This window comes from Massilia brevitalea (genome assembly GCF_030711405.1).
Classification (GTDB): Bacteria; Pseudomonadota; Gammaproteobacteria; order Burkholderiales; family Burkholderiaceae_D; genus Telluria; species Telluria brevitalea.
The window spans coordinates 115344-221724 of the sequence record NZ_JAULSI010000003.1; the positions used below are offsets into that span (position 1 = coordinate 115344).

Annotated in this window: 117 protein-coding genes, 4 tRNA genes and 1 pseudogene (1 of these 122 running past the window's edge); 74 read left to right on the forward strand and 48 right to left on the reverse strand. The window is 64.4% G+C overall.

What is annotated here, in order from left to right:
* Positions 1 to 1817, forward strand: the 3' portion of a protein-coding gene (locus QWL29_RS02510; RefSeq protein WP_305821308.1) for a sensor histidine kinase, YfiR-like protein-associated. Its footprint begins 76 nt before the window's first position; only the last 1817 of its 1893 coding nucleotides appear in the window; the start codon falls outside the window, past its left edge; the stop codon is at positions 1815 to 1817.
* A gap of 75 nt (positions 1818 to 1892) precedes the next feature.
* Here QWL29_RS02510 and QWL29_RS02515 read toward each other — a convergent pair whose 3' ends face one another.
* The 3 genes from QWL29_RS02515 to QWL29_RS02525 all read right to left on the reverse strand — a co-directional run bounded on the left by QWL29_RS02515 (position 1893) and on the right by QWL29_RS02525 (position 3164).
* On the reverse strand, positions 1893 to 2405 hold the full coding sequence (locus tag QWL29_RS02515) for an FxDxF family PEP-CTERM protein (protein WP_305821309.1): 513 nt from the start codon (positions 2403 to 2405) through the stop codon (positions 1893 to 1895).
* Between the two features lie 464 nt (positions 2406 to 2869).
* A tRNA-Arg gene (locus QWL29_RS02520) sits at positions 2870 to 2946 on the reverse strand.
* Between the two features lie 141 nt (positions 2947 to 3087).
* A tRNA-Arg gene (locus QWL29_RS02525) sits at positions 3088 to 3164 on the reverse strand.
* 253 nt (positions 3165 to 3417) lie between these two features.
* On the opposite strand from QWL29_RS02525, the gene QWL29_RS02530 reads away from it, so the two are divergent.
* Entirely contained in the window at positions 3418 to 3858 is a 441-nt protein-coding gene (locus tag QWL29_RS02530) for a DUF4240 domain-containing protein (RefSeq protein WP_305821310.1), read from the forward strand.
* A gap of 76 nt (positions 3859 to 3934) precedes the next feature.
* Here QWL29_RS02530 and QWL29_RS02535 read toward each other — a convergent pair.
* Positions 3935 to 4011: transfer RNA gene (locus tag QWL29_RS02535), tRNA-Arg, on the reverse strand.
* Between the two features lie 215 nt (positions 4012 to 4226).
* Between QWL29_RS02535 and QWL29_RS02540 the strand changes: the two genes are divergently transcribed.
* The gene (locus QWL29_RS02540; RefSeq protein ID WP_305821311.1) at positions 4227 to 4760 is read left to right on the forward strand and encodes a hypothetical protein; all 534 of its coding nucleotides are present in this window, start codon (positions 4227 to 4229) and stop codon (positions 4758 to 4760) included.
* Between the two features lie 88 nt (positions 4761 to 4848).
* Here the strand turns inward: QWL29_RS02540 and QWL29_RS02545 are convergent.
* Positions 4849 to 4925 (reverse strand) — tRNA-Arg (locus QWL29_RS02545).
* Between the two features lie 236 nt (positions 4926 to 5161).
* Here QWL29_RS02545 and QWL29_RS02550 point away from each other — a divergent pair.
* Positions 5162 to 9133 (forward strand): sensor histidine kinase, encoded by a 3972-nt coding sequence (locus tag QWL29_RS02550; RefSeq protein WP_305821312.1) that lies wholly within the window; start codon positions 5162 to 5164, stop codon positions 9131 to 9133.
* The gene (locus tag QWL29_RS02555) at positions 9130 to 10275 is read left to right on the forward strand and encodes an alpha-hydroxy acid oxidase (RefSeq protein ID WP_305821313.1); all 1146 of its coding nucleotides are present in this window, start codon (positions 9130 to 9132) and stop codon (positions 10273 to 10275) included. The genes QWL29_RS02550 and QWL29_RS02555 overlap by 4 nt, the downstream gene beginning before the upstream one ends.
* 104 nt (positions 10276 to 10379) lie before the next feature.
* Here the strand turns inward: QWL29_RS02555 and QWL29_RS02560 are convergent, their stop codons facing one another.
* Positions 10380 to 11324: a D-2-hydroxyacid dehydrogenase gene (locus tag QWL29_RS02560; protein ID WP_305821426.1), complete on the reverse strand. Its 945-nt coding sequence runs from the start codon at positions 11322 to 11324 to the stop codon at positions 10380 to 10382.
* A 139-nt stretch (positions 11325 to 11463) separates the two neighbouring features.
* Complete coding sequence (locus tag QWL29_RS02565; RefSeq protein ID WP_305821314.1) at positions 11464 to 11787, reverse strand: hypothetical protein; 324 nt, start codon at positions 11785 to 11787, stop codon at positions 11464 to 11466.
* A gap of 213 nt (positions 11788 to 12000) precedes the next feature.
* Here QWL29_RS02565 and ligD point away from each other — a divergent pair, with 213 nt between their 5' ends.
* Both ligD and QWL29_RS02575 read left to right on the forward strand, forming a co-directional pair.
* The gene (gene ligD / locus QWL29_RS02570; protein WP_305821315.1) at positions 12001 to 14679 is read left to right on the forward strand and encodes a DNA ligase D; all 2679 of its coding nucleotides are present in this window, start codon (positions 12001 to 12003) and stop codon (positions 14677 to 14679) included.
* 108 nt (positions 14680 to 14787) lie between these two features.
* Positions 14788 to 16335, forward strand: coding sequence for a catalase (locus tag QWL29_RS02575; protein WP_305821316.1), 1548 nt, complete (start codon positions 14788 to 14790; stop codon positions 16333 to 16335).
* 64 nt (positions 16336 to 16399) lie between these two features.
* On the opposite strand, the pseudogene QWL29_RS02580 reads toward QWL29_RS02575, so the two are convergent.
* Together QWL29_RS02580 and QWL29_RS02585 are read right to left on the reverse strand one after the other, a co-directional pair.
* Positions 16400 to 16708 (reverse strand): annotated as a pseudogene (locus QWL29_RS02580) (IS1595 family transposase); the annotation flags it as partial.
* A gap of 7 nt (positions 16709 to 16715) precedes the next feature.
* The gene (locus QWL29_RS02585; RefSeq protein ID WP_305821317.1) at positions 16716 to 17321 is read right to left on the reverse strand and encodes a DUF1294 domain-containing protein; all 606 of its coding nucleotides are present in this window, start codon (positions 17319 to 17321) and stop codon (positions 16716 to 16718) included.
* Positions 17322 to 17581: 260 nt separating this feature from the next.
* Between QWL29_RS02585 and QWL29_RS02590 the strand changes: the two genes are divergently transcribed.
* Positions 17582 to 18001, forward strand: coding sequence for a hypothetical protein (locus tag QWL29_RS02590; protein ID WP_305821318.1), 420 nt, complete (start codon positions 17582 to 17584; stop codon positions 17999 to 18001).
* A 54-nt stretch (positions 18002 to 18055) separates the two neighbouring features.
* On the opposite strand, the gene QWL29_RS02595 is transcribed toward QWL29_RS02590, so the two are convergent.
* The 6 genes from QWL29_RS02595 to QWL29_RS02620 form a co-directional block, all read right to left on the reverse strand.
* Positions 18056 to 19519 carry a catalase gene (locus QWL29_RS02595; protein WP_305821319.1) on the reverse strand — a complete coding sequence of 488 codons (1464 nt, stop codon included), beginning with the start codon at positions 19517 to 19519 and terminating at the stop codon, positions 18056 to 18058.
* A 133-nt stretch (positions 19520 to 19652) separates the two neighbouring features.
* Entirely contained in the window at positions 19653 to 20396 is a 744-nt protein-coding gene (locus tag QWL29_RS02600) for a tetratricopeptide repeat protein (protein WP_305821320.1), read from the reverse strand.
* Positions 20397 to 20402: 6 nt separating this feature from the next.
* Positions 20403 to 20864 carry a hypothetical protein gene (locus QWL29_RS02605; RefSeq protein ID WP_305821321.1) on the reverse strand — a complete coding sequence of 154 codons (462 nt, stop codon included), beginning with the start codon at positions 20862 to 20864 and terminating at the stop codon, positions 20403 to 20405.
* Positions 20865 to 21128: 264 nt separating this feature from the next.
* Complete coding sequence (locus QWL29_RS02610; RefSeq protein ID WP_305821322.1) at positions 21129 to 21410, reverse strand: hypothetical protein; 282 nt, start codon at positions 21408 to 21410, stop codon at positions 21129 to 21131.
* A gap of 6 nt (positions 21411 to 21416) precedes the next feature.
* On the reverse strand, positions 21417 to 22490 hold the full coding sequence (gene ku, locus QWL29_RS02615) for a non-homologous end joining protein Ku (RefSeq protein WP_305821323.1): 1074 nt from the start codon (positions 22488 to 22490) through the stop codon (positions 21417 to 21419).
* A gap of 10 nt (positions 22491 to 22500) precedes the next feature.
* Positions 22501 to 23466, reverse strand: a complete 966-nt coding sequence (locus tag QWL29_RS02620) for an SDR family oxidoreductase (RefSeq protein WP_305821324.1) — start codon at positions 23464 to 23466, stop codon at positions 22501 to 22503.
* Between the two features lie 175 nt (positions 23467 to 23641).
* Here QWL29_RS02620 and QWL29_RS02625 point away from each other — a divergent pair, with 175 nt between their 5' ends.
* The 4 genes from QWL29_RS02625 (at position 23642) to QWL29_RS02640 (ending at position 29615) form a co-directional block, all read left to right on the forward strand.
* The gene (locus QWL29_RS02625) at positions 23642 to 25126 is read left to right on the forward strand and encodes a GGDEF domain-containing protein (protein WP_305821325.1); all 1485 of its coding nucleotides are present in this window, start codon (positions 23642 to 23644) and stop codon (positions 25124 to 25126) included.
* A 140-nt stretch (positions 25127 to 25266) separates the two neighbouring features.
* Positions 25267 to 26910 carry a SulP family inorganic anion transporter gene (locus QWL29_RS02630; protein WP_305821326.1) on the forward strand — a complete coding sequence of 548 codons (1644 nt, stop codon included), beginning with the start codon at positions 25267 to 25269 and terminating at the stop codon, positions 26908 to 26910.
* Positions 26911 to 27091: 181 nt separating this feature from the next.
* On the forward strand, positions 27092 to 28957 hold the full coding sequence (locus QWL29_RS02635; RefSeq protein ID WP_305821327.1) for a DUF1302 domain-containing protein: 1866 nt from the start codon (positions 27092 to 27094) through the stop codon (positions 28955 to 28957).
* 109 nt (positions 28958 to 29066) lie between these two features.
* Complete coding sequence (locus QWL29_RS02640) at positions 29067 to 29615, forward strand: GNAT family N-acetyltransferase (protein WP_305821328.1); 549 nt, start codon at positions 29067 to 29069, stop codon at positions 29613 to 29615.
* A 4-nt stretch (positions 29616 to 29619) separates the two neighbouring features.
* Here QWL29_RS02640 and QWL29_RS02645 read toward each other — a convergent pair whose 3' ends face one another.
* Positions 29620 to 30249, reverse strand: coding sequence for a 1-acyl-sn-glycerol-3-phosphate acyltransferase (locus QWL29_RS02645; RefSeq protein ID WP_305821329.1), 630 nt, complete (start codon positions 30247 to 30249; stop codon positions 29620 to 29622).
* A 210-nt stretch (positions 30250 to 30459) separates the two neighbouring features.
* Between QWL29_RS02645 and arsC the strand changes: the two genes are divergently transcribed.
* Positions 30460 to 30807: an arsenate reductase (glutaredoxin) gene (arsC, locus tag QWL29_RS02650; protein WP_308634792.1), complete on the forward strand. Its 348-nt coding sequence runs from the start codon at positions 30460 to 30462 to the stop codon at positions 30805 to 30807.
* Positions 30808 to 30868: 61 nt separating this feature from the next.
* On the opposite strand, the gene QWL29_RS02655 is transcribed toward arsC, so the two are convergent.
* From QWL29_RS02655 to QWL29_RS02725, 15 genes are all read right to left on the reverse strand, one after another.
* Positions 30869 to 31501, reverse strand: coding sequence for a head GIN domain-containing protein (locus tag QWL29_RS02655; protein ID WP_305821330.1), 633 nt, complete (start codon positions 31499 to 31501; stop codon positions 30869 to 30871).
* A gap of 117 nt (positions 31502 to 31618) precedes the next feature.
* On the reverse strand, positions 31619 to 32812 hold the full coding sequence (locus tag QWL29_RS02660; protein ID WP_305821331.1) for a right-handed parallel beta-helix repeat-containing protein: 1194 nt from the start codon (positions 32810 to 32812) through the stop codon (positions 31619 to 31621).
* 145 nt (positions 32813 to 32957) lie between these two features.
* Positions 32958 to 33404: an acyl-CoA thioesterase gene (locus QWL29_RS02665; RefSeq protein WP_305821332.1), complete on the reverse strand. Its 447-nt coding sequence runs from the start codon at positions 33402 to 33404 to the stop codon at positions 32958 to 32960.
* A 98-nt stretch (positions 33405 to 33502) separates the two neighbouring features.
* A complete protein-coding gene (locus QWL29_RS02670; protein ID WP_305821333.1) occupies positions 33503 to 34354 on the reverse strand; it encodes an endonuclease/exonuclease/phosphatase family protein in 852 nt (283 codons plus the stop codon).
* A 131-nt stretch (positions 34355 to 34485) separates the two neighbouring features.
* Entirely contained in the window at positions 34486 to 34659 is a 174-nt protein-coding gene (locus QWL29_RS02675; RefSeq protein WP_305821334.1) for a helix-turn-helix domain-containing protein, read from the reverse strand.
* Between the two features lie 10 nt (positions 34660 to 34669).
* Positions 34670 to 34861, reverse strand: a complete 192-nt coding sequence (locus QWL29_RS02680) for a hypothetical protein (RefSeq protein ID WP_305821335.1) — start codon at positions 34859 to 34861, stop codon at positions 34670 to 34672.
* On the reverse strand, positions 34858 to 35613 hold the full coding sequence (locus QWL29_RS02685) for a hypothetical protein (protein WP_305821336.1): 756 nt from the start codon (positions 35611 to 35613) through the stop codon (positions 34858 to 34860). The genes QWL29_RS02680 and QWL29_RS02685 overlap by 4 nt, the downstream gene beginning before the upstream one ends.
* Before the next feature lie 133 nt (positions 35614 to 35746).
* A complete protein-coding gene (locus tag QWL29_RS02690; protein WP_305821337.1) occupies positions 35747 to 36406 on the reverse strand; it encodes a hypothetical protein in 660 nt (219 codons plus the stop codon).
* An 8-nt stretch (positions 36407 to 36414) separates the two neighbouring features.
* Positions 36415 to 36798, reverse strand: a complete 384-nt coding sequence (locus tag QWL29_RS02695; RefSeq protein ID WP_305821338.1) for a hypothetical protein — start codon at positions 36796 to 36798, stop codon at positions 36415 to 36417.
* A complete protein-coding gene (locus tag QWL29_RS02700) occupies positions 36788 to 38749 on the reverse strand; it encodes a hypothetical protein (protein WP_305821339.1) in 1962 nt (653 codons plus the stop codon). The genes QWL29_RS02695 and QWL29_RS02700 overlap by 11 nt, the downstream gene beginning before the upstream one ends.
* A 25-nt stretch (positions 38750 to 38774) precedes the next feature.
* The gene (locus QWL29_RS02705; protein WP_305821340.1) at positions 38775 to 38981 is read right to left on the reverse strand and encodes a hypothetical protein; all 207 of its coding nucleotides are present in this window, start codon (positions 38979 to 38981) and stop codon (positions 38775 to 38777) included.
* Positions 38978 to 39871 carry a recombination-associated protein RdgC gene (locus QWL29_RS02710; RefSeq protein WP_305821341.1) on the reverse strand — a complete coding sequence of 298 codons (894 nt, stop codon included), beginning with the start codon at positions 39869 to 39871 and terminating at the stop codon, positions 38978 to 38980. Before QWL29_RS02710 ends, QWL29_RS02705 begins: the two co-directional genes overlap by 4 nt.
* 137 nt (positions 39872 to 40008) lie before the next feature.
* Positions 40009 to 40143, reverse strand: a complete 135-nt coding sequence (locus QWL29_RS02715) for a hypothetical protein (protein WP_305821342.1) — start codon at positions 40141 to 40143, stop codon at positions 40009 to 40011.
* Between the two features lie 21 nt (positions 40144 to 40164).
* On the reverse strand, positions 40165 to 40596 hold the full coding sequence (locus QWL29_RS02720) for a hypothetical protein (RefSeq protein ID WP_305821343.1): 432 nt from the start codon (positions 40594 to 40596) through the stop codon (positions 40165 to 40167).
* A 2-nt stretch (positions 40597 to 40598) separates the two neighbouring features.
* A complete protein-coding gene (locus tag QWL29_RS02725) occupies positions 40599 to 40727 on the reverse strand; it encodes a hypothetical protein (RefSeq protein ID WP_305821344.1) in 129 nt (42 codons plus the stop codon).
* Positions 40728 to 41360: 633 nt separating this feature from the next.
* Here QWL29_RS02725 and QWL29_RS02730 point away from each other — a divergent pair.
* Complete coding sequence (locus QWL29_RS02730) at positions 41361 to 41747, forward strand: hypothetical protein (protein ID WP_305821345.1); 387 nt, start codon at positions 41361 to 41363, stop codon at positions 41745 to 41747.
* Positions 41748 to 41774: 27 nt separating this feature from the next.
* Here QWL29_RS02730 and QWL29_RS02735 read toward each other — a convergent pair whose 3' ends face one another.
* The 8 genes from QWL29_RS02735 to QWL29_RS02770 form a co-directional block, all read right to left on the reverse strand.
* Positions 41775 to 42458, reverse strand: a complete 684-nt coding sequence (locus QWL29_RS02735) for a DUF1828 domain-containing protein (protein WP_305821346.1) — start codon at positions 42456 to 42458, stop codon at positions 41775 to 41777.
* A gap of 68 nt (positions 42459 to 42526) precedes the next feature.
* Positions 42527 to 42988: a hypothetical protein gene (locus QWL29_RS02740; RefSeq protein ID WP_305821347.1), complete on the reverse strand. Its 462-nt coding sequence runs from the start codon at positions 42986 to 42988 to the stop codon at positions 42527 to 42529.
* Between the two features lie 273 nt (positions 42989 to 43261).
* A complete protein-coding gene (locus tag QWL29_RS02745) occupies positions 43262 to 44047 on the reverse strand; it encodes a hypothetical protein (protein ID WP_305821348.1) in 786 nt (261 codons plus the stop codon).
* Between the two features lie 139 nt (positions 44048 to 44186).
* Positions 44187 to 44570 carry a hypothetical protein gene (locus tag QWL29_RS02750; RefSeq protein ID WP_305821349.1) on the reverse strand — a complete coding sequence of 128 codons (384 nt, stop codon included), beginning with the start codon at positions 44568 to 44570 and terminating at the stop codon, positions 44187 to 44189.
* A gap of 125 nt (positions 44571 to 44695) precedes the next feature.
* A complete protein-coding gene (locus tag QWL29_RS02755) occupies positions 44696 to 45055 on the reverse strand; it encodes a hypothetical protein (protein WP_305821350.1) in 360 nt (119 codons plus the stop codon).
* 296 nt (positions 45056 to 45351) lie between these two features.
* The gene (locus tag QWL29_RS02760; protein ID WP_305821351.1) at positions 45352 to 45702 is read right to left on the reverse strand and encodes a hypothetical protein; all 351 of its coding nucleotides are present in this window, start codon (positions 45700 to 45702) and stop codon (positions 45352 to 45354) included.
* A gap of 43 nt (positions 45703 to 45745) precedes the next feature.
* Complete coding sequence (locus tag QWL29_RS02765; RefSeq protein WP_305821352.1) at positions 45746 to 46036, reverse strand: hypothetical protein; 291 nt, start codon at positions 46034 to 46036, stop codon at positions 45746 to 45748.
* Positions 46036 to 46749, reverse strand: a complete 714-nt coding sequence (locus QWL29_RS02770) for a LexA family transcriptional regulator (RefSeq protein ID WP_305821353.1) — start codon at positions 46747 to 46749, stop codon at positions 46036 to 46038. Before QWL29_RS02770 ends, QWL29_RS02765 begins: the two co-directional genes overlap by 1 nt.
* A 534-nt stretch (positions 46750 to 47283) precedes the next feature.
* On the opposite strand from QWL29_RS02770, the gene QWL29_RS02775 reads away from it, so the two are divergent.
* The 54 genes from QWL29_RS02775 to QWL29_RS03040 all read left to right on the forward strand — a co-directional run bounded on the left by QWL29_RS02775 (position 47284) and on the right by QWL29_RS03040 (position 87213).
* On the forward strand, positions 47284 to 47736 hold the full coding sequence (locus QWL29_RS02775; RefSeq protein WP_305821354.1) for a phage regulatory CII family protein: 453 nt from the start codon (positions 47284 to 47286) through the stop codon (positions 47734 to 47736).
* 50 nt (positions 47737 to 47786) lie between these two features.
* A complete protein-coding gene (locus QWL29_RS02780) occupies positions 47787 to 48011 on the forward strand; it encodes a hypothetical protein (RefSeq protein ID WP_305821355.1) in 225 nt (74 codons plus the stop codon).
* Between the two features lie 229 nt (positions 48012 to 48240).
* Complete coding sequence (locus QWL29_RS02785; protein ID WP_305821356.1) at positions 48241 to 48729, forward strand: hypothetical protein; 489 nt, start codon at positions 48241 to 48243, stop codon at positions 48727 to 48729.
* Positions 48726 to 49457, forward strand: a complete 732-nt coding sequence (locus QWL29_RS02790; protein WP_305821357.1) for a hypothetical protein — start codon at positions 48726 to 48728, stop codon at positions 49455 to 49457. The genes QWL29_RS02785 and QWL29_RS02790 overlap by 4 nt, the downstream gene beginning before the upstream one ends.
* Complete coding sequence (locus QWL29_RS02795; protein WP_305821358.1) at positions 49454 to 49927, forward strand: ArsR family transcriptional regulator; 474 nt, start codon at positions 49454 to 49456, stop codon at positions 49925 to 49927. The genes QWL29_RS02790 and QWL29_RS02795 overlap by 4 nt, the downstream gene beginning before the upstream one ends.
* A 109-nt stretch (positions 49928 to 50036) precedes the next feature.
* The gene (locus QWL29_RS02800) at positions 50037 to 50468 is read left to right on the forward strand and encodes a hypothetical protein (protein ID WP_305821359.1); all 432 of its coding nucleotides are present in this window, start codon (positions 50037 to 50039) and stop codon (positions 50466 to 50468) included.
* Positions 50465 to 50677: a hypothetical protein gene (locus tag QWL29_RS02805; protein WP_305821360.1), complete on the forward strand. Its 213-nt coding sequence runs from the start codon at positions 50465 to 50467 to the stop codon at positions 50675 to 50677. The genes QWL29_RS02800 and QWL29_RS02805 overlap by 4 nt, the downstream gene beginning before the upstream one ends.
* The gene (locus QWL29_RS02810) at positions 50674 to 51444 is read left to right on the forward strand and encodes a hypothetical protein (protein WP_305821361.1); all 771 of its coding nucleotides are present in this window, start codon (positions 50674 to 50676) and stop codon (positions 51442 to 51444) included. The genes QWL29_RS02805 and QWL29_RS02810 overlap by 4 nt, the downstream gene beginning before the upstream one ends.
* 289 nt (positions 51445 to 51733) lie before the next feature.
* Positions 51734 to 52261, forward strand: a complete 528-nt coding sequence (locus QWL29_RS02815; RefSeq protein WP_305821362.1) for a Ref family recombination enhancement nuclease — start codon at positions 51734 to 51736, stop codon at positions 52259 to 52261.
* Complete coding sequence (locus tag QWL29_RS02820) at positions 52258 to 52581, forward strand: hypothetical protein (protein ID WP_305821363.1); 324 nt, start codon at positions 52258 to 52260, stop codon at positions 52579 to 52581. The genes QWL29_RS02815 and QWL29_RS02820 overlap by 4 nt, the downstream gene beginning before the upstream one ends.
* Positions 52578 to 53075: a hypothetical protein gene (locus QWL29_RS02825; protein ID WP_305821365.1), complete on the forward strand. Its 498-nt coding sequence runs from the start codon at positions 52578 to 52580 to the stop codon at positions 53073 to 53075. The genes QWL29_RS02820 and QWL29_RS02825 overlap by 4 nt, the downstream gene beginning before the upstream one ends.
* 37 nt (positions 53076 to 53112) lie before the next feature.
* Entirely contained in the window at positions 53113 to 53898 is a 786-nt protein-coding gene (locus QWL29_RS02830) for a phage antirepressor KilAC domain-containing protein (protein ID WP_305821366.1), read from the forward strand.
* Entirely contained in the window at positions 53891 to 54571 is a 681-nt protein-coding gene (locus tag QWL29_RS02835; RefSeq protein WP_305821367.1) for a phage replication protein O, read from the forward strand. Before QWL29_RS02830 ends, QWL29_RS02835 begins: the two co-directional genes overlap by 8 nt.
* Positions 54568 to 54870, forward strand: a complete 303-nt coding sequence (locus QWL29_RS02840; RefSeq protein WP_305821368.1) for a hypothetical protein — start codon at positions 54568 to 54570, stop codon at positions 54868 to 54870. The genes QWL29_RS02835 and QWL29_RS02840 overlap by 4 nt, the downstream gene beginning before the upstream one ends.
* A gap of 1 nt (position 54871) precedes the next feature.
* Positions 54872 to 55204: a hypothetical protein gene (locus QWL29_RS02845; protein WP_305821369.1), complete on the forward strand. Its 333-nt coding sequence runs from the start codon at positions 54872 to 54874 to the stop codon at positions 55202 to 55204.
* Positions 55201 to 55542 (forward strand): DUF1064 domain-containing protein, encoded by a 342-nt coding sequence (locus tag QWL29_RS02850; protein WP_305821370.1) that lies wholly within the window; start codon positions 55201 to 55203, stop codon positions 55540 to 55542. The genes QWL29_RS02845 and QWL29_RS02850 overlap by 4 nt, the downstream gene beginning before the upstream one ends.
* Before the next feature lie 8 nt (positions 55543 to 55550).
* A complete protein-coding gene (locus QWL29_RS02855) occupies positions 55551 to 56162 on the forward strand; it encodes a hypothetical protein (protein WP_305821371.1) in 612 nt (203 codons plus the stop codon).
* A 107-nt stretch (positions 56163 to 56269) separates the two neighbouring features.
* A complete protein-coding gene (locus tag QWL29_RS02860; RefSeq protein ID WP_305821372.1) occupies positions 56270 to 56959 on the forward strand; it encodes a DnaJ-like cysteine-rich domain-containing protein in 690 nt (229 codons plus the stop codon).
* Positions 56960 to 57259: 300 nt separating this feature from the next.
* On the forward strand, positions 57260 to 57397 hold the full coding sequence (locus tag QWL29_RS02865; RefSeq protein WP_305821373.1) for a hypothetical protein: 138 nt from the start codon (positions 57260 to 57262) through the stop codon (positions 57395 to 57397).
* Between the two features lie 339 nt (positions 57398 to 57736).
* On the forward strand, positions 57737 to 57913 hold the full coding sequence (locus QWL29_RS02870) for a hypothetical protein (protein WP_305821374.1): 177 nt from the start codon (positions 57737 to 57739) through the stop codon (positions 57911 to 57913).
* 3 nt (positions 57914 to 57916) lie between these two features.
* Positions 57917 to 58300, forward strand: a complete 384-nt coding sequence (locus tag QWL29_RS02875; protein WP_305821375.1) for a hypothetical protein — start codon at positions 57917 to 57919, stop codon at positions 58298 to 58300.
* Positions 58297 to 58551, forward strand: a complete 255-nt coding sequence (locus tag QWL29_RS02880; protein ID WP_305821376.1) for a hypothetical protein — start codon at positions 58297 to 58299, stop codon at positions 58549 to 58551. The genes QWL29_RS02875 and QWL29_RS02880 overlap by 4 nt, the downstream gene beginning before the upstream one ends.
* Before the next feature lie 154 nt (positions 58552 to 58705).
* Positions 58706 to 58864: a hypothetical protein gene (locus tag QWL29_RS02885; RefSeq protein WP_305821377.1), complete on the forward strand. Its 159-nt coding sequence runs from the start codon at positions 58706 to 58708 to the stop codon at positions 58862 to 58864.
* Positions 58864 to 59193 carry an HNH endonuclease gene (locus QWL29_RS02890; RefSeq protein ID WP_305821378.1) on the forward strand — a complete coding sequence of 110 codons (330 nt, stop codon included), beginning with the start codon at positions 58864 to 58866 and terminating at the stop codon, positions 59191 to 59193. The genes QWL29_RS02885 and QWL29_RS02890 overlap by 1 nt, the downstream gene beginning before the upstream one ends.
* A 14-nt stretch (positions 59194 to 59207) precedes the next feature.
* Complete coding sequence (locus QWL29_RS02895; RefSeq protein WP_305821379.1) at positions 59208 to 59477, forward strand: hypothetical protein; 270 nt, start codon at positions 59208 to 59210, stop codon at positions 59475 to 59477.
* A gap of 104 nt (positions 59478 to 59581) precedes the next feature.
* Positions 59582 to 60034, forward strand: coding sequence for a terminase small subunit (locus QWL29_RS02900; protein ID WP_305821380.1), 453 nt, complete (start codon positions 59582 to 59584; stop codon positions 60032 to 60034).
* Between the two features lie 10 nt (positions 60035 to 60044).
* Entirely contained in the window at positions 60045 to 61763 is a 1719-nt protein-coding gene (locus QWL29_RS02905; RefSeq protein WP_305821381.1) for a terminase large subunit, read from the forward strand.
* A complete protein-coding gene (locus tag QWL29_RS02910; RefSeq protein ID WP_305821382.1) occupies positions 61760 to 61921 on the forward strand; it encodes a hypothetical protein in 162 nt (53 codons plus the stop codon). The genes QWL29_RS02905 and QWL29_RS02910 overlap by 4 nt, the downstream gene beginning before the upstream one ends.
* Before the next feature lie 2 nt (positions 61922 to 61923).
* Positions 61924 to 63189: a phage portal protein gene (locus QWL29_RS02915; protein ID WP_305821383.1), complete on the forward strand. Its 1266-nt coding sequence runs from the start codon at positions 61924 to 61926 to the stop codon at positions 63187 to 63189.
* Positions 63186 to 64145, forward strand: coding sequence for a S49 family peptidase (locus QWL29_RS02920; RefSeq protein WP_305821384.1), 960 nt, complete (start codon positions 63186 to 63188; stop codon positions 64143 to 64145). Before QWL29_RS02915 ends, QWL29_RS02920 begins: the two co-directional genes overlap by 4 nt.
* A 65-nt stretch (positions 64146 to 64210) precedes the next feature.
* Entirely contained in the window at positions 64211 to 65536 is a 1326-nt protein-coding gene (locus QWL29_RS02925; RefSeq protein WP_305821385.1) for a phage major capsid protein, read from the forward strand.
* Between the two features lie 59 nt (positions 65537 to 65595).
* A complete protein-coding gene (locus QWL29_RS02930) occupies positions 65596 to 65811 on the forward strand; it encodes a hypothetical protein (protein WP_305821386.1) in 216 nt (71 codons plus the stop codon).
* 3 nt (positions 65812 to 65814) lie between these two features.
* On the forward strand, positions 65815 to 66024 hold the full coding sequence (locus tag QWL29_RS02935) for a hypothetical protein (protein ID WP_305821387.1): 210 nt from the start codon (positions 65815 to 65817) through the stop codon (positions 66022 to 66024).
* Complete coding sequence (locus QWL29_RS02940) at positions 66008 to 66478, forward strand: phage tail fiber protein (RefSeq protein WP_305821388.1); 471 nt, start codon at positions 66008 to 66010, stop codon at positions 66476 to 66478. The genes QWL29_RS02935 and QWL29_RS02940 overlap by 17 nt, the downstream gene beginning before the upstream one ends.
* A gap of 2 nt (positions 66479 to 66480) precedes the next feature.
* On the forward strand, positions 66481 to 66939 hold the full coding sequence (locus tag QWL29_RS02945; RefSeq protein ID WP_305821389.1) for a hypothetical protein: 459 nt from the start codon (positions 66481 to 66483) through the stop codon (positions 66937 to 66939).
* On the forward strand, positions 66936 to 67388 hold the full coding sequence (locus QWL29_RS02950; RefSeq protein WP_305821390.1) for a hypothetical protein: 453 nt from the start codon (positions 66936 to 66938) through the stop codon (positions 67386 to 67388). The genes QWL29_RS02945 and QWL29_RS02950 overlap by 4 nt, the downstream gene beginning before the upstream one ends.
* On the forward strand, positions 67388 to 69022 hold the full coding sequence (locus QWL29_RS02955) for a hypothetical protein (RefSeq protein WP_305821391.1): 1635 nt from the start codon (positions 67388 to 67390) through the stop codon (positions 69020 to 69022). The genes QWL29_RS02950 and QWL29_RS02955 overlap by 1 nt, the downstream gene beginning before the upstream one ends.
* Positions 69019 to 69561, forward strand: a complete 543-nt coding sequence (locus QWL29_RS02960) for a head-tail connector protein (RefSeq protein ID WP_305821392.1) — start codon at positions 69019 to 69021, stop codon at positions 69559 to 69561. The genes QWL29_RS02955 and QWL29_RS02960 overlap by 4 nt, the downstream gene beginning before the upstream one ends.
* Positions 69561 to 69875, forward strand: a complete 315-nt coding sequence (locus tag QWL29_RS02965) for a phage head closure protein (protein WP_305821393.1) — start codon at positions 69561 to 69563, stop codon at positions 69873 to 69875. Before QWL29_RS02960 ends, QWL29_RS02965 begins: the two co-directional genes overlap by 1 nt.
* The gene (locus tag QWL29_RS02970) at positions 69872 to 70387 is read left to right on the forward strand and encodes an HK97-gp10 family putative phage morphogenesis protein (RefSeq protein WP_305821394.1); all 516 of its coding nucleotides are present in this window, start codon (positions 69872 to 69874) and stop codon (positions 70385 to 70387) included. The genes QWL29_RS02965 and QWL29_RS02970 overlap by 4 nt, the downstream gene beginning before the upstream one ends.
* Positions 70384 to 70734, forward strand: coding sequence for a DUF3168 domain-containing protein (locus QWL29_RS02975; protein ID WP_305821395.1), 351 nt, complete (start codon positions 70384 to 70386; stop codon positions 70732 to 70734). Before QWL29_RS02970 ends, QWL29_RS02975 begins: the two co-directional genes overlap by 4 nt.
* 90 nt (positions 70735 to 70824) lie before the next feature.
* Positions 70825 to 71457 (forward strand): phage tail tube protein, encoded by a 633-nt coding sequence (locus QWL29_RS02980; protein WP_305821396.1) that lies wholly within the window; start codon positions 70825 to 70827, stop codon positions 71455 to 71457.
* 106 nt (positions 71458 to 71563) lie between these two features.
* Positions 71564 to 72019 (forward strand): phage tail assembly chaperone, encoded by a 456-nt coding sequence (locus QWL29_RS02985; RefSeq protein ID WP_305821397.1) that lies wholly within the window; start codon positions 71564 to 71566, stop codon positions 72017 to 72019.
* An 11-nt stretch (positions 72020 to 72030) separates the two neighbouring features.
* A complete protein-coding gene (locus QWL29_RS02990; protein ID WP_305821398.1) occupies positions 72031 to 72336 on the forward strand; it encodes a DUF1799 domain-containing protein in 306 nt (101 codons plus the stop codon).
* Between the two features lie 64 nt (positions 72337 to 72400).
* Entirely contained in the window at positions 72401 to 78304 is a 5904-nt protein-coding gene (locus QWL29_RS02995; protein WP_305821399.1) for a phage tail length tape measure family protein, read from the forward strand.
* Positions 78301 to 79797: a hypothetical protein gene (locus tag QWL29_RS03000; protein ID WP_305821400.1), complete on the forward strand. Its 1497-nt coding sequence runs from the start codon at positions 78301 to 78303 to the stop codon at positions 79795 to 79797. Before QWL29_RS02995 ends, QWL29_RS03000 begins: the two co-directional genes overlap by 4 nt.
* Positions 79794 to 82664: a hypothetical protein gene (locus tag QWL29_RS03005; protein ID WP_305821401.1), complete on the forward strand. Its 2871-nt coding sequence runs from the start codon at positions 79794 to 79796 to the stop codon at positions 82662 to 82664. Before QWL29_RS03000 ends, QWL29_RS03005 begins: the two co-directional genes overlap by 4 nt.
* A complete protein-coding gene (locus QWL29_RS03010; RefSeq protein WP_305821402.1) occupies positions 82661 to 83302 on the forward strand; it encodes a hypothetical protein in 642 nt (213 codons plus the stop codon). Before QWL29_RS03005 ends, QWL29_RS03010 begins: the two co-directional genes overlap by 4 nt.
* Position 83303: 1 nt before the next feature.
* Positions 83304 to 85268 (forward strand): phage head spike fiber domain-containing protein, encoded by a 1965-nt coding sequence (locus QWL29_RS03015; protein WP_305821403.1) that lies wholly within the window; start codon positions 83304 to 83306, stop codon positions 85266 to 85268.
* Entirely contained in the window at positions 85268 to 85798 is a 531-nt protein-coding gene (locus QWL29_RS03020; protein ID WP_305821404.1) for a C40 family peptidase, read from the forward strand. The genes QWL29_RS03015 and QWL29_RS03020 overlap by 1 nt, the downstream gene beginning before the upstream one ends.
* 21 nt (positions 85799 to 85819) lie before the next feature.
* Entirely contained in the window at positions 85820 to 86194 is a 375-nt protein-coding gene (locus QWL29_RS03025; protein WP_305821405.1) for a phage holin family protein, read from the forward strand.
* Positions 86181 to 86594 carry a M15 family metallopeptidase gene (locus QWL29_RS03030; protein ID WP_305821406.1) on the forward strand — a complete coding sequence of 138 codons (414 nt, stop codon included), beginning with the start codon at positions 86181 to 86183 and terminating at the stop codon, positions 86592 to 86594. Before QWL29_RS03025 ends, QWL29_RS03030 begins: the two co-directional genes overlap by 14 nt.
* Positions 86591 to 86956: a hypothetical protein gene (locus QWL29_RS03035; RefSeq protein WP_305821407.1), complete on the forward strand. Its 366-nt coding sequence runs from the start codon at positions 86591 to 86593 to the stop codon at positions 86954 to 86956. Before QWL29_RS03030 ends, QWL29_RS03035 begins: the two co-directional genes overlap by 4 nt.
* Before the next feature lie 119 nt (positions 86957 to 87075).
* Entirely contained in the window at positions 87076 to 87213 is a 138-nt protein-coding gene (locus QWL29_RS03040) for a hypothetical protein (protein ID WP_305821408.1), read from the forward strand.
* 36 nt (positions 87214 to 87249) lie between these two features.
* Here QWL29_RS03040 and QWL29_RS03045 read toward each other — a convergent pair whose 3' ends face one another.
* Positions 87250 to 87603, reverse strand: coding sequence for a hypothetical protein (locus QWL29_RS03045; protein WP_305821409.1), 354 nt, complete (start codon positions 87601 to 87603; stop codon positions 87250 to 87252).
* Between the two features lie 428 nt (positions 87604 to 88031).
* Here QWL29_RS03045 and QWL29_RS03050 point away from each other — a divergent pair, with 428 nt between their 5' ends.
* On the forward strand, positions 88032 to 88316 hold the full coding sequence (locus tag QWL29_RS03050; RefSeq protein ID WP_305821410.1) for a hypothetical protein: 285 nt from the start codon (positions 88032 to 88034) through the stop codon (positions 88314 to 88316).
* Positions 88317 to 88688: 372 nt separating this feature from the next.
* On the opposite strand, the gene QWL29_RS03055 is transcribed toward QWL29_RS03050, so the two are convergent.
* Complete coding sequence (locus tag QWL29_RS03055; protein WP_305821411.1) at positions 88689 to 88937, reverse strand: hypothetical protein; 249 nt, start codon at positions 88935 to 88937, stop codon at positions 88689 to 88691.
* Between the two features lie 137 nt (positions 88938 to 89074).
* Here QWL29_RS03055 and QWL29_RS03060 point away from each other — a divergent pair, with 137 nt between their 5' ends.
* Positions 89075 to 89326 carry a hypothetical protein gene (locus QWL29_RS03060; protein WP_305821412.1) on the forward strand — a complete coding sequence of 84 codons (252 nt, stop codon included), beginning with the start codon at positions 89075 to 89077 and terminating at the stop codon, positions 89324 to 89326.
* Positions 89327 to 89341: 15 nt separating this feature from the next.
* On the opposite strand, the gene QWL29_RS03065 is transcribed toward QWL29_RS03060, so the two are convergent.
* Positions 89342 to 90589: a tyrosine-type recombinase/integrase gene (locus QWL29_RS03065; protein WP_305821413.1), complete on the reverse strand. Its 1248-nt coding sequence runs from the start codon at positions 90587 to 90589 to the stop codon at positions 89342 to 89344.
* A 307-nt stretch (positions 90590 to 90896) separates the two neighbouring features.
* Between QWL29_RS03065 and QWL29_RS03070 the strand changes: the two genes are divergently transcribed.
* Entirely contained in the window at positions 90897 to 91226 is a 330-nt protein-coding gene (locus QWL29_RS03070; protein ID WP_305821414.1) for a hypothetical protein, read from the forward strand.
* A gap of 37 nt (positions 91227 to 91263) precedes the next feature.
* On the opposite strand, the gene QWL29_RS03075 is transcribed toward QWL29_RS03070, so the two are convergent.
* The 4 genes from QWL29_RS03075 to QWL29_RS03090 all read right to left on the reverse strand — a co-directional run bounded on the left by QWL29_RS03075 (position 91264) and on the right by QWL29_RS03090 (position 96418).
* Complete coding sequence (locus QWL29_RS03075; protein WP_305821415.1) at positions 91264 to 91980, reverse strand: hypothetical protein; 717 nt, start codon at positions 91978 to 91980, stop codon at positions 91264 to 91266.
* A 6-nt stretch (positions 91981 to 91986) separates the two neighbouring features.
* Positions 91987 to 92544 (reverse strand): hypothetical protein, encoded by a 558-nt coding sequence (locus tag QWL29_RS03080; protein WP_305821416.1) that lies wholly within the window; start codon positions 92542 to 92544, stop codon positions 91987 to 91989.
* Positions 92545 to 92550: 6 nt separating this feature from the next.
* A complete protein-coding gene (gene pepN / locus QWL29_RS03085; RefSeq protein ID WP_305821417.1) occupies positions 92551 to 95199 on the reverse strand; it encodes an aminopeptidase N in 2649 nt (882 codons plus the stop codon).
* Positions 95200 to 95359: 160 nt separating this feature from the next.
* Entirely contained in the window at positions 95360 to 96418 is a 1059-nt protein-coding gene (locus QWL29_RS03090) for an alkene reductase (RefSeq protein ID WP_305821418.1), read from the reverse strand.
* Positions 96419 to 96547: 129 nt separating this feature from the next.
* Here QWL29_RS03090 and sugE point away from each other — a divergent pair, with 129 nt between their 5' ends.
* A complete protein-coding gene (sugE, locus tag QWL29_RS03095) occupies positions 96548 to 96868 on the forward strand; it encodes a quaternary ammonium compound efflux SMR transporter SugE (RefSeq protein ID WP_305821419.1) in 321 nt (106 codons plus the stop codon).
* A 323-nt stretch (positions 96869 to 97191) separates the two neighbouring features.
* On the opposite strand, the gene QWL29_RS03100 is transcribed toward sugE, so the two are convergent.
* Together QWL29_RS03100 and QWL29_RS03105 are read right to left on the reverse strand one after the other, a co-directional pair.
* A complete protein-coding gene (locus tag QWL29_RS03100; RefSeq protein ID WP_229435270.1) occupies positions 97192 to 97440 on the reverse strand; it encodes a DUF3297 family protein in 249 nt (82 codons plus the stop codon).
* Positions 97441 to 97535: 95 nt separating this feature from the next.
* Positions 97536 to 100730 (reverse strand): PAS domain-containing hybrid sensor histidine kinase/response regulator, encoded by a 3195-nt coding sequence (locus tag QWL29_RS03105; RefSeq protein ID WP_305821420.1) that lies wholly within the window; start codon positions 100728 to 100730, stop codon positions 97536 to 97538.
* 173 nt (positions 100731 to 100903) lie between these two features.
* Here QWL29_RS03105 and QWL29_RS03110 point away from each other — a divergent pair, with 173 nt between their 5' ends.
* Both QWL29_RS03110 and QWL29_RS03115 read left to right on the forward strand, forming a co-directional pair.
* A complete protein-coding gene (locus QWL29_RS03110; RefSeq protein WP_305821421.1) occupies positions 100904 to 101698 on the forward strand; it encodes an AraC family transcriptional regulator in 795 nt (264 codons plus the stop codon).
* A gap of 220 nt (positions 101699 to 101918) precedes the next feature.
* A complete protein-coding gene (locus QWL29_RS03115) occupies positions 101919 to 106373 on the forward strand; it encodes an RHS repeat-associated core domain-containing protein (RefSeq protein WP_305821422.1) in 4455 nt (1484 codons plus the stop codon).
* The last annotated feature ends 8 nt before the right edge of the window (positions 106374 to 106381 follow it).

Sequence of the window (106381 nt, forward strand, 5' to 3'; positions counted from 1 at the left end):
TGTCGGCCTCGATCGCCATGCTGGTGCTCGATTTGCGCACCTTCCAGCGCTTGTGGATCGACGACCTGACCACCCAGGCCGACATCATGGCCAGCGTCACCGCGCCGGCCCTGGCGTTTTCCGACGCCAAGACCGCCCAGCAGCAGCTGGCGGTGCTGCGCGCGCGCCCGCAGATCCTGTCCGGCGCCGTCTTCACCGCTTCCGGCACGCGCTTTGCCAGCTACGTGAAAGCCGGCAGCGACCAGGTGCTGCCGACGCGTCCGCGCGCGGCCGGCTACTTCATCGAGCGCGGCGGGCTCGAGGTCTGGCACAACATCGTCGAAAACGGCGAGCTGGTCGGCACGGTCTACCTGCGCTCGCGCTACGGCCTGGTCGACCGCCTGCTGAACTACGGGGCGATTCTCGGCGGCGTGATGCTGGGCGCGCTGGTGATTGCCGGCCTGGTGGCCTCGCGCCTGCAGGCCGCCATCACGCGCCCGCTGGAAGCGGTAACCAACGTGGCGCGCCAGGTGATGCAGCAGCGCGATTTCACCCTGCGCGTGCCGGGCAATAACAGCGGCGAGATCGGGGTGCTGGTCGACGCCTTCAACGACATGCTGGCCGAGATCGGGCGCCGCGCCGACGCCCTGCAGGCGGCCAACCGCACCCTCGAACACGAGATGGACGTGCGCCAGAAAGCCGAAGATGCACTGATCGTGGCCGACCGTCGCAAGGACGAATTCCTCGCCACCCTGGCGCACGAACTGCGCAACCCACTGGCGCCGATCCGCACCGGCCTCGACATCCTGCGCATCCGCAGCGGCGACGCCCAGGCCACCCAGCGCGCCACCGACATCATGGAACGCCAGCTGCGCCAGATGGTGCGCCTGGTCGACGATCTGCTGGACGTCTCGCGCATCAATACCGGCAAGTTCGCCATCAAGATGGGCCGCGTCGAGCTGAAGGCGGTCGTCAACGATGCGCTGGAAGTGGTGCGTTCCTATATCGAGCTGCACGGACATGAACTGGTGCTGGATTTGCCGGACCGCCCGGTGTTCCTGCACGGCGACGCCACGCGCCTGGCGCAGATCCTGTCGAACCTGCTGAACAACGCCGCCAAGTACACCAACCGCGGCGGACGCGTCACGCTGTCCGGCCACGTCGAGGACAAGACCCTGGTGCTGGAAGTGTCGGACACCGGCATCGGCCTGGCGCCCGAGATGCTCGATTCGGTGTTCGAGATGTTCGTGCAGGTCGACTCGACGCTGGAGCGCACCAACGCCGGCCTGGGCGTGGGCCTGTCGCTGGCGCGCAAACTGGTCGAACTGCACGGCGGCACGATTACCGCCCGCAGCGAAGGCCTGGGCCGCGGCTCCTGCTTCTCGGTGCGCCTGCCGATCGTGGTCGAGCCGGAACCGCTCAGCAAACCGACCCCGGCCGCCTTCATCAGCACCGAGACCTACCGCATCCTGCTGGCCGACGACAACGTCGACTTCGTCAACAGTATCGGCGCGCTGCTCACCGCCATGGGGCACAGCGTGGTCATCACCCACAACGGGCCGGATGCGCTGGCGGCGGCCGCACGCTTCTGCCCGGACTATGCCTTCCTCGACATCGGCCTGCCGCAGATGTCGGGCTACGACCTGGCGCGCGGCATCCGCAAGCTGTCGTCGGGTGCGATGACGGTGATGATCGCGGTGACCGGCTGGGGCCAGGAAAAGGACCGCCAGCTGGCCTTCGAGGCCGGCTTCGACCATCACATGGTGAAGCCGGTGCGCTTCGAGCAGATCGAGGAAATCCTGGGCAACCGCAGCATCATCAAGAAACTGCGCACCTGAAGCGGAAGATGAAGGACAAAAACGGAGACGCGAGCGTCTCCGTTTTTTTGCGCCGGCAGGTGGCGCGCCAGGCGATCAACCGCGCTTGGCCTGGCGGCGGCGCGCCAGGAAGCCCAGGATGCCCAGGCCGCCCAGCATCATGCCGTAGGTTTCGGGTTCCGGCACCGGCGCCAGCATGATTGCGCCGCCGAAGGAGGCGCCTTCGCTGGAGACGACGTTGCCGTCGACCCGCAGGTAGTAGTCGCCCACGGCCAGGGCGTCGCCGGTCACCGTCCACACGTCCACCGCGCCCGACTGCAGCGACGTCCCCGTGCTGACCAGGGTGTCGTTGCCGTCGTAGATCCAGAGCCCGGTGATGTCCAGTCCGACGCCGGCCGTGCGGCTGACCGAGCCGACGATGGCGTCGACGTTCACCCCCAGCGCCTCGTCGACCGTGAACGTGAAGCGGTCGGCAAAGGTGGCGCCGCTGTTGCCTTCCTCCAGGCTGTCGCCGAAGAAGGCGGAGTCGTCGACCAGGTCGAGTGCCTGCGGCGAATTCCCGATGACCTGGGCCTGCGCCGCCGAGCCCAGCGACGCGCCTGCCAGCACGACTGCAGCGAGTAACGAACTTCGTAAAGTGGGTTTTCTCATAGCATCCTCACGCATAAGTCGGCCGCGGCTGCGGCCGGATTGTGGCAATCGGGGGATGTTCATGCTAGCAAGCTGCGAAGCGCAGCGGGAAAGCGATGCTGAGGTGTGACGTATGGGTGACACTAATGCTCAGCGGAACATGATTCTATATGGCGAGGAATTTGAGTGGCCTCTAGAGGGAGAATGGATGGTCTCGTTTTGTTGAGCAAAAGATCATAAGCATTGCTGGGATAATGTCAGCGCAGTCCTACAAAAAGAGAAGTGTAGCTCCTGTGCAGAGCTAAGCGCTGTTTAAGCGAATCGCTTGACCGTAGGATGGAAAAAAAGCGGGGGAGGGTAGCGCGATGCCGGTACGCGTGCAAAACCGGAGGCGGAAAGAAAAATGGCTCAGAATTTCTTTTGAGCCATTTCCTTGAAAAAGTTGGTGCGGCTGGCAGGAATCGAACCCACGACCCCTTGGTTCGTAGCCAAGTACTCTATCCAGCTGAGCTACAGCCGCCCGAGGCACGCATTATAGCCAAGCTTGCCAGATTAGGGAAGCGATAATTTTATCGTGCTGGCATTGCACCGGATGAGGCCGACCGCGTTTCGAATGCGCAAACGAAAAAGGCCAGATCTTGCGATCTGGCCTTGCAATTCGTGGTGCGGCTGGCAGGAATCGAACCCACGACCCCTTGGTTCGTAGCCAAGTACTCTATCCAGCTGAGCTACAGCCGCCCGAGGCACGCATTATAGCGGGGCATCCGGGAAAAGGGAAGATGCATGTCCTCTGCCTTTGCACCTTCGATAAAGCGTTCATCTCGCGGCACAGTGATGAGATACTTCCTCACCAGGTATCGACCCGTTTCCGTTTGCATCGGCCTGAGTCGTTAAACAGGCCGGGAACAGTCGTTCATGCCGGAACCGGGCTGCACCCGTCTTGCGCCTAGCAGCCCTTACGAAAAGTGATGACCTTCATGTGGATATTGTTATGACCGACCACGAATTCTGGCAACTGATTGCACTGATCGATGTGACTGCGTTGGATGACGGCGACGAGGATGAGGCCATAGCGCCATTGGGGGCTCGGTTGGGCATGAAGTCGGAGGCGGAACTGTTCGCGTTTGAAGAAGCGCTCTCTGAAAAGCTGTACGCCATCGATGGGGAGCGATTCGCCGACCAGGCCGGCGAGTCTGCCGGGTCGGATGATGGCTTTCTCTATGCGCGCTGCTATGTCGTCGCCAAGGGGCGCGCGTTCTACGAAGCCGTCAAGTCCGATCCATCGCGCATGCCGAAGTCTATCGAGCAATGGTGTGAAACGCTGCTCTATCCGCATCGTAAGGCATGGGCGCAGCAGACCGGAGGTGATCCCTCAGACTGGCCGTTCGTGGCAACCGTCAGCTACGAAAGCGGCAGCAACAGGGCGCTATAGAGTGATTGAATCCGAAGGGGCTTGGCGCCGGCCAAAACGAAAAAGGCCAGATCTCGCGATCTGGCCTTGCAATTCGTGGTGCGGCTGGCAGGAATCGAACCCACGACCCCTTGGTTCGTAGCCAAGTACTCTATCCAGCTGAGCTACAGCCGCCCGAGCACGCATTATAGCGGGGCAGGCCTAAAAAGGGAAGGGAGCCAATGCAGCGCCGGCTTGTGGCTCTTGGCACGCGAATTGGGTTGGATTGAATCGTATCCCTTAGCATATTTATAGTTGGGCGGTAACTAACAGCTCGATTATGTGTGCGGGCGCCAGGAGCCAGTTTATGACCTTACAATAATGGCAATTTCATATATTGGAGCGTAGTGATGGCCAACCGTGTTTACCTGTTGGGCGTGGAGCAGGACTTTTTCGCAAGCGATGAGCCTGGATTGCACCAGCTGCTGGAGGCTGAATATTGTCTGCCCGTGCTATGGCTGTCGCTGTTTCGAAAGGACGACATACGCTTATACCAAGAGGTTCCTTTATTGCTGACGTCGCGCGAACAGGCTTTGGCCAACTTCGACGCCAGGCGTGCTGCGCTGGCAGGGTTCCTGGGAGGGTCGACTGACATATTGCTGGGTCAGTTCCGTCAGTTTATCGAGCAGAATGCATTTGCCAACTACATGGTCAACACCTATGAGCTCGATATGATGGAAGACGATGGTGTCTTTCATGAGCAACTGCAGGGCTACATGGATAACCTTGAGTCCATCGTCGAAGGCAGATTTGCGTCGAGAGAATTGCCCTTGCTTCTGCAGGCGGATGAGGAGCTTGCCGAGTATCCCTACACGGGCAACGCCCAGCCATTGTGCGGGTTTAGCTACGACCTCGCTCTGCCGTGGGAGGCCAGGGCGGCTTGAGCGACAGGCGGCGAGGGCTGCGGACGCCGCAGGGTAAGCGCCCAAAACGAAAAAGGCCAGATCTTGCGATCTGGCCTTCCGTATTTCTTGGTGCGGCTGGCAGGAATCGAACCCACGACCCCTTGGTTCGTAGCCAAGTACTCTATCCAGCTGAGCTACAGCCGCCCGATGCACGCATTATAGCAGCGGCATCCCCATCGGGGAAGTCTTAATTTATTACAACTCTCTGGCGGCATCTGGTAGATTGATCGCATCTGTTTCGGATACTGATACTTATGCTGGGGTTCACCACATNTGCACGCATTATAGCAGCGGCATCCCCATCGGGGAAGTCTTAATTTATTACAACTCTCTGGCGGCATCTGGTAGATTGATCGCATCTGTTTCGGATACTGATACTTATGCTGGGGTTCACCACATGGCGTGGCGCCTTGCGCGCAATCGCCTGCCTGCTGCTGGCGAGCATCTTCGCCAATGCAGCCAACGCCGCCGCACCACGCAACCTGCGTTTCGAACGCCTGTCCATCGAGCACGGCCTGACCCAGGAATCGGTGCTCACCATCCTGCAGGACCGCCAGGGCTTCATGTGGTTCGGCACCCAGGCTGGCCTGAACCGCTACGACGGCTACCGCATCACCGCTTACCGCAACGACCCGCGCGACCAGGCATCGCTGCCCGACGGCTACGTCAACGCCTCGCTCGAAGATGCCGAAGGGCGGCTCTGGTTCGGCACCAAGGGCGGGTTGGCGCGCCTCGATCCGGCCAGCGGCAAGTTCGTGCGCTACACCCTGCTCGAAACCGGCACCGGCGAGCGCGCCAACCGCAGCGTGAATGCGATTGCTGTCGACCGCCACGGCATGCTCTGGCTCGGCACCAGCGATGGCCTGAAACGCTTCGATCCGCGCACGGGCAGCTTCACCACCATTCGCCAGCCCGGCAGCCGCCTCGGCACCACGGGCGACCACATCGTGAATGCGCTGGCTTTCGACGCCCAGGGTGCGCTCTGGGTCGGGACCCTGGAGGGCGTTGCGCGCCTGGCGCCGGGCGCGGACCGGCTGGTCTACTTCGCTCCCCTGAACGGCGACCCGCGCCGCGCCCGCGTGACGGCGCTGGCCATGGGCCCGCGCGACACCCTGTGGGTCGGCACCGACGCCGGCATCGAGGAGTGGCGCCCCGGCGAGGGTGGGGGTGAGCCGCAGCGGCGCGCGGTCGGCGCGGACGAAGGCATGGGCGATTTGCGCGTGCTGGCGCTGTACATCGACGCCGGCGGCACGCTCTGGGCCGGCACCGAGTTCGACGGCCTGAAGTGGCGCGAACCCACCAGCGGGCGCTTCGTGTCCTACCGCAACCGCGCGCTCGACCAGCACAGCCTGTCCGACAACCAGGTGGCGGCGGTACGCATTGACCGCACCGGCACGCTCTGGGTCGGCACCCGCTTCGGCGGCGTCAGCCGCACCGACCTGGCCAGCGGCGGCTTCTCGCACTTCAGCTACGAACCCGAGAGCGGCTACCAGAACGGCTACAAGAAGGTACGCGACATCGCCGCGCGCGCCAACGGCGAGCTGTGGATCGGCACCTCGGGCGGTGGCCTGGTGCTGTTCGACCCGGCCAGCGGCCGCACGCGTGCGCTGCGCCACGAGGCCGGCAATCCGCGCTCGCTGCCGAGCGACGCCGTGCACAGCCTGTCGATTGTCGACGGCCGCCTGTGGGCCGGCACGCCGGCCGGCCTGGCCTGGAGCCTTGAAGCCGGCGGCAACTTCCACCGCGTCGACCTGGGCCCGGACGGGAATGCCGCGCTGGTCCAGGCGGTGATGAAAACGCGCGACGGCGCCACCTGGGTGGTGTCGCGCGCCGGCCTGTATCTGCTCGGCCCCGACCTGAAGGTGCGCCGCTCCTGGCGCCACGACCCGGCGGACCCGGCAAGCCTGGGCGACAACCGCGTGTTCTCCATGGCCGAGGACAAGGACGGCATCCTGTGGGTCGGCACCGACAATGGCCTCGACCGCTTCGACCGCGCCACGAATCGCTTCACCCACTACCGCCATGACGACGCCGACCCCGACAGCCTGCGCCACGACCGCATCCACGACGTGATGGTGAGTAGCAAAGGCGAGCTGTGGCTCGGCACCGCGGGCGGCCTGCACCGCATGGAGCGTGGCCCCGGCGGCAAGCCGGTGTTCCGCCATTTCACGATTACCGATACCGGCCAGGCGATGCCGATCGGCGCGGTGCTGGAAGACGGCGCCGGGCGCCTGTGGGCCAGCACCACCATCGGTTTGTCGCGCGTCGACCCGGTCACTGGCCAGTACAAGCACTACACCGCCAAGGATGGCCTGATCGACGGCAGTTATTTCGTCGGTTCGGCCGCGCGCGGGCCGGACGGGCAGCTGCATTTCGGCGGCGTGACCGGCATGAATTCCTTCCAGCCCGATGCGATCCGCGACAATCCGTATCCGCCCGTGGTGCGCGTCACCGGCTTCACGGTGTTCAACAAGCCGCGCGCGCTGCCTCAGGGGGCGGTGACGCTGCCGTCGCGAGACTCGGTGTTCGCGCTCGAATTCGCGGCGCTGCACTACGCGGCGCCGGGCAGCAACCGCTATGCCTACCGGCTCGAAGGGTTCGACGAAGCCTGGGTCGAGACCGATGCCGGTAAACGCTTTGCCAGCTACACCAACCTGGACGCCGGCGATTACGTCTTCCGCGTGCGCGCCAGTAACAAGGACGGCGTCTGGAGCGAGGCGCCGGCGTCGCTGGCGATCACTATCACGCCGCCCTGGTGGAAGACCTGGTGGTTCCGCCTGCTGGCGCTGGCGCTGCTGGGCGCGGCGGGGCTGGCCGCCTACCGCTACCGCATCCGCGCGCTGGTCCAGCAAAAGGGCTGGCTCGAGCGCCAGGTGAATGCGCGCACCGCCGAGCTGCTGCTGCAAAAGGACGCGGCCGAGCGGCGCAAGCGCGAGGCCGAGCAGCAGAAGGACGCCGCCGACCAGGCGCGCCGCAACATCGCGCTGCTGTCCGACATCGGCCGGCGCCTGACCGCGAACCTCGACATCGAGGCCATCATGGACACCCTGCACGAGCACGTGCAGGTGCTGATGGACGCGCCGGTGTTCGCGGTGGTCGTGGCGCGCGGCGATGGCGAAGGCGAGGGCGCGCTCGACATTCCGTATGCGGTGGTCGATGGCCGCCGCTGCGGCCCCTCGGTGCGCGCGCGGCGCGATCCGGCCTCGCTGGCCGCCTGGAGCATCGAGCACGGGCGCGAAGTCTTCGTCAACGACCTGGAGCGGGAATCCGGGCGCTACCTGCCGGGCGTCACGCCGCAAGCGGTGGCGGAAAGCGCGCTGCCTGGCGCGGACGGCGACCTGGCGCCGCGCGCGCTGCCATGCTCCCTGTTGTTCCTGCCGGTGGCGGTGGGCCAGCGCGTGCTCGGGGCGCTGGCGGTGCAGAGCTATGCGCGCGGCGCCTACCAGCGCGTGCACCTCGACATGCTGCGCACGCTGGCCGCCTACGTCGGCGTGGCGCTGGACAATGCCCAGGCCTACCGCCAGCTGAAGGATGCGCAAACCCAGCTGGCGGCCCAGGAAAAGCTGGCCTCGCTCGGCTCGCTGGTGGCCGGCGTGGCGCACGAACTGAATACGCCGATCGGCAACAGCCTGCTGATGGCCAGCACCCTGCACGACAGGACGGCCGCCGTCCACGCCGCGCTGGACGGGGCGGGGCTGCGCCGTTCGGAGCTGTCGGCCTACATCGGCGCCACGCGCGAAGCCTCGGAGCTGATCATGCGCAGCCTGCACCAGGCGGCCGAACTGGTAAACAGTTTCCGCCAGGTGTCGGTCGACCAGGCCAGCGCCCAGCGCCGCCGTTTTGAGTTGGGGCGCGCCTGCCAGGAAATCCTGGCTACCGTGATGAACACGGTGCGCATGGCCGGCCACAGCCTGGTCATCGAGGTGCCGGACGGGATCGTGATGGACAGCTACCCCGGCCCCTTCGGCCAGGTGATGATCAATTTCGTCAACAACGCGCTGCTGCATGCCTTCGAGCGGCCCGGCGGGCAGATGCGCCTGTCGGCGCGCCAGCTCGACGCCGCCTGGATCGAGCTGCGCTTCGCCGACGACGGCCGCGGCATCGCACCCGAGCACCTGGCGCGCGTGTTCGACCCCTTCTTCACCACGCGCATGGGCCAGGGCGGCACCGGCCTGGGCCTGAACATCGCGCACACCATCGTGACCTCGCTGCTGGGCGGCTCGATCCGGGTCGAGAGCACGCCGGGCGAGGGCACCGTCTTCATCCTCGCGCTGCCGCTGCTGGCGGCCGAGGCGCGCCCGCCGACACAACCTGCTTCCCATTCCACCGACGAGAGGAAACTGCACGCATGAGTATCATCACGACCATCGAAGACTTGCGCGTCCTGGCCAAGCGGCGCGTGCCGCGCATGTTCTACGACTACGCGGACGCCGGCTCCTGGACCGAGTCGACCTACCGCGCCAACGAGACGGACTTCGCCGCCATCAAGTTCCGCCAGCGCGTGGCCGTCAACCTGGTCGACCGCAGCCTCAAGAGCACGATGATAGGGCAGGAAGTGGCGATGCCGGTGGCCCTGGCGCCGACCGGGCTGACCGGCATGCAGCATGCCGACGGCGAGATCCTGGCGGCGCGCGCGGCCGAGAAGATCGGCGTGCCGTTCACGCTGTCGACCATGAGCATCTGCTCGATCGAGGACGTGGCGGCGCGCACCAAAAAACCGTTCTGGTTCCAGCTGTACGTGATGAAGGACCGCGATTTCATCGAGCGCCTGATCGACCGCGCGAAAGCGGCGAATTGCTCGGCGCTGGTGCTGACGCTGGATTTGCAGGTGCTGGGCCAGCGCCACAAGGACATCCGCAACGGCATGACGGCGCCGCCGAAGCTGACGATCCCGAACATGATGAACCTGGCGACCAAGCCGCGCTGGTGCCTGAACATGCTGCGCACGCCGCGCCGCCACTTCGGCAACATCGTCGGCCATGCGAAGAGCGTGTCGGACATGAGTTCGCTGTCGTCCTGGACCTCGCAGCAGTTCGATCCGGCGCTGAGCTGGCGCGACGTGGAGTGGATCAAGAACCGCTGGGGCGGCAAGCTGATCATCAAGGGCATCATGGACAACGAGGATGCGCGCCTGTGCGTGGAGAGCGGGGCGGATGCGCTGATCGTCTCGAACCATGGCGGGCGCCAGCTCGACGGCGCGCAGTCGAGCATCGGGGCGCTGCCGGGAATCGTGGATGCGGTCGGCAAAGAGATCGAGGTGCACATGGACGGCGGCATCCGCTCGGGCCAGGACGTGATTCGCGCGCTGGCGCTGGGGGCCAAGGGCGTCTACATTGGCCGGCCCTTCCTGTACGGGCTGGGGGCGATGGGGGAGGCGGGGGTGGCAAGGTGCCTGGAGATCATCCGCAACGAGCTGGATTTGACGATGGCGTTTTGCGGCTTGCGCGATGTGACGCATGTGGACAGGAATATTCTCCTGCCGGGGACGTATTGACGCGTTTCGATGTGCTGGTGTCGCAATGGTGGGTACAAGTACCCACCCTACGCGGGTAGGGTGGGTTCTCGAACCCACCATCTCACCGGCCGATCATCGGCGAATCACACCACATTCGCCGGCCGTCCCGCCTCCCACGCCTCGACATTCCCCACCAACATATCCGCCAGCGTCTGCATCGCCCCGCCACTCGCCCACGCCACATGCGGCGTGAGAATAAAGTTGGGCAGCCGCAGCCCCAGCAGCGGATTGTCCTGCCCCGGCGGCTCCTTGCTCAGCACGTCGAACCCGGCCCCGCCGATGGTGCGCCGCATCAGCGCCTCGGCCAGCGCCGCCTCGTCCACCAACCCGCCGCGCGCGGTATTGATCAAGAGCCCGGTCGGCTTCATCAGCCCCAGCTCGCGCGCGCCGATCATGTGCCGCGTCTGCTCGTTCAGCGGCAAATGCAGGCTGATCACGTCGCAGCTGGCCAGCAGTTCGTCCAGCGGCATCGGCGTCACGTCCGGCTCGTCGACCGGCGAGCGCGACGTCACGCACACCTCCATCCCGAATGCGCGCCCGATCTGCGCCACGCGCCGCCCCAGCGCGCCATAGCCGACGATGCCGAGCCGGCTGCCTGAGAGGTCGCCGATCGGGTGGTCCAGCAGGCAGAAGCGGCTCGAATGCTCCCAGCGCCCGGCCTCGACGTCGGCCACATAGGCGCGCAGGTTGCGGCGCAGGGCCAGCATCAGGGTAAAGCAGTGCTCGGGCACCGACACCACCGAGTAATCGCGGATATTGCTGACCACAATGCCGCGCGCGCGGCAGGCTGCCAGGTCGACATTGTCGGTGCCGGTCGCGGCCACCGCCACCATCTTCAGCTCCGGCAGCTGGGCAATGGCTTCGGCCCGCAGCGGCACCTTGTTGGTGATGGCGATGCTGGCGCCGCGCAGGCGCTCGACTACCTGGTCCGGCGCGGTGGCCGCATGATCCTGCCAGTCGTGCGGAAAGGCGGGCCGGCGGACCTGGGCGATCAGGCTGTCGCGGTCGAGGAAGACGATCTTGTGCATGGCGCTCTCGGTCGAAAGGGAAGCTTCATTGTAGAGCAAGCCGCGGCGTATGCGGCTTGCATGGCAGACCCGCAGGCGAAAAAAAGACAGGGCGAACCCTGTCTTTTTTGGCGGTATATGGAGGGGGGCTCGAGCGGCCTTATTTGGTGGAAGCGGTGGTGCTGGCCTTGTGGTCGGCAGCGTCAGCTTTGTGCTCCGCAGCGTCGGCCTTGGCCTCGGCTTTTTCCTTGGTGGCCTTTTTCTCGGCCTTGGCTTTCTTCTTGGCGGCGTCGGCCTTGGCTTCGGCGACGTCCGACTTGGCTTCGGCCTGGGCCTTTTCTACCTTGGCATCGGCCTTTGCGACATCCTTGGCTTCCTTGGCCTCGGCCTTGGTGGCCGGGGTGCTTGCCTGGGTGGCGGTGCTCTGGGCGAAAGCCGAGGTAGCGAACAGGCCAGCGATCAGGGTAGCGACGATTTTGCTCATGGTGTGCTTTCCTTTAGTAGTGGAAAAGTGTAGGCGTCCCGTCGGTCATTGTCCGGCGTTACTGAGCCCTTAACGCGGTCCGGTCCGACAACGTTGACAGGGATTACATCCCGTTACAAACAGCCATGGCGCAGGTTCACGGTTAGCTGCCGAACAGTCGCGCCGGCCTGCCGCGCCTAGACTGGCTGCATCGCCGTGTTGCAGGAGAGGGCCATGCCAGACTCGCTGAAAGTCTACAAATCCAAGCGCGATTTTTCCATCACTTCCGAGCCTGCCGAAGGCGGCCTGCCGGGGAAGGACGCGCTCACCTTCGTCATCCAGAAGCACTGGGCCAGCCGGCTCCACTACGATTTCCGGATCGAGCTCGACGGGGTCATGAAAAGCTGGGCCGTGCCGAAAGGCCCCAGCTACGACACCCACGACAAGCGCATGGCCGTGCACGTCGAGGACCACCCGATTTCCTATTCCGATTTTGAAGGCACGATCCCCGAAAAGCAGTACGGCGCCGGCAAGGTCATCGTCTGGGACAAGGGCACCTGGGAACCCGAGGGCGACCCGCACGCGGGCTACCGCAGCGGCAACCTCAAGTTCCAGCTGCACGGCCACAAGATGCACGGCCGATGGGTGCTGGTGCGCATGAAAGGGCGCGGCGAAAAGCAGGAGCCCTGGCTCCTGATCAAGGAAAAGGACGACTACGCCCGGCCCGCCGCCGAGTTTTCGGTAATCGACGAGATGCCCGACAGCGTCAAGGATTTGCCGATGCCAGGCAGCCGCGCCAAGGTTCCGGCCAAGGCGAAAGCCAGTAAGAACGGCCGCGCCGTCAAGGCCAAGGCCGACGCCGCTGCCGAGGAAGCGGTAGAGAAGATCGCAGCGAAGCCGGCAGCCAAGCGCGCCACGAAGGCGGCAGCCAAGCGCAGCACCAGGTCCGACGTCGCCCAGGACCCGAGTGTGCCCGCAGGCGCGGTCGAAGCGGCGCTGCCAAAGGAATTCGCGCCCGAACTCGCCACCCTGGTCGACGGCGCGCCGACCGACCCGGAAAACTGGGTGTTCGAGGTCAAGTTCGACGGCTACCGCATGCTGACCCGCATCGAGAACGGTGACGTCCGCCTGATCACCCGCAACAACAACGACTGGACCGAGAAGCTGGCCCCGCTGCAACAGGAAATCGCACGCATGGGCCTGCCGGGCGGCTGGTACGACGGCGAGATCGTCGTCCACGACGCCAACGGCCGCCCGAACTTCGGCATGCTGCAGCTCGCCTTCGACGGCAGCAACGCCACCCAGATCGTCTACTTCCTGTTCGACGCGCCTTATCTCGGCGGCTACGATTTGCGCGAGGTGGCGCTGGTCGACCGCCGCGCGCTGCTGGAAGGGGCGCTGATCCAGGCCAAGCCGTCGGAGACGGTGCGCTTTTCCGCCGAGTTCGGCAACGACCCGGAAGGCCTGGTGATCGCGGCCTGCAAGATCGGCCTGGAAGGCGTGATCGGCAAGCGGCGCGACTCGCATTACGTGTCGCGCCGCTCGCCGGAATGGATCAAGCTGAAGTGCGGCCAGCGCCAGGAATTCGTGATCGGCGGCTACACCGATCCCAAGGGTTCGCGCACCGGCGTCGGCGCGCTGCTGCTGGGCACCTACGACAAGGACGGCGTGCTGCGCTATGCGGGGAATGTCGGCAGCGGCTTCAATGCCGAGAGCCTGCGCGACGTCAGCGCCAAGTTGAAGGCGCTCGATACCGACAAGAGCCCCTTCCCGCCGCGCTCGGTGGCCGGCCGCAAGCACCATTGGGTGAAGCCCGAGCTGATCGCCGAGGTCAGCTTCTCGGAATGGACGAGCGCCGGCGCGGTGCGCCACCCTGTCTTCCAGGGCCTGCGCAGCGACAAGCCGGCGCAGGGCATCACGCGCGAGGTCGCCAAGCCGATCGACGAAGTGGCATCCGAAGTGAGTTCGGATGTGGCGCCCGCTGCGGTGCCCGACAGCGCACCGGAACCGGTGGCCCCGGCCGGCAAGCTGCCGGCCACGCTGAAGGTGACGCACGGCGAGCGCGTGATGGATGCGAAGAGCGGCATCACCAAACTCGAACTGGTGCGCTACTACGCGCTGGTCGGCGAGCTGATGATGGAACACCTGAAAGGCCGTCCGGTATCGCTGGTGCGCGCGCCGGCCGGCGTGGGCGGCGAGCTGTTCTTCCAGAAGCATGCCGATACCGGGAAGATGCCAGGCGTCGAAAACATGGACCCCGCGCTCGACCCCGACCATCCGCCGATGCTGACGATTGCCAGCGTCGAGGGCATCCTGTCGGCGACGCAGTTCAACGTGGTCGAGATCCACACCCAGAACGCCACCGCCAGGGCCTACGACAAGCCCGACCGCATGGTGTTCGACCTCGACCCGGGCGAGGGCGTGGCATGGCACACGATGCAGGAGGCGGCCCAGCTGATGCACGCCTTCCTCGACGAACTCGGCCTGTCGAACTTCCTGAAGACCAGCGGCGGCAAGGGCCTGCACGTGGTGGTGCCGATCAAGGGCGGCAAGGACTGGGACACGGTAAAGGGCTTCTCGCAAGCCATCGTCAAGCACCTGGCGACGACCTTGCCGGACCGCTTCGCCTTCAAGAGCGGGGCGAAAAACAGGGTCGGCAAGGTCTTCATCGACTACCTTCGCAACGCAAAGGGCGCGACCACGGTCTGCGCCTGGGCTGCGCGCACCCGTCCGGGACTGGGCATCTCGGTGCCGCTGGCCTGGGACGAGCTGGCGGGCCTGAAGTCGGGCGACCAGTGGACCGTGGCCAACGCGCACACGCGTCTGGACCGCGGCAACGAGCCCTGGGCCGGTTATGCCAAGACGGCGAAGACGCTGACGGCGGCCATGAAACAGATGGGCTATAAAGGATGAGCTGGTAGTCGGCTTTAACTATCGTAGGCATAGGGATAATTAATTTCTACTATGCCAGCATTGCGGTTAGGATAACTATCCAAAAAGTAATGTTGATAGGTAGTAGCTATGAAAATGACTTCCCCGTCCCTCGGCCGGATTGCGCTGTGCGCGCTGACGCTGGCATCCGGCGTCATCGCCCTCACGCAGGGCGCGCAGGCCCAGACCCTGACCAAGGACAATGGCGCCCCGGTCGGCGACAACCAGAACAGCCAGACCGCCGGCCCGAATGGCCCGACCCTGCTGCAAGACGTGCACCTGGTGCAAAAGCTGCAGCGCTTCGACCGCGAGCGCATTCCCGAGCGCGTGGTGCACGCGACCGGCACCGGCGCCCACGGCGAGTTCATTGCCACCGACGATCTGTCGGACCTGAGCAAGGCAAAGCTGTTCGCCAAGAACACCAAGACGCCGGTGTTCGTGCGCTTTTCGACCGTGATCCCGGGCCGTTCCGGCGCCGAGACCACGCGCGATCCGCGCGGCTTCGCCACCAAGTTCTATACGCAAGAGGGCAACTGGGACCTGGTCGGCAATAACCTGCCGATCTTCTTCATCCGCGACGCCATCAAGTTCCCGGACATGATCCACGCGCTGAAGCCGTCGCCGGTTTCGAACGTGCAGGAGCCGGAACGCGTGTTCGACTTCTTCTCGCACGTGCCGGAAGCGACCGCCATGCTGACCCGCGTGTATTCGAACTACGGCACGCCGGCGACCTACCGCGAAATGAACGGCAGCAGCGTGCACGCGCTCAAGCTGGTGAATGCGCGCGGCGACTACGTGTACGCCAAGTTCGCCTGGAAGTCGAAGCAGGGCGAGCGCAACCTGCGTCCGCAAGAGATTCCCGTGGTGCAGGGCAAGAGCACCAGCCACGCCACGGTCGATCTGTACGGCGCCATCAACGCCGGCAAGTTCCCGTCGTGGGACCTGACGGTGCAGGTGCTCAAACCCGACGAGCTCGCCAAGTTCGACTTCGACCCGCTGGACGCCACCAAGATCTGGCCGGGCGTGCCCGAGCGCAAGGTCGGCACCATGGTGCTGAACCGCGTACCGGACAATGTCTTCGAGTCGACCGAGCAGGTGGCCATGGCTCCGGGTAACCTGGTGCCGGGCATCGAGGCTTCGGAAGACCGCATGCTGCAGGGTCGCCTGTTCTCGTACATCGACACCCAGCACCACCGCCTGGGCGCCAACTTCCAGTCGCTGCCGATCAACAAGCCGCTGGTGGCCGTGAACAACAATCACATCGACGGCGCCGCCAGCTCCGGCAACCGCAAGGGCATCGTCAACTACGAGCCGAGCCGCCTGGCGCCGCTGAAGGAAGACGCGAACGCCCGCAGCAGCGCGCTGCCCCTGAGCGGCAGCACCCAGCAGGCCCGCATCGCCAGGACGCTGAACTTCCGCCAGGCGGGTGAGTTCTACCGTTCGCTGAGCAGCCAGGACCGCGACGACCTGATCGCCAACCTGTCGGGCGACCTGAAGATGGTGAAAAATGCCGACAGCCTGAACACCATGCTGTCGCACTTCTGGAAGGCCGACGCCGACTACGGCAAGCGCCTGGTCAAGGCCGTCGGCGCCGATGCAGGCAACATCGCCGCGCTGGCTGCGGCCCTGAAGGAATAAGCACGCCCGCCATGCGGGTGATGGAAAGCCGGGCATGCGTGCCCGGCTTTTTTCGTTGGCGCTGTCACCGTTTGATATGGATGGTTTCGATTGCAAGGCGAAGCAATTGATCGGCAGAAGCAATCTTGCCGCCATCGAGCATCCGGCGCCAGCCCAGGTAGTTCGGCAGGTAACGCGACGCGACGCCGTGAAAGGGCATCAACCATAGCAGGTGGCGCTCCAGCCGGGCTTTGTTGACGGCGCCGCACCCGGCGCCGGCATCGATGGTCTGTCTGTTGCGGTCACGCGCCACGAATATGCAGTCGAGCGCGCCCGAGATACCGCGCCTTCCGCCTGCGCCGCCCCGCTTGCGCGGCGGCCGGTCCTGCATGCGGGGCTGCTCAGGCCATCCCTCTCGTGCTCATGAACCAGCCAAGCGCCACGCAGTTGGCCAAGACGGTGAACCACAGGCCGGGCTGGAAGCCTGGCTTCGACGATTTGTGCCGGAGCAGGTGCTGGGCCAGCAGGGCGCCGGGCCAGCCGCCGGCCAGGCCGAGCATGTGCAGGTCGCGCTCGCTGGTGCGCCGTTGAGCCCTGCGCGCCGCGGCCTTGTCGCGTGCATAGGCGAGGAAAGTCAGCACGCTGATGCCGGCATACACGGCCACTGCCCAGGCAGGCAAGCGGCCAACTGCCACGAACAGGGCGAGCGCGCCGAAAAAGCCGCAGGCCAGCAGCGGCCGCGCCAGGCCGCCCGCAGCTGCCTGGCGGCGTCCGGCCCCTGCGCGATGGAACGCGACCTTGCCGGCGCGCGGCTGTCCGCGCTCGTTGGCCGTCAGTTCGTAGGTCACGATCTCGTTGCCGGCCGGGCGCGTGCGTTGTCCTGCGAACGCGCTGATGTGGACGAAGACGGTGGCCCCGCCGCCGTTCGGCGTGATGAAGCCGAAACCCTGATCATCTTTCCAGGTCGTGATTCGTCCGGCATAGCGGATCGGTTTGGCGGCGCGCATCGGGCAGTGTCTTCGTCGGTAAAAAGACGAGTGTAGCCCCGGTTTTGCATTCAGGCAATGCGCTGAGGGTGCCGGCGACGTGGCAGAGGCTGCCTTCCTTATGCCGCATCGATCCGAGCGCAGGCCAATCGAGATTGTTTGGTGATGCTGCGACCGGCTGCGCTTGCCATCGGATATGGCCGCCCTAGACTGAGTTAGCCGCGTGGCGTATCCGCGCAATCCTGCCCGGACAAGCACACCCGGCCCAAGGAGGAGCCATCATGCGAGTTTCACTGTTCATTGCAAGCGCATCCCTGTTGGCGGCGGCAGGCGTCCATGCGCAGACACCTGGCGCTGCGCCAGTCCCCAGCGATGCGATCTCGTCGGTGCAGGTGAGGGCGCCGGTCAACGCAATGCGTATCCGCGACGACCAGGCCCGGCAGATTACCGGCGCCTATGGCTTGTCGAACGGCAGCTACCTGAAGGTGCATACCGCATCGCGCCACATCGACGCCACCATCGACCACGACACGAAGCTGCGGCTGTATGCCGTAGCGCCCTACAGGTTCGTATCCAGCGACAACAAGGTGACAATGGAATTCAACCGCGGTCCCGCCGGCGACGACATGTTGATGAGCTATGTGCCGGAAATGGGCCTGGCCCGGATCACGGTGACGTCTGCGCCGCTGGCAGGACGTTGAACGGAAAAGAAAAGGCGCCGCAGAGGGCGCCTTCGGCCTATCGGCCGCTGTCGGTCAGTCGACGTTGCGGCCGCGCGCCTTGAGGGCGGCGCGCACGCCGCGGCCGTAAGCCGGGTCGGCCCCGTCGAACTGGCGCAGCTGGCGTGCCAGGATGTCGTCGGTGACCTGGCTCAGCGGACCGGCCAGGTTGTCGAACAGGTTCTGCTGCTGCTCGCCCGACATCAGGCGGAACAGGTTGCCCGGCTGGGTGGTGTCGTCTTCCTGGCCGCGGAAGTCGAAGCGGCCGGCGTTGCCGTACAGCGGCAGTTCATGTTCGCCATGGCCCATGCCGAGCGCACCCTTGCCGACCGGGTCGACCGGGTCGTAGATCGGGGCGGCGCCGACGTCGGCGATCGCCATCGCGCCGTCGCGCTGCTGGTTGTGGAAAGGGCAGCGCGGGGCATTCACCGGCAGGTGCTGGTGGTTGGTGCCGACGCGGTACAGTTGGGCGTCGTGGTAGGCGAACAGGCGGCCCTGCAGCATCTTGTCCGGCGAGTAGCCCATCCCCGGCGGCACATTGGCCGGCGAGAAGGCGGCCTGCTCGACCTCCATGTGGTAGTTGCGCGGGTTGCGGTTCAGTTCCAGCACGCCCACCTGCCGCAGCGGGAAGTCGCCATGCGGCCACACCTTGGTGAGATCGAACGGGTTCCAGCCGGTGCGCGCTTCCCAGTCGTCGAGCTGCTCCTGGGTGGCCAGCTGCACTTTGACGTCCCACTGCGGATAGTCGCCGGCGGCAATCGCCTCGAACAGATCGCGCTGTGCGTGGTCGGGGTCGCTGCCGGCGATGCGCACGGCCTCGGCACTGCTCAGGTTCCTGATGCCCTGGCGCGTCTTGAAGTGCCATTTCACGTAGGTGCGCTGGCCGTCTTCGTTGATCAGGCTATAGGTGTGGCTGCCGAAGCCGTCCATGTGGCGGTAGCCGTCCGGCGTGCCGCGATCCGAGAACAGGATCGTCACCTGGTGCAGGCTTTCCGGGGCGCGGCTCCAGAAGTCGAACATCATGTTGGCCGACTTCAGGTTGCTGTCGGGCTGGCGCTTCTGGGTGTGGATGAAGTCGGGGAACTTGATCGGGTCCTTCAGGAAGAACACCGGCGTGTTGTTGCCCACCAGGTCCCAGTTGCCTTCCTCGGTATAGAAGCGCAGGGCGAAGCCGCGCGGATCGCGCTCGGTGTCGGCGCTGCCCTTTTCGCCACCGACGGTCGAGAAGCGCAGGAAGGTCTCGGTCTGCTTGCCGACTGCGGCGAACAGTTTCGCTTTAGTGAAGGCGCTGATGTCGTGCGTGACCGTGAAGGTGCCGTACGCGCCCGAACCCTTGGCGTGGACCACGCGCTCGGGAATGCGCTCGCGGTTGAAGTGCTGCAGCTTCTCGATCAGGTGGAAGTCTTGCAGCAACAGCGGCCCACGCGAGCCGGCGCTCAGGGAATTCTGGTTGTCTGCGATTGGGATACCGGAAGCGGTGGTCAGGCGTGGGCGGTTCATGCGATCTCCTTGTCTAAACTGCGTCATTTGATGAAGGAGATTCTAATTACTGCTGAGTAAAAGATAAATTTGATTGATTTGATTCAAGCGATAGATTTTACATAATAGATGATAAATTCTGATAGTGTTCAGTCTATGGCTGGATGCCATAGCGGTCGATAAAGGCGCGCACGCCGCCTGGGTTGGCGGCGACCCATTGTTCCAGCGCGGGGCGATACGATTGGCGGAACATCAGGATCAGGATTGCCGGCTCCAGCTGGCCGTCCCTGGCCATGGCCTGGAGCTGGCGCAGGGCCGGATCGCGCAAGGATCTGGCCTGTGATTTAGCCGATGCGTTGTCTGGTGACTTGGCCGCTGCTTCGCCGGCTTCGGTAAACATGAGAAAGGCCGCCTGCCATGCGCCCAGCGTCTGCTCGAAAGGCGGCTTCTTGTCGGCGCCGGTGCGCTTGTCCGCCTCGATCTCGGCCAGGCCAAGCGCGAGCTGGAAGGCGAAATCGCCACCGGCGTCCGGTGCGAGCAGCTTCTTGTCGACGGCGGCCTCGTGCTTGCCATCGGTTCCGAGCGTGACCGTGACGCCGCGCTGCAGCCGCAGCGGCCGCAGCGGGATGCCGGCGCTGCGGCGCATCAGCGCCAGCTTGGCCCAACTGGTGCGCTGTCCGGGATCGGCGGCGATGGCCGCCAGGATGGCATCTTCGGCAGCGTTGCCCTTGCCCTGGGCGAGCAGGGCGTCCGACAGGTAGCGCCAGGCCTGGGCATTGCGCGGTTCGATTTCGGCCGCGCGGCGGAACAGTGTCGCGGCCTCGGCCCAATCACCCTGCAGGTAATGGCAATCGCCCGCGCCCAGCCAGGCGTACGACGCGGCCGGATCGAGCAGCATGGCTTCCTAGTATTTCTTCAGTGCGGCGGGCAGGCTGCGTTCGGCGAACAGGCGTTCGGCCTCGTGCAGCACCTTGGCGGCGGCCGGGTTCGGCTCACGCAGCGGCGAGGGGCCATCGTCGTCGAGCAGGCGCAAGGCTTCGAATGCGATCGGGTCCTCGGGATCGCGCTGCAACGCCTGCCGGGCCGCGGCGCTGGCGCGCCCGCGGCTGTTGCCGGGGTCGGGCGATGGCGCCAGTTTCGACACCCGCTGCAGCATCGCGGCCATGAAGGCCAGCGGCTGGGACGCCTCGGGGGCCGCCTTGTGCGCAGCTGCGAAGGCATCGAGGGCCTGCTCGTACTCGGCTTTCACCTCGTGCGCATGGGCTTGCTCGATGAATTGGATGCACTTGACGCCGCACTCGGTAGCGGCGTGCACGGCCGGGAGCGCGATGGTGAGCAGCATGGCGGCGAGCAGGCGAGGCAGCATGGCTTGTCCGATCAACAAAAAGCCCATCCTAGCAGAACGGATGGGCTGGATTTCTATCGGATTGTCACTGCTGAAAACCCGCGCTCGCGGGCTGCGCCGGGGTTGCGCCGCTTGTTCAGTAGCGGCGGACCGGGGCGCTGCCCTGGCGGTTCATACGGGTCTGGATTTTCTTCCAGATAAAGCCGGCAATCGCCATCATGATCATCTTGCGCATAGTAATTCTCCTTGAGTGAGCGGTCATTGCCGCGTGAAAAATGCCTCGGTTCAGCCCGGCGATTTACCGGCGCCGGCCTGCAGGCGGTGATCGGTCGTACCCTTGTCGTTTTTCCAGATGCCGCGGATGTTCATGCCCATCAGCGCCACCTGCAGCGCGATCAGGGCCCAGGCGCCGTCGTGCACGCCCCAGACGATCCACAGGATATTGCTGAAGATGAACATCCAGAAGCCGAACACCCGCTTCCCGGCGCGTTGCGAGCCGATCAGGAAGGCGGCGTACAAACTCACCGCCATTGCGGGCCACTGGAGGAAGTCGATGAATGCATCCATGTGTCGTCAAGCCGCCTTCCTGCGCCGTGCCGGCGCGGCTGCGGTGCTGGTCTTCTTGGCGGCGACGGCTTTTTTCGCCGGCGCAGCCTTCCTGGCGGCCGGCTTGGCGGCGGCGCGCTTCGGCTTGTCGGCGCTGGCGGCCACGTGCTCGCCCGAACCCGCTGCCGTCTTGCGGCGCGGCGGCGGCGCGTCGTCCTCGTCGTCTTCATCAAGAGGCTTGCGCGCGCGCTTCGGCGGAGGCGGTTCGTCGTCGTCATCGTCGTCCCGGGCCACCGCCTTGCCCGGCTTCTTGCCCAGGCTGGCCTGCAGCAGCGACACCAGGTCGATGACGTTGGTCGTCTTCGCCGGTTTCTCGTCCGGGTCGGGCATGGTGATGGTCTTGGTCTGCTTGGCCTTGATCTTTTTCTTGACCAGGGCCAGCACGTCCTCGCGGTAGGTGTCGTGGTACTGGTTCGGCTTCCAGTCCTCGCTCATGCCTTCGACCAGGGCCATCGCCATCTTCAGTTCCTTGGCGCTGATGACGGCCGCCTTGGCCTTCGGCGACGGAATCTTGAGCTCGTCGGTATCGCGGATCTCGTCCGGGTAGCGCAGGGTGTTCAGCACGATGGTGTCGCCGATGCAGACCAGCGCCGCCAGGTGCTGCTTGACGCGGATGACCACATTCGCGATGCCGATCTTGCCGACTTCCTTCAGCGTTTCGCGCAGCAGCGCGTACACCTTGTCGCCGCCCTTGCCGGGGGCGAGATAGTAGGGATGGTCGTAGTACAGCAGCGGCACGTCCTCGGCATCGACAAAGGCCAGGATGTCGATGGTCTGGGTCGCTTCCGGATTCGCGCGGCGCAGGTCCTCGTCGGACAGCACCACGTACTCGCCGGTTTCATACTCGTAGCCCTTGACGATGTCGTCCCAGCCCACTTCCTTGCCGGTTTCCTTGTTGTAGCGCTTGAAGCCGATCGGGGCGAAGTCGCGCCGGTCGAGCATCGACAAGTCGAGCGACTTGCTGCCGACCGCCGGGTACATCTCGACCGGGATGTGGACCAGCCCGAAACTGATCGCCCCCTTCCACAGGCTGCGTGCCATACGACCCTCCTTATTCGCCAACGCTGCCGGTGACCGGCAGCACGATGCCCGTGATGTAGCTCGAACAGGCGTTCGAGGCCAGGAACACGTAGGCCGGCGAGAGCTCCTCGGGCTGGGCCGCGCGGCCATAGGTGGTGCTTTCGCCGAAGTGGACGATCTTGTCCGGCGACTGGTCGGCCGGATTCAGCGGCGTCCACACCGGGCCCGGCGCCACGCAGTTCACGCGGATGCCTTTATCGAGCAGGTTGGCCGCCAGCGACATGGTGAACGCGTGGATCGCGCCCTTGGTCGAGGAATAGTCGAGCAGCTGCTTCGAGCCTTTCAGGCCGGTGACGGAACCGGTGTTCACGATGGCGGCGCCGCGCTGCAGGTAGGGCAGGGCGGCCTTCGCCATGTGGAAGTAGCCGTAGATATTCGTGCGCATGGTTTCGTCGAAGCGCTCCTCGGTGATGTCGAGCAGGCTGCTGGCGTGTTCCTGGAAGGCGGCGTTATTCACCAGCACGTCCAGGCGGCCCCATTCGGCTACCACGGCGTCGACCGCCTGCTGGCAGAATTCCATGTCCTTGACGTCGCCGGCGATGGTGACGCAGCGGCGGCCTTCGGCCTCGATGCAGCGCTGGGTCTCGGCGGCGTCTTCGTGTTCGTTCAGGTAGAGCACGGCGACATCGGCGCCTTCGCGCGCGAACAGCACGGCCACCGAACGGCCGATACCGGAGTCGCCGCCGGTGACGATCGCCACCTGGCCTTCGAGCTTGCCGCTGCCCTTGTAGTTTTCTGCCATGAAGCGCGGCTTGACGGCCATCTGTGCTTCCAGTCCGGGTTTCGCCAGGTGCTGCTCGGGCATCGGCGGCACCGGCTGCTGGGCGCCGATCTGCACCGGCTTGCCACTGTCCTCTTCCTTCTTGCTGGCGTCGAGCTGGTCCTGGCGGTTCTGGATTGCTTTCTGGTGGTTTGCTACATCGTCCTGGTTGGCCATTGCGCTTCCTTTAAAAACGGGTTCTTGACCGGGCCAGTATCGGCCGCACGCGGCCAGCGCGACGGTGCGGTTCCACACACAAGGGCGAACGTCCTGTTCGATGGTATGCGAATATGTCAAAATTCACGGCGTAGAGTTGCATGGCGTAACGAATATGCATGACAAGGAGAAAAACATGCCTCAGCAGGCCGAGCCGCAAGGCCAACGTACCGGGTTGTTCGTCAACCCGGCCGCACCGCGGCGCGCGCAGTTCCAGGCCGAAGCCGGCAGCCGCTTCGCCAGCCTGGCGCTGGCCGACGGCGCCGAGGCCGCGCTCGAGGTGCTGGGGCGCGGGCCGGTCGACCTGCTGGTGATCGACCTCGAACGCTTCGATCCGGATCTCGACCTGGCCGGCCTTACCCAGCTGGTCGCGTTTCGCGCCGGCGCGCCAGTGCTGGTCCTGTGCCCGTTCTCGAACGCGCGCTGGCTGCCGGCGCTGATGGCGCATGGCCCGCTCGCCTACGCCATCACGCCGCTGGCGCAGGACAGCCTGGAGGCGGCCCTGGACGAGGCGCTGGCCGCCGGCCCGGTGCAGGCGCCGGCGCCGACGCCGCGCGAGGCCGAACTCGCGCAACTGGCCGCGCTGCGCACCCGCGTGCAGGCGGCCCTGGGCGAGGGCGAAGACCTGGCCGCGCTGGCCGAACGCCTGTGCGAGGCGCTGTGCACCTGGCCCGGCGTGGTGCACGCGGCCCTGTTCTGCGTGCATCCGGGCGGCGATTTACAGCTGCAGGCCCAGCACGGTGTGCACCGTGAACCGAATCGCGAACTCAATCTGGCGCGCGTGCTGGGACGCGGCGAGCGCCTGCTGCAGTCGCCGCTGCGCCATGCCTTCCCGGGCCTGCTGGCGGCCGCCACCAATTCCCTGGCCCTTCTCGATGCGCCGGATAAGTCGGGCGAGCCGGAACTCACTGCGGCGCTGCGCGCGCATGGCGTCGCGATGGTGCTCGGCTTGCCGATACCCGCCGGCGGGCCGGGCGGCGCGCGCGGGTCGCTGTGCCTGCTGTTCGACGCCCCTCGCCGCTTCAGCCAGGACGCGCTGATGGCGCTGGAAGACCTGGCGGCGCTGGCGGCGGTCGGCCTGCGCCTGGCCGACATGGGACGCGAGGGCGAGGAACTGCTGGCGCGCCTGACCCATATCTCGACGGTCGACGCATTGACCGGGGTGGCGAATCGGCGCCACGGCGAAACCCTGCTGGAAGGGGAAATCAAGCGCGCCCGGCGCTACCGCCTGCCGCTGGCGCTGATCGCCTTCGACATCGACCGCTTCAAGGAAGTCAACGACCGCTACGGCCACCCGGTGGGCGACATCGCCCTGCGCACGGTGGCCGAAGCGGCGCAAAAGCTGGTGCGTTCGAGCGACATCGTGGTGCGCTCGGGCGGCGAGGATTTCCAGGTGATCGCGCCGCATACCAGCGCCATCGACGGCCTCAAGATGGCCGAGAAACTGCGCATGGCGATCGCCTCGACCGTGATCCCCGGCTGCGACCAGGTAACCGTCAGCCTCGGCGTGGCCCAGCTCGGCGACCAGGAAAGCGCCGACTCGCTGACGGTGCGCGTGAACGCCGCGCTGGCCAGGGCCAAGCGGGCGGGGCGCAATTGCGTCGAGCTGGCGATGCAATGACGGCGTGACCGGTGTCGGCCCGCGCGTTCACCCGGGTGGCGACCGTACGATGGGCACAGGGTGCCCACCGTACGGTCGCCGTTTCGACCTGAATGCGCGCGCCCACCCGACCACAACACGATTTTAAAAACGGAAACACAATGCTGCACTGGTTGAAGCACTACCAGCGCGCCATGCTGCCGGGCGACATCAGCGCCGGCATCGTGGTGGCGATGATGATGATCCCGCAGGGCATGGCCTACGCGCTGGTGGCGGGCTTGCCGCCGGTGGTCGGCATCTACGCCAGCATCGTGCCGCCGGCCCTGTACGCGCTGTTCGGCACCAGCAGCACGCAGTCGGTCGGGCCGATGGCGATCATCTCGCTGATGACGGCATCGAGCCTGGCGCCGCTGGCCGCGGCCGGCAGCCCCCTGTACACGATGCTGGCCGCCCAGCTGGCGCTGATCGCCGGCGTGGTGCTGCTGCTATGCGGGCTGTTGCGCATCGGCTTCATCGCCAACTTCTTCTCGCGCCCGGTGATGAGCGGCTTCACCATCGGCTCTTCGGTCGTGATCGCGCTCGGCCAGCTGCCGGTCCTGCTCGGCGCCAGCCTGCCGCACGTCCACCTGCCCAGCGCGCTGCTCGGCATCGGCTCCCTGATCCTGCTGCTGTTCGCGCGCAGCCACCTGGCGCTGCTGCTGCGCCGGTTCGGGGTGCCGCCAGCCGGCGCCGACATCGGCGCCAAACTCGCGCCGATGGCCGTAGTGCTCGGCGCCACCGCGCTGGTGCCGCTGCTCGGGCTGCAGGCGCGGGGCGTGCACACTACCGGCGCGGTGCCGGCCGGGCTGCCGCTGTTCACTTTCGGCGTGTCCCATGCGCACTGGCAGGCGCTGCTGCAGCCGGCCCTGCTGATCGGCTTCATGGTGTTCCTGATCAGCATGTCCGGGGCCCAGGCCCTTGCCCTGAAGCGCGCCGAGAAGCTGCACAGCAACCGCGAGCTGATCGGCCTCGGCGCCGCCAACCTGGGCAGCGCGCTGAGCGGCGGCTTTCCCGTCACCGGCAGCATCTCGCGCTCGGCGGTGAACTTCACGGCCGGCGCCAACACCCAGCTGGCCAGCCTGATCACGGCGGCGCTGCTGGCCCTGGCGCTGGTGGCGCCGACCGGCTGGCTGGCCCTGATGCCGCTGCCGACCCTGGCCGCCACCATCATCGTGGCCGTGCTCGGCATGCTGGACACGACCACGCTGCGCACCGCCTGGCGCTTCGACCGCGCCGACGCCGCGGCGCTGGTCGCCACCGCCGGCGGCGTGCTGGTGCTGGGCGTCGAGGCAGGCGTCGTGATCGGCGTGGCGCTCTCGATGGGGGCGCTGATCTGGCGCGCCAGCCGTCCGCACATCGCGGTGCTGGGGCGCATTCCCGGCACCGAGCACTTCCGCAACATCGCCCGTTACGCGGCCGACACGGCCCCAGGCCTGCTGATGCTGCGGGTGGATGCCGGCCTGTTCTTCGGCAACGTCGAGGCGGTGAACGCGCGCATCGAGGACGAACTGGCGGCGCGTCCGGCCACGCGCGACCTGGTGCTGGTGCTGTCGGCGGTGAACGAGGTCGATACCTCGGCCCTGTTCGCGCTGACCGGACTGAACGCGATGCTCAAGGGCCGGGGCGTGGCGCTGCACCTGGCCGAGGTCAAGGGGCCTGTCATGGACCGCCTGAAACACAGCGAATTCTTGCCTGCCTTAAACGGTCGTGTCTTCCTGAGCACGGCCATGGCCTGGGACGCACTGGCCTATAACAACCTATCATAATTGATATTGATAGCGCTCAAATGCTATGGCAGTATTTCCATACAAATAATAACGATGGAGGCTGCCATGACCTGTCTCTTCACCCTTGGCTGTATCAGCCTGGCGGCGCGTTTTCGCAACGCCGCCTTGACGGAAAGACGGTTCGCGCCGGCCTGGCTTCCCGACTGAGCCGGGTCATGCCATGGCAATCCAGACATTGGCCCGGAACCCGTCCGGGCGCGACAGCCGGCCGACGCGATTCGGTGTAGGCCTGGGTCTTGGCCTGGGGCCCGATTTCCGTTGCGCCAGGGCCTTGCCCGGCGCCGCGCTGCTTGGCCTGGCGCTGGCCAGCCCATCCGCGCAGGCCGTCGACGCCAAGCTCAGCGGCCGTGTGATGTTCGGCGCGGTGGCTCGTAGCGAAGCGCGCGATTCCCAGCTCCTGACCGGCGTGAACGCCGCGGCGATCGGCCTGCAGGGCTTCGGCAGCGGCGGCAACGGCGACGATGGCAACATGAACTTCGGGCGTGGCGACCTGGCCTCGCTGGCCTGGAAAGCCACCCTCGACCTCGACGTGCGCCAGGGCCCCTGGTCGGCGCTGGTGCGCGTCAAGGCCTGGCGCGACGAAGCGCTGGAGCGCCGCAAGCTCCCCTGGGGCAATTCGATCAACGGCTACGCGCCGCACGCGCCGCTGGAGGACGACGGCGCCGCGCGCCTGGCGCGCTTTTCCGGCGTGGCGCTGGGCGACGCCTGGCTGCAGTATGCGGGCCAGGCCGGCGCCATGCGCTACAGCGCGCGTCTGGGGCGCCAGTCCCTGAACTGGGGCGAGCGCTCGATCACGCCGGGCGGACTCGAAGCCCTGAATCCCAGGGACTTGCCGGCCACGCGCAGGGCCGGCGCCATTCCCCAGGAAATGCGGGCGCCGGCGCCGATGCTGCTGGGGCGCGTCGAGCTGACGCCGGCCCTTGGCGTCGAAGCCTATTATCAGACCCGCCACCAGCCGACGGCGCTCGACTTGTGCGGCAGCCTGTGGTCCACCAACGATTACCTGGCGCCGGGCTGCGACCTGGTGATGTCGGGGCCGCCCCCGGTGAACGACCGCGCCCGCATCCCGCTCGGCGCCTACCAGAAGCGCCTGCCCACGCCCGTGGTGAACGGCCCGGAATACGGCGTCGCGCTGGGCTGGAAGTCGGCGGCGCTGGCCACCGACTTCGGCCTGTACCACGCGCGCTACAACGCGCGCACCGCCTTGCCCAGCCTGCGCCGCAGCGCCCGGCCGGGCGGCCCGGCCCTGGTCCCGGGCGACCCGGACGGGCGCAACATGGCCTATTTTTCCGAGTACCCGCAGGACCTGGCGATCACCGCGCTCACCTTCCAGCACAAGCGCGGCAAGGCCAACGTGTACGGCGAAGCCTCATACCGGCCGCGCCAGCCCTTCATGCTGGCCCCGGGCGATGTGCTGCCGCCTTTCCTGAACGCCACGGTGCCGGCCCTGCTGCGCGCCGACGCCGACGCCGTGCCCCCGGGCGGCGTCTACCACGGCTACGACCTGCATCCGATGTCGCAGCTGCAGCTGGGCGTGCAGCGCGAATGGCAGGCCGGGCCGGTGGCGCTGGCGGCCACGGCCGAGGTGGTCGGCAAGCACGCTTCCGGCTTGCCCGACCAGGCCGTGCGCCGCTATGGCCGCGCCGATATCTTCGGGGTGGGGCCGGTGAACGGCGCCTGCAACGTCACCACCGGAAACGCGGCGCGCCAGTGCAGCCTGCGCGGCTATGCCAGCACCAACGCCTGGGGCTACCGCCTGCGCGTCGACGCGCGCCTGCCGAACCTGTTGCCGACCTCGCTGTCCGGCCTGGCCTGCAACGCCAGCCTGGCGCTGGCGCACGACGTCAAGGGCTGGTCGGGCGACTTCCTGCTCAACGAGGGCCGCAAGACCGCCACCGCGGCGCTGCGCTTCGAATACCGCCAGCGCTACCTGCTGGAACTGGCCTGGGCCCCGACCTGGGGCGGCGACTACAACCCGGTGGCCGACCGCGATGTGGTCGCGCTCGCCGCCGGGGTCCGCTTCTAGTGCAGGCGCCAGCCAAATGCACCAGAATGGGGCGCGCACTCCTGACCGGCGCCCTCGACAAGCAGGCACGAATCCTGCACGCTCTTCCATTCGACTAAGGAGGATGTGGATGATGCAGATTCGAATGCTCGACGCCGCCGGCGCGGCAGCGCATGCGGCGCCATTGCGTGCGCTCTTGCTCGATGCGGTCGCGCACGGCGCATCGGTCGGCTTCATGGCGTCGATCGACGAGGCGGCGGCCGCTGCCTACTGGGCCGGCGTGCGCGAGGCGGTGGCTGAGGGAACGCGGGTGCTGCTGGTGGCCTGGCGCGACCATGTGCTGGTCGGGACGGTCCAGCTCGACCTGTGCCAGAAACCGAATGGGCTGAACCGGGCGGAAGTGCAGAAGCTGCTGGTGCACAGCGGCGCGCGCCGCGGTGGGGCGGCAACGGCGCTGATGGAGGCTGCCGAGGTGCAGGCGCTGGCGCTGAAGCGCGGCCTGCTGTTTCTCGATACCGAGGCGGGATCGCATGCCGAGGCGCTGTATGCGCGGCTCGGCTATACGAAGATCGGCGAGTTGCCGGAGTACTGCGCCACGCCGGACGGCGCCTGGCGCGCCACGGCGATCTACTACAAGACCCTGTTCGTGCGCGAACGCAAGGGCGCGCTCGCTACTTGAAAGTTTAGGCGCTCTTCCTGCGGTCGGGGCCGTTGTGCGGCGGCGCCAGCTTGATCGGCGCGGCCAGTTCCGGATGCAGCGCCTGCTTGCCTTCGTAGATGGCGGCAATCGCCGCCATGTCGGCATCCTGGTCGCCGCTCAGGCGCACGGTATCGACCACGCTCAGGACCTTGGTGCGGTAATCCATGTAGACCAGCAGCAGCGGCACATCGGCGGCGGCGGCCAGGTGATAGAAGCCGCTCTTCCAGTGCGGACGGTAGTCGCGCGTGCCCTCCGGCGTGATGGCGACCCAGCACCATTTTTCACGTAGCATGTTCTGCGCCAGCGAACGGGTGGCGCCCATCGGCGCACGGCGGTCGACGGCAATGCCGCCCCAGTAGCGCATGAGCGGACCCATCGGCCCCTTGAACAGCGAGTCCTTGGCCAGCCAGCGGAAATTCAGGTCCATCGCCCACTTGCCGAGCAGGCCGATGGGGAAGTCCCAGTTCGAGGTATGCGGATAAACGACGACGATGCCGTGCGGTCCGGGCAGGGGCTTGTGGCGCAGCTTCCAGCCGAACAGATTGAGCAGGCGCAGGGCGCTGCGTTGGCGCCAGGTAGGCAGGTCTGCGGGGCGCAGCAGGTGGTCGATCATGTTTTCTCCGTCGTGCCGTGCGCGAGCCGGCCGTTTTCTGATTGCTGTTCCCGCAAGAATTACTTCCCTCCCGGAAAACCGAGGGTGGATTCTATATGGCGAGAACAGGGGTGACAAGAAAAAAGAAATGTGCTGTTGCAAGGCGCACGCGGTATCATGCGGCCGCTCATATGACTACTTCAAGCTGCCATTCCGGCAAGCGTTAAGCTTATGGATATCACGATTTACCACAATCCGCGCTGCGGCACTTCGCGCAATACCCTGGCCGCCATCCGCGACGCCGGCCACGAACCGCGCATCGTCGAGTACCTGGCCACGCCGCCTTCGCGCGCCGAACTGCAAGCCATGCTGGCGGCAGCCGGCCTGTCGCCGCGCCAGGCGCTGCGCAGCAAGGAAAGCCTGTTCACCGAACTCGGACTCGATGCGCCGGGCGTGTCCGACGAGACGCTGCTGGACGCCATGCTGACGCATCCGGTCCTGATCGAACGCCCGTTCGTGGTCACGCCCAAGGGCGTACGGCTGTGCCGGCCTTTCGACAAGGTGCAGGAAATCCTGTAAGGGCGCGGCGCGCCGCGCTGTGCGCCGGCGGGGCCGGCTGCCGGGTATTGGTGGCGCTCGCTCAGTTGCCGGCGTCGACGCTGCCCAGCCCTGAAGCCGACTTGTTCACGACCGGCGGCTTGCCGTAATAGGTGAGGCTGCCGATGCCCTGGACTTTCGCATCGAGCCGCTTGCGGGCATGGACGCGCACGTCGCCCACGCCGCGGAAGTTGACGTCGACGTTGTCGGCGAGCAGGGCCCTGGCATCGACCTCGCCCACGCCCTCGGCCTTCATGCTGAAGGTCTTGACCTCGCCGCTCGCGCGCAGGCTGCCGGCGCCACGGTAGTTGATGTCGAAGCGTTCTCCGCGCACGTCGTTCAGGCGGATCTCGCCGGCGCCTTCGGCGGCAAAGGCGCGCAGCGCAGGCATGCCGACGATCACGCGCTCGTCGCCGCGGGTGGTGGTCTTCATGCGGTCGTCGCGCATGCTCAGGCGCAGCTCGCCGCCCACGACTTCGCTGACCAGGTTGTCGATGAACTTGCCGTCGCCGCGCACGGTGAGGGTCTGGGCCGCATTGCGGTCGACGGTAACGTTGATCGCACCTTTCACGTAGATCGAGGTAAAGGCCGGCGCAGAACGCTGCTGGTCCTCGGCATGGGCAAGGGAGGCAAAGGCGAGCGAAGTGAGGGTGGCGGCAATGATGAGTCGGCGCATGGCGGTGTCCCGGTTTGTTTGAATGCAGCCATTCTAGATAGGGCATCTCCCAGGAGCGACGTTTTTGAGACGAGATGCATTATTTGCCGGACGAGCTGCCGGAATCCGCCGTGGCTCTCAATGCTGGTATGCGCCGATATCGAAACCGGTCTCCTTGTTGCGCGGCTTGCCCTGGAAATCCCGTTCCGGCTTGTCGCCGCCCACGCCCTTGCCAATGGCCGGCGAGCGGGCGCTCAGGCGGAAATCCGGTGTGCCGGTACGGCTGTACTCGACAAAGGCCGGTTCGGCGGCCACCGTGCCGACATGGCGCCGCCCCTCGGGCAACTTCCAGTCGGCCGCCGCGTTCTGGAACACCAGGTTGTTCACATAGATATTGTTTTCGCCCGTATCGCCCTGTTCGATGATGCCGTGCCTGTTGTCGAACACGATGTTGTTGGCCACTTGGGTAAAGTCGTTCGGCCCCTTCGAGTGGTAGTAGTCGCCGCCGCCAACCACGATCCCGGTGCCCGAGGTGGAAATGGTGTTGCCGGTCACGTCGACCCGGTTGGCGTCGTGCCACAAATGGATGCCGGCGCCGGCCACCCGGTAGATCAGGTTGTTGCGCACCCGGCCTTCGGTGCTGATGTAGATGCCGTGGTGGAAGCGGCAGTCGAGCGGGCCGATGTCGTGCACATTGTTGCCGATGACTTCGGATTTGGTGCCGCGGTAGTAGCTGTCCACGCCGATGCCGGCGCCGCCCGCGCTTTCGCAGGGGACGTCGAGGCCGACGTGGTGTACGTGGTTGTGGCGGATGCTGTTGTAGGAGCCGCCGTTATAGATGCCGCTCAGCCACTTGCTGCCGCTTTGGTACTGGGTGCCGTCGATCTCGAAGCCGACGATGTCGACATGGCTGCCGCGGTTGTCCCAGGCGCTGGTGGTGCGCGAGTCGAGTGGCGGGACGATTTTCGCGCCCCAGCGCTCGATCGACTGGAAGATGATGCGCGCCTCGGCGCTGCCGTTGACGTTGGTGCGAAAGCCCCCGGTGTACTGGCCCGGCGCGACGTAGACCGTGGTGCCGGGCGTGACCACCTGGGCCGCGCGGCCGATGGTGCGGAAGGGTTCGTTCTCGGTGCCGGGGTTCGCGTCCGAGCCGCCGGGCGCCACGTACAGGTTGGTGCGCACGACCTCGGGTATCACCAGCTGCTCGGACGAGCCCTCGCGCCAGCGGCAGCCACCCTGCACGAGCAGCAGCGCGCAGCAGAGCACCGCAACGAAGGGATTGGCGGGGCGGTTCGCGGGGCGGCGGGCGCTGGAGGAAAAAGGGGAAGACATGGCGTTCCTTGTCGAGGCAGACACCCGCAAAGTGTCGCCCGTCCCCCCCGCTGCCCGGCGCGGATTGCTCAAGTTTGCCTTTGAGCGCGCGCAAGGTCGATGGCGCGCGCTCGTGCATTGCCTTGGAGCCTACTGAGACAGGCTCTTAACTGCCGCCGCTGGCGCCGACCACCTGCGGCATGTAGGCCTCCAGGAAAGCCGGCGGCATGCGCCGCGGGCGGCCGCCGCTGATGTCGATGCACACCAGTTCCCAGCGCCCGCGCAGCACGGTGGCGCCGTCGCTGTTGCGCACCAGCTGGAAGCGGCGTTCCATCGACAGCTTGCCGTCGCCGCCGACCAGCCAGGTGGCCAGCGTGAGTTCCTCGCCCAGCAGCGTCGGCAGGATGTACTCGTATTCGCCGCGCCGGATCGCCATCGCGCGGTCGAGGCGCCGGTAATCGTCGAGCGAGAGGCCGAGCGACTCGGAGTGGGCCCAGCCGACCTGTTCGCACCAGCGCACGTAGACGGCATTGTTGGTGTGGTTCAGCCCGTCGATATCCTCGACGCGCGGCGCCAGGGGCAACGTAAAGGGGTGCGGATAATCCCAGTTCAAGTGATGTCCTTGCAAAACGCACGGCAAACGTCCGGTTCGCCGCCAAAAGGAACATTCTAACCGTGGGCGCGGCCGCATGCGGTTCAGCTCAGTTCGACTCAGCTCAGCTCCAGCAGCAGCGCCTGGTGGTCCGACCCGGTTTCCGCCGCATCCACGCGCATGCGCCCGACCCGCTCGGCGAGCCCGGCGCTGACGAAAGCGAAGTCAAGAGCGAAGGGCGCGCCGGCGTCGGGATGGTCGTCGTGCAGGCCGACCGTGGGCGCATGGCGCCGGCCCGGCTGGGATACATGCCAGGCGTCGCGCAGGGGCGGCGTGCCATCCGGGAAGGGCGCCAGCAGGCGCGCGTATTCGGGCGAATCGGGCAGCATGCTGAAGTCGCCCAGCAGCACCGCGCCCGCCGCGCGCGGCAGGGCCTCGAAGGCGCCGTGTTCCGGCCCACCGGGGCGCAGCACGCGAGCCTGCTGCACGGCTTCGCGGTGCAGCTTGCGCAGGCGCTCGACCTGGGCCATGCGCTGGATCAGCGAAAAATATTCCAGCTGCACCGACAGCACGCGCAGCAGCCCGGCCGGCGTGTACAGCGTGACTTCCAGCGCGCTGCGCGGCATGCTCATCACCTCGGGATCGGCCGGCCAGGGCAGCGAATGGCGCAGTACCTGCACTATCCGGTAGCGGGAAAAGATCATGGTGCCGAGGCGGCGCCGACCGCCGTCGGGCGCGAGGGTGTCGAGCGCGGTGCAGCAGGCCAGGTTGTAGCCCGGCAGGCGCAGGGCCAGGCCGGCGAACTGGTCGCCGAGCGGCCTGCCGTCGCGCGATTCGTAACCGCTGGCTACTTCTTGCAGGCACAGCACGTCGAAGTGGGAAAAACGGGTGAGCGTGGACACGACGCGGTCGAGGTCGGCGCCGCCGTCGGGCGTGCGGGCCGCTTGGATATTCCAGGTGATAATCTTCATGTCTGCCTTAATGTCTAGCATTCATGCGGGTTTGGCAGCTTTATGTGTAGCTAGGTTTTGGCATAACTACAAAGCTAGCTACAAATTAATGATGAGACAGAGTGCGACATCTAGCGACTGCTGACAAGCTGTCACCTCTTCCCGCTGCTCGTGATCAGGCGCTCGATGCTGGCGGCGGTGATGCGGGTGGTGCTGCCGATCTTCACAGCTTCCAGCTGGCCGCGGTTGAGTAGCCGGTAGATCGTCGCGCGGCAAACGTCGAGCTTCTTCATTGCGCTTGTTACTTTATAAAGTGCCTGTTCCATACTAGTCCTCTCAATTCTGTTTGCCTTGCGGCGTTTCACAACTGTCTGCTGCAGCGGCGCGCTGGCGCCGCCCGTATCCGCCCCGGCGCTCACTGCGGCGCTGGTTGAACCACTCCCGCAGCCAGGCCATCCAGGCGCCCAGCCGGCGGTCGACGGTGACGCGGCGATCGAAGGAGCTGCGCTGCTCCTCTCGGCGCTTCATTGATCTTTCCCGCTGTCTGCGCCTACCGGCGAATTATTAGAGGATGGGGCGCGGCTCATCTTGTGCACGGTGTCGAGCACGTCGCGGATGTTGCCGTAGCTGGTGCGCGCCTTGGCCTCATCGCTCAGGTTGTCGATGATCTGCTGGGCCAGGGCATGCGTGCGACCGACGCGCCGCCCCACCATCCAAGTCACATGCTGCACCTGCTCTCGCGCATCCCCGGCCTGCTCGGTGCTCACTGGCGCGCTATCGGCCTGGGTGCCCTGCGCTGTGCTGGCGAAGTCAGAGGCGTACCGTTTGATGCCGCCGATCAGGGTTTCCCAGCGGTGCTGCACCTCAAGCTGGCCCACGCTGTCGGTGCGCGCCATGCCGTATTCACCGATCATGTCTAGCAGGTAGCGCGGCAGCGTTGGCGGCTCCCGGCGCTCGGCCTCTACGTCCAGCTCGCGGGCGGCGATAGGCTGAACAAGACGTTCCGGCGCGTGCTCTTTCAGCCACGCCATGCCGACCAGTGCCATTCCCGCCGCTTCGTCGGCAGTTACCGGGATTTTTACCCGCCCGGTGCTGGCCGGTGCTGGATTTGCTGGGGTGCGCTCGGCGGCTTCGAGGCGGTCAGTGGCCTCTTGCGCGCGCTGCCAGAACTGGCGCCGCGACAGCTCGTTTCCCATCGCCATTTCGTACGGCATGCGGAGCACGCCAAAAAGCATCACATCGCTCATTTCATTCCTTTCATATTCTTCGGTGTGCACCACGGCTTATTGCTCGGCCCCCAGGAGTGGCCGCAGTCGGCGCACTCGGGTGGGCACTGGCGAGGTGGCGGGACGTGCGTGGCGGCGGCAATCAGGGCGGCCACCGCCAGCAGCCACAGGGCGAGGCCGAGGCGGGTCATTGCTCGCCTGCGCTCTTTGCGGCCTCTGTGGAGTCTCTTTGTCGCTCTTTGTCCAAAGAGGCTTGCCCTGCGCCCTCGGCAGGCTGGGCGGCGAGAATGGCCTCGGCGCGAGGCACGATGCACTCTGGCCGGTGATTAACGTCCCAAGCCTCTCTGGCCTCATTCCAGACCGCGAGGCCGCTGCACCCTTGGCAGCAATCCTCGTCCTCATGCTCCGTGATAGACCAGTTGACGAGCGCCTGCACGAACTCGCGCAGGTGGGCGGGCATCGCCACATCGGGTAGGGATGCCGGGGCGGCTTGCCCTGCGCTGGCAGGTGCAGGGGTGGCGATCTTGTCATGCAGGTAGTCAATATATTCCAACGGCGACATGACGACACCATCGACGGTGTAAGTTAGCTCGGCACGGCGGGATGCGGCGATAGCGTCGGCGGCGTACTCGTGCATATCGTTCGCGCTGTAGCCAATATCCCTTCCCATCATAGTGCGGGGTTGCTCTGGCAGCGGCGGCAGTTCCGCCACCTCTGCTATCTGCGGGGATGGGGCGCTGCGCGGGTGAGGGAACGCATGGTCATGCATGCCCTCGGCTTTTCCGCAATACGGGCACAGTACGGCTGCGCCTGCGGTGATCTGGTCGTTCGTGAGGGTGGCGTTCATGGTCAGTCCTATGGTCTGTTGTCGGTGCCGCAGTTGGAGCAGTCGCCCAGGTATCGTTCGGTGCCGCCGATGAAGCGGCCGCAGCCTGCGCAGTTGACGGTATCGGGGCGTTTCGGGCGCGGCTTGGTCAGCTCGATCCCGGTCCCGGCCAGCGCCTCGGCGCGCTTCACGTACTGCATGTCCACTGCCGGGCGCGTGCGGGCGTCGATGTAAGCCTTGGGCCAAGGGATGTCCGTCTCGCGGCTGCGGTGCTTTGCGACGGCCTGCTCCTTGGTGTAGACGTGCGCCAGGCGCATGTCCGTCGTGTAGCCCTTGCCGTCCTTGGCCCAGAACAGCATGTCGTTACCGACGTAGCTGCGGCTGTCCTGCAGATAGAATTCATCAGCTGGCATCGCCTGCCTCCGAGCTATGGGTAGGGGTGGGGCGCTTGAGCTTACGGATTTCGCGCGCGGCCACGGCGCCGACCATGTACACGCTGGCCGCTTCCTCCAAGGCATCGTTCCGCACCTGTTCGGCAGTCTGTGCCGCTCCAGTAGTGGAGGCGGCAGAATTTCCGCTGTTGGTGTCGTTCGTATTGCCGCCCTGCGCGCGGCACCGGCTGGCTAACTCCTCGCCGACATCACGAACGAAATCAATAATGGCCGTGCTGCTAAACGTGATCGGGCCGAACAACTCCTTGCTGCGCAATTCATGCTTGGCCGCGAGATCGAAAATCCACTGATCGTCAGCTGCGCTATTCGCGTCTTGCTGACTTTCGGCGCCGCGCGTGGGCGGCAATACATGCGACTGACCGAACTGTTGGGTTGCTGGAATGGGGATAGCAGGAGCCGCTTTAATGGCCAGGCGAAGACCTTGACTAACACTCATCGCATCGCATGCAGCGCGTACCATCTCATGCGTTGGTACGACCGGCACCAGCTTCCAGCCTTCCGGCACTGCCGGCACTGCTGCTGGCTTGGTGGCGAGAAGGGATTGAACCAGCTCGGCGGCGTCGAGCTTGGCTTCGTGATAGCCGCCCTTGTGCTTTGCGAAGTCGGTGGAGTTGGCAAACTGAGACCAAGTTGCCTTGCATTCCATCGCCATGATCGCGTGATGGATGTCGTGCAGGGCAGGTGCCTCAGGAGTCGTAGCGCGCTCAAAGAGTTCGATCAGGCTTTGCTCTGCCTTTTCCGCCGCCGCCAAGTAGGCCGCGTATTTCGCGTCATCGCTCAGGTGCAGGCCGCAGAAGTAGGTGTTGTTCGACAGGTCAATCAGCAACTGGCGTAGCGGCTCGGGTGCTTCCTTCTTCCTCCCTTCGGCCATGCCCTTTACTGCTACCGGGCAGGTCAGCAGGTGCAGAGGCCGGCGCGTACCGCAGTGCTCGCAGTCGGCGGTCGGCTTGGTGGCGGCAGATACTGCGGCGCGGGCGGCGATGTCTGCGCGGCGCTGGCGTTCGAGTTCCAGGTTCGTGCGCGTGCCGTACACGCTCATGGTCAGCGGCGGCAGCTCATCGCCCGATGCGGTAGCAGGAGCGGCGGCGCTCTCGATGCGGGCATTGAGTTCGGCGTTTTTCGCCACGACCTGCTCATAGTTGGCGCGCGCCAGTTCGAAGGCCGTGTTCAGACGCTCGATGCGGGCGATCAGGCCGAGAACAACGGCAGGGTTGGCAGCGGCGATGTAGGCCGCGTCCGGGATGCACTCGCCAGAGTCCCGACCAAAGCCCGTGGTTTCGGCAATCACAGTTACGTACTCTGCGCGCATTACCGTGGTCTCAGCGTGGCAGTTCCAGTGCTCTGCTTTCCACGGTCCCGGCGTTGCCGCCAGTGCCAGCGCCTTAAGCTGTTGCAGGTCCGGGGCATCGCCCGAGGTAGCGGCAGGGCCGGGCATGCCGGCGGCCAGGGCATCGCGCAGCTTGGCCTCCAGGTCGGCGCGGCGATTCCCTGCGCGGCCGTAGACCATGAATTCGTCGGTGCCGGTCGGCGCCGGCGCTGCGCTTCCCTCGGTGCGAGTGGTGTGCAATTCGCCTCGGTAGTTGGCGATGCTCGCACGCCCCTGCTTTAGCTGCTCGGATTCCGGCTCTGCGCACAAGTCGCCATACCAACCGCTGGAAGCCGGGGCGGTGCCGACGCTGAGCATGTAATGGCCATGCGGCAGGCGCGCGGCGTCGGGCGTCGTGAACACCGATGCGCCTCCGGAATTCACCTGCAGGGACGCCACGTAGCGGATCGGCAGGTTCCCGCGTTCGTTCGCCGCCGCCGACAGCGGTACCGCCGGCGCGCCCGGCGCTTCCCAGTTGATGGTCTCGTTCGGTTTGCGGTCTTCGACGCGCCGCTGGGGGTTCTCGCTGCTGTTCGTGGTGTCCATGTTCTCTCGCCTGGTGGTTGATGGGTTATTTGTTCTGGTCGGATTCCGCGCTCTTCGGCGCCGGTGCTGCGCCGGTGGCGCCGTCCAAGTCCTGGTAGTACCGCTTGCCGCGATACACCGCCGCCGCGGCGGCGATGTCCTTGCGGTCCTGCGCCGTGTTGCCGCCGAGCTGGCGCTCGAGCCGCGTCATGCCGGCGCCGCTCCAGCCGCGGCCCTTGCGCCGGGCCGTCATGCCTTGGCCTCGCCGCCCAGGGCTTCGACCAAGTCGGCCAGCAGCTTGGCCAGCTCGCCGGTCATCAGGGTGAAGTCGTTGTCGAAGCGCTCGACGTCGTTAGCGGGGTAGGCCTGGCCTTCCTTCAGGATGTCCAGCGCGCGCACGCTCTTGATCGCCAGGGATTCGGTCAGGACGAACGAGATCCGGCTGTTCCAGGTCATGGCAAGGCGAGTGCACTGCTTGCCGGCGGCGATGTGGCGGCCGACGTCAGCCGGGTCGAGGGAGTGCTTCATGTAGCGCACCTTCGCCTGCCCGGCGCCGGTGGCGCGCAGCTCGGTGTCCTGGTCGATCGTGAAGTTGTGCGGCGCCTGGTCGGCTTCCAGCCAGGCGGTCATCATGGCCACCGGCGAGCGCTGTACGCGCAGCGATTCGAGCGGCATGCGGTCGACGGCCTTCAGCAGCAGCTTGATCACGTCGTCGGCTTTCGATGGAGCGCCGGCGTCAACCACCAGCCAGCCGTTATGCGGGTCGATCCACACACGCGTCACGCTCGGCACCGTGAAGGCGCGCGGCAGCATCTCGTCGGCGGCGCGCTCCTTCAGCTCCTTTATGGCCTTCTTACCCGGCCTGAATCCCTGCTGTTCTTCGAGTTCGTCGACCTTGGCCTTGGCAACGGCGTTGACCGCGGCGGCCGGCATCACCTTCTTCTCGGTTTTCAGCTGCAGCAGGAACTGGCCGGCCACTGCGTGCACCAGGCCGCCGCCCTCGCGCGGAGGCTCCCAACCTTGGCGCAGCAGCTCGTTGCTCGACGCCGGCGTGAATGCGTGCGGCGCCAGTGCGGCTGCCAGATGGTCGGCGGTGACGGCCCATGGGGCTGGGAGGCGGTACACCTGGAGATTCTTGAACATTCGTTTCGTCCTTCGTTTTCGTTGTCGGCGCGCTTACTGCGCGAATGCCTGGGTGTAGAGGATCGCGAGAACCAGGCCGATAGCGGTCAGGCAGCGGATCGCGTACGAGGCCACGCGGGCGGAGATCTGGCGCTCGCTCATGGCAGCACCACCACAGTCACGCCCATGGCGCCGGCGTCGTAGGCTGCCGCTTCCAGCGCGGCGCGATCGCCGATGGCGGTGTAGGTCTCAGGGCGGTCGTTCTCATCGCGGACCGTGATTCGAAAGCGCATGGTGTTCTCCCTAGTTGGTGGTCAGTGGCTCTCGCGAGCCTCGGTGCAAACTTGAATCGCAGCCCGGACAATCGCGGTCCAGGTGGCGGCGTCCTTCGTCGGGTGGTCGGCATAGGACTCGGTGATGTCGCGGCGGCGGCTGCCGGTGCCAGCCGAGACCGTTCCTTCCTCCTGGTCGTGACGCACGCTCAGGCCCAACTCAGTCGACAGCTCGCCGGCCGCCTTCCAGTTCCGGCGCCAGCGCGGCGGCGCCTTCGGCTGCGTCGAGAACGCCAGGCGCTGGCCGCCGGCGCTGAGCAGGTTTCCGCCGCGGCGCGCCGGTGGGCACAGGTCCGTCTCCAGCGTTGGCGACGCCGGCGCCGTGTACCGCCGATTCCACTTCGGGTGGACGACGGCCAGAGCGATCTCGTCGCGGATGGCGTCCTTCATGTATTCCTGGGTCCAGTTCGTCATGGTCAAATCCACAGGGTGGCTACAGCGCCGGCCAGAAAGCCCAGCGCAGCGGTCAGCATCAAGCCGGCGACGATGCGGTCAGCGCGGCTCCAGTCTTGCGGTTCAATTTCGGTGTCGTTCATCGTGCTCATCGCTTCATCCTTCGTATCAATTCCTGCTCTGCCTGAATCAGCACCCAACCCAGCCCCCGGCGCACCTGTTCGGGCGGTGGCGGGGGTGTGCGGAGCACCTGGCGCAGCTGCATCCAATCGCGCACCTGCTGGTGGCTGGGCTTGCTTGTCTGCGTCATCGCTGGCTCCGGCTGAGTTCGCTTCATATGACTCCATGTTAGGCATGCCTAAAAAAGAAGTCAACAAAAAGATTGAGGTATGCCTAAATATTTAGGTACAATTGGCGCATTGGCCGAGTTCGGCTGGTTGCAGGTCTGGGGCAGGGAGGGGAAACCGCCGACGCCCAGGCTGAAGTGCCAAGGACGTCCGGATGGGGCAACGCGTGGGTGGATCGTAGAGCGCGCCGGGGGATCAGGTCGAAAGGCCTGGGAAGTCTGCGAACAAGCGAAAGTGTCCGAAGTGCGAAAGCAAGGGATGCAGTAGCCCGACACGGAAGTCGACGTTTTTCGTCGGCCTCTAGGGAGGGTTACGCTCTGGAACCGAGGCTCTGCTGGGATAAAACAAAACCGATAACCCTAGAACACCTGGTTGATCAGCCAAGGACAAGAACCTCAACAGTACCTATAGAGGGTGCGTAGAAAAAAAGGCCCGAAAATGCCCGAAAAACTGACCCTCGCGGTCTACCTCGAACGACGCGGCGCCGTGAAGGCACTGACCCGCATCGAGGCGGAAGTATTCGGAGTCCAGTACCCGCTAGTGAAGGGCTGGGCGCACAGGCACGGCGCCGACGAGATTACGCAGACCATGCTGGACCAGCTGCAGGAGAAAATCGGCCGGGCGCGATCGTCGACGGCCGAGAAGGCACAGCGCGGTCTGGATGGAGTAGAAGGCGTGCCGCCGGCGCCGGCCGCCGAACAGCAGGTGGGTAGCCAGCTGCAGCTGGCGATGAGTCCGTCGGGCGAGAGACGATCGCCCGTACCAGGCTTCGTGCTGCGCCAGGCCCGCCGCTATCGACCGCGCAAGTCTGCGCCATGGACATAAAAAAGCCCGCATATTGCGGGCCAAGATTTAATGCTTTGGCTGATAGGGCGTCTTTGCATTTTCTGCTAATCGAGTCATCATCATTACATTGCCGAGGCTATCAAAAACAAGTCCTTCTCGCGCTGCGGATTCAGCATCGGCCCTGTCGTCCATGATGATTAGAATCTTCAAGCCGTTATTGTCGCTCGACGCCCTGATATCCAACAGTTTTCGTGCGGCAGCATTTATTGAAGTTGGATGACTTCCAATTGCGAGGACTGCTTTGCCATCGAATTGAAAATCGAGTTTGTATAACTGACCAGAGACGCCCTTATATTCAAAGCCATCGGTAAGCTCCGCATTCGCTTTCCAGGCTCGCAAATAAAATGCAACTTCGTCAAGAAAAAACGAAGTATCAGTGGACACGCCTTCTTGGCCTGCCTCCCAGCTAGAAAGCGCTAGCATGGTTGAGAGGTAATTCGCGAAAGCCGTAGGGGCAGTATGCTTATCAGACCAAATTTCAAGCTCACCGAGATCGTTTAGCTTTACGCCATGTGGTTCTGCTAAATTTTTTATGAAGCGAGTTTTTCTATGGTCGTCTAGAGATATGCCACGGCCAAGCAGGTGGAGAATCAGGCCGCCGTCGTCAAAGAAGCGAATTTGATTCGAAATGCGTTCAATGAAAATAGGAATAGCATCCCCATCAGGGAATGAGAATGGTGTCTCAACCATCGCAACATTTCCATCTTCTGAGAGCGGATGGCACGTGAATCCAATCACGTCAGAGAAAGATGTACAGATCATCTGTTCCCTTTCAATTTAAAATCTTCAGGATGATTGGGGTTGGGCGCAAACTCAATATTTGTTCGATGGCAAAAATGCTTAAGAATGTCATCATAACCCCAAGTAGCCCAACTTGCATCGCCTGGTTCTCGTGACGCGCCAATATGTTCATGCGGCAAAGCATGAGCATCCTTGATCTTCATCTTGGATTGAACCACATGAAGCTGGTAGACACGGTCATGCCCGTAAAGTTGCGTCCTGAATACGGTGAATTTATATGTCAGAAGCCCGGTTTTGTGGCCTCGACGAAACATTAGCTCAACCTGCAGTTGTGTGCTGGCACCATCTTGATCAATTAGGCCGGCCCGCAACTGGGTCGTGCCAGGTTGCAGCTTAACAGGCACCCACGGGTCTGGCTCCTCACAGATCAATCTGCGGTTTAGCAGTGCCAAAGCCTCCTCTTTCGGAATGTCTTTCATGCCGCTTTCTTATTTGTTATCGCATCTAAGCATGCCGTATCGCCTCATTGGTTTGCGATTGCATAACGCGCTGCTAAGATCAGCGCTACTGCTCCAAGGGCCGCGGCGATCGCTCGCAAGTTCAGCTCACGCGGCCGGTGCCCACACTGCTGGCAGGTGGTCACGCGGGTGGTAACAAACCCGCAGTCTGGACATGTTCGAAGAGGCATGGTCGACCTGGTGTGGCGGCAGTGGTGTGCGAACGCTCTATTTGCGCGAGAGGTTGCCGTGGCCTTACATCGACAAAGACCTCTCGATGAATGGTTTAAAACCTAGGTAAATCTGGGTGCGCTGAAGGCGGCATAGGCGCTCGTAGTGGCCTTTGTCATCTTTGCAAGAAGGGCTAATTTTCACCACTTCTACCGAGCCAGCTCGCGGCATCTTGGTCACCACTATCGCGACCTTCCCGTTTTCTGTCGGGTTGTATGTCTCAATAATCGTATCGGTGGCGACCTGGATCTTTTGATCAGAGTGTCGCTGGACGTAGATTTGTGCCAGCGCGAAGACCTTTTTGCAGGTGTTCGCATCTCTGCAAACAACGATGGACTTCTCTGCAGCTTCAAGTTCGGCGGCGATGTCCTTGACTCGCTGCGCTTCTTCTCTTTCTTCCTTTTCCTTGCGGGCTTGCTCCGTGGCTGCATCTCGCTTAGCCTTCTCGGCGTCAGCAGCTTCAGCAGCAATCCGCCTCTCTTCCGCTTCTAATGCCAGGCGCCGGCCACGCTCAGCAAGTGCTTCTGGTCCAAAGATGCCGCCCGGCGGAACATCGACAATCCTCCCGTCGATCACATGGAATTCGATAGCACCGGACGGGGTTGCGGTGTATACCTGCGCATTCCCGCGTCGCCATTGCACAAGGGTGTCTGTGGTATGGGTTGGGGGCATTCCTAAAATCTCCGCTGCTTTTGCAACAGTCATCCCATTCTTGACCATGTTTGCGTTAGCGCGGGCGGTGCGGTAGGTCTGAGCAGCACAGCCGGAAAGGAAGGCAAGCACCACGGCAAGCAAAATTAGTTTTTTCATAGCGTTCCAAGGTCGGCATTCGTGCGTGCCGTATCGCCTGCTGAGTATATCCCGCTAGCAATGGTCAGAATCTCTCCAATTATTACGATTCTGCAAATTACGGAGGTCCCCGGCCGTGTGACACGACAGGTTGCAAACGCTACGTCTTCGATGCGATCGCAAGGAAGACTAGGATCAGGATGATGAAGAACCAGGTAGCGGCACGGTCGGCGCTCCCGCCGCGCGGGTACTCTCGTATCGCGCGCTTTTCGCTTTGCTCAATGGCCTCCGCGAGCAGCTTGTCAGTCGAGGCCGACATCTCCTCCGCATAAAGCTCGGTGAAGCGTCGGCGCTCATCATCGGCGAACCCGGCAACGTGCGCTTCGAGCTGAGCCTGCTGCTTGCTCTTGGTCTGGCTGAGGTCGGCGCCGCTGTCTCGCGCCTGGCGGAGGAGGGTGGCGTGCTGGGCTGCTAGTGCTTTGACAGAATGGCGGGTGAACTCGCCGGCGCCAACTGATGCTTTACCGCGGTCTGCAGTATCCATCTTGGGCTCCCATGCTCGGTCGTATTGTTGCGGCGTCTAGCGCGCCGGGGCTGTACGCTGAGTATATTCCGCTAGCAATGCCAAAAATCTAACCAATTGTTGCAGGCCTAGTGACTGCGCCGGCGTCACAGGATCGTTTTTGCGTTCACTGTCAGTTGCTTGATTTCTCCGGTTTCCAGGTCGCCAATGCAGCTCGCGGACATCTTCTCCGGGGCGCCGTAGCCATTCTTGAAGTGGAACGAGCCTCGCTGCCATGCGAAGTAGAACTCGCCCTTCGTGCCGTAGTTCGCGACGTAGGGCGGTGTCTCAGCATCCCCATACTCAGCCAGTCCCACAATTCGCTGCTGGCACTGGAAGAGAGCAGCGGAGATTTTCCGCGCATGTAGCGTTTCTTCAGACGGAACGACCACACGGTAAGCAATAAGCGCGATCAGGATAGCGATCGAGCCCAGCGCTGCCCAGGTCAGAATGTCGCGTGTCGACATCCCACCCTTAACCGCATGTGGCGCCGCCGGTGTAACCGTGGCATGGCGAGCGTGCGTCGACGATGGGGAGGGTGCCCAGGCACTGGTTCGCGGCCTGCCATCGGCGCCGCCGGCCGTTTCAGCGTCGGCATTGCGCGGCAGCGGAGCTCGACAGCGCGGACAGCTCGTCGCACCTTTGACGGAAACATACGCGCTACAGCCTGGACATTGGGTTGCGGCCATTACAGATCTCGATTAGTTCAGCATCCAGGCGTGCCGTTTCGCTTACGCGCGTAATTTGTCAAACTAGTCAGCATTCACGGCGTCGTCGGGTTCATCGGTTGCAGCGGGCGTTGTTTGCACAAATTAACCAACTTCTCTTGCACGCCCTTTGTTCGTAAAGCTCGCAGCATGCGATCAACTTCGCCTTGGCATTGCTGGAAATTCTCGTTAGTGTTCGGATATTGTTGGGGCCCTTGCCTAACGCTCAAGTTCGCCAAGCCATTCTCGAAGTTTTCCATGCTGATCTTGTTCGCTCTGCAGGCTTCAGCGATCAGCTCTTCCTTAGACATATCCTTCATCTCTTGATAGTCGAGGGTCACACATGGGCCTGCGCTGGCTTGCGCGGCAGCGCACATAGCGAGGACGAAAAGAATTTTTCGGAGCATGTTTTCTATCCTAATTATCGGCAATCAACGCGTGCCGTAGCGCCTAAAACGGCAGTTCTTCTTCCACCAGTTCGGGGAGTGGCCCCCACTCAACCGGCTCCATACTGTTCCAGTCGACCAGGTCAGCCAGACAGCCCGATACCGGAAACTCAGCGAATGCCTCAGCATCAAGGAGCGCGAAATCCTCAAACGCGACGAGCATGATGGGCAACACGCCGAACCGAGGCTGCAGCGCGCGCACCTCGCGCGTGGCCGTGGGCTCCGCCAGCTTTTCGAATGAAACCCTGACCACTGCCACGCGCACGCAGCAGAGATCGACAACCGTACACAGCATTAGTAGTGCTCGCGCTCGCTCCGCACGACACGGCCGAGGATGATGCACTCCGCGCCCTTGCACAGCTTCCGAGAATAATTCTGCTGGTTCGGATTGTCCGATACCAGCCACCAGCTGCCGGCGTCACGCACCAGGCGCTTGATCACGTCCTCACCCTCGTAGTTCACCACGAAGACAGCGCCGTCAACTGGCGTGGCGTCGTCCTGATTGATGATGACGGTATCGCCCTGGTAGAAAGTCGGCTCCATGCTCTGCCCGCGGACGCGGATCGCGATCAGGCGATCGGGCCGCAGCTGGCGCCTGCGCAGCCAGTCAGCAGGAACAGGGGCGGTCGCTCCGTCGTAGGCCTCAGGCTCTACGCCGAAGCCGCTCACGCCGGCGGACACCAACAACCGAACCTTCGGGATGTGCACAAACGCGGGATCGCTTTCGTGCAGCCCGCGGACCGGTTTAATTTCCTCGATGCGATCAGGCGAGGGTGCCGGCGCTGGAGTGGCGCCTTTTCCGTGCAACAGCCAGGCCGAGTCAACGCCCAGTACCTCGCAGGCCTTGGCAAGCCTGACGCCCGAGATTTCCTTGATCCCGCCATCCGCGACGCTCTTCTCCCAGTCAGTAGCGGTTGGCGCTGAAATGCGTACTGCCTTGGCGAAGTCGCTCTTGCTGAGCCCTTTTGCCTCACGTGCTTGCTTAAGTCTTAATTTCCATTCTTCCATTAGGCAATCCTAATAGTTTTTGATTGAGGCAAGCCTAAAAATGCTTGCGTTCTTAGTTAGGTATGCCTAAAATGGATACATGACTACCGAGAAAACGCCTGACGAAATCATTGACGCCTTAGGCGGGACGTCCGAAGTAGCGCGACTTTGCGAGGTTCAGCCGCCTTCCGTATCGGAATGGAGGAGGTTAGGCATACCGAAGGCGCGCCTCGCATTTTTGCGCCTGGCACGCCCTGCAGTGTTCGCGGCCCTTGGAATGGGTGAGCCGTCCCCGGCGCGACGTTCTACCGACATTGATCCCGATCCCGGCCGTGCCGGCCGCACGCCGCCTTCGCGCGACCGCCTGATGACTGCGCCATCGGACCAAGCGCCGGCACCGGTAGTAGAGCCTGAGCCGTAAGCCAGCTCGGCATCTTGCGGCAGTCGGTCAGCAAGGTAAGCAGTCATTTCAGGGCCCTCAGGGTTCAAGTTTTCGACAGATGCAGTATTGCATCAAAGAATTGCAAAAACATCATTCTTAAATAGGGCAACAGCATGAACGCCAAAGACGCATTCCACCAAACCGTCCACAACGCTCCAGGCGGCTGCGTTGCCCTGGCTGCTCGCATGGACATGTCGCCGACGATCCTGCGCAACAAGGCGAACCCGAACAACAACGTCAACGTGATCACCATCGACGACATCGAGCGCGTGATGTCGCTGACGGGCGACTACTCGGTGTTGTTCGCCCTGGCCGAATCGGCCGGGTTCGTGATGACCAAGCTCGAAGAGCAGCCGGCTTCGGATATGGGCGTGCTGGAAAACGTCACGAATATCTGGCAGCGCCTGGGCGATGTGGCCAATGAGGTGCACAAGACCCTCGAAGACGGCCGCGTCGAGCCGCATGAGGTGGCTGCCGTGCGCCGTTCGGTCTTTAAGGCGTTCCGCCCGATGCTCCAGCTGATCGAGCGCCTGGACAGCATGTCGGAGAAGCCGGTTTCGAAGTGAGCAGCACCCAGGCGGCGGGGGCGCCGTCACCAACATAACCAGAACAGGGAATGAACGAGATGGACGAAAAGAAAAACGCAGCAAAGCTGCTCGACGCGCTGCGCGAGCGGTTCCAGATCAAGAACGATGCGGCACTGGCGCGCGAGCTGGACCTGACACCGGGAACGATCTGCAAGTTGCGCAGCGGCGCGCTGGCGGTTGGTGCGGTCGTGATCTTGCGGATCCATGAGTACCTGGGCCTTACGGTCGCAGAAATCCGCGCACTGGCGGCGTAGCCCGCTCCCCACCGATACCACGATAACCCGGCACCAGTCCCAAGAACTGAGCCACGTCAGCGAAAGGAAGTAGATGGATCAGCCCGAAGATGAGCAAGCGCCGGCGCCGATCGAGCCCGGCCACGTAATGAGCCACGAGGCATACCAGCGTCTAGTGGAAGCGCAGCAGAAATGACAAAGCCCGGCTGCAACCGGGCTTCTTGAAACAAGTACAACTACGGAGAACCGCATGTTAGCACAACAAATTACGCCGCCGGCGCAAACCGGTGAGGAGCAGTCTTCGCGCGGCGCCGTGCCAGCCATCTTCGCAGCGCGCGACACGCACTGGAAGCTTCTGGCGATCAACCTGCTGAGCGCCGCTCGCGTCCTGTGCAACGGCTACCTGAAGGAAGAGCGCGACGACGTCAGCGTCTGCATCGACGCCGACCACCACAGCGCTGTGCGCGACCTGTTCGCCCAGGTCAAGCGCGCCGAAGACTTGGGCTTCAGCGTCGTCGGCGCCGCCCAGCTGGCTGCCTCCGGCATGTCGGCGGTCGACCTGTGGTCCGTCCTGATTGAACCGTTCACCGCAACTTCGCTCGAGGACCTGATCCACCAGAACGACTGGTTGCGCCCGGGCGACGTCGTCTACAAGGCCGACACCATCTACCGCCACGCTCTGACTGAGGCCGATTTCAAAGCAGCTGCGGCGCCGGCCGAGATCGGCGGTGAGGCATGAGCGCTCTCACCCAAGAGAAATTCCTGCGCGAGGTCACTGGCCACGGCATGACGATTGTCCGCGACGACGGCGTGCACCGCCACGTTCGCTTCAAGCGTCCGGACACGAGCTGCGCGCATTTCGACCTGGTCACCTGGCCGGGCTACCTCGCCTATAGCGGCGACATGGGAACCTTCGTGTTCTCCCGCCTGCGCGACATGTTCGAATTCTTCCGTCGCTCGCATAAAGAAAACCTGTTCGCGATCGACCACCACTACTGGGCGGAGAAGGTCGAGGCCGGTGACCAGCGCAGCCGCGGCGACGGCGTGCGCGAGTTCAGCAGGGAGAAGTTCAACGCCGGCGTGCGCAAGTGGGTCGATGAGTTCGCCAAGGCCGAGCAGGAAGAGGCGGCAGAGCTCGGCGAAACCGAACTGTGCACGACCGCTATGAACGACCTGCGCGCCGCGGTGGAGAGCGAGGTCATCGGCGCCGACGACAACGACGTCCGGAGCTATGACGCCGCCAACGATTTCCGGTTCGGTGCGAGCGATAGCGAGGCATGGAGTGCGCTGTTCGGCACCGAGAAGACGTTCGAGTTCGTCGACTTCTGGGAGTGCGATCACCAGGTATTCACCCACCGCTTCCAGTGGTGCTGCTTTGCTCTGGTCTGGGGCATCAAGCAGTACGACGACGCGAAAGCGGCAGCTGCAGCTGTGGCGCCGGCCGCCGCCGAAGAGGTGCCAGCATGACCCGCGCCCACCACGTAACCCATGGCCAGACCATCCAGCGCATGGAGCGCCTGCGCACCCTGGTCGGCGAGCTGCTCACCCGCGACCTGCCGGCCGACGAGCTGGCCTGGGTGCTGAAGCTCAGCCCATCCGGCGCGCGCAAGTACGTTGCCGACCTGACCGGCGCCGGCGTCATCGCCCTGGCTAGCCCTGTTGGTGGTGCTGTGCCGGCGTCGAGCCGCGTCTACACCCTGGCCGTCACGCCGGAGCAGGCCCAAGTCTACCTGGCCAGCCTCGCCACCACCGCCTCGGTGCGCGCTGCGCGCGAGTCGAAGTCGGCGCTCAGCATCGCCGCGCGTGAAGCCGGTCGCCGCTTCCACATCATGCAGGACGACGCGCCGTTCTCGATCCGCGTCAACCGCGCGCCGGTCATGCGCGACCCGCTCGTGGCCGCATTCTTCGGCGCCGGCCGTCATGAGGTGCGCGCGTGAACACCTTCCACAAGAACGCACCACGCTGCGCCGCCTGCGGCCGCCTCCAGGGTGAGCCTCACGCTGGTGGCTGCGCGTTTGCACGATTCACTATTCGGAGGGCTCAGTAATGGGCAATCGTAGCCAAAACCCACGTGTCCCCAGCAGAGACACCTTCCCGTACACCGCGGGCTTCTACATGTACCGGCACGGCGCCCAGGCCGAGGCAGCACTGTTCAAGGCGATGGGTGACAGCGTTCGGCCACATGGCCGCGGCGAACTGATCCAGCGCTGCCTGAGCAGCGGCTGGTTCGCGCTCGGCAACAACGACACGATCACCTGCAGCGAGTTCGCCCGCGCGCACTACGACAGGCTCGAAGGCGTCACGAAGGCCCAGTACGTCGGCCAGATCGCCGTGTCGCGCGAGGCGACCGCGTACAAGCAGCCGCCCCTGAGCCGCAAGTACCTCACCAACTCGCGCGGCATCCGCCAGGACATCCCGACTTGGTCGCAGCGCCCGGCCGGCTTCGGCTTCAAGAACATCGAAGGAGGTGAGACGTGATCGAGCTGAGCCAAACCATCAATGCCCATTTCATCCACGGTGAGCGCGGCCTGCTTTACCGAGTGCTGATCGCCTTTGCGCCCCGCGTTGGTGACGAGCTGCGATTCCCGGGCGAGAAGTATTTCAGTGTTGTACGGCTGGTCTGGGTTTATGACGAGCCAGAAGCGAAATTCGCACGCCTGAACGTCGAGATCAAGGAGGTCGCATGAAAGAGCGCCCAATCCTCTTCAGCGCGCCGATGGTGCGCGCGCTGCTCGACGGTAGCAAGATGCAGACGCGGCGCGTGGTGAAACTGCCGCACGCGAATCCGCTTGGGCAGTGGGAACCAACGACCTGGGGCGGCGCGAATGGCGGGCGCACTGAAGCCGGGGCGACCGTCCCTGAACAAGGGGCAATCTGGCACACGCGAACTGGCGACACCCTCACTTGCCCCTACGGCCAGCCCGGCGACCGCCTGTGGGTGCGCGAGACCTGGGGCGTCATCAGCAACGCGTGGGATGACGATGGCAACCTGATCGACTGGATTCCTGATCGGCCGGCGACGGCGATCACGGAGATGCCGTTCGGCCAAGGCTACTACTCCGGCCATGTGATCTATGCGGCAGACGGCGGCTACGAGTGGGCCGGCGACGATGACGGCGGCGGCGAACCTCGCTCGGCGTGGAAGCCGTCTATCCACATGCCACGCGCGGCCAGCCGCATCCTGCTCGAGGTGGTGTCGGTGCGCGTCGAGCGGCTGCAGGACTGCAGCAAGAAGGACGCGATCGCCGAAGGCATCCACCGATACGAGCACTTCTGGCGAGACGCTGAGTACCCGCTGGAAGACGTCGCCTATGAGCCGATGAAGGGTTGGCCGACGCGCTACTCATGCCCGGTCCAGGCGTACCAGGCGCTGTGGGAGAGCATCAACGGCGCCGGCAGTTGGGACGCCAACCCCTGGGTGTGGGTGGTCGAGTTCAAGCGGGTGGCGCCATGATTGCTCGCTTACTCCGCCCGAGAATCGATCCAAAACGCAGCACGCTCCACGGCGTCTTGCTCGGCATCGCTCGCGGTCTCGCATGTCATGCCCCGCTCCTCGCCTTCCTGGTAGACCAGGGAAAGGGGTTGCGTGCCTGGTCCCGGATCGCTTTCGTGGACCGTAAAGGACGATCGGTACATGTTGGCCGAGGCTGGCCATATCCGTACGAGGATCGAGTATTTGCCGTAGTGGTGGGTCGTCGCGTCAATCATTCCAACGGTTCCGGTTGTCAAAAGGGAATCGTAGCATGATGCGCCGCTCACCTCTCAACCCAGGCAAGCCGCTGCAGCGCAAGACAGCGATGGCTCGCGGCACCGGCTTCAAGACGCCCACCGCCGGCGCCGGCCTGCTGCGCGTCGCTGCCACCCAGGCCAAGGCCCGCGCCCGCGCGCCGAAGCTGCTGAAGCTGGCCAAGCGGATGAAGTCGCGCGGTATGAAAGGCCGCCCGCCGACCGCCGACGAAAAGCGGTTCATGGACCAGATGGGCACGCTGCCGTGCATCGCCTGCCTGAAGGACGGCTGGACGAACCACACGATCAGCCTGCACCACATCGACGGCCGCACGAAGCCGGGCGCGCACTTCCTGGTCTTGCCTTTGTGCGCGGAACACCACCAGCAGGACGACACGGACCTGCGCCAGCGCATCAGCCTGCACGGCCGGAAGGCGACGTTCCAAGCGCGCTACGGCACCGAGCGCGAGCTGCTGGCCGAGTGCCTGGCCATGCTCACCAGCGACCTTAGCCGTGACCACAACAAATATTTGGAGACAGTATGAAGCGCACTATCACCGTTTATACCGACGTTCAGGTCGAAGTGGACCTGCGCAAATTCCCAACCGACGTTCTGATGGACGAGGTCAAAGAGCGAGGCGAGCTCAAGCTGCATCAGACGCTGATGGAGATCGAAGCGGAGAATGCGCGCGAGATTGAAGAGGCCGGCCATAGCAAGAACGACTATGTGCGCATTCCTCCGATCGGTGGCAAGGACCAGCACCCGCTTCACGGCATTTACTACGCACTCAAGTTTGGGAAAAAAGACCACGCGCTGGATCTGATGCGTGACTACCTGGGCGACCAGTTCGGGGTCGTACTGTGAGCGCGGCACGGAAACGGCGCGATAAGAAGTACAAGCCGAAGTACGTCGCCCGCAATGTCCTGACCACCATCTTCGGCGGCATGAGTGGCGACCACGTCGAGCACCTGCGCCTGATCCAGATCCGCAGTCACAAGGCCCTGGCCGACATGGCGCAGGGGGCCGGTACCCGGGAGGGCTGGGACCTGCTGGTCGGCGCGATCAACATGGCCAACGTCATGTGCGAGCAGGGCATCGGCAACGAGTTCCGCCAGGCCACGATCGCCGCGCGCGATGCGCTGCTCGAGGTGGGCAAGCGCATCGTCAAGTTGGATCGCGTGATCATGCGTGGCGACGAGCTCAATGCGATCCGCGAGGGCCTGGAATGCCACGACGCTCAGCTGGAAAACGTCCGTGCGATCGACGTGGAGCGTGCATTCCGCGAGGTCGACCGGCGCGTGCGCCACCACATCAACTCGACCAGCGTCATGGGTGAGCTGGCGAAGGAAGCCGCCTGACGCGGCTCCGATATTGGAAAGGAACGATATGGGAAGCATGTTTAGTTTAACAGGCACTTTAACCGGCGCGGCGCCGGCACCATTCCTGTTTGGCGGCGTCCAGATTCGGATCGTGATCGATGACGACGGCGCACCCTGGTTCGTGGCGCAGGACGTGTGCACGGTGCTGGGTCTGGGTACCGAGCAGACCCGCCGCCTCGATGATGACGAAAAGGGGCTGCGCTCAGTCCAGACCCCGGGCGGCGAGCAACAGATGGTCGCAGTCAACGAGATGGGCCTGTACGCCCTGGTCCTCGGCAGCCGCAAACCCGAGGCGAAGGTGTTCAAGAGGTGGGTGACGAGGGAGGTGCTGCCGACGATCCGCCAAACCGGCTCGTACTCAATCACGCCGGCGGCGCCGCTCCCAGCCCTGCCGCAGACGTTCGCCGACGCGCTGCGCCTGGCCGCCGACCAGCAGGACATCATCACCGCCCAGGCCGCGCAGCTGGAAGCGGCGGCGCCGGCGGTGGAGTTTGTCGGGCGTTACGTCGAGTCGACTGGCCTGATGACCTTCCGCCAGGTAGCGAAGCTGCTGCAGGTGAAAGAGCCCGAGTTCCGGCGATTTCTCCATGAGGCGAAGATCATGTACCCGCTGAACGGCGAGTGGACCGCACACGCCCAGCACATCGAGGCCGGCCGCTTCGAAATGCGCGCCGGCACCGCGCAGAGCAACGGGCACGCCTTCAATACGGCGAAGTTCACCGCCAAGGGCGTCGAGTGGGTTGCTGGCGAGTTGGCGAAATGGCAGCTGAAACAGCGCAGTGGGGAGGCGGATCATGGTTGACCGTGCATCCCTGCGCCAGATGGCCGAGACCATGCCGGCGGTGCTGGTAGACGCGGCTACCCTGATCGAACTGCTGGACGCCGCCGACCGCGCGCCGAAGGCTAAGGCGCCGCGCACGCCGCGCCAGGCCAACGACGATGACGAGAAGTGCGCGCGCTGGCTGTACGGCGCCATCCTCAACACCGCGCCCAAGTTCAAGGAACCGAACTTCAAGGCCTGGGCCAACGAGGTGCGCCTGATGCGCGAGCGCGACGGTCGCACGCGCCGTGAAATGTGCGAGCTGCTGCAGTGGGCGCATTCCATCCCCTTCTGGCGCGGGAACATCCTCAGCCCGGCAAAGCTGCGCGAGCACTGGGACCGGCTGACGATCCAGCGCGATGCGGCAGCAGCACCGAAGCCAGCCGCGGCTGCGCCATGGTGGACGAGCGAGGTGGCGAAGCTGGCCAAGGCGAACGAGGTGGGCGTCGGCCCCGCGCGTATCGGTGAATCGACGGCGGCCTGGGAGGCCCGCATCCGCGAAGCGATCGACAACGGCGGCAAGCCCCCAACGCCGCCGGCGCGCATCCGGCCCACGGTCGAAGCGGCGAACGCTTCGGAGCAGCGCGGCATGAAGCCGGCCGGCCTCAACCTCAAGGCCCTGGTTGGCCCGGCGCCCACGCCGAGGGCTGCATGACGCGTTCGGCCACGGGCCGGTCCGGCAGCGAGCGACGAGACGACGATATCTGCGCCATGTGCGAGAGCCTGACCACAAAGGGCCATCCCGAGCACATGGCGCGCGGAGAAGGACGGTGCACCGGATACGACGGCAGTTTCACGCCGTTGGCGAATCCGTTCGTCGCCTGGAATAACCCGGCATGCGTGCTGTTCACGCGCGCCGCCGGCGAAGAGGCCCGCGCGGCGCGGCGCCGGTGGATCGGAAAGCAAGAAGCCAAACACGAAACAAACGATGTCCAAACCAAAACGAAGGGATGAGATGAGCGAGCAGATCATGACGCCACCGGCGCAACTTCAGCAGGAATATACAGGCGGATCGGTGTCTTATTACCGAGTCGAGATCAAAGACCCGACGAGCAGCGACCTGCCGCCGTATATTGCAGAGTGCAACGACATTATTGAGGCGCTGGGCATGAACTACGCCGAAGGCAATGCGTTCAAGGCCCTCTGGCGCCGTGCCGCCGCGCAGAACCTGGGGCTGTCGAAAAAGGGCTATAAGGACGGAGTCTACGATGCAGAGAAGGTAGAGTTCTTCGGCGCCCGGCTGGTAGCGCAGTCGAAGCGCCGAGTGCGAACGAAGGATATTGAATGACCGCGAAGAAGGCACTCCAAGCGCTGGGACGCCTCAAGACGGGCGCCATGAACAAGACCGAGCAGGCCTATGCGGCCACGCTCGACGCCCGACGCCAGGCTGGCGAGGTAGCCTGGTTCAAGTTCGAAGGGATGAAGTTTCGCCTAGCTGACAACACCTTTTTTACAGTGGACTTCGCTGTTATGATGAGTGACGGAAAAATGGAAATGCATGAGGTAAAGGGATTCATGCTTGATGATGCGAACGTAAAGATCAAAGTAGCAGCGTCGCTGTATCCATTTGTGTTCAAGGTCATTCGAAAAGGAAAGGGCGGAGCGTGGAGCGTGACCGAGATATAGAGCGTTTTATGCGCAAAGTGAGCAAGTCCGAAAGCGGCTGCTGGGAGTGGACGGCTGGCAAGAAAGGCGGCGGTTACGGGGTCTTCTTCCTTGATGGCAAACTCCGTGGGGCTCATCGAGCGGCGCTCCTATTATTCAAGGGGTTGCATATCGAGACGCCTCTTGATGCGATGCATTCCTGCGACAATCCGGGGTGCGTCAATCCGGCTCATATCTCTTATGGGTCGCGATCCGAAAATATGATTGATGCCTCTATAAAGGGCAGGGTGGTGCGGGTCCAGGATTGGCGCGGCGAACTGAACCCAAAAGCCAAGTTATCAGGAGCGCAGGCCCGTGAAATTGTCGACCAAGTTCTTTCTAACGCTACAAGAGCAGATGTCGCACGGCGGTATGGGGTAACGCCCGAGCGAGTCTCGCAAATACTGATCGCCGCCGGGCACTCGTGCGAGCACTCTGCGACGGATGTCGCGGCTGCCGTGCGAAGGGCAAAAACTCACTGCAAGCGAGGCCATTCTCTGGCTGGCGACAACCTGCGAATTAATACTGGTGGTGGTCGCGTCTGCAGAGAATGCGTGCGAATCTATAACGCTGCCCGCGAGCGCGTGAGAAAGGCTCAGTAAAGGAGCGTCGTATTCCGGATACAGGTTGTCATTTGGAAAAGTTCGGGCGAGGCATTAATTTCCACACTGAATGGTAAGCTGGCTCATCCTTATAGGGGCACAGCACCATGGCATTCGCGGACAAATACATTGGCGCTCTCGCAGCGTCGAACCTGCTGGACGATGGCCGGCACCACCAAGCAGGGCCACTGAAGGCGGCGGCGCTCGCCGATCGGTCGACGCGCAACCTCGGCGCGCTGCTGCACCGGGTAAAGTACGGCGGCACCGTCATTCAGAAGCTGGCAAAGGCGGTAGCCGAGCGTGCGCGCGTCGAGAAGACGCTGGCCGACGCCGTGCGGAAGAAGGACGAGCAAAAGCAGGCCGACTGCCGGCAGGCGCTGGAAGCCAACGACGCCGCATGCGCGACTGCTGGGAGCGAAGCGGCTGCGTTCCGCGCGCTGCTGGTTGACTGGTGCGAGATTGTAGCGAAGAAGGGCCGCGACCGGAACTGGATCAAGCCGGCCGATTGGCCGAAGATTGGACACTTGGCGCCTGCAATGTACCGCCGCGTCGCCGAGCATTCGCTCGCGCACTACCTGGACGATGTCTGCAAGACCTGCAGCGGCACCGGCTCGATGGAAGGGAGGGCGACACTCCGGGCTTGCTCGGCATGCAGTGGCTCGCGCCGCGCCGCCGTGACATCCATCGCAGGGCTCAGCGATTACGAGGTCCGCCTGGTCGGACAGATGGTCGATGAACTCCACGCGCTGGAGATGAGCCATGCTGGCCTGGCCGGCGCGCTGTTGCGGAGGGATTAGGGTCGCGCATGAGTACACGAAACTGTGTATACATCCAGCAATTTCGTGTACCATACAGTCTTCCATTCTCCGTGGAGTCGTACTCGGTCATAGGCCTCCGCCGCCACGGACTCACGCATTGCAAGCCTCCTGATGCTTTCGCACGCGTGTACAGATTGGCCAGTCAATATGACCCCGTCCTCTGCTTCTAAGCACGGCGGGGTACTCGTTTATAGCTCACCACGCAGATAGCATGGGAGCACCAAGCCCGCCTCCGCAAGGACTGCGGGCTTTTCTATTTCCGCCAACGAGAGGATGCATATGCGCTACCAAGCACGCTGGAGTAACGGAGCATGGAAGACGTTCGACCGTCAGCTCTTCGCCGACATCGATATCCACGCCAGCCAAAAGATGGCAGAAGAGAAGGTGGCCATCGCCAACGCCACGCGCCGCAAGTAGCCGGTGCCCCAGATGTCCTACTCCTCTGCTTTCCGGTACGAGCAGGATCTCACGCCTCACTGGCGCAACCAGTGACCACACCGCTGCCAGCTGCTGCGAGCGCAAATCGCTCTAGGTTATCAAGGCCAGCTCAGCCAGGCAGCGGTGTGGTGAATGCGCATTAGCTGATGCGCCCAGTTTAATAGGCATAGCCCTTGCGATGGAGTGCGCGCTCAGCAAGGGGATGTCGCCGGACCATTAGCACCGGCCGCCGCAACCTGTCTCCTCCAGCTCTCTCGCTGGACTTCGCCGCCGTAGCGTCCGCGCTGCTGGCGGCTTTTTTTATTCCCGAGGTTCGCAATGACCCAATCCACTCCAAAGCGCTCCACGCTGATCTTGGCCGTCAATGCAGCGCTCACGCTTGAGCAGCGCCAGAAGATCGAGGACAGAGTGCGCGTTGAGCTGCCGGCGGACGTTGGTGTGATCTTGCTCGACTCGTCGGTCAAGATCGCTGCCATTCTGCCTGCAGCCGAGTAAGTCATGGAGCGGCCAATCCCAAGCCTGCGCGTCCAGATCGGCAGCGAGATCGTGTTGCGCCGCGCCGAGCCGAATGTGCTCGAATGTGACGACCTGACCGGTCGCGCCACCGTCGTGCACCTGCGTCCGCAGCTTCGGCCCGGCGAGATCCTGGTCGAGCGCATGGGCGATATCCCGCTGATCATCGCCGACGCGAGCCTGATCTTCCCGACACCGACTGCTGAGACCATGGGCTTCGACACCTGGATGAAGCAGCGCACCGACCTGGCGCACGCCGAGTTCATGAAGCGCACGTCGCGTCTGCTGTGGTGCGACTGGCGCGCCGTGGTCACGACCGCCGACATCGCCAGGATCTACGGCATCCGTGCTGGAGAGGTGGAATCGTGAAACCGCTCGCCGAGATGTACCGCGACCAAATCATCCGCAGTGTCGTGCCTGACCGTCCGGCCATGTGCTACCCGGTCAGCAAGCCTGAAGCCTTGGCCGACGTATGCAACCTGCTTGCCGACGGCTACGAGGCCAAGCGCCTGCTGCGCGCCAAGGGCTGGGGCCAGGTCGGTATGACCGTGCTGGAGATCGCCCAGCTGCTCCCGTGCGCGCCGCAGCGACCAGCACGGAAGAAGAAAGGAAAGCGCTGATGGCGCGCCAGGGCATTCCGCCGCCACCGGCGCCGCCGCTCACTCGCATCGTCCGCGAGGGCGGCGGCAACCTTTGCCCGAAGTGCGGAAGCACTAGAAGCCGAAAGTATTGGCTCGTCGGCGCCCTGATCTGCGACCAGAAGGAGTGTAAGTAATGGCCAGTACAACGTTGACTTTCAAGCTCAAGGTGCGCTGGTGGCTGAAGTTCTACCTGGCTGGCGTGGTGCTCACCGCTCGACTGGCCCACTGCGAACCGAACTGGGCGCGTGTTCGCTACTGGGTCGGCAAGGGCATCAAGATCGAGGCCCGCTGATGCCGAAGCTGCGAACCCTGCAGTCGCGGTTGCAGCCGGCTAGGCTCACGCGGCTTGCGCCGGCGCCCACCGCCACGGTTGAACGCAAACGCGGGAGCGCCGGCGTTGCGGACCGCGAGCGCATCCGCCGTCGCGACTGCGGCCTATGCCAGGCGTGCGCCGCCAACGGCGCCACAAGCCTCGGCGTAGCGGTCGACCACAAGGTCCCGCTGTGGGCAGGCGGCAGCGACGACGACTCAAACAAATGGCTGCTCTGCAAGCCCTGCCATGACGCCAAGACGGCCGAGGAGGCGCGGCAGCGTGCCGCCGGCGGCTTGGTCGCAGGCTGACTTTCGGAGGTTTCATGCTCATCAAGAAGATTGCCCAAGGCGAAATCCTGCCGCGCTTCTATGGCGTCGCGTGGGTTGACTGGTATCGAGACCAGGCTGTGTGCCTGCCGCTCGGATTTAACCTGCTGGCGGCGTGCGCGCGCGGCCTGTTCTACAGCATCAAGAACGCTGGACGACTGGTCCGCGTCAACCCACGCGACGCCTACGAGCAGGGTCGGAGGGATGGTCGCGCCGAGGCGAGTCGGTCGCTCGACATCCAGCCGACCAAGCCCTGGCCCCGCTGACAGCGGCCTGAGGGGAGGGGGGAGTCAAAGTCTGGGGTGCCTGACCCTCGGACACCACCCTGTACCCCACGCGCAGAAAAAAGTCCCCTTGGAGGAAATTGTTAATGGCTTTAACAGGCAAAAAGCGAGCCTTCGCCGATGCCGTTTTGGCCGGGTTCTCGAATAAGGAAGCGGCGATTCGCGCCGGGTACAGCGAGGCGACAGCGTCAGCTGCGGGTTCTCGACTTGTTAAAGACAAGGATGTTAAAGCTCGCCTCGACCAGGCGCGGCAAGCCCAGGGCGCAAGTACCCGGACAGTGGCACCGCCGGCGGGTGAGCCGCATGTCGACACGATCGAAATTCCCTCGACCGCTGACCCCGTCGAATTCCTCACTAACGTGATGAACGAGCCGGCAGCCGACCTCCGGCTTCGGATCGACGCCGCAAAGGCAATGCTGCCGTTCAAGCACAAGAAGCTGGGCGAGGGCGGCAAGAAAGAGCAGGCCGGCGAGAAGGCGAAGTCAGTTGCCAGCCGATTTTCCTCAAGTGCGCCGCCGGCGCTGAAGGCAGTGAAGTAAGGATCGCAACATGGAATGGTCGACCGCCTGTCCGGATTGGGAGCACAGGCTGAAGGCCAAGCTGTCGATCATCCCGCCTCCGATCTTCCCGGAGCAGGCCGAGCAGGCGCTGGCAATCTTCAAGCAGCTGCGCGTCTGCGACCTGCCGAAGTCGATCTGGGATGAAGACCTGCAGGAGTATCGAAGCCCGAACTTCGGTGAGTGCAGTGAGCAGTGGGTTTTCGATTTTGTGGCAGCCATCTTCGGCGGCTACGACGCGGAGACAGGCAACCAGCTGATCCGCGAGTATTACCTGCTGATCAGCAAAAAGAACACGAAATCGACCATCGCAGCCGGCATCATGCTCACGGCAGTCATCCTGTGCTGGCGCGAGGGCGAAGAGCACCTGATTCTGGCGCCGACCAAAGAGGTGGCCGACAACAGTTTCAAGCCGGCCGCCGCCATGGTGCGCGCCGATCCCGAGCTGATGGACCTGTTTCATGTCCAGGACCATGTCCGCACGATCACTCACCGCGTGTCGAACGCGTCGCTGAAGGTCGTCGCGGCCGATACAGACACCGTTTCGGGTAAAAAGTCCGGCCGGGTGCTGATCGACGAGCATTGGCTGTTCGGCAAGCGCTCGAACGCCGAAGCGATGTTCATGGAGGCACTCGGCGGCCAGGTTTCGCGGAACGAAGGGTGGGTCATCTACCTGACGACTCAAAGCGACGAGCCGCCGGCTGGTGTGTTCAAGGACAAGCTGAACTACTTCCGCGATGTCCGCGACGGCAAGATCGACGACCCGCGCTCGCTGGGCGTGCTGTACGAATATCCGCCAGAAATGGTGAAGAAAAAGGCGTACCTCGATCCGACGACCTTCTACATCACGAACCCGAACATGGGGCGCTCGGTCAGCGCCGATTGGCTTGAGGATCAGCTCAAGAAAATCCAGGCGCGGACGGACGGCGCGTTCCAACAGTTCCTGGCTAAGCACCTGAACATCGAAATCGGCCTCAACCTGCGTTCCGACCGATGGGCGGGCGTCGATTTCTGGGAATCTGCGGGCGACAAGTCCATCACCCTGGATTCGCTGATTGAGCGCAGCGAGGTAGCCGTGGTCGGAGTCGATGGCGGCGGGCTGGATGACTTGTTAGGTCTGGCAGTGCTGGGGCGTGAGAGAAATACCGGCAAGTGGCTCCTTTGGTGCCATGCATGGGCTCACCAGATCGCGCTGAAGCGGCGCCAGGAGATCGCGCCTCGCTTACTCGACTTCCAGGCGGATGGCGATCTGACAATCGTAGACAAGCCCGGGCCCGATGTCGCGGGTGTAGCCGATATCGTTGAGCGCCTTCGTGATGTCGGCTTGCTCCCAGAGAAGTACGGGATCGGCGTAGATGGCGCGGGCATTGGCGCGCTAGTCAAAGAGCTGGTTCTTCGAGGATTCTCCACTGAGCCTGAGCGCGACATTGTTGCGATCTCACAAGGTTGGAAACTCACCGGGGCAATTAAGGACACCGAGCGCGCTCTCGCCGGTGGCGAAATGCTTCATGGAGACCGGCCACTCATGGCCTGGTGCGTCTCGAATGCTCGCACACAAGCCCACGGCAACGCCATCAGCGTGAACAAGCAGGCTAGTGGCACCGGCAAAATCGACCCGCTCATGGCCACGTTCGACGCTGTTTCCTTGATGGCGCTAAACCCTGTCGCAATGGCGGCTGGATCAATTTATGACGAAGGCATAACGATATGACCGCACTGGACTGGATCACGCTGCTGGCCGGCGTGCTGGGCCTGGGCCTGCTCACCGCCGGCGCCGCGCTGATCTACCAGCCGGCCGGCTTCATCGTGCCCGGCCTGGCGCTGCTCGCCTGGTCCTACATGGTCGCGCGTCGCGGCAGCAAAGGCTAAAAATGTTCGCACGACAGTTTTTCTCGGGCCAGCCCGTCAGTGCTGGCGGCGGGTGGCTGTCCGGACTTGGCGGCACGCGCTCCGAAGCGGGGCCGGTGGTCACACCGGAAAGCGCACTTGCCCTTACATCCTTGCAGGCCTGCGTCACCATCTTGGCCGAGAGCGTTGCACAGCTGCCGGTCGAGTTGTTCCGGCGCAAGGGTGAGGGTAAGCGCGAGCCGGCCCGCGATCACAAGCTCTACCGACTCATCGCCTGGGAACCGAACGAGTGGCAGACACCGTTCGAATACCGCGAGCAAAAACAGCTGAAGGTAGGCCTGCAGGGCAACTCGTACAGCAAGATCATTCGCGCGTCGGATGGCACGCCGGAGGCGTTGCACCCGATCGATGGCATCGTCACGGTGTACAAGGGCAGCGATCTGCGTCCGTACTACAGCATCGACGGCGGCGAGCTGCTGCCGCAGCGGATGATTCACCACGTCCGCTGGACTGGGCTGAATAACTACGTCGGCCTCTCGCCGGTCATGCTCCACGCGAACACCATCGGCCATGTGCAGGCAATTCAGCAGTACGCCGGCAAGTCGTTCCTGAACGGGACCGCGCTGTCGGGCGTCATCGAGCGGCCGCGCGAAAGTGGCGCGATCAAGGACCAAGGCGTGATCGATCGCCTGGTGGAGCAGTGGACGCAGCGTTACGGAGGCAGCACCAACGCCAAAAAGGTGGCGATGCTGCAGGAGGGGATGACGTTTAAGCCCCTGTCGATGACTAACGTCGACGCAGAGCTTATCCCCGCCCTCAAGCTGGGTTCGCTCGAGATCGCGCGCATTTACAAGATGCCGCCGCACATGATCGGCGAGCTGGATAAGGCCACGTTCTCGAACATCGAGCACCAGGGAATCCAGTTCGTCATTTACACCCTGCTGCCGTGGATCAAGCGGCACGAGCAGGCCATGATGCGCGACCTGCTGCTGCCGAGCGAGCGCGCCGATTATTACATCGAGTTCAACGTCTCCGGCCTGCTGCGCGGCGACCAGAAGTCGCGCTACGAAGCGTATGCCGTAGCGCGGAACTGGGGCTGGCTGTCGGTCAACGACATCCGGCGCCTAGAAAATCTGCCGCCAGTTGCCGGTGGCGACGTCTACCTGCAGCCGCTGAACATGGTCGATGCAGCGAATCCGCAAGCCGGCACGCCGGCCCAAGTCTTGCCGCCGCCTGACACGAAGGCGAAGCCTGAGCAGGTCAAAGAAATCGAAAGAATCCTCGCATGAAAAACCGCTTCCGTATCGCCAGCATGATCTTCAACCAGCCGTTGATGGTCACCGAGTCGATGCTCGACCAGGCTGCGGCCTGGGCGAACCAGCAGATGAGCCTGAACATCGTCAACCTGAGCGTCAACGGCGCCCAGCCGCAGATGATGGAGGATGACGATGGTCCGTACGAGACCGCAGCGATGCGCGCTGAGTCGGCGCGGCGCCAGACTATCGCTGATACGGGTGTCGCTATCATCCCGGTGCATGGCGTTTTGGTCAGCCGCAGCATGCAGATGAATCCCTGCGAGACGATGACCAGCTACGAGCAGGTGCGTGCACAGGTACATGCTGCGCTCGCCGACCCGGCTGTCGAACAGATCGCCTTCGACATCGACAGCCCCGGCGGCAGCACCGTGGGTGCTTTCGAGCTGGCCGACTTCCTGTTCGACGCGCGCGGCGTCAAGCCGATGAGTGCAATCACCCATTTCAGCGCCTACTCGGCCGGCTACCTCTTGGCGTCTGCGGTCGGCAACGTGTCGATGTCGCGCACATCCGGTGTCGGTTCGGTCGGCGTGATCGCCAAGCACCTCGACGTCTCGGCCCGCAATGAGCAGATGGGCGTCAAGGTGACCACGGTCTATGCCGGCGCGCACAAGAACGATCTGAGCCCTCACGAGCCCCTATCGGATCAGTCGCTGAAGTTTCTGAACGATATGGTGCAGGGCTACTACAGTCAGTTCGTGGATTCGGTCGCCAAGTACCGCGGCATCGGCGCAGACGCAGTGCGCGGAACCGAGGCCGGTGTCTTCATGGGGCAGCAGGGTATCGACGTCGGTTTTGCCGACCGCATTGAAACCCCGCAAGCCGCGATCGACCGAATCGCTGCCGAGGCGCACCAGGCGCGCGTGGCGCGGAATACCAAGACCTCCATCGGTGCCCGCGCAAAAGCGATGGCGCTCCAGAACCAAATTTGACCGCGTTCGCGGGACAAGCAACCGACCGCCCTTGAGGCGGTTTTTTCATTTCTAGGAAGGGCAATATGCCAACCATTAACGAACTCCGCAGCGAACGCGCCAAGGTCAACGCCAGCGTGCAAGCTCTGGCCCAGATCGAAGCCAGCGGTACCGCGCTGAGCGCCGAGCAGGTCCAACAATTCACCGATCTGCAGGCGCGTTTCGGCGAGCTGACCGCGCAGATCAGCCGCATGGAAGCAGCCGAGACCATCGCCGCCGCTGCGGCGGTGCCGGTCGACCGCGCGCTGAACGCCGCACACCAGCCGGCCGCGCCTCCTGCAGCCGGTGCCAGCCTCCCAGCAACCCCGCGCGCGCCGGAAGTTCCTGGCGCCAAGATGGCGCGCATGGTCCGCGCGCTTGCCGCCACCCAGGGCAACGTCCAGGAGGCCGCCAAGTTCGCCATGAACAACCAGTTCGGCGAAGAAGTCGCGATGTCCCTGAATACGCTCACCTCGAGCGCCGGCGGCGTGCTGGTCCCGACCAATCTCGCATCCGAAGTGATCGAGCTGCTGCGCCCGAAAGCACTGGTCCGCCGCATGGGAGCCCGCCCGTTGCCGCTGTCGAACGGTAATTTGACCATTCCACGTCTGAAGGGCGGCGCCGTGGTCGGTTACATCGGCAGCGACACCGATGCGCCAGTCACCAACCAGTCGTTCGCGGACTTGAAGCTGTCGAGCAAAAAGCTCGCGGCACTCGTGCCGATCTCGAATGACCTGCTGGGCTACTCGGGCTCGAACCCCAACGTCGACCGCATCATCGTGGACGACCTGACCGCTGCGATCGCTATCCGCGAAGACAAGGCGTTCATCCGCGACGACGGCACCAACAACACCCCGAAAGGCCTGCTGGCCTGGGCGCTGACCGGCAATAAGATCGCCGCCTCGGACGGCGCCACGCTGCAGAAGATCGAGACCGACCTGAACAAGGCCATTCTGGCCTTGGAAGGCGTCGACGCCAACATGCTGCAGCCGGGCTGGATGATGTCGCCGCGTACCTTCCGCTTCCTGGAAGCGCTCCAGAACGGCAACGGTACCAAGGTGTATCCAAGTCTGGAAAACAAGGTGCTGAAGGGCTACCCAGTCGGTATCACCACCCAGATCCCGAACAACCTGGGCACCGGTTCGAACCAGTCGGAAATCTACTTCGTGGACTTCGGCGACTGCTTCATCGGCGAGGACGAGACGCTGCTGATCGACTACTCGAAGGAAGCCACCTACAAGGACAGCGACGGCTCCATGGTCAGCGCCTTCCAACGTGACCAGACCCTGATCCGCGTGATCGCAAAGCATGACTTCGGTCCGCGCCACGTCGAATCGATCTCGGTCCTGACCGGCGTCGCCTGGGGCGCGTAACGCGCTTTTGCCGCCGGCGCGCCGCGGCGCGCCGGTCTGCCTCTTAACTGGAGCTGACCATGAAATCAGTTAAATTCATCAAGCCCTGGAGCATGTATAGCCCAGGCGACGTTGCCGGCTTCGAAGAAGACCGCGCCGCGGCAATCATCAAAACCGGAGCTGCTGAGCCGCACGAGGTTTCGGACGGCGAGCCTGTCGTCGAAGAGCAGCAGCAGGATCCTGCAGCTGAGCCTGCCAGTGACGAGCTCAAGCCAGCCGGTCGCAAGGCCAAGTAAGCGATGAAGCCCGCAACCGTCGCCTGGCTCGCCAAGCTGCGCGCCCAGGCGGCGGAGCCGGGAATCATCTACGTTACCGTGCGCGGCCCGCGCGGCAGCATCCCCGTCTTCCCTGAAGACATAACGAATAAATCAGACGAGCAGCTGCTTGCATTCCTTTGCGAGAGGCTGAGCGCAACTCCAACACGAGGCCAAGATGTCCGCGCAGAGTGACAATTTCGAAAACAAGTACATCGACTGGCTGTTCCGCGCGCAAGCGCTGGGCCTGGCCGGGTCGACCGCCGCCGCTGGCTCGGGCCCGGCCACGATGTACATCAGCCTGAAGCTGGCGGCCGATACCGACGCCGCCCAGGGCGCCGAGGTATCCGGCGGCGGCTATGCGCGCGTACCCGTGGTGTCGTCACTGGCCAACTGGGCCGGTACCCAGGGCGCCGGCAGCACGCAGGTGTCGAACGGCACCAGCGGCACGACGTCGAACAACGCTGCCGTCACGTTCCCCACGCCGAGCGCGGCTTGGGGCCAGGTGGTGGGCTTCGGCATCCACGATTCGCTGACCGGCGGTGCCGAGCTGTTCTACGCTGCGCTCGCCGCGCCCAAGACCATCAACAACGGCGACCCTGCGCCGTACTTCGCGCCAGGTTCGCTGACCGTCCAGGTCGACAACTGACCATGCTGAACCAAAACCAGATTGATGCGCTGGCTGTCGTGGCCGGCCGCGCGCTCACCCCGGCCGAGCTGGTTGTGCTCGAGCCGCTGGTGTGCGCCCGCAACGACGTCGAGATCGCGGCGATCCTGTCCGTCGGACGGACAGCATACGGCGCGACGCAAATTGGTGAGGGCACGGTTGTCGCCGTCATGGATCCCCGTGGAGGCCTGTTCCTGGATGCTGTCGTGGAGCTGGGCCAGGTCGACCGCGACGTTCATTGGGGCATGGCCCCGGTCCGGCGTGGCGTCTTGGACCTGAGCGTGCCGGCCGCGCGCGCATCGCTCATTGCGCTGCGGTCGAAACTGCCCAACTACGCGGCCGAGATCGATAAGCTCCTGCAGGTGGGCGTGGTCCCGGACCCGATCGACTTCAATGTCGTGTCGGATGCTCTTAACAACGCGGAAGGACGGATGACCCTGTGAGCGGAGAAAACACTGTCGTCTACGGCGCGACGAAGGTACTCGAGTCGGCGGGCATTTTAATCGCAAATAATGCGCTCGCCGCGGCTTCGGCCCTCTACGGCATCGAGGCCGATGGCGCCGGGTTTCCGGATGCCGAGTTTGTGCTGACGGTCAACTATTCGACCACGCCGACCGACATGTCGCTGCTTTCGCTTTACGCGCGGCCGATGGACGTCGACGGTGACACGGATACCGACGCTCCCGACGCCACGCGCCCGAACGTCTTCATCGGCGCGTTTCAGGTGGACAACCGCACCGGCGCGCAAACGCTGGTGCTGACGCCGCTCGGGTTCGTACGCGACCTGCCGCGCAAGGCAGAGTATTACATCCACAACAACGGCACCGGCCAGGCAGTGCAAGCAGGCTGGGTACTGAAGGTCACCCCGCGCTCGAATAAGGCCGCTCCCTAATGTCGATGCTCACTCTTCCGCGCCGCGCTTCCCGTCAGCCGGTTCGGGAGGTCGTGATCGACCGCACAAACCATTTGACCGATGGACTGTTCGGCGGTTACCTGGCGAGCACTGGTAGATATTTCGGGGCGGCGGCCGCCGCCGGAGCGCGTTTTGGCGGCACGCCTCGCATGGTGTTCGATCCGAAGTTCGGATTCGGAGTTCGGCGCAACGACACGTTAGGCGGCTCCATCAACCAAGTGGTGACTGGCCGGGCGGCCATGACCACCTCGGATGTCACCATTCTTGCTGTGGCGCGACCGTCGTCGAGCACGAGTGCTGGCGCATACCTGGCGACGATGGCGCAAAACGCCGGCGCTGTCGGCCTCAGCATTCGCTCAGGAACTGGTACCGAAGCCCGGTACCAGATGACCATCTACATCAACGCAACGCGGGTTATTGGGGGATCGATACCGGTTTCCCCAACGCGCGAGGTCGCAGTTGTCGTCGGTCGTCACATTCGCAACGTCGAACAGGCTCTGTTCGTCAACGGCGTGAAAGACCCTGCAGTCGGGAATTTCACAGGGTCGACCATCAACCTGTCGCACTTCGGCGTGCTAAGCACAGGTCCGGAGCAAGAAACCTACATGCTGCTTGTGTGGGACCGAGCGCTGTCGGATGAAGAAATCGCGCGGATTTCCGCCGACCCGTATCAAGTTTTCGCTGAGCCTGGCCGTCCGATGTTCCTCAAGACGGGAGCGCCGGTCGTGCCGGAGTTGCTACTGGCCGGCGGCGCGCAGGTTTCCGTCACTGCTGCCGGTGCGCTATCGACCGCTGTTCGCCTCGGTGGCGCCGCGGTAATTCGCACGTCGACATCGGGCGCGCTCGCTACGTCGCTGTCGCTGGCCGGCGTCGGTGCCGCGCGATCCTCGGCCAGCGGCGCGCTGTCGACAGGGATCGAGCTGGGCGGCGTCGCTTCGACCCGCACCGTCGCTGCAGGCGTCTTGTCCACCGAGATACCGTTGACGGGTGCTGTAGCTGCACGTGCTACGGCCGCCGGCGTGCTGTCCACTGATGCCGCAACACTATCCGGCTTCGTGATCGCGGGCTCGGCCGCGACCGGCTCGCTCTCGACGGCGATCTCTCTTGCCGGCACTGCCGCGATGCGCGCACTCGCTTCCGGGCAGCTGGCTGGCGATGGCGCCGCGCTGGCTGGCGCCGTCACGGCGCGCGCGTCGGCGGCTGGCGAGTTGTCCACAGTTATCGCGCTGTCCGGCGCGGCCTCGTGTTTCGTCGAAGTCTCGGGCTACATGGCCGGCGCTGGCGTGGCGTTGTCCGGTGCGGCACTAGTCCGCGCGAGCGTGGCCGGCTGGCTGTCGACGTCGATCAGCCTGGCTGGTGCCGGCGCGGCGCGCTCGAGCGGAACGGCGGCGCTGACGACCGCGATTGCGCTGGGTGGTCTGGCGCGCGCATCAGCATCAGGCGCTGGCGATCTGACTGTCGGCATCCAGTATGCCCGCGCGCCGGCCGGCGCCGGCTACACGCCGCGGCGCAATGAATATCAGGCCCGCCCGGCGCAGGGCGGCCACCAGTCACGCCCTGCCCAGGCTTCCGCCGGCGGCCGGCCACCAGCAACACAGGAAAATTACCGATGACCCCGAAAGTGATCACGCCGCCGGCGCAGCTGGCGGTTTCTCTCGACGCCGCTATTACGGCAGCGCGCGCGAACGGCGCGGGCCTGGACGCCGAGGTCGAGCAGGCTGTCAAGACGGCCACGGCGGAAGCGGAGTTCGAAACGCAGCGAGCGTTCATCGAGCAGACCTTGCGGCTCACGCTCGACCGCTTCGATGGTGCCATCAAGCTTCCGCGCCCGCGGTTGATCTCGGTGGCGCACGTGAAGTTCATCGACCAAGCCGACCAGCAGCAGACGCTCGACCCGCAGGATTACCAGGTCGACGCTGAAAGCGAGCCAGCCTACATCGTGCCGGCGCCGGGCAAGGCCTGGCCGGCAACCGCGGCGCGAATCAACGCCGTCGAGGTGCAGTACGTGGCCGGCTACGGCCCGGATCACACCAGCGTGCCGGACTCGATCAAAGGCTTCATCCTGCGCCGCGTGGCCGAGCAGTTCGGCCAGCTGTCCGCATCGATGGCCGCCAGTGCGGTGCGCTTGCTGGACGGGGAGGTGGTGTACTGATGTTCAACGACTACCTGACTTTTTTCAAGCCGTCGCAAGAGCGCGACGCTGCTGGACAACGAAAACCGGGACAGGCGTGGGTGCCAGTCGAGCCGGGTATGCGGGGCGATGTCCGCCACCTGCGCGGGCTGGAAACGCTGCGCGCCGACGCCGAGGTTTCGGTGCTGCGCGCGTCGATCCGCACCTGGTACCGGCCTGACATCGACGAGACGATGCGAGTCGTGCACAGCGGTCGGACCTACGCCATCAAGGCGCCGCCGCTGCGCAATACCGACCGTCGCTTCATGGATCTGGTCTGCGAGAGCGTGAAATGATCCACTTCGATACTTCCGACCTCATCGAGACCGTGCGGCAGACCGCCGAGCAGGTCACCAATTCGATCGACGAATCCACGCTGCGCACTGTTGGCTATGCAGGCGCCGACCTATTCCGCGATCAAGCAAAACAGAATGCGCTGTCGAACAAGGAGACCGGCCTGCTGTACGACAGCATCATCGTAAAGCGAATTGAGGAGGAGTCGGACGGCGGCAAGGTACAGGTCTACCTGGTTACGGTGCGTAACGGCAGCTCAGCCAGGGACGGCGCCTACTACTGGCGCTGGGTCGAAAACGGACACAGGTTCGTGCCGAGGAACAAGAACATCAGCGCGAAGACCGGCCGCAAGGTCGGCTGGGCAGCGCATCGCCGCGCGGCCGAGCTCGAATACGGCAATGCCAGGGTCCGCGCGTATCCGTTCATGCGACCCGCGTATGAGAGCAGAAAGCACGACGCCGTCGACCTGATGACGCGCACGCTGGCCGAACAACTGGCGAGGAATTCGACATGACACCACATGAGAAGATCTTTTCGGTGCTGGGCGAGCTGGCCGGCGGCCGGGTGTTCCCCGGGATCGCCGAGCCAGACACGCCCACCCCCTACATCACGTTCCAGGTGATCGGCGGCCCGCCCATCAACTTCGTCACCGGCGAGACGCCGACGAAGCGCTTCGTCCGAGTGCAGATCAACATGTGGTCCGCCACCTCCATCGAGGCATTCGAGGTGGCGGCGCACGTCGAGAGCGCCCTGCGCGCGGAGACGGCGCTGCAGACGGAGGCGCTGACCAGCGCCGGTGACACGTACGATGAACTGACGGAGTACCGGGGCGCCATGCAGGAGTTCCAACTCTTCCTCTGATCCAGCATTACCCCTTCCAGGCCGCCCCGAGCAATCCGGGCGGCCTTTTCTTCGCCCGGCTTCCGGGCTCTTTACCTGAAAGGCCCAACAATGCAACTGCCAAACAACATCGCGTTCGCCCTGGCGAGCGTTTTCGCCGCTGCTGTGACCATCACCGCAGCGAGTAACGCCGCAGAGGCGGTGTGCACCGCAACCAACACCTTCGCTGCTGGCGACTACGTCGAGTACACCGGCGGCTGGAGCAAGGCCAACGGCCGCGTGTTCCGTCTGAAGGCGGCTACCGCCTCCAACTTTACCCTCGAAGGCCTGGACACCACCGACGTCACCCTGTTCCCAGCCGGCGCCGGCATTGGCAGCGTACGCAAGATCACCACCTGGGTGCCGATTGTCGGCGTGACCGCCGCGGAAGTTTCCGGCGGCGAAGGCAAGTTCGTCGAAGTGCCGCTGCTCGACACCGACATGCCGGTCAACCTGCCGGACGGTTTTTCGGCGACCAGCGTAGCGCTGACGATTGCCGACGAGAAGGGCGCCGCGCACCATACCGCACTGAAAGCCGTGTCGGACGGCGTAAAGCTGACCTGCCTGCGCGGCATCCTGCCAGGTGGTGCCGTGCTGCTGTATGCCGGCTACTGCTCGTTCAACGAGTCGCCCACCCTGGCCAAGGGCAGCGTGATGGCCGTGAAGGCCACCTTCTCGCTGCAGAACAAGGTCGTCCGCTACTAATCCAGTTTGCCAGCCGGTGCCGAACGGTCGGCGCCAGCTTTTACGCCGCGAGGTCATTCCTCGCGGTCTTTTTCTTCTGCTCTACCTCATCTGAAAGATAAAAATCATGGCAAAAGCTACCAAGATCGTCCTGGGCAAACGTCCGCAGAATTTCAAGAAGGAAGTCCAGTGCACCATGCTGGATGGCGCGCTGGGCTGCATGGAAGTCGACTATGTCTACCGCAGCCGCACCGAGCTGGCCGAGCTCACCGACGAACTGCAGGCCAAGCTGAAGAACGAGGCGAACGCCGAGATCGAGCGCTTCAATGCCGCCGTGGCCAAGGCCAAGGAAACCGGCGAGGCAATCCCGGAATTCTCGATGACCCAGACCGAAATCGTGAAGCGTCAGTCGGCCATCAACGTCGATTACATTCTGAAGATCGTCAAGGGCTGGAACCTGGACGCCGACTTCGACAAGGACGGCGTGGCCGAGCTGGTGGACACGCTGCCAGCGATGGCCGAGGCGATCAAGTCCGACTACCGCGCCGCGATCAACGAAGGCCGCCTGGGAAACTCCGTCTAATCGCCGAGGCGATGTACACGCCAGGTCCGACAAAAAAGGACCTGGCCCAGATGGAGCTTGCGGGCCTGACGCTCGATGACTTCGACGACGAGGTGGTCGAGATCTGGCCGGAACACTGGGACGCCTATGCGCTGTTCGCCTACATGCGCACGCAGTGGCGCGCCGGCGGCATGGGCCTGATCGGCCTGGACTACGCCGTCCTGCATCGGAAGATGGACCGCATGGGGCTGGACTCGGTGCAGTACGACGAGATCGAGTCGGACGTCCAGGTGATGGAGTTCGCCGCCCTCAACATCATGAACAGCCGCGACGAATAGTTGGCACAAAGCCAGCACGATGCAGCGCAGCCACCTTCGGGTGGCTTTTTATTTGGGCCACGCCATGACCGATATCGTCAACAACGCAACAATTCGAGTGGTGGCAGATGCCTCGGGCGTGGAAGCAGGCTTGCGCCCGGCCGTAAACGCGGCCAACCGCGCCGGCCAGGCGATTACGCAAACCGGAGAGCGATCCTCAGCCGCGGCGCGCGCGGTGGAAAACTCGCAGCGCAATATCATTGCGTCGATCCAGCGCACGACCATGGCCATGGAGGCTGGCGGCCGCACCACGGCAGCCTACTACGAGTCGATGGCTCGCAATCGTGGCGTCGATCCTGCCTCGCTCACCCCGTATTTGAACCAACTGCGCGCGGTGGAGGCGGCCCAAACGCAAGCCACGCAGGCGACCCAGGCTCAGGCCGCTGCCGCGCGTGAACTCGCCCAGGCCCAGGCATCGAAGGAATCCTTCCTGGCCGGCCTGCGCGAGCAGATCGCGCTGTTCGGCAAGTCGGCTGAGGAAGTTCAGCGCTACCGCGCTGCTCAGGCTGGCGCCGCGCAGGAATCGTCGATGTTGATCCTGCAGCTGCAGAACATGAAGGCCGCGCACGAGCAATCCGAGGCTGCTGCGCGTGCCCAAGCGGCGGCCCAGCGCGAAGCGGCTCAGGCCGAGGCGAACAAAACATCGTTCCTGGACGGCCTGCGTGAGCAGATCGCGCTGTTTGGCAAGTCGACCGAAGGCATCCTCGAATACCGTGCGGCGCAGGCTGGCGCCGCGACTGAGGCCGCGCCGCTGATCGCCCAACTGCGCTCGCTGCGTGAAGCCCACGAACAGGCTGCTGCTGCCGCGCGCCAGACCGCACAGGCGCAGCGCGACAGCGCCCAGGCACAGAGTGCGCGCGACAACTTCTTGGCTGGTCTGCGCGAACAGATCGCTCTGTTTGGCAAATCCACCGAGGAAGTGCTGCGCTACCGCGCTGCGCAGGCTGGCGCCGCCAGTGCGGCGGACCCGCTGATCGCCCAGCTTCGCACCCTGCAGCAAACCCAGGACCAGGTTGCCGCCAGCGCGCGCGCCGCCGCACAGGCGCAGCAGGACGCCGCCCAGGCGCAGTCGCGTCGCGACACGTTTCTGGAGGGGTTGCGTGAGCAGATCGCCTTGTATGGTCGCTCGACCGAGGAGGTGCAGCGGCACCATGCCGCCCAACTTGGCCTGACGGCCGTGGCCGAGCCGCTGATCGCACAACTGCACGCGATGCGGACGGCGCAAGAGCAGGTTGCGGCTGCAGCGCGCGCCGCCGACCAGGCACAGCGCGAGGCACTGCAGGCCCAAGCTGGAAAGGACAGTTTCATCGCAGGCCTGCGCGAGCAGATCGCGCTCTTTGGCCTGTCCACCGAGGAGGTGCAACGTTATCGCGCGGCCCAACTGGGCCTGACCACTTCAGCAGACCCGCTGATCGCGCAGTTGCATGCAATGCGCGTGGCGCAGGAGCAGGTGGCTGCAGCAGCCAAAGCAACGGCCCAGGCACAGCGCGAGGCGGAGCAGGTGCAGGCCGGCAAGGATTCATTTATTCGAAGCTTGGAGCAACAGGCACAGGCTATCGGCAAAACCCGCCTTGAACTGCTCGAGCTTCAGGCCGCCCAGATGGGCGTGACCAACCGCGCGCAGCCATTCATCGACCAGTTGCGCGCGTCCGAACAATCGCTTCGCAACGGCGGTATGTCGGCGGCTCAGATGAACGCGGCGCTGCGCGGCGTTCCCGCCCAGATCACCGACATCGTCGTCAGCCTTCAAGGCGGGCAGGCGCCGCTGACGGTCTTCCTGCAGCAAGGTGGTCAGCTTCGCGATATGTTCGGCAGTGTTGGCGGCGCAGCTAAAGCGCTCGGCGGGGCAGTGCTGGGCATGATCACTCCCTTAACGCTCACTGCCGCCGCAGTCGGCGGCGTTGCGTACGCGTACAGTGAGGGGGCTCACGAGGCCGTATCGTTCGGTCGCGCAATCGCTCTCAGCGGCAACGTAGCAGGCACGTCTGTGAACCAGCTGATGGACGCAGCTCGTGGCATCGGCGACGTTTCAAAGAACACACAGGGAGCGGCGGCCGAGGCGCTTCAGGCGCTGGTAGATATGAGCGCCGCCTCGGCATCTCGTTTGCAGCAGTTTGCGGGCGTGGCCGTGGAGGTGGAGCGCGTCCTCGGCAAGTCGGTTCAGGATACGGCGGCCGAGTTTGCTGATCTACGGCGTACACCACTGGATGCGCTCCAGAAGCTGGGCGAGAAGTATCACTTCGTTTCAGCGGCGACCTACGCGCAGGTGAAAGCCCTGCAGGAAGAAGGTCGCCAGACCGAAGCTGCGGCGCTGGCACAGAGCACATATGCCGATGAGTTTGAGAAGCGCAGCAAGAAAGTCCTCGACAATATGGGGACCCTCCGCCGTGGCTGGATGGATATCTCTTCCTGGGCGAAGAAGGGCTGGGATTCGATTCTCGACATCGGCCGGAAAGAAACGCCGGGCGATGAGCTCAGGCGCATCAACAACATCCTGTCGTTCAAGCAGACAGGGCTCGCTCAACGAGAGGCAGGCGGGGATGGCGGCTCCGAGATTGCAGCGCAGCTCCGAAGAGACATCGCCGCGCTAGAAGGTCGTCGGGCTGAGCTTCAGGGTCAGATCGCAGGCGAGAAACAGGCGGGACAAGCCCAAGAGAAGAACTTGAAGGCAGAGGAGCTCCGGAAGAACTGGATCAACGAGCAGAACATTCTCCTAACTCGTCAGGAGCTGCTGGAAAGAGATTTAAAGGCAGCAAAAAAGGAAGGGAGTGATCTTGGCCTGACGGAAGAGGAAATACAGAAGCGCTTGTCCGTCATCCGCCGTAAGTACAACGATGTTTTCGTGACCGGCGTTGACGCAAGTATCACGTCGCTTCGAAAGCGCGGTGAGCTGGAAGATGCTCTCAGCCAACGTGCGCTTGCACAGATTCAGGCGCAGCGCGATGCCGGTGAGATCACGGAAGATGAGGCGCTTCGACGCGTTGCGGCTGTTGACCTGGCCGATCTGGACGGCGAGAAACGCGGTCTGCAAGAGCAGCTTGCGCTCACACGCCAAAAGATTAACAGCCGCCGCGAGCAGATCGATCTTGAGGGGCAAATCGCTAAAATCAGCGAGGAGCGCATCAATCGAGAGAGGCAGCTTGAGATTGATCTGGCCACCGTACAGCGGAATCGCGCGCAGGCCAGTCAAGACCTGTACATGCAGGGCGTCAAGGCTGCGAGTGCCGAGCTCATCGGCCTGCAGGACCAGGTGAAGGCCCAGCAGCTGGCGAACGAAGAAATCGGCCTGAGCAAGGAGGCTGTGGCTGCACTCCAGGCAGAGCGCATGCTCGGGATCGCCACCCTGAAAGAAGAAACCGCGGCACAGCTGGAGGCGGTGGAGGCCGGCAGCATTACGGCGGCGCTCTACCGTGAGCAGGCCGGAGAGTTGCGCAAGCTGGCTATGCTCAAGCAGCAGGGCGCCGTGAGCGACGGAATTGCGGACGCGAACAAGAAGGCCAAGGACAGCTTGAAAGAGTTCCTTGACCCAGCGCGGGCGCAGACGTTTGGCGAGGCGCTGCGCGAGGCATTTGGCACCGCAGGCGACTCGATCACGAAGATGACCGGCGCCCTGGATGCGTTCGGCAAGCGTCAGGCGAAGATCGCGGAGGAACGCGGCAACGCCGACCTGCTGCTCAGGAATGGGAAGATCGATGAGGTCAAGCACCTGGAGTATGTCGACAAGCTCAACCAAGAGAGCGCGAAAAATCGCTTGGCCGGCTACGGTGCCATGGCGAGCGCCGCAGCCGGATTCTTCGGCGAGCAGAGCCGCGGCTACAAGGCGCTCCAGGCCGCATCTCAGGTGTTCCACGCGGCTGAGCTGGCCGCGACGCTTGCCGAGCTGGTGCCAAAGGGTATTTCAGCGGTGCTCAATCAGGGCAATGGTGATTCGTACAGTGCATTCGCCCGTATGGCCGCGATGGCTGCAATCGTAACTGGGTTGGGTGTTGCCATCGGTGGCATCGGCGGAAAAGACACTACCGCTGTCGACCGTCAAAAAGCAACCGGCACCGGCTCGGTGCTCGGCGACGCTACGGCGAAGTCGGAGTCAATTGCAAAGGCGATCGAACGCTCGGCCGCTAACTCGAATATCGAGTTGAACTACACGGCCAGCATGCTGCGCTCGCTGCGTGCCATCGAAAGCTCGCTCTCAGGCCTCGGCGGGCTGTTGACGCGCAGCGGCGCTTTGCCTAGTGGGCAGAGGGGTGCGGTGTCCCAGTTCTCGAATGAGGGCATTATCGGCGGGATCAACAGGCTTCTTGTTGGTGGCAACTGGTGGGGCAATACGTTGTACAAAATTGGGAACGCTGTGTTTGGCGGCAAGGTGACGGCTATCGATGGCGGCCTGACGGCGCGCGCCACCACCGTCGGCGGTGTGCAGGCAGGTCAACTCAGCGCGCAGGGATATGTCGACACGAAGAAAGACGGGGGGATTTTCCATAGCGACAAATACAAGACGGCGTTCACAGACCTGAGCAATGAAACGAACCAACAGTTTTCGCAGATCATCAAAAACATGGCAGATGCCGTGGGCGAGGCTGGCAAGTTGCTGGGCCTGGGCGGCGATGCTTTCACGTTGCGCCTCAACAGCTTTGTGGTCGATATCGGAAAGATCAGCACTAAGGATCTAAAGGCTGACGAGATCCAGAAGCAGCTGGAGGCGGCGTTCTCAAAGGTCGGCGACGACATGGCGCGCTGGTCGGTTGACGGCCTGACGCAATTGCAGAAGGTCGGCGAAGGAGCACTGGAATCGTTGGTGCGCGTGGCGTCGAACTACGCCAACCTGGACGCGGTTTTGGCCAGCATCGGCATGACGTTCGGTGCGACCGGGCTGTCAAGCATCAAAGCCCGAGAAGGCTTGATCGACCTGGCTGGAGGGATTGACGAGCTGGCAAGCAAGACCGCTGGTTTCGCTGAGAACTTCCTGACCGAGGCTGAGCGCTTAGCGCCGGTACAGAAATATGTCGCCGAGCAGCTGGCAGTGCTGGGCAAGTCGGACCTGCGTTCGCGGGAGGCGTTTAAGCAGTATGTTCTCGGACTCGACCTGACCAGTGAAGCCCAGCGTCAGCAGTATGTGGCGCTGATGGCTTTGCAGGAGGCGTTCGCCAAGGTGTACCCAGAAATCGAGGACACTACTATGTCGCTGGCCGATGCCAAGTCCGCACTGGCCGACGCCTACAAAGCCGAGACCGACGCGATCGACTCCACGATTAACCGCATGTCGTCTTTCGCAGCGAGTCTGAAGAACTTGCGCGATAACGCGCTGCTTGGCGGCCTGTCGCCGCTAACGCCCCAGCAGAAGTATGCGGAGGCGAAGGCCCAGTACGAAGCTGTGCTGGCGGCGGCGCGCGGTGGTGATGAGGCTGCTCAGTCGCAGTACCAGGGCGCGTTCAATGCGTTCCTGACTGCGTCCCGGGCGGTCTACGCCAGCAGCAGCCAGTACCGCGCGGACTTCGACTTCGCCCAGGCATCAACGGCGGAGGCGGAGCGCTGGGCCAGCGCCCAGGTCGACGTCGGCAAGGCTCAACTGGAAGCGCTCAAGCTTTCGGTGAAGGGCCTGATTGACGTCGAAAAATCGGTGCTGTCGGTCCGCGAGGCGATTCTGCAACTGCACACGGTCATGGGCAAAAACACCATGCCGCTGACCGCAGTTGTGGCGCCGCCTCCAGTGGCGATCCCCTACAGCTCATACGGCACTGCCAATACCGAAGCACTGGTAGCGGCAGTTAAAACGTTGTCTTCGGAAAACGCAATGCTCAGGGCAGAGCAGCGGCAGCAGACGGGTGATCTCATCCGAGCTGTGCAAGGTTCTGCGGCGTCCTCATCGGACAAGATCTCTGGCGCGGTGAAAGCCGCTGCCACAACTGAAGTGAGGGTTCTTCCTGAATGAACGATGCTCAATTCCTGGCCTGGCTGCAAAGCTCGGCCGCGTATCGTTGCGTCCTGATCGAGGCGGCGGCGCGAGTGAATGGCGTGGAAACCATGGTCTACATGGCGACCAGGTCGTACACCACGTCGCCGGCCGACAGTCCGGCCAACACGCAATACCTCCCGATCGCCACCGTGGACACGTTGTTCACTGAGCGGCTGTCGCTCGAAGGTGACGGCGCGCTTTCGACTGGTGACCTGGAGATCGACAACACCGCCGGCGTGCGCGATGCCTGGGCCGGCGCCGGCTACGTGTGGAAGAACCGCGAGATCCGCGCGTACATCGGCGACATCCGCTGGCCGCGCGCTGACTTCCGGATGATCTTCAACGGCATCGTGGCCGACATTGCGCCGAGCGGCGACAGCGCGCTGCTCCTGAAGCTGCGCGACAAGCTGCAGCGCCTGAACACGGCCATCACCGAGGCGAAGCTGGGCGGCGAGACTGAGCAGAAGGACGCGCTCCTTCCGTTCGCAATCGGCCAGGTGTCGAACATCACGCCGCTGCCAATCAACCCGGCGACGCTGACGTACGGCTACCACTGCGCATCGGCGGAAGGGGTAATCGCCAACGAGGCGCGCGACAACGGCGCACCGGTGGCGATGACGTCGAACGCGGCCGCTGGCACCGTGACGCTGGAATCGACGCCGGCCGGCGCCGTGACGTTGTCCGTCAAAGGCGACAACACCGTTGGCTACTGCGACACGGCGGCCACGATGTCCCGGCGCCTGGCCACCCGATACGGCAAGGCAGCCGACCGCTTCACCGATGCTGATCTCGACCTGGCGAACATCGCCGCCTTCGACGCGGCTCACCCACAGCCGATGGGACTGTACTCCACCGACCGGCTTAACGTGCTGGCCGCATGCCAGATGCTGCTGGGCAGCCTCGGAGCGCAGCTGGTGATGTCGCGCCTGGGCCTGATGCGGCTGATTCAGGTCGCGCTGCCCGGCACCGGCACGCCGTTCGTGATCCGGCCGGAGCACATGGTCGAAACGCAAGGCACGAGCACGCTACAGCCCGCTGGCCGTACCGAAGTCGTCGGTGCCGTGAAGCTGGGCTTCGCCAAGAACTGGACAGTGCAGGATGCCGGCACGCTGGCCAACCTGCCCGAGTCGCATAAGGCGCTCTTCACTGAGGAGTGGCTGACCACCACCAAGACCGACGCGGCGACGCTGGCCACCTACCGCCTGAACGCCGAGCCGGTCCAGATCGACACGATGCTACTGACCCGCGCCGACGCGGATGCAGAAGCGCAGCGGCGCCTGGACCTGTGGAAGGTGCCGCGCACCACGTACGAGTTCGACGGCGTGCCCGAGCTGCTGACGCTTGAGCTGGGCCAGGCGGTGACCGTCTACAGCCCGCGCTTCGGCATGGCCGCCGGCGTCTCCGGCATCGTTATTTCATTGGCGCCCGACTGGAACACCGGGCGCGTCAAGGTAGGGTTTCTCGTATGAGCGCAGTACTGAACGATCGTGACGCAATCCTGCAGGCCGCCACGGTGCGGATCGTCAATCCGAAAAATGCCTGGATCAACCTGTTGACCAGTGCGCCCGGTTTCCACGTGACCGCAGCCGGCCAGGCCGACCTGAGTGTAGTCACCGTCACGGCCGAACTGTTCGGCCTGGACGATGCCGTCACGTTCAGCGCGGTCGGCGCCACGCTGTCGAATGCAGCCAGCCGCACGGTCGACGTCACCTACGGTGGCCAGACCGCGATCGTGACCGCGACCGTGATGAGCAATGGCGATAAATTCGAGCGATCTTGCGTCATCCCTGTGCTGCGCGATGGCGCCGCGGGTGCGGCTGGACAGCCTGTCTACACGTGGATCAAGTACGCGGACACAGCAGCGGGTGCCGGACTCTCGGATGACCCGGCCGGCAAGGCCTACATCGGCCTAGCGCACAATAAGTCGACCGCGACCGAATCGACCACCCCAGGCGACTACACCTGGGCGCTGATGAAAGGTGGTGACGGCCTGCCGGGGGCGAAGGGCGCCGACGGCATTACCTATTACACCTGGATCAAGTACGCCGACCAGGCGGATGGGACCGGCCTGTACGACACTCCCAACGCTAACACCTTGTACATCGGCATTGCCGTCAATCGCACGACCGCCACCGAAAGTACCACGAAGACCGATTACGTCTGGTCGCGCTTCAAGGGCGAGCAGGGTGTGGCAGGCGCCACGACGTACACCTGGATTAAATACGCCGACACGGCTGCCGGCGCCGGACTGTCTGATGACCCGAGCGGGAAGGCCTACATCGGCTTCGCCTACAACAAGGCGACCGCCACCGAGTCGACGACGCCGGGTGACTACACCTGGGCGCTCATCAAGGGGACCGACGGGCAGCCAGGCGGCAAAGGCGCTGACGGCGCGACGCTCTACACTTGGATCAAGTATTCGGACAATGCCGACGGCACTGGCCTCTACGATGTTCCGACCGCCTCGACGCTGTACATTGGCATCGCGACGAACAAGAGCACCGCTACCGAAAGCACGACGAAAACCGATTACGCTTGGTCGAAGTTCCGCGGCGATCAGGGCGTCCCGGGCCCGACCACTTACACGTGGATCAAATACGCCGACACGGCGGCCGGCGCCGGCCTGTCCGATGATCCGGCCGGGAAGCTGTATATCGGCCTGGCGCATAACAAATCGTCGGCTACCGAATCGACGACGCCCAGTGATTACACTTGGTCGCTGATCAGGGGCGAGAAGGGAGATCAGGGCGTCCCTGGCGGGAAGGGCGCGGACGGCCAGCAGCTGTACACCTGGATCAAATACAGCAACAGCGCCAATGGCGCGAGCCCGTACGACGTCCCGACCGACAGCACGCTCTACATCGGCATTGCGGTCAATAAAACGACCGCCACCGAGTCGACGACGCCGGGCGACTATGTGTGGTCTCGATTCCGCGGCGCCGACGGCGTGGGCACAGCCGGTGCGCGCGGTGCCGGCCACTACTATGCGACCGGCTCCACCTGGTCCGATGTCGTGGCGCAGGCGGCATGCCCGGGCAGCACTCCAGTGCTGAACGATGTCGTCACGATCAGTAGCAGCACCTATGTCATGGAGAAGAGGTGGACTGGGTCGGTCTGGGTCGAGAATGGCGTGGTCATCAACGGCAAGCTGATTGCGCCGGATTCGATCCTGACAACCGCTCTCGCGGCTGAGATCATCAAGGCCAAGCATCTCTCCGTCGGCGCTGTTCTGGCGAGCCACATTTCGGTCGGTCCATCTGGGGGGCTGAATAAAGACCCAAACTTCACCGATTACGCCGGCTCGTGGAGCCCGACGAATGCCGCCGTTGGTAGCGCAGGTGGCGCTGCGCCGGCGCCGACCTACCTCGGCGCATTTCCCGGCATGCAGGCGTTCACTCTGGCGAACGAGTTGATCCCGATCGACAGCACAAAAACCTATCTGCTGAGCGCAAGCGTCTACGCCGATGGTGGGAACGACCGGAATTGCACTTTACTCGTGAATTTTTACGATGGCGCGGGCAATCGAATTACGAACACCGGCTGGGGGGATGCAAATTTTTCGGGCCATGCGACTAGTTTTAGACCGGCTGTCGGCGATTGGCGTCCATACCGCGATGGCGTATTCGGCGTCAAATCGGCCGCGAAAAAAATTCCCGCCAACGCCAAAACATGCCGCGTCGGCGTTTATTTAAATGGTGGCGGCTCCAGCAACACAATGATGGGGGTCACTGCGCTACTACTCGAGGAGATGATCGACAGTGCGCTCGTTGTCAAGGGCGGCATCAAGGCTGACAACATCGACGTCGACAGACTGGCTGCGATTATTGCCTACCTCGGCAACGTCGAGCTGGGGGCCGGCGGCGCGCTACGCCAAGGCAAGCCGGGCTATGGGGCTGGCAAGGGCATCTGGATCGGCGACCACAACAATACGCCGAAGCTTGACATCGGCGAAACGGGAGGGGCCGGGATCATATGGGACGGGTTCGACCTGGTCATCAACCGGCCAAAATTGGCATCACCGTTCAGCGTCACCTTGAGCAATGTGCGGATCACGCAGCAAGTCAACGGTTCGACTATCCAGTTTAGTGCACCAAAAACCATCACCAGCGGCTCCGGCAGTTACGCCTATTCCTGGTCGTTCAGTGCATCAGGGCCAAGTTCGCAGCTGGCCATGATATCCAGCCCTGCAGCGCAGGACGCCGTTATCAAAGCTAACGCCTCCAACAGCTGGCTCTATGGCTATCTGGCCCTGACGCTGAAGGACCTCAATTCAGGTCTCACCGCAACGTCGAATTGCGAAATTGTTGTTCAGTTTGGATCAGGGGTAGAGCCATGATGAAACCGCTGTTGATGGTGCGCGACACCGACAGCCTCGTGCTTGGCGTGATGTGGCATGAAGACCCGGACGATGGGCCTATAAAGCCGCAGGCCAGCCCGCTGCTAGGCACGCGCTTGGTGCCGCATGGCGAGGAATTCACGAGGGAAGGGCGCCGCGACACTGAATCTGCGTACTGGCGCGACGGCGCTGTCGAGTGGGAAGACCACGCCGTTCTCGAGGACGAGCGAGCCGAGGCAATCGACGCCATCGACGCCGCTGGCGAGGCCCTGCGCCTGGCCGTCATCAACCGCATGACGACCCAGACCGAAGAGTACCGGCGCGTCGAACCCCAAGCTCGCGCCTGGCGCGCTGCTGGCTACCCGGAGAGCGAGGAGGCGCTGGCGCCGCGCGGCGTACGGGGCTGGGCGGTGGCGAAATGGCGCGAGGGTTGGACCAACCGCCAAGCCTGCGACGACATCCTGGCTACGGCCGACAGCTGGTACGAAATCCTCGACACGATCCGCGACCTGCGTCTGGCGAACAAGGAAGACGCGCGCTACGCGGAGACGGTCGGCGAGATCGGCGCAATCGTTGCCGATATGCAAGCCGACATGCGGACGCTCGCCCTGCAGATCAATACCACCACCACGGAATAACATGCCCAACCTGAGAATCGTCACCAAGAACGCGCTGCGCCAGGCAGCATCATTCACCGCTTCAAGCACGGCTGGCAATCTGGCCGTGGCCAGCCTGGCGGCCGCCGTGAAGTCATCGCTGCACCGATTCATCGGCACCAGCGGCACTTACAAAGCCGCCTGGGCAGCACCAGTGCGCATCGGATGCGTGGCGCTCCCGTTCTGCAACTGGTCGCCAACGGCGAGGCAGCGCGTGCGCGTATCGACCGAGCAGCCGGTAACAAACCTCGTGACCCGAAGCGAGGAGATGCATATTTCAGCCGGCGCATGGGCGCGCGCTGCGGTAACAACCGTGAATGCGAACGTGACAGCTGCTCCGAATGGCACGAACACCGCGGACCAGGTCGTCCCGACTACGACCGCGACTTCGCACTACCTGGACTACTCAATCACCGGTCTGGCCGACGACACGACGTATTCCGGCGCCGTCTTCTTCAAGCGCGACACGCTCATGCGCGCGTGCTTCAACCTCACCGCGAAGGACGGCAGCGGAGCGACCGTCGAGGTCAACTTCGAAGATGGCCGAATGACCCGGATGAGCAACGGGATTGGCCAGGACTGCAAATTTAAAGTCACTCCGGCCGGCGGCGGCTGGTACCGACTATTCATCGAAAACTGGAGCACCAGGACCGGCGCCACGGTCCCGCGCTTCCGGCTGTTCGCGTCGCAGCACAATGAAATTAGCAAGAACGGCTGGGCCAACACTAGCGTGGCGACCGAACGTGCCGCAGGTGTAGCATCCCCGTACGAAAACTGGCCGGTGGACAAGCTTGTAGAAGGTACAGGCGTTAGCGGCCACTACACCAGCGCCACCGTCTATTGCGAGGCCGGCCGCACCGTGGTGCTGGAGCAGACGCTCAAAGCCCTCGGTTCAGGCGCCACGCGCTACGGCGCGATGCTGCTGACAGCTGGGACAGGCCTGGCAGCCCATCGCTCGGCAGTGGTCAACCTGGCGACTGGCGCGATCACTGCGCAGGACAGCGGAACGGAGTGCGTATTCTCGACGGAGGACATGGGCGGCGGCTTCTGGAAGCTGCGCTGCGAGCTCACGCCGGACCGGTCTGGCGCCACGACGTGGCAGATTCGCGTGAGCAACTCGAGCGCCAACTCGGCGCCATCCTATGCCGGCGACGGGGTCAGCGGCGTCTACGTGTGCAAGCCATACGCCTACGCGCTTGTACCGGTTACGGACTGGGCGCCATTCTCCGGCGGCTCGGAAGGCTCGGTCATCGGCGACGGCACGACCGGCTTTCACACCTGGGGGGCAATGCTGCGCCCGGGTCCAAAGATGGACAGCTACTACCCCTCCGTCGGCACCGTGCAGGGCCAGCGTCCGCTCGGGTACATGGACGCGTGGCAGAGCTACGACTACGACAGCGGCTGGGTGCTGGCGTGCCCGGCGCCGGCCGTCGAGCTGGAAGGATTTACCGCAGCCCAGGCTGCGAGCGCGTATGCGTATGGCGGCGGCGCCTATGCGCGACACTGGCTGCCGCAGCAGATGGACGCCACTGGCCTGGCGGTCGACATCGCTGATCCGGACAACCTGCAGGGCTACATCGAGGCCGCGTGCATGGTGGCGGGCCCGGTATGGTCGCCGCGCTACAACGCCTCGGGAACGTCGGTCTCGGTCATCGACCGCACGGAGGTCTCGCGCAGCGCCGCGGGCGATCAGCTGGCCGATCCTGGCACGATCAGTCGGAAGGTGCCGGTCGACCTGCGCGCAATGCCAGAGGAGGACCGCGCGCGGTTCCTCGACTTGGTGCGCAACAGCAGGGCCCATCCAATTCTGATGAACGTGTTCCCCGAGCATCCCGATCTGGCACTCGAGCGGGACTTTATGGTGTACGGCCGGCGCACGAAAGATTCCGACATCGCCTACCAGTTCGCAGGCGCTTATTCCACCACCCTTGAGATCGAGGAGATCTGATGCATCCACGTCCTGGAATTGTCACGGTCCGGCTCACCAGCCGCTGGCCGTATAACCCGATCAGCCTGGCGGTCGGCGTCGTCGCTGGCTCGCGCCAGTTCAGCCACTCGATCACGATCATTGGCGACCGCGCCTACGAGGCCTCGATGACGCACGGCTGCCGCGCCGGCACGGTCGACCAGCTAATGAAGGGAATCGTCGTCTACCGCGACATGCAGGTGGCGGTGCCTGACATCGACGCAGCGCGCGCCTTCGCCGAGGCCCAGGTGGGGAAGGGCTACGACTTCGCCGGCGCCGTCGGCATCCCGCTGACCTACTCGGAGGACTGGACTGACGACAGCAAGTGGTGGTGCAGCGATCTGACGTTCGCGATCCTGCTGGCCGGCGGCCTGCGCCTGTTCGACCCGGCCGTGATGAAGCGCGTCCGCCCGATCGACCTCCATATGCCCGACTACCCGAAAGGGCCGATCGTACGAACGCGACGGCCGCCGCAAGTTCCACCAACCAGCCCGCAAACGCGGGCTTTTTAACGCCCACCGAAAAGGCACCCAATGATCGAAAAACCTCCGCAGCCTCCCGGCCATCCCAGTGACTGGGCCAGCATCCTCACCTGGGGCTGGGTGATCGGCCTGTCGCTGCTCGGCGGCTTCGTCTCGTTCTACCAGAAGCTGAAGGCCGGCCACGTGCGCGCGTGGAACTTCACCGAGTTCATCGGCGAGCTGGCCACCTCGGCCCTGGTGGGGATCATCACCTTCAAGCTCTGCCAGTGGCAGGGCTACTCGTCCGACCTGGCGCCGGCCCTGGTCGGCATCACGTCGCACATGGGCAGCCGCGCGCTGTTCAAGGCCGAGGCCAAGTTCAGCGCCTGGGCCGATGCAAAGTTTCCACCAGCCTCACCGAAGGAGCCACCACATGACGGCCAATAAATTTCAGCTGAGCGCACGTTCGCTCTCGCGCCTGGACGGCGTTCACCCGGACCTGGTCAAGGTCGTCAAGCGCGCCATCGAGTTGACCGAGGTCGACTTCATGGTGACAGAGGGCGTGCGCACCGCCGCGCGCCAAAAGCAACTGGTCGCCGCCGGCGCCTCGCAGACCTCGCGCTCGCGCCACCTGCCGACCGCGAACAAGTGCGGCATGTCCTGCGCGGTCGACCTGGCCGCCATGGTCGGCGCCGAGGTGCGCTGGGACTGGCCGCTTTACCCGAAGCTGGCCAAGGCCATGAAGGCGGCAGCGGCCGAGCTGGGCGTGCCGATCGAGTGGGGCGGCGACTGGAAAACGCTGGTCGACGGGCCGCATTTCCAGCTCACCTGGAAGGCCTACCCATGATCGACATTACTCTGACGAAGTACCGGCTCGCCGCCGGCGCCATGGCGCTCGCCCTGGTGCTGGCCGGCGCGGTCGTCGCCGGCGCGGTCATTAACGGCTGGCGCCTGGACGGTGCGCACCAGCGTGCGCTGGCCAGTGAGATCGACAGGCGCATCGCAGCCGAGCGCAAGCTTGACGATCAGGTCGCGGCGGTTGCCCGCCTCGGCGATGCGAAGGCTGCTGCCGACGAGCGCCGCCAGGTGGCCGAGAAGTTCGCCGCCTCCGCCATCGCACGCACCGGAAGCCGTGCCGCCGCCGTGGCCGCCAGTCAGGCGCCGGATTGCAGCGGCGTGATGCGCGAGGCCTGGGAGGGCTGGAGGTGAGGGCGGTCGCTCTCGTCCTGGCGCTGGCGCTGACCGGCTGCGCCTCAACGCGTGAGGCCGGAATCCCGGCATCGGTACCGGTCACAGTCGGCTGCGTCGGCGCGGTGCCGGCGCGCCCGGTGACCACCTTCGGCGCAGGCGCCTACCCGGGCGACAAGGCAGCCGCGCAGGCCGCGTTGATCGACGGCGCGGCCTGGGAGGGCTACGCCCTGCAGCTCGAGGTGATCATTGCTGGCTGCCCGCGTCGTCTCGATTGAAGAAGCCCTCTTCTGGACTTTCTTTGGTCAGGCCTTTCACTTGCTAGTCGCGTGGATGACTGACTTCAGTTGAGCCAAAGTGCAAGGCATAGTCAGCTGACCGTCAATAAACGCTGCCGCCGGCCCATGCAACGTACGGGCGACTGCGCCCCACAACAGCACGCGGGCCGACGGCTGCAATCTTTTCGCCTGCTCAGCAATTAGTATCGGATCGTAGTTGCTGCTGAGTGTACTCACAACTATCAGGCTGAACGGCGTCATCCGTAGAAGTTCTGTTGATACTTTGGCATCACCGGTAGTGTGGACTAGGCAGTCAACACTCTCAAGCAAGAGCTTCATCGTCCGCTGCGGCAAAAGGGCGTTTTCAATCAAAAGGGTATTTGTTGGCATTGAGTAAGCCGGATGGCACCTTGGGACGGAGTCGAAGGGAGCCGGATTGTATAGAGTGGCGTGTTTGTAAACGCTGCGTGCATACGACAGCTAACCAATATATAAGCCTGGCTTTTGCGACCGCTTTGCGCAAGTAAGGGCATTGCGATCAAATCTACCCCGGGTCAGCTGATACCGTTGTTGACAACGCAAGCGTTCTAGCAGATTGTGGTAGTAGGAGGATTCAATGCCAATTCCTAATAAATCTGACAACTCACAAACCGCTGGGCCAACACCTGCATCCGACGATGAGAAAGCAGCGATGGAACGTGCCTTGGCAAAAGAGCGGCCATCGGATCTGTTCGATCGTCTTGAGAAGGAAAATGACGCGGCAAGGTCTAGCGCAGACCTGAACCGTCGAAAGAGGCGACCGTAACTGAGGAGGTCACATGAAGAAGACATTGGAATCTAAAACACTGAACCGTATGCAGATTACCGGCAGTGACATTGCCTGTGTATTTCAGGATGTTATACCTAGCAAGCTAGCTACAGAACTGACGGGGAAGCTGCTTACATTACTAAATGCGGCTGACTCAGATGATTCCGGACATGCTTCGAAGATGATGCTTTTAGGGGCATTAGCCGCGTTAGGTCAACAGGAGCAAGATTTTGGCAGTTTTAACAAAAATCAGATTTTTCAGCCTGCGCACGGCAACGCCTCCGTAAGCGACTGAAAATATTCGGGTACGCTTCCGCTAGAACGCCCCACGCGACTGCCCAGTGGCTCGCTAACTGGCGCTCCTCGCTAGTCTCAGCTTCAAACCATCTTTCCTGCGCGCGCGACATCCGGCGTCGCGCATAATCTTTGGCGTCGAGCGAAGGCGTGGAATATGAGAAGTAGTTAGCCATTCATTTCTCCTTCTTGTAAATCATAGGTCGAGAACCATACATTCTTGCGTATGCGGCCCAGGCGCGCGCCCACCGAATGGCGGCACGGCGTGTCTCGTCATTCTCGGCATGGATGAACCGGTCGAGAGCGACAGATGACCTGTAGCGCGCGTAGGCGCTGGCAGTGAGAAACCGTGATCGCTTCATGTCGCCAGTCGTTAGTGGAGCGTCTCGTCCGACCAGGTCACCGCGAGGGCCTGCTCGACCACCACTTCCTCGGTCATAGACTGAAATGGAAGTTCTGGATCCGGCGCGAAGGCGATGATCTGGCAGTGGTCGGGGTCTGCTTGGTTCAGTCGAAGCCACTCTTCGCGAGAAACAGTCTGGCCAGTCGCAACCGGCAGCGTGATCCAGAAACCTGTTTCGCGTTCTGCGATGACCTGATAAAGGTCGAGCATCTTATCCATGTGGGCACCCCTCGCATCCTCATGATAGGGGCGAGCTTACGACTGAAAAAAGCACGTGTCACGCGTTACCGTGCGCGACCATTCAGGGTGCATAGGCGCGCCTGATATACTGTATAAAAAAACAGTATTGGTGCCATATGGGATTCAAGCCGCCATTGACGAAAGAAACGCTGGTCGAGATTCAGGAGCGGAACCCGGGGTCCCCGGACGTGCGTGCGCTGCTGTGGGAGGTGAAGCGGCTGCGCGCCTTGGCCTTGTACGCCGACCAGCTGCAGCGCATGCTTGGCACACTGCCTGGGCCGCAGGGCGCGATCCTCGACACGCTGCGCGAAAAGCTCAAGGACGAGCCGTGCGTGAACGAGTTCCCGCGGCTACCACCGGAAGCCTGATGTGCGACCGACCAATCATGCTAGGCGCCGAATGGGCGTCACGTTCCATGGTCGACCTTCTTCGCAGGCAGCCAGGAACGAGGCCCACAACTCAAGTGCCTGGCGCCGTTCCGGGATCTCCTCTCGAACATCGTAAATCCCCTCCATACCCTTCAGCGTGTGGTTCAGGGCGATCTCCGATATCTCCCGCGACACACCGAGGTTGCGCATGTGTCCCTTTGCTGTGCTGCGAGTGTCATGCGGTGTGAAGCGTCGGACATCTAGATCCTCGCGCTTGAATGCTCTGTTGATAGCCTCCCATAGTGTCGTCTCTCCGACGTGCTTGCCTTTATTTTTGGCAAGTCTAGCGGGCAAAACCCACTCATCCCCGTCCGCCAACTCCTTAAGTTGTCGGAACCAAGCTGAGACGGTTGGGGTGAGCGGGACCAGGAATCCCACCCTGGTCTTCACTGACTCGTCGGGCACGAACCAAGTCCCTTGATCGAAATCTATATGTTCCCATCGAGCTTTTCGTAACTCCACAGACCGAACACACGTTGCGAGCATGATTCGCAGCGCGAGAGCGTTCTCGGTTCCGATATGGTCGATGCCCGCCAGCAGCTTTCGCAATTCCTCCTCCGACAGCATGACGCGCTTGCGAACAGGCGGACGCGGACCCAGCAGGGCAGTGATCTTAATCCCTGCCGCAGGGTTCACCCGGATTAGTTGCCGGCCGATCGCGTGGTCAAATATTTTCGAAGCCGAAGCCAGGATGCGTCGCTGGATAACCCAGGACCGCCCTGACTTTTCCAGTAGGTCAACCAAGTCTTCCGCAGTGACGGAGCGAACCTCCATGGATCCTAGTCGAGGCAGAACTACCGTTGTGAGGTCGTCCTTTCGGTACCAGACCGTGCGTTCGGCATACTGGCCCGGGTCGAGCACCTTCTCGATGTAATCCTTCACCAGTTCACGGACAAGCCAAGCGCCGCGCATGGCCAGGCGCTCTTTGCGCTTCTCGGCCGCCGGATCCTGACCCTTATCGACAGCGACGCGATGCTCAGCGGCGAGCTTCCTGGCGGCCGACAGCGTTACGTCAGGGTAGTTCCCTAGCGTTAATTCACGCGCTCGACCCTGCAGCATATAGCGCAGTACCCAGCTGGCCGTGCCCGCCTTCGACAGCGTAAATGTAAGTCCACCGCCGTCGGTTTTTGCGATAGGATCACCTGCTGCAATCCAGCGCCGGATCTGCATGTCGCTCAGCAGATTGCTGCCTCGTTTTCCCATCCCTGCCACCCAGTGTGTTGATATGCCATTGTAGCTAGCTACAAATCTAGCCACAAATTATTGTAGCGCTCGGTAGCGCCGATAAGAGACAGCAGGATACAACAAGTGGCACATCCATTGAGGGAAAGTGCGCCAGTCTGCGACAAACATGGACGGCCAACGATGGCGGTGAAGCTTGCAGGTGATAAGCTTCGGCATGGCTGTCCTTTGCATCGAGAGCGCACAGCCTAAGCCGACTGCGTTAAGGCGGACTGATCCAGTTCAAGCGTGCGAACCGAATCCGGCAGACAGCTGCGGAGGTCAACATATGTTCACGATCGTCTTGCTGCTCTACCTGCAGCAGCACCTGGAAGTGACGTTAGAGGGCAGCAGCCTGCGCGGCGTCTATGGAACGGAACAGGAGTGCGAGCGCGCGGCCGTGCGCCTGCGCGGACCGGTGCCACGGCCGCCCGGGGTGACGGCGGCCTGGCACGACGCGGTCTGCCTGCCGATCAACCGCGACGTGCGCGTCAACGAAATGGCGCCGCTCGACCTGCGCGCCTTGCTCGACCAGAAGCCGCCATCCGGCTGCGGCGGCACTGGCGACTGGCGCCGCGTGGCCGAGCTGTGCAGGCCGTCCAGCAATCCCGCACCCTGAGAGGATGTGACGGCCTGCATGCGCCCCCGAATGCGCCCTAGATCCGTTCCCAGCTCACCCCTTTCGGGCAAGTCACGTTGCCGGCCGCGCTGCCGCCGCCGGCAGCGCCGGGACCGAAGACCACGGAGCCGGTCATGCGGCAGGTCTGCTTGCCGCCCTGGGTCGTTCGGTAGATGACGACGCCGTCCGGCGACTCGTATTTCTCCAGGCGCATGCTGAGCGAACGGTCGATGTGGGCGGCGGCCAGGCCGGCGCGAAAGCGCGACCAGGGTGTATCGGCTTCAAGCGGCACGCCGCTCTTGCCCTTGCGCTGCTCCCGGTCGAAGGCGGCGGCGCTGCGCTTGCCGGCCGCGAGCAGGTCTTCCCCGGCGAGCGTGACGGGAGCGTCGCCCGCAGGCTGTTCTGCCGGCTGCGGCAGTTCCGCAGTGTCGGGCTGGGCGGCAGGCGCCGTATCGGCGGGAGCGGGCGGTGCGCTTGCGAGCGGCGGCGTGGAGACCGTCTTGCGCGGCGCCGGCAAGGGCTTCGGTGGCGAAGTGGAGGCGGATGGCGGGGGCGCCGTTGGCGGAACCGACACGGACGGCGCCGGCATCGGACGTAGCGGCAGCAGTTCGGTCAGCCGTTCGGGCAGCACCGGAAGGGGCAGCGTTTGCGCCTGCCAGCGCCAGGCCAGCACCAGCAGCAGATGGACGCCGAGGGTCAGCGCGAGCGGCGTCCAGTTCGGCCGTGCAGCAGGGTGCCGGTCTCCGAAATGCATGTGTTCTCAGAGCCGCGTCCAGCGGACGCCGGTCGGGCAGGGGATGTTGCCGGCCGTCTGGCCGTCGGATGGGTTGACGCCGCCAACGCTGCCGCTGCGGTAGCAGCGCACCCGGCTGCCGACAATCTTGCGGTAGACGACGACGCCGTCGGCGGCCGTGTGGCTGTCCAGGGTGCCGGCCATGCTGCCGGTCCTGCGCGCATCGGCAAGCAGCGCGCCGAACTGCTCCCATTTGCGTACGGGTTCGGCCGTCATGGCGCTGTCGCCGGGAGGCAGTTCGCGGCTGATGCGCCCGGCCAGGGCGCGTGACCTGGCAAGCAGCTCGCCAACGGGCACAGCGGGAGCGGCGGGAGTTGCAACCTCGGCCTGGACCGGCTCAGGCTGCAGGGATTCGGTGTCCGCCTCGGCGGCTGCAGCCGCTTCCGGCGCAGGCAGGACGCGCGCCACGGGCCGGGGTGCTGCCTTGCGCAGCAGCCGGGCCAGCACCAGCAGCAGGTGCAGGCCCAGCGCGAGGGCGAGCGGCGTCCACGACACACGCGATGATGCCGGAACGCCGATCCGCATGGCGGCTTACTTCACCGACATGGCTTGCTTGATGCTCAGGCAGCGCTGGTCTTCCTGCAGCGTGTCGAGCAAGGCGCGGCGGGTGCCGGCCGACAGTTCCGTGTACTTGCCGGCCGCCGCTTCCAGGCGCTTGACGCTGGCCTGGGTGCAGGTGGCCGGAATCAGGGAACCCGCATACGAACGCATGTAGACCGGACCGGCATCCTTGTCGATCTGGCCCAGCTTGGCCAGGCGCGCGCTGGCGGTCTGCTCGGACAGGGCGCTCTGTTCGGCCGGGTACAGGCTGTTCATCGCGGTGCGGATTTTCGAGAACGGCTGCTCCGTCTGCAGGTCTTCCACGGTGGCCAGCCACTGCGATTTCACCTGTGCATCCGGACGTACGACGGTGGCGGCGATTGCCGCGGCCTGGCCGGTGTCGGACTTGTCGCGCGCGGCTTCGCTTTCCACCAGCGCGCTAGCACCCGCCACGTTGTAGCGGTTCAGGCGGCGGATGATGGACCAGCGCAGGTCCTGGCTCACGTTCAGGCCATCGACCGTGGTTCTGCCGGCCAGGATGCCTTGCAGGCGCGCGAGTGCGGCCGGGCTGGAGGCCAGGTTCAGCCAGGTGCCGAACCAGGCGCGCTGGAAGTTCTCGTTGCCCTTGTTCGCCTGCACGCCGTTCCACGCCATGTCTTCCAGCTGGACGCGGGTCTGCTTCGCCCAGTTTGAATCCAGGTTCATCGCGTCCAGGTACTGGCCCGATGCAGCGACCTTGCCCAGCACGTCGTTCAGCAGGGTGTAGTCCCGTTCCAGCGGCGCGTTTGCCAGCGCGGTGGCGATGAATTCGTTCAGCGGCAGCTGGCCGTCGCGCACGCCGTCCCACAGGCTTTGCCACAGCATCGAGCGCAGCAGGGCATCATCCACTTTCGCCAGGTTGGCGCGGGCAGTCTCGAATGAGCGCTTGTCGAGTTGCACCTTGACGAAGCCCCAGTCCTGGTAGTTCGGGTAGACCAGGTCCGGGCAGGCCGTGCCGACCAGGCCAGGCACCTTGGTGGTGGCGCCCGCATAGGTGACGGCCACGTTCTGGGCCAGGGCCAGCTTGCCGCCTTCGACCTTGAAGGTGGCGACCTGCACGCGCTGCTCGCGCAGGGTCGGCAGGGCGCGGCTAGGCGCGGTCTGCTTCAGCGTGAACGACGAGATCTTGCCGGCCTTGCAGCTGAAGTCGGCGGCGACCGTGTTCACGCCTGCTTCGTACAGCCACTGGCGGGTCCAGCCGGACAAGTCGCGGCCGGCCGCTTCGCCCAGGCTGCCGATGAAGTCTTCCAGCTTCGCGTTCTGGTACGAATACTTGGCCAGGTAGTTGTGCACGCCCTTGCGGAACACTTCCGCGCCCAGCAGGTGGCGCAGCTGGGCCAGGGTCGAGGCGCCCTTCGAATAGGTGATCGCGTCGATGTTGTCGAACGCATTCGCAGTCGATGCCACCGGCACTTCGATCGGGTGGGTGGTGACCTTCTGGTCCTGGGCGTAGGCCGCCTGCTTGCCGCCGGAGTAGAAGGACTGCCAGGCATCCTTGAATTCGGTCGCTTCGGCGGTGGCCAGGGTGCCCATGAAGGACGCGAAGCTTTCATTCAGCCACAGGCCGTTCCACCACTGCATGGTGACCAGGTCGCCGAACCACTGGTGCGCCATCTCGTGCATGATGACCGAGGCCAGCGACTGGCGCTGGGCGTCGGTCATCTTCGCCTTGTGCAGGAAGCGGCCTTCGGCAAAGGTGATGGCGCCGGCGTTTTCCATGGCGCCGTACAGGAAGTCCGGCACCAGCAGCTGGTCGTATTTCTCGAACTGGTAAGGAATGCCGAAGTACTGGTCGAAGAAGACCAGGCCATCCCTGGTGTAGCGGAACCAGTCTTCCGGCGTCACCTGGGCCGCGACGGACTGGCGCGCGAACAAACGCATCGGGTACTTGCCGCTCTTGTCTTCCCACACCTTGTACGGGCCGGCGTGCAGCGAGAAGTTGTAGGGGCTGAGCTTTTTCGTGGTCGGGAAGGTCCAGCGGCGCAGGGCGCCCAGATCCTCGATCTTGGTTTCGCGGGTGGTCGAGACCACGTGCCAGTCGGCCGGCGCGGTCGCCGTGACCTGGTAGGTGGCCTTCAGGTCGGGCTGGTCGAACACCGCGAACATCTGGTGCGCGGCGGCCGGCTCGAAGTGGGAATAGGTGTAGACGCGGCCATCGACCGGGTCGACCATGCGGTGCAGGCCCTCGCCGTTGGTGCTGTGCAGGCGCTCGTAGGCGATGACGACCGTGTTGCGGCCCTTGGCCAGGTCAGCGGCGGCAATCGTGACGAACCAGTTGTTGTACTTCGCGTCCACCTTCTTGCCATTAACGGTAACCGATTTGACCGTTGCCTTGTCGAGGTCGATGGTCAGGGGCGCTGCATTGTCAGCCAGGTCGAAGCTGGCGCTGGTGACGCCGCTGAAGGTTTCTTTCCCGGTCAGTGCGAATTCCAGTGCGTACGCGACGTTCGATACGCGCGCCGAGCGGGCTGCGGCGTCTTGCTGCGAGAGGAAGGCGTTTTCAGCGCGTGGTGCGGTGGAGGCTGGTGCGGCGTGAACGGTGCCGAAGGCGAGAGCAGATGCGGTGGCAAGCGCCATGGCGCGTGGTGCGAAGATGTTCAATGCGGTTCCTCGAGAACGTGCCCATGAAAGACACAATTAAGAATCGCGCAAGAATATCATGAGTGCAATTCGCATTGCACCTGAAAGACGTATATGTATAGCGCCCGTATTGACGGGCGCTATACGTTTTCGGACAGGCAGCGCTCAGCTGCCCCGAACCTTAAGCCGACAGCGCCGGATAGTCCGTATAACCCTCGCTGCCCTGGCCGTAGATGACTTCGGCGCGCAGGGGATTGAGTTCGGCGCCTTGCTGCAGGCGTTGCGGCAGATCCGGGTTGGCGATGAACCACAGGCCGAAGGCGATCGCGTCGGCCTTACCCTCGGTCAGCAGCTTCTCGGCGGTCTCGACCGACATCTTTTCGTTGGCGATGAAGGGTCCGCCGAATTCCTGCTTCAGCAGCGGGCCGAGGCTGTCTTCGCCCACGGCTTCGCGCGCGAAGATGAAGGCGATGCCGCGCTTGCCCAGCTCGCGCGCCACGTAGCCGAAGGTTTCGGCCGGGGTCGAGTCGCCCATGTCGTGCGAATCGCGGCGCGGCGCCAGGTGCATGCCGACGCGGTCCGCGCCCCAGACATCGATGCAGGCGTCGGTGACTTCCAGCATCAGGCGGGCGCGGTTCTCGATCGAGCCGCCATACTGGTCATCGCGCTGGTTCGTGCTGTCTTGCAGGAACTGGTCGAGCAGGTAGCCGTTGGCGCCGTGCACTTCCACGCCGTCGAAGCCGGCCAGCTTGGCATTCTCGGCGCCCTTGCGGTAGGCGGCCACGACCTCGGCGATTTCACTCGTCTCTAGCGCGCGCGGGGTGGTGAATTCGCGCTTCGGACGCACCAGGCTCACGGTGCCGGCCGGCTTGATGGCGCTTGGCGCAACCGGGGCGGCGCCGTCGAGGAAGACCGGGTCCGAGATGCGGCCGACGTGCCACAGCTGCAGGACGATATGGCCACCGGCGGCGTGCACGGCGTCGGTGATTTTTTTCCAGCCTGCTACCTGCTCGTCGGACCAGATGCCCGGGGTATCGGCATAGCCGACGCCCATCGGGGTCACCGAGGTCGCTTCGGACAGGATCAGGCCGGCGCTGGCGCGCTGGACGTAGTATTCGGCCATCAGCGCGTTCGGCACACGGCCTTCGCCGATGGCGCGGGCGCGGGTCAGCGGCGCCATGATGATGCGGTTCGGCAGCTCCAGGGCGCCAATCTTGATCGGGTCAAACAGGGTCGTCATTCTTGCTCCTTGTAGGCAAATTCAGTGGCACCCATCTTAAGGGATGCGCGAAATTCCTGCCGAGACCGGTCTAATTTGCTTCGGCATGTATACTTCCCCGCGTTTTCACGATGAACGGAAAGGTGGAGGATGAGCTGGTTTTACCTGGTGGTTGCGGGCCTGCTGGAAGTGGCCTGGGCGGTGGGCTTGAAGTACACCGAAGGATTCACGCGGCCGGTGGTGTCGGGCTTTACGTTGCTGGCGATGCTGGGCAGCGTCGGCATGCTGGGCCTGGCCTTGAAGGACCTGCCGCTGGGCACGGCGTATGCGGTGTGGACCGGGATCGGGACCATCGGCACGGCGGTGTTCGGGATGTGGCTGCTGGGCGAGCCGGCAGGGGCGCTGCGGATTGGCTCGATCAGTTTGATCGCGCTGGGGATTATCGGCTTGAAGATCCTGTCGCCGGCTTGATCGGAAAACCTGAACGGGGACTGTGGCTTCAACCGTACGGTGGGCACTCCGTGCCCACGCGGTACGTCGCTGGCATGCCGGCGGCTTCCGTCCACACGGCGGCCAATGCAAGTCGAATCCGCACGAAGAGATCATTCGAGATAGCGATGCTTTCTGGGCTGCGTGTTGGATGACGGCGCGGCACGTGGCCACATGGATGCGTGCGTACCGCGTGGGCACGGAGTGCCCACCGTACGGTTATGGTCGCGGGCTGTCGGTAAATAAGGCAAACGTAAAAAAAGGCGCCCCATCGGGCGCCTCGGTTCATGTCGCGAGCAAATCGATCAGCGGTAAAACGCCTCGACCTTGCCCTTCAGCTTGATCAGCATCGGCTTGCCCTTGCGGTCGAGCGTCTTGCCGGCGGCGACCTTGATCCAGCCTTCGCTGAGGCAGTATTCTTCGACGTCGAAACGGTCCTTGTCGTTGAAGCGGATGCCGATGTCGTTCTGGAACACGTCGCGGTTATGGAAAGGGCTGCTCGGGTCGATCGAGAGCCGGTCTGGGAGCGGGGGGAGGGTGGCGGTATCGTTCATGGGCCGAATTATCCACCAGAACCGCACGCCTTACAACGGCGCGCACCGCTGACGGCAGTTCAAACCGCAGTTCAAGCCGCAGATCGGCCCACAGTTCAGCCGATATTGCGCCGGGCCGCCGCCAGCCCCAGGATGCGCTCCAGGTCCCCCGCCGCGGCGGGCTTGGTGAGATGCGCGTCGAAGCCCGAGTTCGTCGAGCGTTCCCGGTCCAGCTCGCCGCCCCAGCCGGTCAGGGCAACCAGCACGATGCCGTCGTTGCCGGGCGTGGCGCGCAGCGCCCTTGCCACTTCGTAGCCGTTCAGGCTGGGCATGCCGATGTCGAGGATGGCCAGGTCCGGACGCACGCTCTCGATGCGGCGCAGCGCCTGCAGGCCGTCATGCACCGGCTCGGCCGTGTGGCCGGCCGCTTCCAGCAGCGCGCTGAGCATGTTCGCCGCGTCGACATTGTCGTCGGCCACCACGATGCGCAGGCCGCCGCCGGCAAGCGGCTCGCTGTCCTGCCCGGCTGCCGGCGCATCCTCCACAGCCGGCTGCCCGCCTTCCGCCAGCGGCAGCCTGAGCGTGAAGGTGGTGCCTTGCCAGGAACCAGGGCTGCTGACCTCGATGCCGCCGCCGTGCATGCCGGCCAGGCTGCGCACCAGCGACAGGCCGATCCCCAGGCCGCCCTGGGCGCGGCCCATGTTGCGCGACACCTGGCTGAACATCTCGAACACATGCGCCTGTTCCTCAGGCGGAATGCCCATGCCGCTGTCGCGTACCTCGATGACGGCCATGTCGTCCTCGGCGCTGGCTGCGATGCAGATCCGTCCGCCATGGGGCGTGTACTTCACCGCGTTCGTCAGCAGGTTGCCGAGGATTTGCGCCAGGCGGGTCGGGTCGGCATGCAGCATCAGTTCCTGTTGCGGCAGCGTCATGTCGAGCCGGTGGCGTGCGGCCTGGGCGGCGGGCATGGTGGTTTCGACGGCGTTCCGGATGGCCTGCGCGAGGTCGACGATTTCCTTCTGCAGCACGATCTTGCCGCTGTTGATGCGCGAGACGTCCATCAAGTCATCGATCAGGTGCACCATCTGCCTGAGCTGGCGGTCCATCATCTCGTGGATCTTGCCGCTGGCGGCGGCGTCTGGTCCGGTCCTGCGCATCAGGTCCAGCCCGGTGCGCAGCGGCGCCAGCGGGTTGCGCAGCTCGTGTGCGAGCGTGGCCAGGAACTCGGTCTTGCGCCGGTTCGCTTCCGACAGATCGGCTGCCAGCTGGCGCAAGTCTTCCTCGGCCTGGCGGCGCGCCGTCACGTCGGTGAACAGGATGCCGATGCGCAGCTCGTCCGGCGCGCCGATCGGCATCGCATACACGTCCCACCAATAGCCCATGGCGGCCGAGTGCTCGACGAAGCGCATCGCCTCGCGCTCGACGGCCACCCGCCCATAGCGCTCGATCCATTTGGCTTCGATGTCCGGCACCATCTCGCGGATGGTCTTGCCGGTTGCATCGACCAGGCCCGACTGCTTTTCCATGGCGGCGTTGACTTCCTCGAAACGGTAGTCAACCGGCTTGCCGTCGGCGTCGACCAGCACCTGCACGATGCCGAAGGCCTCGTCGATCGAACTGATCAGCTTGCTGTAGCGCTCCTGGGTCGCGCGCAGCTGATCCTCTGCTTCCTTTTGCTGGGTGATGTCGATGGTGACGCCGGCCAGGATCGCCGGCGCGCCGTCGGCGTCGAAGTCGACCCGTCCGCGCGCGTTGATCCAGCGGTAGCCGTTGACCGAATCCGTGACGCGGTAGGTGGCGCGGTAGGGCTGGCGGGTGGCGACCGACAGGTCGATCTGGCGCGTGACCTCGTCCAGGTCGTCGGGATGGATCGAGGCGATATACCGTTCCAGTGTGGCATCCGCGGTCGCGCCTTCCGGCACGCCGAACAGCCTGGCCAGGTTGCGGTCGGCCATCAGGTGGTTGTTGCGGATGTCCCAGATCCAGCTGCCGACTTCGCCCGCCGACAGCGTGGCCTCGAGCCGGATGCGGGCCTCGCGCAGCGCCTCTTCGTTGCGTTTGCGCTCGGTGATGTCGGCGGCGGTGCCGATGATGCGCAGCTGGCCGCCGTCGTCGGTCTGGGGCATGCCGCTCAGTTCCAGCCAGTGCAGGTCCGGCCCGGGCCGGCGGTAGAAGCGGCCCGTGAACTGGAAGCGGCGCCCGTGGCGGATGGCGTCGTCGGTGGCCTGGCCGAAGGCGGCGGCGTCGTCCGGATGCAGGTAGTCTGCGATCAGGCCCGCTGCGGTCAGGATCGGGGAGCCGGGCACGATGTTGAAGATCTCGTACATGCGCTCGTTTTCCCAGGTGCCGGTGTCGTGCGTCACGTCCCAGGTCCAGATGCCGAGCCCGGCTGCCTCGGCCGCCAGGTGCAGCTGGGCCTGGGTCTTGCGCTCGCGGTCTTCCGACGCCTCGGCGGCGATGCGCTTGCCTTGCTCGTAGATCGTTTCGTCGCGCGCCGCGCTAGCCGCACGCACCGCGCTGACGTCGTTCATCGAAATCACGGCGCCGAGGATCTGGCCCTCGGCGTCGCGCATCGAGCGCCCGGTCACCTCGACATCGTGGCGCTTGCCGCCGGCGGACAGCACCGTCACCCGTGCGCTGTCGACGCGTTCGCCGCGCAGGGCGCGGTACAGCGGCAGCTCGCTCTCGGCCAGCAGGGTGGCGCCGTCGGAGCGGTACAGGCGGTAGTGCTCGGCCCACTGCGCGGACGGCATGGGCTGTTCGCCACGTCCGTGGATGGCGCGCGCCGCCGCGTTGAAGAAGGTCAGCTTGCCGTCGGGATCGCAGGCGACGATGCCATTTTCCACGCTCTCCAGCACCGCGCCCAGGAACGAGCGCTCCTCGGTGCGGGCGCGGTGCGGCGCCTCGGCGTCTTTCGTTGAGGTGTAGCCCTCGCGCATGACTTTGCAAAAGCCGAGCACGGTCTTGCCGTCCTCGTCCAGGATGGTGTTGACGGTGCCGTCGCAGAACACCGTGCTGCCATCCTTGCGCAGGTGCCAGCGCACGTCGGAACAGCGGCCCAGCTTGCGTGCCGTGCCCAGTTCGGTTCCTGGCGCGTCGCTTGCCCGGTCTTCCGGCGTGAAGATCATGTGCGCCGGCCGGCCTACGGCTTCCTGCGCGCTCCAGCCGAGCAAGCGCTCGGCGCCGTGCGACCATTCCAGGATGATCCCTTCGCTGTCGAGCATGATCATGCCGAACTCGACGGCATTGTGGGCAAGCAGGCGGTAGCGCTGGTCGGAGGAGAGCTGGTGCAGGGGGAGCGAAGGCATAGCGGGGCGATGGCTGGGTCAGCCGTCATTATAAAGGCCATCCATCCGCTTTCCTCGGGTCCGGCGTGCCCTCGCCGTGCAAGAGATTTCCTACAAGAAGTGAAATTCCTGGTGCTTCTGTTTTACATCGTTGCGCTGCCGGCCGCCGCGCGACCGGCTAGCGATTGTGCAGCATGCTAGACTGCCGCTTCGACCGATTTCCCGCTCCCGCCGTGCCGCTCTCTCAAGCTATTTCCGTCGACCTGGCGATCCGCAGCTACGGCACGATCCCCGACGCCGACCGCCACGATTTTGCCCAGCTGGTGCTGCCGCTGGCGGGCGAGGTGCTGCTCGACATCGATGGCCGGGCGGGGCGGCTCGATCCGCTGCACGGCGCCTTCGTGGCGCCGCAGGCCTGGCATGCGCAGACCGGCGCGCAGGGCAACCGTTCCCTGATCGTGGATATCGGGCGCGGCGCCCTGACCCATGGCGCCTTCGAACGCCTGGCCGAACGGCCGTTCACGGCGCTCGGGCCGGGTGCGCGCAAGCTGGTCGAGTACATGGGCATCATGCGCGCGGCGCAGCCGGTGAATGCAGCCCTGCTGCAGGGCTGGACCGGGCTGCTGCTCGACACCCTGGCCTTCGATACGCCGCAGCCGCACTCGCGCCTGGCGGCGCTGCTGGCCCAGGTGCAAGCGCAGCCCGGCTTGCCCTGGAGCACCGAGTCGATGGCGGATACGGCGCGCATGAGCGTGAGCCGCCTGCACGCGCTGTTCCGCGCGGAACTCGACACCAGCCCGCACGCCTGGCTATTGCAGCAGCGCCTAGACTTCGCCTGCCGCCGCCTGGCCGATACCCGGCTCCCGATTGCCGCGGTGGCGCTGGAAGCGGGCTTTTCCGACCAGAGCGCCCTCAGCCGCGCCATGCGGCGCCACCGCGACACCACGCCCGCCCTTTGGCGGCGCAGCTGCGCAACGCAGCACACTTGAGCACGCCGCTTGCCGCCGAAGGCAAGCCGGACACGCACACCATACGGGAACACGGCGCCGTGCCGCACCTGTGGGAATGTGTGATATTCGTGGCAACTTTTCCATGTATAGTCGCGTCGACATGTCGCGACGCAGCACGCTTCGTGCGATCCGGCAGTCATTGACGCCCATTCCGTTCGATCGCCACGCCGTGCCGCGCGGCAGAAATAGTTGATCCCACATGAACCGTTCGCGCCACTTCCAACGCCGCGCCTTGCCGGCACCCGCAGGAACCGCCTCCGCCAGCGCCGTGCAGGCGCATCCGCCATACACAGGCCTGCCGTCCGCGCCCCGCAATGTCATCGGCGCCGCCTTGCTGGCGCTGCTCTTCGTCAGCAAGGGCGGCCTGGCCGAGACGCCCATCTGGCAGCCGCCATGCGCGCCGAACATGAGCTGCGCACCCGGCACGCCGCCGGCGACGCCCACGCCATTCCCCACGCCCACGCCAACCCCGACCCCGCCGCCGTCGTGCGCGCCGGGCGCGGGCGGTTCCCCCTGCAACGCCGCAGCGGGTAACCCGATCAATACGATGACGGGCAATAAATTCCAGCGCGAGGTCGACATGGCGCCCTTGCCGGGCGTGCTGGGCCTGGAACTCGTGCGCTACTACAACAGTGCGTTCAGCGGCATGGGCGGTTCGACCAACCTGGTCGGCCGCGGCTGGAAGCTGTCGTATGAAGTCGAGCTGCATGGGAGCGCGACGGCGATCCAGATCATCGAAGCCGACGGCACGCGCCGCATCTTCAGCCGCGACGCGCGCAATCCCAGCCTGTGCGCCAGCGCCGATCCGGCGCAGGGCACGGTCCGGGTGAGCCGCAGCGGCCGCGGCGACGAATTCTTATGGCGGCAGAACGACGGCACCCAGCTGAGCTTTAACAATGCAGGCAAGCTGATACAGATACTGGCGCCAAGCGGCGAGTTCGTCACGCTGCAGCACGACCGCGCGGGGCTGCTGCTCAGTGTTACCGACCCGCAAGGGCGCCAGCTGCGCCTGAATTACCTCGACAGGCAGGCTGGCCGCGGCGGCGACGCTTTCCGCGGCGTGCAGTCGATCGACAGTCCCCTCGGCCGCTACAGCTACGGCCACGGCGCGCCGCTCCCGAAAGGCGCCAGCGTGGACAAGGTGCTGTTGCTGGCCAGCCTGGTGTCGGTGCGCTATCCCGACCAGCTGCAGGGACGCGATTACCACTACGAAAATGCGCAATTGCCGACCCTCCTCACCGGGATCAGCGTACGCGACGGCAAGGAGGTGAAACGCCTTTCCACCTACACCTACGGTGCGGAAGGCCGGGCGATCGAAAGCACCCTGGCTGGTAACAGCGGCCGCGTGCGCCTGGACTTCGGCGCGGCCGGACAGACCGTGCTGACCAACAGCCTCGGACAGAAGACGGTTTACCGCTACGGCGTGCTGGCCGGCGAGTACCGCCTGCTGGAAGTGCGCGGCGCCGGTTGCGCCCAGTGCAGCGAACCGAACATCCGCTACCGCTACGACGATCTCGGGCGCGTGGTCGAAGCTGTCAAGCTCGACGATGCCGGCCGCCCGGTGCAGGCATTGCGTACCGAACTCGACAGCCGCGGCCGTCCGGTGGCGGTGCGCCGGATCCGCTACGCCGGCGGCAAGCCCGGCCCGCCGGAACCCGTGGTGCGTCACGAATACGCCCAGTTCGACGAGCCGACCCTGACTGCGCGCCCGAGTGTGGTCGCAGGCAAGGAAACGGTGACGCGCATCCGCTACAACGCGCACGGGCAGCCGCTGACGGTGACCGACAGCGGCTGGGCGCCGGCTGCAAACCCTGGCGGCGCGCCGCAGCCGGTCGAGCGCAGCGTGCGCTACGTCTACCGCATCGTCAACGGCCGCAGCCTGTTGGCTGCCATCGATGGTCCTCTGCCCAACGGCAAGACCGGCACCCCGGCCGATTCCGACATCACGCAGTTCGAATGGGACGAGCGCGGCAACCGGATCGTGTCCGCCACCGCGCCGGGTAACGCGAGCGGCAAGTTCGGCTATGACGCGGCGGGGCGCATCGTCACCGTCGAGGCTGGCGGCAAGGCGACGGCGCTGGCCTACGACGGCCGCGGGCGCATGAGCGAAGTGCGCGTTGGCGGCGTCGCGCAGCGCACCCGCTACGACGCCCTGGATAATCCGGTCGAGGTCGGCACGCAAGGCCCGCGCGGCTACACGGCGCTGGCGCGCAACGGCTTCGACGACGCCGGGCGCCATGTGTGGAGCGTGTCGCACCTGGGCGTGGTAGAGCGGCGCCGCCTCGATGGCGAAGGGCATGTGTTCGAGCGCAGCATGCGCAGCGGCCCGTTCGGCAATGTCCAGCGCTACGAGTACGACGGCTTCGGCCGCGTGATCGCCAGCGTCGACGGCGACGGCGCGGTACGCCGCATGCGCTACGACCTCCAGGGCCGGCCCGAGCTGCAGGTCGACGCGCTGGGCCGTACGACCCGCTACGACTACGATGGGCAGGGGCGGGTGAGCAGCATCACGCCGGCCAGCAACACGGCCTTCGCCCGCCTGCAGCCGACCGCCATCGGCTTCGAGTACGATGCCCAGGGCAATACGGCCGCGGTGCACGCCCCCACCGGTGGCGCTACGCGCACCGTGCACGACGACTTCGGCCGCGCCATTGCCGTGGCCAGCCCCGACAGCGGACTGCGCGTGAACCGCTACGACGCGGCCGGGCGGCTGGTGGCCAGCCGCGATGCGCTGGGCAATACGGCCAGCTACGAATACGATGTGGCGGGACGCATCCTGCGCCAGGTCGTCATGCATGCGGCGCCCGGGCAGGGGCAGGGCAGGCGCGTCACCACCGAATGGAAATACGAAGGGGGCAGGTTGGTCGCCCTCGAGCACCCGGACCAGCGCGAAAGCTACCGTTACGACGACGCGGGCCGTATCGTGGCGCGCACCGTCAGTCTGGTGCTGAACAGCGGGGGCCGCGCCGAGAGCACCGCCCGCTACCGCTATGACGACGAAGGGCGGCTGGCCAACAGCACGCTGCCGGACGGCAGCCTGCTGGAGTACGAGCGCAATGCGCAAGGACTGATCGTCGGGCTGAAACGCCATCGCATCCAGACCGGCTGGCTGCGCTGGTTGCTGCCGTCGCAGACCGTGGTGCAGGACGTGACCGGCTCGGTCGCCGGGATCACCGGCTACACCTACGGCAACGGCGTGCAGGCGCGCCTGGTGCGCGGACCGAACGGGATGCTGGCGCAAGTGCTGCATCGCCGGCCAGGGACTCGCGTGGCCGGCACGCAGCCGCCGCTGGCGGGGCTGTTCATGGACCGGCTGCTCGGCCTGCGCCCGGCGCATGCGGCGGACGCCAATGCCGCAGCCAGGCCCGCAGCCACGCCCGGAAACCTGTCCGTGCTCGGTGCGCTGGGCGCACCCGCCGAGCCGGATGCGCTGCTCGATTACCGCTACCTGTGGGACGTGCAAGGCAACCTGCTGCACCAGCGCGGGCGCGGCACGGCCAGCGATTACGCCTACGATGCGCAGGATCGGCTGATCGTCGCCGCCAGTGGCGTGCAGGGCGCGGCCACGCTCGACGGCGCGCGCGCACTGCACGCGGCGCGCTACTTCTACGATGGGGCCGGCAACCGCTTGCTGGCGCAGGAAGATGCGGCCGGTGCGGAAGGCGCCACGCTGCGCGTCAATTACAGCGGCGGCAATCGCGCGCAGCCGGCGCAAGGCGCGGTCCGGTACGATGCCGCCGGCCAGCCGCTGGGTGCGGGTGGCCGGGAGTTCAGCCGCGAATTCAGCCGCGAGTTCGGCTGGGACGCGCACGGACGCCTGCTCTCGGTCAGGCAGGACGGCGCGCCCCTGGCCAGCTACCGCTACAACCACCGCGGCGAGCGGATCGCCAAGGCGGCCGGCAAGCTGCAGCGCCACTACCTGTACCGCGACCGCCGCATCGCCGCCGAACTCGATGCCGATGGCAAGCTGCTGCGCCAGTACCTGTACCTGGGAGACAGGCCGGTCGAGGTCATCGACACCGCCGGCGGCACCGACCTGGCGGACGGGGAGCGTTCGGCTGTCGGGCAGGCGCTGGCCGATATCGGCACCGCGCTGGCGCACCTGTTCGGCCGCGCCGAGCGGCTCGGCTACCTGCATCACAACCATCTCGGTGCGCCGGAAGTGGTGAGCGATGCGGCGGGCAAGCCGGTGTGGCAGGCCAGCTATACGCCGTATGGCAAGCTGGTTCCGGCAACAAACCTGGCTGGCGGCTTCGAGATGAACCTGCGCCTGCCGGGGCAGTACGAGGATGGGGAAACCGGGCTGTATTACAACGACCACCGTTACTACGATCCGCGCCAGGGTCGGTATCTGTCGCCCGATCCGCTGGGGCTGCGGGCGGGGATCAATACCTATGCGTATGTGGCGGGCAATCCGCTCAAGTATGTCGATCCGAGCGGGCTGATTCTGTTTGCATTCGATGGGACCGGGAATAGCAGCCCGGCCCAGGATGGAAGTTCGCTCTCGAATGTGCGCAAGTTTTATGAAGCTTACGATATCGATAATAATGGCCCGGCCTTTTACATTACCGGGATCGGGACAACGAATGAGGACATGCCGTATGAAGGCAGTGTAATTACCTGTCAAGTCCCGTTTGATCGTAAACGCGTTTAACGAATAAT

Coding starts and splice junctions, on each gene's coding strand:
- QWL29_RS02530 (WP_305821310.1), top strand. CDS start 3,418: ATGACCGACCACGAATTCTGGCAACTGATTGCACTGATCGATGTGACT.
- QWL29_RS02540 (WP_305821311.1), top strand. CDS start 4,227: ATGGCCAACCGTGTTTACCTGTTGGGCGTGGAGCAGGACTTTTTCGCA.
- QWL29_RS02550 (WP_305821312.1), top strand. CDS start 5,162: ATGCTGGGGTTCACCACATGGCGTGGCGCCTTGCGCGCAATCGCCTGC.
- QWL29_RS02555 (WP_305821313.1), top strand. CDS start 9,130: ATGAGTATCATCACGACCATCGAAGACTTGCGCGTCCTGGCCAAGCGG.
- QWL29_RS02560 (WP_305821426.1), bottom strand. CDS start 11,324: ATGCACAAGATCGTCTTCCTCGACCGCGACAGCCTGATCGCCCAGGTC.
- QWL29_RS02565 (WP_305821314.1), bottom strand. CDS start 11,787: ATGAGCAAAATCGTCGCTACCCTGATCGCTGGCCTGTTCGCTACCTCG.
- ligD (WP_305821315.1), top strand. CDS start 12,001: ATGCCAGACTCGCTGAAAGTCTACAAATCCAAGCGCGATTTTTCCATC.
- QWL29_RS02575 (WP_305821316.1), top strand. CDS start 14,788: ATGAAAATGACTTCCCCGTCCCTCGGCCGGATTGCGCTGTGCGCGCTG.
- QWL29_RS02585 (WP_305821317.1), bottom strand. CDS start 17,321: ATGCGCGCCGCCAAACCGATCCGCTATGCCGGACGAATCACGACCTGG.
- QWL29_RS02590 (WP_305821318.1), top strand. CDS start 17,582: ATGCGAGTTTCACTGTTCATTGCAAGCGCATCCCTGTTGGCGGCGGCA.
- QWL29_RS02595 (WP_305821319.1), bottom strand. CDS start 19,519: ATGAACCGCCCACGCCTGACCACCGCTTCCGGTATCCCAATCGCAGAC.
- QWL29_RS02600 (WP_305821320.1), bottom strand. CDS start 20,396: ATGCTGCTCGATCCGGCCGCGTCGTACGCCTGGCTGGGCGCGGGCGAT.
- QWL29_RS02605 (WP_305821321.1), bottom strand. CDS start 20,864: ATGCTGCCTCGCCTGCTCGCCGCCATGCTGCTCACCATCGCGCTCCCG.
- QWL29_RS02610 (WP_305821322.1), bottom strand. CDS start 21,410: ATGGATGCATTCATCGACTTCCTCCAGTGGCCCGCAATGGCGGTGAGT.
- ku (WP_305821323.1), bottom strand. CDS start 22,490: ATGGCACGCAGCCTGTGGAAGGGGGCGATCAGTTTCGGGCTGGTCCAC.
- QWL29_RS02620 (WP_305821324.1), bottom strand. CDS start 23,466: ATGGCCAACCAGGACGATGTAGCAAACCACCAGAAAGCAATCCAGAAC.
- QWL29_RS02625 (WP_305821325.1), top strand. CDS start 23,642: ATGCCTCAGCAGGCCGAGCCGCAAGGCCAACGTACCGGGTTGTTCGTC.
- QWL29_RS02630 (WP_305821326.1), top strand. CDS start 25,267: ATGCTGCACTGGTTGAAGCACTACCAGCGCGCCATGCTGCCGGGCGAC.
- QWL29_RS02635 (WP_305821327.1), top strand. CDS start 27,092: ATGGCAATCCAGACATTGGCCCGGAACCCGTCCGGGCGCGACAGCCGG.
- QWL29_RS02640 (WP_305821328.1), top strand. CDS start 29,067: ATGATGCAGATTCGAATGCTCGACGCCGCCGGCGCGGCAGCGCATGCG.
- QWL29_RS02645 (WP_305821329.1), bottom strand. CDS start 30,249: ATGATCGACCACCTGCTGCGCCCCGCAGACCTGCCTACCTGGCGCCAA.
- arsC (WP_308634792.1), top strand. CDS start 30,460: ATGGATATCACGATTTACCACAATCCGCGCTGCGGCACTTCGCGCAAT.
- QWL29_RS02655 (WP_305821330.1), bottom strand. CDS start 31,501: ATGCGCCGACTCATCATTGCCGCCACCCTCACTTCGCTCGCCTTTGCC.
- QWL29_RS02660 (WP_305821331.1), bottom strand. CDS start 32,812: ATGTCTTCCCCTTTTTCCTCCAGCGCCCGCCGCCCCGCGAACCGCCCC.
- QWL29_RS02670 (WP_305821333.1), bottom strand. CDS start 34,354: ATGAAGATTATCACCTGGAATATCCAAGCGGCCCGCACGCCCGACGGC.
- QWL29_RS02675 (WP_305821334.1), bottom strand. CDS start 34,659: ATGGAACAGGCACTTTATAAAGTAACAAGCGCAATGAAGAAGCTCGAC.
- QWL29_RS02680 (WP_305821335.1), bottom strand. CDS start 34,861: ATGAAGCGCCGAGAGGAGCAGCGCAGCTCCTTCGATCGCCGCGTCACC.
- QWL29_RS02690 (WP_305821337.1), bottom strand. CDS start 36,406: ATGAACGCCACCCTCACGAACGACCAGATCACCGCAGGCGCAGCCGTA.
- QWL29_RS02695 (WP_305821338.1), bottom strand. CDS start 36,798: ATGCCAGCTGATGAATTCTATCTGCAGGACAGCCGCAGCTACGTCGGT.
- QWL29_RS02700 (WP_305821339.1), bottom strand. CDS start 38,749: ATGGACACCACGAACAGCAGCGAGAACCCCCAGCGGCGCGTCGAAGAC.
- QWL29_RS02705 (WP_305821340.1), bottom strand. CDS start 38,981: ATGACGGCCCGGCGCAAGGGCCGCGGCTGGAGCGGCGCCGGCATGACG.
- QWL29_RS02710 (WP_305821341.1), bottom strand. CDS start 39,871: ATGTTCAAGAATCTCCAGGTGTACCGCCTCCCAGCCCCATGGGCCGTC.
- QWL29_RS02715 (WP_305821342.1), bottom strand. CDS start 40,143: ATGCGCTTTCGAATCACGGTCCGCGATGAGAACGACCGCCCTGAGACC.
- QWL29_RS02720 (WP_305821343.1), bottom strand. CDS start 40,596: ATGACGAACTGGACCCAGGAATACATGAAGGACGCCATCCGCGACGAG.
- QWL29_RS02725 (WP_305821344.1), bottom strand. CDS start 40,727: ATGAGCACGATGAACGACACCGAAATTGAACCGCAAGACTGGAGCCGC.
- QWL29_RS02730 (WP_305821345.1), top strand. CDS start 41,361: ATGCCCGAAAAACTGACCCTCGCGGTCTACCTCGAACGACGCGGCGCC.
- QWL29_RS02735 (WP_305821346.1), bottom strand. CDS start 42,458: ATGGTTGAGACACCATTCTCATTCCCTGATGGGGATGCTATTCCTATT.
- QWL29_RS02740 (WP_305821347.1), bottom strand. CDS start 42,988: ATGAAAGACATTCCGAAAGAGGAGGCTTTGGCACTGCTAAACCGCAGA.
- QWL29_RS02745 (WP_305821348.1), bottom strand. CDS start 44,047: ATGAAAAAACTAATTTTGCTTGCCGTGGTGCTTGCCTTCCTTTCCGGC.
- QWL29_RS02750 (WP_305821349.1), bottom strand. CDS start 44,570: ATGGATACTGCAGACCGCGGTAAAGCATCAGTTGGCGCCGGCGAGTTC.
- QWL29_RS02755 (WP_305821350.1), bottom strand. CDS start 45,055: ATGTCGACACGCGACATTCTGACCTGGGCAGCGCTGGGCTCGATCGCT.
- QWL29_RS02760 (WP_305821351.1), bottom strand. CDS start 45,702: ATGCTCCGAAAAATTCTTTTCGTCCTCGCTATGTGCGCTGCCGCGCAA.
- QWL29_RS02765 (WP_305821352.1), bottom strand. CDS start 46,036: ATGCTGTGTACGGTTGTCGATCTCTGCTGCGTGCGCGTGGCAGTGGTC.
- QWL29_RS02770 (WP_305821353.1), bottom strand. CDS start 46,749: ATGGAAGAATGGAAATTAAGACTTAAGCAAGCACGTGAGGCAAAAGGG.
- QWL29_RS02775 (WP_305821354.1), top strand. CDS start 47,284: ATGAACGCCAAAGACGCATTCCACCAAACCGTCCACAACGCTCCAGGC.
- QWL29_RS02780 (WP_305821355.1), top strand. CDS start 47,787: ATGAACGAGATGGACGAAAAGAAAAACGCAGCAAAGCTGCTCGACGCG.
- QWL29_RS02785 (WP_305821356.1), top strand. CDS start 48,241: ATGTTAGCACAACAAATTACGCCGCCGGCGCAAACCGGTGAGGAGCAG.
- QWL29_RS02790 (WP_305821357.1), top strand. CDS start 48,726: ATGAGCGCTCTCACCCAAGAGAAATTCCTGCGCGAGGTCACTGGCCAC.
- QWL29_RS02795 (WP_305821358.1), top strand. CDS start 49,454: ATGACCCGCGCCCACCACGTAACCCATGGCCAGACCATCCAGCGCATG.
- QWL29_RS02800 (WP_305821359.1), top strand. CDS start 50,037: ATGGGCAATCGTAGCCAAAACCCACGTGTCCCCAGCAGAGACACCTTC.
- QWL29_RS02810 (WP_305821361.1), top strand. CDS start 50,674: ATGAAAGAGCGCCCAATCCTCTTCAGCGCGCCGATGGTGCGCGCGCTG.
- QWL29_RS02815 (WP_305821362.1), top strand. CDS start 51,734: ATGATGCGCCGCTCACCTCTCAACCCAGGCAAGCCGCTGCAGCGCAAG.
- QWL29_RS02820 (WP_305821363.1), top strand. CDS start 52,258: ATGAAGCGCACTATCACCGTTTATACCGACGTTCAGGTCGAAGTGGAC.
- QWL29_RS02830 (WP_305821366.1), top strand. CDS start 53,113: ATGTTTAGTTTAACAGGCACTTTAACCGGCGCGGCGCCGGCACCATTC.
- QWL29_RS02835 (WP_305821367.1), top strand. CDS start 53,891: ATGGTTGACCGTGCATCCCTGCGCCAGATGGCCGAGACCATGCCGGCG.
- QWL29_RS02840 (WP_305821368.1), top strand. CDS start 54,568: ATGACGCGTTCGGCCACGGGCCGGTCCGGCAGCGAGCGACGAGACGAC.
- QWL29_RS02845 (WP_305821369.1), top strand. CDS start 54,872: ATGAGCGAGCAGATCATGACGCCACCGGCGCAACTTCAGCAGGAATAT.
- QWL29_RS02850 (WP_305821370.1), top strand. CDS start 55,201: ATGACCGCGAAGAAGGCACTCCAAGCGCTGGGACGCCTCAAGACGGGC.
- QWL29_RS02855 (WP_305821371.1), top strand. CDS start 55,551: ATGCGCAAAGTGAGCAAGTCCGAAAGCGGCTGCTGGGAGTGGACGGCT.
- QWL29_RS02860 (WP_305821372.1), top strand. CDS start 56,270: ATGGCATTCGCGGACAAATACATTGGCGCTCTCGCAGCGTCGAACCTG.
- QWL29_RS02865 (WP_305821373.1), top strand. CDS start 57,260: ATGCGCTACCAAGCACGCTGGAGTAACGGAGCATGGAAGACGTTCGAC.
- QWL29_RS02870 (WP_305821374.1), top strand. CDS start 57,737: ATGACCCAATCCACTCCAAAGCGCTCCACGCTGATCTTGGCCGTCAAT.
- QWL29_RS02875 (WP_305821375.1), top strand. CDS start 57,917: ATGGAGCGGCCAATCCCAAGCCTGCGCGTCCAGATCGGCAGCGAGATC.
- QWL29_RS02885 (WP_305821377.1), top strand. CDS start 58,706: ATGGCCAGTACAACGTTGACTTTCAAGCTCAAGGTGCGCTGGTGGCTG.
- QWL29_RS02890 (WP_305821378.1), top strand. CDS start 58,864: ATGCCGAAGCTGCGAACCCTGCAGTCGCGGTTGCAGCCGGCTAGGCTC.
- QWL29_RS02895 (WP_305821379.1), top strand. CDS start 59,208: ATGCTCATCAAGAAGATTGCCCAAGGCGAAATCCTGCCGCGCTTCTAT.
- QWL29_RS02900 (WP_305821380.1), top strand. CDS start 59,582: ATGGCTTTAACAGGCAAAAAGCGAGCCTTCGCCGATGCCGTTTTGGCC.
- QWL29_RS02905 (WP_305821381.1), top strand. CDS start 60,045: ATGGAATGGTCGACCGCCTGTCCGGATTGGGAGCACAGGCTGAAGGCC.
- QWL29_RS02910 (WP_305821382.1), top strand. CDS start 61,760: ATGACCGCACTGGACTGGATCACGCTGCTGGCCGGCGTGCTGGGCCTG.
- QWL29_RS02915 (WP_305821383.1), top strand. CDS start 61,924: ATGTTCGCACGACAGTTTTTCTCGGGCCAGCCCGTCAGTGCTGGCGGC.
- QWL29_RS02920 (WP_305821384.1), top strand. CDS start 63,186: ATGAAAAACCGCTTCCGTATCGCCAGCATGATCTTCAACCAGCCGTTG.
- QWL29_RS02925 (WP_305821385.1), top strand. CDS start 64,211: ATGCCAACCATTAACGAACTCCGCAGCGAACGCGCCAAGGTCAACGCC.
- QWL29_RS02930 (WP_305821386.1), top strand. CDS start 65,596: ATGAAATCAGTTAAATTCATCAAGCCCTGGAGCATGTATAGCCCAGGC.
- QWL29_RS02935 (WP_305821387.1), top strand. CDS start 65,815: ATGAAGCCCGCAACCGTCGCCTGGCTCGCCAAGCTGCGCGCCCAGGCG.
- QWL29_RS02940 (WP_305821388.1), top strand. CDS start 66,008: ATGTCCGCGCAGAGTGACAATTTCGAAAACAAGTACATCGACTGGCTG.
- QWL29_RS02945 (WP_305821389.1), top strand. CDS start 66,481: ATGCTGAACCAAAACCAGATTGATGCGCTGGCTGTCGTGGCCGGCCGC.
- QWL29_RS02955 (WP_305821391.1), top strand. CDS start 67,388: ATGTCGATGCTCACTCTTCCGCGCCGCGCTTCCCGTCAGCCGGTTCGG.
- QWL29_RS02960 (WP_305821392.1), top strand. CDS start 69,019: ATGACCCCGAAAGTGATCACGCCGCCGGCGCAGCTGGCGGTTTCTCTC.
- QWL29_RS02965 (WP_305821393.1), top strand. CDS start 69,561: ATGTTCAACGACTACCTGACTTTTTTCAAGCCGTCGCAAGAGCGCGAC.
- QWL29_RS02970 (WP_305821394.1), top strand. CDS start 69,872: ATGATCCACTTCGATACTTCCGACCTCATCGAGACCGTGCGGCAGACC.
- QWL29_RS02975 (WP_305821395.1), top strand. CDS start 70,384: ATGACACCACATGAGAAGATCTTTTCGGTGCTGGGCGAGCTGGCCGGC.
- QWL29_RS02980 (WP_305821396.1), top strand. CDS start 70,825: ATGCAACTGCCAAACAACATCGCGTTCGCCCTGGCGAGCGTTTTCGCC.
- QWL29_RS02985 (WP_305821397.1), top strand. CDS start 71,564: ATGGCAAAAGCTACCAAGATCGTCCTGGGCAAACGTCCGCAGAATTTC.
- QWL29_RS02990 (WP_305821398.1), top strand. CDS start 72,031: ATGTACACGCCAGGTCCGACAAAAAAGGACCTGGCCCAGATGGAGCTT.
- QWL29_RS02995 (WP_305821399.1), top strand. CDS start 72,401: ATGACCGATATCGTCAACAACGCAACAATTCGAGTGGTGGCAGATGCC.
- QWL29_RS03000 (WP_305821400.1), top strand. CDS start 78,301: ATGAACGATGCTCAATTCCTGGCCTGGCTGCAAAGCTCGGCCGCGTAT.
- QWL29_RS03005 (WP_305821401.1), top strand. CDS start 79,794: ATGAGCGCAGTACTGAACGATCGTGACGCAATCCTGCAGGCCGCCACG.
- QWL29_RS03010 (WP_305821402.1), top strand. CDS start 82,661: ATGATGAAACCGCTGTTGATGGTGCGCGACACCGACAGCCTCGTGCTT.
- QWL29_RS03015 (WP_305821403.1), top strand. CDS start 83,304: ATGCCCAACCTGAGAATCGTCACCAAGAACGCGCTGCGCCAGGCAGCA.
- QWL29_RS03020 (WP_305821404.1), top strand. CDS start 85,268: ATGCATCCACGTCCTGGAATTGTCACGGTCCGGCTCACCAGCCGCTGG.
- QWL29_RS03025 (WP_305821405.1), top strand. CDS start 85,820: ATGATCGAAAAACCTCCGCAGCCTCCCGGCCATCCCAGTGACTGGGCC.
- QWL29_RS03030 (WP_305821406.1), top strand. CDS start 86,181: ATGACGGCCAATAAATTTCAGCTGAGCGCACGTTCGCTCTCGCGCCTG.
- QWL29_RS03035 (WP_305821407.1), top strand. CDS start 86,591: ATGATCGACATTACTCTGACGAAGTACCGGCTCGCCGCCGGCGCCATG.
- QWL29_RS03045 (WP_305821409.1), bottom strand. CDS start 87,603: ATGCCAACAAATACCCTTTTGATTGAAAACGCCCTTTTGCCGCAGCGG.
- QWL29_RS03050 (WP_305821410.1), top strand. CDS start 88,032: ATGAAGAAGACATTGGAATCTAAAACACTGAACCGTATGCAGATTACC.
- QWL29_RS03055 (WP_305821411.1), bottom strand. CDS start 88,937: ATGGATAAGATGCTCGACCTTTATCAGGTCATCGCAGAACGCGAAACA.
- QWL29_RS03060 (WP_305821412.1), top strand. CDS start 89,075: ATGGGATTCAAGCCGCCATTGACGAAAGAAACGCTGGTCGAGATTCAG.
- QWL29_RS03065 (WP_305821413.1), bottom strand. CDS start 90,589: ATGGGAAAACGAGGCAGCAATCTGCTGAGCGACATGCAGATCCGGCGC.
- QWL29_RS03070 (WP_305821414.1), top strand. CDS start 90,897: ATGTTCACGATCGTCTTGCTGCTCTACCTGCAGCAGCACCTGGAAGTG.
- QWL29_RS03075 (WP_305821415.1), bottom strand. CDS start 91,980: ATGCATTTCGGAGACCGGCACCCTGCTGCACGGCCGAACTGGACGCCG.
- QWL29_RS03080 (WP_305821416.1), bottom strand. CDS start 92,544: ATGCGGATCGGCGTTCCGGCATCATCGCGTGTGTCGTGGACGCCGCTC.
- QWL29_RS03090 (WP_305821418.1), bottom strand. CDS start 96,418: ATGACGACCCTGTTTGACCCGATCAAGATTGGCGCCCTGGAGCTGCCG.
- sugE (WP_305821419.1), top strand. CDS start 96,548: ATGAGCTGGTTTTACCTGGTGGTTGCGGGCCTGCTGGAAGTGGCCTGG.
- QWL29_RS03100 (WP_229435270.1), bottom strand. CDS start 97,440: ATGAACGATACCGCCACCCTCCCCCCGCTCCCAGACCGGCTCTCGATC.
- QWL29_RS03105 (WP_305821420.1), bottom strand. CDS start 100,730: ATGCCTTCGCTCCCCCTGCACCAGCTCTCCTCCGACCAGCGCTACCGC.
- QWL29_RS03110 (WP_305821421.1), top strand. CDS start 100,904: ATGCTAGACTGCCGCTTCGACCGATTTCCCGCTCCCGCCGTGCCGCTC.
- QWL29_RS03115 (WP_305821422.1), top strand. CDS start 101,919: ATGAACCGTTCGCGCCACTTCCAACGCCGCGCCTTGCCGGCACCCGCA.